Raw genomic sequence first — 114,070 nt, 5'->3', positions numbered from 1 at the left:
CCAATACTGTGCAGCTGGTCGCCACCGCTGCTTCGGGTATTGAGGCGGTGGAGGACCTCGAGGGTCGCAATGTGGCCGTGGGCGACGTCGGCTCCGGCGTGGAGCTCAACGCCCGCACAGTGCTGGAAGCACATGGCATCACCTATGACGACATCAGCGCGGACTACCTCTCCTATGCAGAGGCCACCGATCAGATGGCCAATGGCCACATCGACGCCGCTTTCGTCACCTCCGGACTGCCGAACCCCACCCTGACCGAGCTGGGCACCAATACTGATTTCATTGTGGTGCCCATCGAGGGAGAGGGTGCGGAGAACCTGCTGTCCGAGCATGACTACTTCTCTGAAGACGTCGTCCCCGGCGGCACCTACCTGCAGGATGAGGATGTGCCCACCGTCGGTGTGACCAACCACCTCCTGGTCAGCTCTGAGCTTTCCGAAGACGCCGTCTACGACATCACTGCTGCGTTCTTCGACAACCTTGACCGCCTTCACGGTTCTCACTCTGCAGCACAGCAGATCACCCTGGAGACCGTGACTGATGGCCTGGTGGTACCGCTGCATCCAGGCGCCGCCCGGTACTTCGAGGAACAGGGTGTGGAACTGGACTGAGCCCTTCGGGGAACCATCACTGTCGCGGCGGCGGCTGCTGGCCCTGAGTGGGTCGGCAGCCGCCGCCGCGCTGGCGCCTCTGCTGCTGAACTCCTGCAGCAGCGGACTGCGTCTGGTCTGTGAGCACCAGCGAACAGGTGAGGTCTACGCACAGGCGCCGGTGGAAACCGGAACCCAGGTGACTCTTTCTTGGATCCATTCCATTGAACTTTCACGCTGGAGCGAGACCTATCTAGTGCGACCTGACCGGTTGGTGCTGTCCAGTACCGAGTTCTTCGAATACGGCGCAGGAATGCCCCTGGGCGAGGGTGATGTCCATCTCAGAGATGGCAAGATTGTGATCGAGAACATTAATCGGAACTTTGACGCAATCCGTTGGTTCCACTCCCATCGTGCCGACTACCGCATCAGTATCAACGACGATCCGTCACTGATCGATGCTTCCGAACTTCCCGACCGTGAACCTCTCACACTGAGCATGAGGAACTAAGACCGTGACCAGCAGTAATGAACACCGCAGGACAACAGCCGCAAGTGGTGTAGAGCCCCGAGGACAGTCACAGCTGACCCTCGGGGATGGAGACACGCCCAGCAGCTCTGACTTGAGCACCCTGGTCCCTGAATCCGAGGAGGAGCGCGCAGCACGGGAGGCCGAGGCCCAGGAGGCTGCAGCCAAATACGACGCGGAATCCCGTGTACGGAAGGACCAGTGGCGCCCCCTAGCCCTGGTGATCAGCGGCGTGGCGATCTTCATCGCGCTCTATCACATCTACACCGCATACCAGCCGCTGCTTCCCACCCTGGTGCACCGCTCACTGCACGTGAGCGTCATGCTGTTCCTGGTGTTCATGATCTATCCGCCCACCCGGAAGGCGCAGGCAGCACTGTGGCGGGTCCCGGACGTGATTCTGGCGCTGCTGTCTCTGGTACCTACGTTCTATCTGTGGGCGAATTATGAACAGGTTGTCCTTCAGGCCGGTCGTTTCTCGGCGCTGGACGTAGCTGTGGGCACCCTCTTGGTGGTGCTGGTGCTGGAGGCCGCACGCCGCGTCACTGGCTGGGCGCTGCCGATTCTGGCCGTGCTGTTCATCCTCTTCGGGCTCTACGGACGCGAACTACCCGGGTTGTTCCGGCACCGCGGGTATGACTGGGACACGCTGGCCTATAGCTTCTACGCCACCACCGAGGGCATCTTCTCTACTGCCATCGGAGTCTCTGCGACCTACATCATTCTCTTCATCATCTTTGGCGCGTTCCTGGCCAAATCCGGCATGAGCCTGATGTTCAACGACCTCGCACTAGCTATTGCAGGGCAGACACGCGGCGGGCCAGCAAAGGTCGCCACTGTCGCTTCAGGCTTTATGGGCTCCATTAATGGCGCGGCTATTGCCAATGTGGTCTCCACCGGAGCCTTTACCATCCCGCTGATGAAGAAGATCGGCTATACCCGCACCTTCGCCGGGGCAGTGGAGTCCACTGCCTCGGTGGGCGGACAGATCCTGCCGCCCATCATGGGTGCTGCGGCGTTCATCATGGCCGAGACTCTCGGGGTCCCCTACACCACCGTCGCCCTCGCCGCGATAGTTCCAGCACTTCTGTACTACGTGAGCCTGATCGCCCAGATTCACCTTCGCGCCACGCGCATGGGACTCAAAGGCATCTCCAAGGAGAACCTGCCGGCAGTCCTGGATGTGCTCAAGGAGCGCGGACACCTGATGCTGCCGCTGCTGTTCCTGCTCTACATGCTCTTCTTCTCCGGACGCACTATCCTGTTCTCCGCCGCGATGACCATTGTGGTGACTGTCCTGGTGGCCATGCTGCGCAAAACCACACGCATGGGCCCCAAGCAGATCCTGGCCGCCTTGGAGGATGGTACCCGTTCTGCATTGGGCGTGGCGGTGGCCTGCGCTTGCGTGGGCATCATCGTTGGCGTAGTGAGCATCTCTGGCTTCGGCGTGACTCTGGCCAGCGCGATTGTCTCGCTTTCTGGCGGAGTGCTCTTCTGGACCCTGGTCTTCACCATGATCGCCTGCTTGGTGCTGGGCATGGGACTGCCCTCCATCCCGGCGTATATCGTCACCGCCACTATGGCAGCTCCGGCGCTGACCCAGCTGGGCGTGGAACCACTGGTGGCGCACCTTTTCGTCTTCTACTTCGGGCTCTTCGCGAATATCACCCCGCCAGTGGCGCTGGCTTCCTTCGCTGCCGCTGGCATCTCCGGAGGCAAACCTATGGCCACCGGTCTGGCCTCTTTGAAGTTGGCCTCAGCGGGCTTCGTGATTCCCTATATCTTCGTTTACAACCCGGATCTGCTGCTGCTTGATGTCAGCTTCCTCGATGGCGCCGCAGTGGTCATCTCGGCGATCGTGGCAATTCTGCTGCTCTCCACAGCAATTGAGGGCCACTTCATGGTGGATATGGCGTGGTACTTGCGGCCGGTGATCGCCGCAGGAGCAATCATGATGCTCAATACCAATCTCACCTTCGACCTCATCGGTCTTGGCCTGGTGATTCTGGTGCTGGCAGTGCAGCTGCTCAAAGCCCGCTCTGCTGGCAGGTTGAGCATCCGCTCGATCTGAGCTCAGCAGCCTAATCGAGGTGCCACCGGTTAGGTCGCGTCAGAATCAAACGGCGCGGGGGCGCTGGCCAGGGGATCCTGGTCAGCGCCTTCGTCGTCTAGTGTCCCGGCCTCTGTACCTGCTGTCCCAGCTGCTGCACCAGCGACTCCTGCGGCCGTAGCCCGCCGGCTGCCAGCTGCCGGAGCGGAACTGAAGAGCTCCCGGGGATCCACTGATTTCTGCAGGTTCTGCACTCCTGCGCGCGCCTGGTCGTAATCATCAGCAAGCGCCTCACGGATGATTCGCCGGGGGTCATACTGGCGCGGATCGTATTTCTGCCAGTCCACGGCGTCGAAGTCCGTTCCGGTCTCCTCACGGAACCGGACTTTGGCATCTTCTGCCATACCACGCGCTTTGCGGACCCATCCTGCCAGGGTCTGAGCATACTGCGGCAGACGTTCAGGCCCCAGGATCACCAGGGCCAGCACTATGAGTATCAGAAACTCGTAGACGTTGATGCCGGGCACAGGGCAACTTTACCGTCTATCGCAGCCAGGAGATGATCTCATCGAACCCGCGTTCCAAACGGTCAGCGGTTCCCGGTGAGGTGGGCAGCATCTGCACGCGCGAGCGGTCCGTAATCATCACCCAGGAGGTCACCTCTGAGGCTGCGGCGGCAGGCAGGTCTGAGCTGATGACGTACTGGACGCTTCCGGTCTCCACGGCGGTAGTCCAGGCGGCTCCACCGCGATCGATGAACAGCAGTGCTTCCTGACCTGTCGAGAGCAGAATACGCTCTGAGGTCACGGACGCCAGATCGATGCGAGACATCAGCTTCTCGGACAGCGGCGCCAGAACCAGATCTTCTTCTTCCACCCGGGTCTCAGCGACGGTGACGTAGTTGCGGCCGTCGCTCATGTTCAGCTGCATAGTGCGCACACCGTCAACTGAACCGGTCTTCAGGGACTCCGAGCGCATGTTGTAGCCGCCTTCGAGATACGGCACTGCCCAGCCCAGGCGCTTGAGCTGACTGAGGTTGTCCAGCGAGATCTCGCGAATAGGGGCGGCACCCTGTGCACCGGGCAGAATGACCGGCTCCTCCAGGGGTGCCTGCTGCCCAGCGGCCGCGGTGTTTACCGGAGTGCCTGAATCTGCATTCTCCCGGGTCGGAAGCTCATCAGCGGCTCGCGGTTCTGGAGGCAGAAGAGATTGCAGAGTAGGCACCGGAACCGCTCGACCGCCGAGAAACCACGCAGTGGCAACAATCAGGCATAGGACGGTGGCCAGAGAGGTCAGGAAGACAGCACAAATCCAGCCGACCGACAAACGTCCGGCTCGTCTAGCTGCGGAACCCCCAGCTGCCGTGGTGACAGGCTCAGGCTCCCGAAGAATTCCGTTCTCCCTGGGCATCCTGGTAAGTGTGCCCGGGAAACCTGAGAATATCCTTAAAATTTTCAATGAAGGTCGGTCTGCTCACTGGAGAGCCGGAACTATAGGATTAACCCGTATCGCAGGGAGGATCCGCACAACTATGAGCAGCGCACCTACGGCCAAGCACGCGAGCTGGGCCTACGCCGAACAGCACAGCGGGCAGGACCCGGTGTTTGAAGCTGCCCGGCTGCGAGCTGCCGAACTCGGCGTGAACACCATCGGAGAAGGGACAGCCTCGGCCCTTATCGCCTTGGCGGCAGCCAGTAGAGCCCACAGCATTGTGGAAGTAGGCACCGGAGTGGGCGCCTCTTCTGCTGCGCTGCTGCGTGGCGCCCCGGAGGCTGTCCTGACCACCATAGATGTAGATCCCGATCACAGTGCTGCCGCTCGGGATCTGTTGCGCCAAGAAGGTATCAGCCCTTCGCGCACCAGGCTGATCACCGGGCGAGCTGAGCAGGTACTCCCCCGCCTGAAGACGCAGGGCTATGACATGGTCTTTGTCGACACGGATCCGGCGAGCGCTGCTGAATTCGCTTACGAGGCAGTCCGCCTGCTCCGCACCGGGGGCATGCTGTTGATCAATGACGCTCTTCACGGTGACCGCGTGCCGCGTCCTGCCGTGCGGGATGCTGGGACTCACGCGCTCCGAACGCTAGAGCGCGCCCTCCTTGAGGATGAGCGGGTCACCACAGCGCTGTTCGGCACCGGAACCGGACTGCTGCTGGCAGTACGGACCTGAGCACAGTCACGCTCATATAGCGCCGGCGCCCTTGGCGGGGCGGGGATACTGTTACTCGCCGACGGCCTCGACCAGGCACTGCTTCAAAGCCTGTGCCTCGTCATTGTTGATCTCCAGCACCAAACGTCCGCCGCCGTCAATCGGCACACGCATGATCAGGCTGCGTCCTTCCTGGGTGACCTCCATTGGACCGTCGCCAGTACGCGGTTTCATTGCAGCCATCGAGTGATTCCCTCTCGTGTCAGGTATGCCAGTGTGAGGCTTGTCGTCCTCTATTATCGCTCACTAGGTCCAGATGTCATCTCAGTCACGGTGCGGGCTGCCTCTTCTGAAGGTGCCAGAGCCTGTTCCTCCGGCAAGTCAGCCTGCTTCTGCTGGGCCTGGAGCTGCTGAACCAGAGCGTCCACAAGAGCGTCCACCTGATCCATCCGGTAGCCGCGTACCCCCGAGTCGAAACGCAGTTGCTCAAGGTCTTCAGCCCTGATATTGCCCGCCGAGCGCTGCAGCAAGTGCTGCACGCTGTGCGGCCCACCCCCGGTCCCTTCCTCCTGCGGAATTTCGGCTCCATCCCAGCGGCCTACAAGAAGCATGATGATCAGTCCGATGAGCACCAAGGCGAGCAGATAGAGCCACAACATAGTCCTACAGTATCGGGTGACTGCGGGATTCTGAGTGCAGTACGGGCAGCGTCTCAGCTGAGACCTGAAGTCAGGGCGGGCAACATCTGACCGCTTGTTCCGCGCACACAGTAGTCCATCAGTTCGCTCAGTTCGGTCTCTTCGGGGTTCACCTCCACCAGGGGGGTACCTCGCTCGAGGGCCAGAAGCGGCAGGGAGGCAGCCGGCTGAACAATGCCGGAGGTGCCCACTACCAGTACAAGATCAGCACGCCGGATCGCTTCGGCCGCGGCCTCAAACGCCTCTACCGGCAGCATCTCCCCGAACCACACGACGCCGGGGCGCAACAGTCCGTTCTCGCAGTGTTCGCATGGAGGTGTCGGATCAGGTTCAGGGGGCGACTGGAAGCCGTCATAGTCGGGACGAGGCAGCTCATGCGGTTCGCCACAGTCCACGCAGCGATAAGCGGAAATACTGCCGTGAAGGTGGGCCAGAACCTCGGCTCCGGCACGTTCGTGAAGGTCATCGACGTTCTGCGTCACAATGGTCACAGAACCCCCGCGCCGATTGAGCGCGCGCTGCCATGCCGCCAGGCTGAGATGACCTGGATTTGGCTGCACCTGCTGGATCAGCGCCTGGCGCCACCGGTACCAGGTCCACACCAGATCGGGGTTGCAGGCAAAAGCCTCCGCGGTGGCGAGATCCTCCGCGGAGAAGCGCTCCCAGAGACCGGCCTGCACCTCCCGGAAGGTCGGCACTCCGGACTCTGCACTGATGCCGGCGCCGGAAAGCACAGCGACGTGGCGTGCCCGGTGGGCCAACGCTCGGATGTCCTCGGTGATGTCGTGGAGCACCTGCATAGATCTACGGTACAGCGCACCTCCTGGAGACTGCCTGGGCGCCGGATGCTGCAGTAAGCTCGGACTTGAGACGTATCGAGAGAGGAACCTCCATGGCAGAGCCGCAGTACGGTCACAGCGCCCCGCGTCCCATGACCGCCGGTGAGGAGCAGGGCTGGGGTGTGGGTATGCACCTGGGCGGCCTCGTGCTCAGCTGGCTTGTGCCGGTAGTGCTATGGCTGGTCTTCCGTGAGCGCTCCAGGATGCTCGACGATCACGGCAAAGAAGCGGTGAACTGGCAGATCACATTCTTCATCTTCTATGTGATCAGTGTGGTACTCATGCTGGTGCTGGTGGGATTTGTGCTGCTGCCGCTGCTCTACATCGTCAATGTCATCTTCAGCATTCTGGCGGCACTAGCCGCCTACCGCCGCCAGCCCTTCCGCTACCCCTTCGCTATTCGTCTGCTCAAATAGCCGTGACCTGCTGGTCCGCTCCGGTCCTTGGGCTCGCAGCGGGAGCCACGCTGCTCGCTGCCTCCGCCTGTTCAGGCGGCGGTGCCCATATGGGCGAAGACCGGCTGCCGGAGGGTGAGGTCCATCTGCAGCAGCCGGTCACCGTCGTAGGCGGTGATTCACCCACCCTCTGCGTGGGCATGGTCATGGAGTCAGCCCCGCCGCAGTGTGAAGGGCCCACGATCACCAACTGGGACTGGGGCAGCTATGAGGGGACATATGTGGCACACCCTGAAGGCTCCTGGGGTGATTTTCTTCTGCGGGGCGTCCACGATGCGCGGGCCAATACCTTCACCGTGACAGAGGCAGAACCCAACTCCCCTCCGTCGAACTGACCCTGCCGCCTAAGCGCCAAAAAGGCGCCGTCGCTGGCCCCCTGACACGGGAACTAGCGACGACGCCTGCTGGCTTAGGCTAGAACGAATCCTTATGCGCCTCAGCTCTTGCGGTTGTACAGGAACATCGACAGCGGAGCGAAGATCGCCACCAGCACAGCGCAGTAGATGAACACCAGGGTGATGCTGCCGACATCGTAGGTTCCGTCCATCAGCTCGCGAATTGCGGTGACGACAACGGACACCGGGTTGGCCTCCACCACACCCTGCAGCCAGTTGGGCATGGTTTCGGTGGGCACGAAGATATTCGAGGCAAAGGTCAGCGGCATCATGATGGTCATTGACGCGCCCATCACCGCTTCTTCAGTGGGCAGCAGCAGTGAGAGAGTGGTCCACACCCAGGAGAGGCAGAAGCTGAACACCAGCAGCAGCAGGAACCCAGCTGCTGCTCCGCTCAGTCCGCCCTCAGGCCGGAAGCCCACCAGGAAGCCCACACCCAGGATGATGACTCCAGCCAGGGTGTAGCGGACCTGGTCTCCCAGCAGGGCGCCTACCAGCTGCGCAGGCCGCCAGGTAGGCAGCGAGCGGAACCGGTCGAAGATACCCTTGGAGATGTCCTTATTCAGGGTCATGCCGGTGTACATGGTGATCATGATCAGCGTCTGCACAAAGATGCCCGGAATGAAGAACTGGACATATTCACTCACTGCAGGGCCGCCGGTCTGGCCGGTGCCTGAGACCACTGCGCCCATGGCGCCGCCGAAGATGTAGGTGAACATCACCGTCATGATGATCGGGAAGATCGTCACATCAAAGAGCTGCATGGGGATGTGTTTGATCTTCAGCATGGCTCGCCAGCCGAAGGTGATGGATGCGCTCACTGCGCTGGAGGGAGTGGGGCGTTCGGTCTCCGGAAGGAGGACGCCCAGAACTTTCTGGCCTTCGGCGACGCGAGATTCAGTCACGGTGCTCACTTGGAGGTCTCCTCATTCTCATTCTGCTCGGCGGCGTCGCCTTCCTTGGACTTCTCCTCGGCAGGCTTGCCGGTCAGGGCCAGGAACACCTCATCCAGGCTGGGCTGGCCCAGAGAGAAGGTCTCGACCCCCACAGCTGCCTCTTCTAGGGCATTGAGCGCCACCGCGGCGTTCTGCCCCTCCCCCAGACGTGCGGTCAGTGCCGCGGCGTCAGATTCGCGGACTACCTCAACACCGAGGGTGCGGGTCAGGATTTCGGCTGCGGGCTCTCGGTCTGCGGGATCAACCACCCGCACTTTCAGGGCACCGGCACCCACCTGGGCCTTAAGCTGACCGGGAGTGCCTTCAGCAATGACCCTGCCGTGATCGATGACTGCCAGCCGGTCTGCCAGCTGATCTGCTTCCTCCAGGTACTGGGTGGTCAGCAGGATGGTAGTTCCGCCGTCTACCAAGGTACGAATAATGTCCCAGACCTGATTGCGGCTGCGTGGGTCAATTCCCGTGGTGGGCTCATCCAGGAACATCAGTTCGGGAGTGACAATGAGCGATCCAGCGATGTCCAGTCGACGGCGCATGCCACCGGAGAACTTCTTCACCTGACGATTCGCGGCATCGGTCAGCCCGAAGGCCTCCAACAGGTCCATGCCGCGGGCGCGAGCCGCGTGCTTGGAGAAGCCCAGCAGCCGGCCCAGCAGAATCAAATTCTCGATGCCAGTGAGGTCCTCATCCAGGGAGGCGAACTGGCCGGTCAGTGCGATCTTCTCGCGGATACTCTTCGGCTCGGCGAAGACATCGTGACCAAGCACAGTCGCGCTGCCTTCATCCGGTCGAAGCAGCGTGGCCAGCATCCGGATAGCGGTGGTCTTACCGGCACCATTGGGCCCCAGCACACCGTAGATGCCGCCTCGTTTGATGGACAGGTCCACGCCGTCGACAGCGGTGTTCTCTTTAAACCTCTTGACCAAACCGTGAGTTTCCACGGCGAGATCAGAGGCGGCGTGAATGCCGGGGGCGGGCGCTGATGCAGGCGCGCTCATAGGTGTGCCTCTCAAAGGGGTAAAGGGGTGCAGGGAGATTCCTGACTCATCTTACCGGTGAGAGATGAACTGAACAGCCCCGTTTAATCGTTCAGTCGTTGCCAGAGGTAGCGATAAATCAGTGCATTCATCACTGCCCGCTGCTCAGGGTTGGCTGCTCCGCCGTGCCCGCCTTCGGTGTTCTCCCAGTAGGTGACGTCTACCCCGAGGTCCTGAAGTGCAGCTGTCATTTTGCGGGCATGGCCCGGATGGACCCGGTCATCGCGGGTGGAGGTAGTCAGCAGCACCGGTGGGTAGTCACGTCCCTTCTCCAGGAGATGATAGGGGGAGAAGGTCTGGATGTAGTCCCAGTCTGAGGTCTCGGGGTCCCCGTACTCTGCTCGCCAGGAGGCCCCGGCCAACAGATGCGAGTAGCGCCGCATATCTAGCAGCGGCACCTGGATGACAACCGCCCCGAACAGGTGAGGGTACTGAGTGAGCATATTGCCAGTGAGCAGACCGCCATTGGACCCACCGCGGCAAGCTAGTTTCTCCACCGTGGTCACTCCGGTTTCCACCAGATCCTCTGCCACCGCGGCGAAGTCCTCATAGGCCCGGTGCCGGTTTTCCTTTAGCGCCGCCTGGTGCCACCGTGGGCCGTATTCACCGCCGCCGCGAATATTGGCCAGGGCGAATACTCCACCCTTCTCCAGCCAGGCTTTGCCCACCAGGGACAGGTAGCCAGGGGTCTGACTGATCTCGAATCCGCCGTAACCATAGAGCACTGTGGGCTGGGGTTCGGGCCCGACGATGCTGGTCTCGCCCGGGACATTCTGCTGGGTCTCGACGGCGGCTTGGACAGTCTCTGCCGGACCAATCAGGAAGTAGGGGATTTTGGTGCCGTCGGCGCTGGTGGCAAATCGTTGGGCGGTGGCCAGGCCGGAGGCCTCGAACCGTTCCGGGGCCTGTTTCAGCCGCTGAGCGGTCTCTTCCTCACCTTCGAGCAGCGGAGCAAGACTGCCAAGATACTTGGTGGTGGGGATCAGGAAATCCTCAGCGGTGATCCACACGTCGTCACTTTCCCGCGGGTCCACTGCACTGACCGAGACTGACCCGGTGATGCTGTCAAAGACCCGCTTGCTCTGCCAGTGACCTGAATTTCGCCAGTGAGCTTCTACATGCTCCACAACGTCTTCCATCACGGTCAGCACAAAGACATTGCGAGTAGCGGTGATGCCCTGCAGCGAGGTGGACTCTGTGGGTACAAACAGTGGAGTGATCTCGACGACGTCCTCGTCATCCCGCGGCCCGTTCAGGAAGGTCTCGGCGTCGGCGACGTAGAGGCTTCCACCGGGCAGCATGGTTCCTGCGATGAGGGTGTCGGTACGCGGTGCGAAGAAGATCAGGTCGCGGTGGAAGCCCAGCCGCACGTCAGTGGCCACGTCAATCCGGGTCAAGATGGGTTCATCCTCAGCGTCATAGCTGAGCACATAAGTCTCGGAGTCATAGAAGCCGATGACGCGGCTGGCCAGGTGACGTTCATAGCCCTCAGTCGAGTCATAGCCAGCACCGGCGACCATATCGTCCTCGGCAACGCTGATGATCGGCTCCGCCTGGGTCAGCGGGGTACCGCGCTTCCACCTCCTGGCGATGCGCGGGTAGCCGGAGGTAGTCACCGGGCTGCCGAGTTCGTCGCTTCCGGCGATGTTCACTGCCGCATAGACAGTGTCCTCATCAATCCAGCTCAGGCTGCCTTTGCCCTCTGGCTTGTAGAAGCCGCCCTCTTCCTGCGGGATGAACTGCTTGGTCAGCAGGTCAAACTCCCTGGTGACATCTGCATCCGATCCACCACGGGAGAGCGAGATCAGCGCACGCCGCCAGGGGCTGTCTGCTGCCCCCGGGGCAGGGCGAAGCACGGTGGCACCGTGCCAGACCCAGGTAGTGCCTTCCTGGACGGAGAGCGCCTCAAGATCCAGGATGATCTCCCATTCTGGGTTCTCACCGCGGTAGGACTCCAAGGTGGTGCGCCGCCACAGCCCCTGAGGGTGCTCGGCGTCGGTCCAGAAGTTGTACAGATGGGGACCGCGCTTGACGACCCCGGGAATGCGATCTGCGGCGTCCATGATCTGACGCAGCTCGTCCTTCAGCGGAACGAAGGCCTCATCCTGCAGTGCTGCCTCGGCCTTCGCGTTGTGTTCGCTCACCCAGTCCAGAGCCTGTTCGCCTTCGACATCCTCTAACCACAGGAAAGGGTCGTTCTGCGGATCGATCAGCCGGGAGTCCTTAAGATCAGCCATGGGCCGAGTCTAGACTGACACCGGTGCTGCTCACCGATGATGACGTTCTCCCCTGCTGCGGCGGTGCGGTGTGCCGGTTTCTCCGGCTCAGCCGGTGTTCTGCAGTCCGGCGGCCACGCCCTTGAGGGTAATCAGCAGCAGATTCCGCGGATCCGCGATCTCCGCGTCGCTGAGCGTCCCCGAACGCAGCTTCCTTAAGGCACGCAGCTGCAGCAAGCTCAGCGCATCCACATAGGGGTTGCGCAGCTGTACGGCCCGGCCCAGCACCCGGTGATCCTGCAGGAGACGGTCCTGCCCGGTGATGGCCAGCACCCACCTTTCAGTCAGTTCCAGCTCCTGCAGCACAGCCTCGGCAAGCTCCTCACGGTCCCCCAAAGCGAGGTAGCGGCGGGCGATACGCCGGTCAGTTTTGGCCAGGGACATCTCGATATTGTCGATGAGCGCCCGGAACAGTGGCCATTCTGCATAGGCCTGGCGCAGCAGGTCCAGGTTATTGACGCTCTCCAGCGCTGTCCCGAGCCCGTACCAACCGGTGAGGTTAATCCGTGCCTGGCTCCACGCGAAGTTCCAGGGGATAGCACGCAGATCCTCGAGAGATTCAACGGAGAGGCCCCGTTTGGCAGGACGGGACCCGATGGCCAGCAGCCCGATCTCATCCTGCGGGGTTACCTGCGCGAACCAGGGGGCGAAGCCCTCGGCCTTCACCAGCGCATGGAAACGTTCGCGGGATGCGCTATCGAGTGCCGCAGCGAGCTCCGCGAATCGCTGAGCAGCCTCTGCGTTTCGTCTCTCCACCGAAGGGGCACTGGCCATCAGCGTGGCCGCAGCAACCTGCTCAATGTGGCGCAGGGCGATCTCTGGGTTGCCGTAACGGGCCGAGATCACCTCACCCTGCTCAGTGACTTTGAAGCGCAGATCCACCGAATGCGGCGGCTGGGCAAGAATCGCGCGGTTGGCGGGTCCACCGCCGCGGCCCAGCGCCCCACCTCTGCCGTGGAATTGGGTCAAGGTGATGTCGTTCTCCAGCGCCCACGCTGCGATCTTCTCCTGCGCTTCGTAGAGCGCAAGGGTGGCGGCCACCGGGCCGACGTCCTTGGATGAGTCTGAATAGCCGAGCATGACTTCCATGCGCCGACCGGTCTGCTCCAGACGTGCCTGAAGCTGCGGTGTCCGCAGGGCCTCTTCCAGGATGCGCGGGGCATTCTGCAGATCCTCGTATGTTTCGAACAGCGGAATGACATCCAGCACCGGAGCATTCTCGGGCCCATCCAGTGCCGCCTCGGCCAACTGGTAGACATCTGCCAGGTTCTCGGCAGTCTGGGTGAAGGACACGATGTAGCGTCGGCACGCGTCGACCCCGTAGCGCTGCTGAACCGAGGCGATGGCCCGAAACGTTTCCAGGACTTCTTCGCCGGGGACAGCCATCTTCTCCACCGATGCCGGGTCCTTCAGCCACTGCAGCGTCTGGCTGTGCACCGCAGAATGCTGTCGGACCTCCAGCTCTGCGAGATGGAAACCGAACGTCTCCACCTGCCAGATCAGCTCCTGAAGGTCACCATAGGCGGCGCGCGGAGCACCGGCAGAGGCCAGCGAGGACTGCACCGTCTTAAGGTCCTCCACCAACTCCTGAGGTACCCCATAGGCCAGATCAGCATTGCGTTCACGGGTGGCTTCGATACGCCCGGCAATGGCCAGCAGCACCTGCCGGTGAGGTTCACCGGGCGAGTGCTCAGCCGCCGTCGTAGTCAGTTCCTCCGAGAGCTGCTTGAGCTGATTCCACAGGCCGCTGAGCTTGCTGGTGGGCGGGGTGTAGCGCTCGTCCAGGGTCAGCGAGAGGCCCACCGCACGGGCGCGGCGCTCCAGATCCGTCAGCACTCGGTCTGCTGCCTGAGCTACGGCTTTGCGGGTGATGGTGGCGGTGACGTTGGGGTTGCCATCTCGGTCTCCGGCAATCCATGAGCCCAGCCGGATGAAAGCAGGGGCTTTCGGTGCAGCAGCTCCGGCCCGCTCGCCCTGCAGCCAGTCGTCCATGCGACGGTATGCCTGGGTGAACACCGAGGAGAACGAGGCGTCAAAGACGCCCAAGGCGGTGCGCACCTCGTCCAGCGGGGAAGGGTTGGAGACCCGCAATTGGGCGGTGCGCCACATATTGTCGATCTCTTCGAGCAGGTCCCGGGTGTTCCGCGCCAACGAGGTAGCCCCGATGCGCGGGTCATCGCGCTCATCAAGCAGGGTTCCGATACGCCGGACACTGGCGGTGATGGCGTTTCGGCGGGCTTCAGTGGGGTGGGCGGTGAGCACCGGGTGGAAGCGCAGTTCCTTCAGGCGGCGTTCTGCCTCGCCTTCACCGACCTCATCGGCCAGGTGCTGGAAGGCAGCGGCCACGGAATCCGATGGTTGCTGCTGCTGCAGCGGCAGCTCACCATCGCGGGAGCGCAGCGTGCGCACCCGGTGTTGTTCCTCGGCGAGGTTAGCCAACAGGAAGTAGCAGGTGAAGGCGCGCGCGACCTCCTTTGCGCGTTCGGCGGTGAAGGACTCCACCAGAGCTTCAGCACTGGCCAGGGTCTCCTCCGAAGGATCCTCGATGGCGGCGATGGTCAGCGCCCGCAGCTTCTCCACATCCTCGTAGAGGCCAGCGGAGTCTTCCTTGGCGTTGCCGTATTCGGTCAGGACCTGTCCCAGCAGGCCGCCCAGGAGCCCGACGTCGCGGCGCATGGCCTCTGGGATTTCATGCTCAGCGGCTGCGCGAGAGTGCTGCGCCTGTGCTGACTGCTGTGCATCGCGGTGCGCCTGGGGTTCCGTGTGGGTCATCCGGGGTCTCCTCTTTGGTCGTGGTGGGTTAATCACCTCGAGGCCTATGCGCGACCCCATCGTCACGCGGTGTGTTCGAGGACACGTTATCAAGCTCAGTCCAGCTGGCGGAGCGTACGACGACGACGCTCCAGTTCCATCAGCTCCTCATTGATGCGGCGATACTCCTCCGGCTCTGCGCTGGGGTCCATGCGCTGGAGCCGTCCCAGCAGGTTCGCTTTCTCGTGCTGGATCTTCAGCTCGACCAGCCGGTTGAGGATCTCTTGGCAGTAACGGTCCAGATGTTCTTCTGTCTTGGCCGGCAGCGCGGTCACCGCGAGTTCTGAGACCAGGTTGCGCAACGGTTCGGGAACTTCTTCGCGGACGTTCTGCACCCAGATGCGGGGATCTGAGGCATTGGCTGCGGCGATGCGGATGCCGTCGTGGATGGCTTGGTGGGCGGCGGCGGTGAAGCGGACGCTGAAGATCTCTTCCCACTGCTCCGGGGTCAGTCGGGTGGGGTGCTGAAGGATGACTTCAAGGGCCTGGCGCTCCATCATCACGGCAGGATCCCGCGGATCCGGGCGCTGGAAGGCCGGGGCCTGACCTGCAGCGGGCTGATGGTTAGGTGCCGAATACCCGTTCTGGTAGTAGTCCTCCGCTACCGGTTCCTCATACTGCCGACCGGAGCCGTGAGAACGCTGCCCCTTGGGCGCGGCAGGACCTCCTCCTGCGGTAGCGGCTTGCTCCGCCGCGGGGGTGGCCCGGGCAGTCTGGCGCGGGGAGTTCCGAATGGCTGCTTCGACTTCACCGACATCGGTGCCCAGCCACCCAGCCAGCTCCCTGGTATAGGCCGCACGCAGCGCAGTGTCACGAATGGAGGCCACCACCGGGGCAGAGGTCTTCAGCGCCCCGATCCGGCCCTCCACCGAATTGAGGTCCCAGTCACGCAGCCGCCGTCGAACCACAAATTCCACCAGCGGGGTCTTGCCTTCGATGACCTGCTGCAGAGCCTCGTCTCCGCGGTGCTGGCGCACATCGCAGGGGTCCATGCCCTCAGGACCTACCGCGATATAGGTCTGGGCGTTGAACTGATTGGCCTCGTTGAAGGCTTTCACTGCAGCCTGCTGGCCGGCCTCATCCCCGTCGAAGGTGAAGATCACCTCGGCAGGGCTGCCGTCATCGGAGAGCAGCCTGCGGGCAATCTTGATGTGACCGTCGCCGAAAGCGGTGCCGCAGGTAGCTACGGCGGTGTCCACCCCGGCAATGTGGCAGGCCATCACATCTGTATAGCCCTCCACCACTACCAGCTGGCGTTTCTTGGCGATACTGCGTTTGGCGTGCTCGATCCCGTAGAGCACCTGGGATTTCTTGTAGATCGCGGTCTCGGGCGAGTTCAGGTACTTGGGGCCCTGATCATCCTCGTAGAGCCGTCGTCCGCCGAAACCCACAGTGTTTCCGGTCATATCCCGGATAGGCCACATCAGGCGTCCACGGAAGCGGTCGTAGAGGCCGCGGTTGCCTTCAGAGAACAGTCCGGTGAGTTTGAGTTCATCATCCCGGAAGCCTCGGCTGCGCAGGTGTTCCAGCAGATTGCTCCAACCCTTGGGGGCGTACCCTACGCCGAACTGCTCAGCATGGTCCTTGGTGAATCCGCGGACGGTGAGCTGTTCGCGAGCGATCTGCGCCTCGGGGCTGTGCAGGTGTTTCTGGAAGAACTCGTCAGTGATCTTATGGGCATCCAGCAGTCGTTGCCGGCGGCCCACTTCGGCCTTATCCGGGCCGCTGCCGCCATCCTCGTAGCGAAGCTCGATGCCGTATTTCCCGGCGAGCCGTTCAACGGTCTCCTGGAAGCTGGTGTGCTCCATGGCCATCAGAAAGGCGATGACATCACCAGACTCCCCGCAGCCGAAACAGTGATAAGTCCCTACATGGGGGCGGATATGGAAACTCGGCGAGCGCTCATCATGGAAAGGACACAGCCCCTTCCAGGAACCGATCCCGGCACCTTTGAGAGTGACGTACTGTTCAACGACCTCGCGCAGATCGGCGCGTTCACGCACCGCATCGATATCCTCACGCTTGATCAGTCCAGCCACAGTTCCAATCTACCCGGGTTCAGATGGTGACTGCGCCGCTTTTCCACAGGCGAACGGGGCGGCCACTGCGCAACGATTCTCGGACCAGATAGGTAGGCTTGGGCACCATGAGCGCTGATCTCACCGGACGTGAACGTGTGGCTGCCGATGCTGCAGCCCGCGGGGTAGACCTTGAGTTCGTAGAGCGCGGCCCGGCGTCGTCGCTGGAGGAAGCCGCGGCAAATCTGGGGCTTGAGCCCCGCGAGATCGTCAAGACCCTAGTGGCCAAGGCCAAACGCACCCAGACCGCCGCGGACTCCGAGTATGTGCTGGCGCTGATCCCCGGAGATAAAGCCGTGGACTGGGCCAAGCTGCGCAAACTGGCTGGCTACAAGAAGATGTCCATGGCCTCACCCGATGAGGGCTACGCGGCCACCGGCTACCGCCCCGGCACCATCAACCCCTTCGGTGCGACAGCGGTGGAGGGGTCGACGACGCCGCTGCCGGTCTATGCCGATGAGTCCATCAGCGGGCGCATCGCGATGGGTGCTGGTGAACCCCACCTGAGCCTGCTGGTGGATTCTCCCGAGTTATTCGCCGCTTTTCAGGTCATTACCGGAGATATCGGCAAATAGGCGACCCGCCTACTGGCGCTGTCGGAGCCGTTGGGACAGAAAGCTCCGGAACTTCAGTCGCCGACAATTGACTGGTCACTTTGTCCGTAATGAGAGGCGTTCTGCCCGCGTCTTAACGGACAAACTGCCCACTCGACTCCCCCGGTAGCGTCCTGGGCAACGAATCAGCCGAAGAGCGGGCTGGTCACCGGTTTGCCGTGGACCAGGGTGGCGTACCACTCCAGGCAGGCGCCATCAGTGAGTGAAGCGATCTGGTCGATGATGGCGCGGTGCCTGCCGGCGTCGTCGGCGGCGGCGTGGAAATCAGCCTGGAAGGGCGGGTCCAGGAACCGGTCACCGGTCTCCAGCAGCAGCGCATGCAGAGCTTCAATCACATCGCGCTGCCGCACATAGACCGGCATCTGCTCGCGCGAGGCCATGATGTAGTTGGCGGCGATCCCCTTCATCAGGCAGATTTCCTCCAGGGTCTCCTGTGGAACGACCAGATGGGCTTCGTGCCGGACCAGCGGCTTCTCCCCGTAGGCTTCACGCGTCGCCGCCCAAAAGGCGTTGCAGAAGCGACCAATGAGCTCGCTGGTCATATTCTTCAGCGCCGCCAGTGACCGTCGCGACCCGTCGGACTCCTTGACCCAGTTCTCACTGGATGCCAGACGCTCCAGCGCTGCCTCAATCCGGTCCTCTTCAGCATCGGGCAGGTACCACTGCTGGGTAGTCTGAATGACTCGACGGCGCTGAATATCGTCATCGAGAAACTTCAGCTGGAACCTGCCGTTGACAATTCCGTCTTCAACATCGTGGACCGAATACGCAATGTCATCGGCAGCGTCCATGACCTGGGCTTCCATGGATTTACCCATGCCCTCGACACCCTGGCGGATCCAGAAGAAGACGTCCAGGTCATCCTCATAGGCCCCGAATTTCTGGCTGCGCGTGCCATCAGCCTTCAGCGGCGCTTCATGGGCCCGCCAGGGGTACTTCACCGCTGCGTCAAGCGACGCCCGGGTCAGATTCAGCCCGGCCGAACGCCCATCGGGGTGGAACCGTTTGGTCTCCAGCCGGGTGAGGATCCGCAGGGTCTGCGCATTGCCCTCGAATCCCCCGATATCCGCGGCCAGTTCATTGAGCACCGTCTCCCCGTTATGCCCAAACGGCGGGTGGCCCAGATCATGCGAGAGGCAGGCGGCATCCACCACATCGGGGTCGCAGCCGAGCATCCGGCCCAAATCCCGGCCCACCTGAGCGACCTCCAGAGAATGGGTCAAGCGGGTACGGGAGAAGTCATCCACATGCGGGGAGACCACCTGGGTCTTGGCACCTAAGCGGCGCAGTGCGGAAGAGTGCAGCAGGCGGGCCCGGTCGCGCTCAAAGCTTGAACGGTAAACAGATTTGCCATGCTCGGGAACCCAGCGGTCCTCATCGGCCTCCGTATAGCCGGGCCGCAGCTCCGCATACTGACCTTCTTCTCGCTCTACATTCCGCGCATTCACATCGAACACCTTACCGGCAGCTAAGGTGCTCCAGTCTCAGCCGGCCAGGTGCCCCCAGCGGCCGGCAATCTGCTGCCAGGGCCCGACGGCGACCGCCCTGCCATCCTGGAGCACCAGCACTCTGTCCGCCCGCGCCAGGGCTGAGCGCTTGGAAGTGGAGCCGATGACCGTCAGCCCTTCGGCCCGCAGTGCCTGCCACAGCTCAATCTCCGTATTGGCATCCAGAGCCGAGGAGACATCGTCAGCCAACAGCACCTGGGAGCCGGTGGCGAGGGCGCGGGCCGTGGCCAGACGCTGGACCTGTCCACCGGAGAGTCGCACACCACGGTGCCCGATGGCGGAGTCGACCCCTCCTGCAGCGGCGACATCTTGATCCATCCGGGCGATGCTCAGCGGTCCGGAAGTATCACGATCCCGGTCGAGCCGGATGTTCTCTGCAAAGGTCCCGGAGAGCACCCGTGGTATCTGCGCCACGTAGGCGATACGACGCGGTCGCAGGAACGTCTCTCCGGTTGCTGCGGCTTCGTTCCAGCGGATACTGCCGGTATGCGGGACCAGCCCGGCCAGAGACTTAAGCAGACTGGACTTCCCGGAGCCGATCCCACCCAGGATCAGGATGAGTTCCCCACGCTGCACCGTGAGATGCACATCCTCCACGCCGATCGTGCCGTCGCTGTGCACAGCGGTGAAGCCCTGCAGCTCCAGGCTCTCGAGCCGCTGCTGCGGCTCTGGCTCCGGCGCCGGTGCGGTGCCGGTGATCTCGTCAACACCGTCGACGACACGGTAGATATCCTCCCCGGCAGCCAGCCGCTGGGCTGCGACCTGCCAGGCCCGCACTCCCGGGGCTTTAGTCACCACGGCGCCAGCGCAGAGGCCATACCAGGTGAAGCCCAGGACGCTGCCCGCGGCAAGGATAGTGGTGGCGAGATCCCAGGTGCCGGTCAGATGCATCGCCCAAGAGAAGGTGACGCCCCCGGCGATGACCAGGCCGGGCACGCCGTCGAGGATCGCTTGGACGCGGTGCTCACGGATCTGGGCCTGGACGCGCTGGTCATCCACGGTGTGGAGGTGTTCTCGCACCGGCTGGGCTAATCCGGAGAGCTTCACTGTGCGGGCGGCATCCAGCGCTGAGACCAGCACCCGGCCGAATACTACGCGCGCATTGGCAGACCTGGTGGCTGAGCGCCCCGCGGCGGGGCGTCCGGCCCAGGAGGCCGCCGCCGAGCCGATCAGCACGCTGGCCAGCACTGCTCCGACCAACCAGGTACCTGAGAGCAGCACCGAGAGCAGCACGATCAGCGTGGCCGAGACGAGGTCACCCCAGCGGTCTGCGTAGTCCTGGATGCGGTCCCCGTCCATGGCCCGGGCCACCACTTCACCCGGCGGGGTGGATTCGAGCCGCGGCTCCCCCAGCTGACCGGCCAGCACTCGGGTCCGGTGCCGGGTCAGGCAGGAAACCCACCAGCGCGGGTAGAGGTTGACCGCCAGTCCGAACACCACGGGCATCACCACTATCGAGGTTCCCGCCAGGACAGCGACAAGTGCCCACACATCCTGGACACCTGCAGCTAGTGAGTCTGCGATGCGCCCCCACAGCCAGTTGGTGATCAGCCCCTGCGGGGCAAAGGTGGCCATGAGGAGGAACAGGAAAAGCCCGAAGAGGCCCCAACCTGGGCGGTGTCGGAAGGCGCTGAGCACCCCGCGGGTCAGACTCGGTCCGTCCCCCACGGTACTGCGCTGCGGAGGCGCGGTGCGTCGTCGTGCGCTGCCGATGGGCGCCGATGTGTGGTCCTGCTGCGACGCCGTCTCGGCTGGTTCTTCGTCGAGGAAACCATGGTGCTCTCTGGAGGCGGCCAGCAATTCCTGGAATGGCCCGGGTTCGGAGGCGAGTTCGAGGTAGCCGCCTTCTTGGATGACATGGCCGTGGTCCAGGACGGCGACGCGGTCCGCTCGTTCGATGGTGCTCAGCCGGTGGGCGATGAGCAGACCTGTGCGTCCGGAGAGCAGACGTTCGGAGGCGCGAACCACCCGCCGTTCGGTCAGCGGATCCATGCGGGCCGTGGCCTCGTCCAGGATGACAACGCTGACATCGCGGACCAGCAGCCGAGCGAAAGCCACCAGCTGCTCCTCTCCTGCGGAGAGGGAAATTCCACCGGCGCCCAGGCGGGTATCAAGTCCTTCCGGCAGCCGGGCGACCCAATCCCCCAAGCCCAGTTCCTCCACAGCTGCCTCGATCTGGCTGCGTGGCAGCGGAGCGAAGAGCGCGATGTTCTCCGCCAGGGTCCCCGAGAGCAGCTCGGTGCGCTGGGTGACTACTCCGATCCCGCGGCGCAGCAGGTGCAGGTCGATGGTGGTGGCATCAACCCCACCCAGCAGCACGGTTCCTGCCGGGGGCTCGACGGCGCGGGTCAAGAGTGAAGCCAGTGTTGACTTGCCTGAGCCGGTACGGCCTACCAGGGCGAGGGTCTCGCCATCACGGACCTTCAACGAAACGCCCTGCAGTGCGAAGCTGCCTTGGGCATAGGAGAAGTCCAGATCCCGGAACTCCACGTCATGGGTCGGCGGCAGCGGCTCTCCCCCGGTGGGCTCGGGGTCGAGACTCATCATCTGCTTCACGCGGGTGATGGCCCCCAGGCCCTCCTGCAGCTGCGGCAGCTGGTTGATCAGCTCGCCGACTCGGCCGATGAGCATAGTAGTGGCCAGCACCAAGGTGATCAGCTGGGCTAGTTCAAGGCCGCCGGTGGTGACGAGTGCGACCCCGCCGACGATCAGGCCGGCAAACATCGCCTGGAGCACAGTCTGCGAGCGCAGGATCAGCGCTGACTCCTTGATCACCATGCGGTGGAAGGTGCGGTGGATCTCGGCAGCCAGCTCGGTAACTCGGCGCATCCCGAAGGCTTGTCCCCCGCTGGTGCGCAGATCGTCACGAGCCGCCACCACCTCTTCGAATGCAGCCGCGTGATCGGTCCAGGACTGCTCATTGAGCACTTTGCGCTCGGCGATGATGGCGAACAGCGGCTGAACCAGGAGCACTGTCCCGGTCACCAGCACAGGCAACAGGATCCAGGCCGGCCACCACATGCTTCCGGCGATGATCCACAGCGGAACTGCACCCAGGATGGTGCCCATCATTGCCCACCACTGCTGGCGCATCAGTGCGTTGATGGCATTGGTGTCATCATCAACCCGGTCGAGGATCTCGCCGACGGCTTGTTCGCTTAAGACACTCAGCGGCTGGGAGAAGGCCGCGGCCAGCAGGTCCCGACGGAGCGCACCGGCGGCACGATCGATCACCCGTGCCCACGCCACCTGGGCGCCGACCTGGACTAGCGCGGCGCCCACAATGAGCGCGCCGAGCAGCACCACACCCTCAAAGGTGGGAGCTTCGGCGAGTTGGCCGGAGACGATGGTGGCCAGTGACTGGGCGACCATCGCCGCGGCCAGCACAACAATAGCCAGTACGCTCAACGGACTGGCGAGCCTGCGCCAGGTGATGGTGCGCGTGGCGTCTGGAAGAACCGGGGCGGACACCCGGCCCATCCTATCTCCCGGCCGCGCGGCTCATCCGCCGGAGGTGTCCACCTCAGCGGCCTTGATCATCTCGCGCTGATCCTCATTGAGCTCCTGAGACTCCAGCCAGTCCTCGGGAAGGTGGACCTTCTTGGGAGAGCCGGCTCGTCCGCGCGGACCTTCGACAGCCTCACCGGGATAACCGATGGACTGATCCAGCTGGCCCAGCAGATCCTGCAGCTGGGCCATGGTCTCCACGGTGACCAGCTGGGTGCGCAGCGCCGAACCGACCGGGTAGCCCTTGAAGTACCAGGCCACGTGCTTGCGGATATCCTGCATGGCCTTGCGCTCATCGCCGTCGAAATACGGGATGAGCATTTCTGCATGGCGCAGCAGGGTCGCCGAGACCATCGGCAAGTCCGGGCGGTGACGGTCTTCGCGGCCGTCAAAAGCAGCCTGCAGGTCGCCGAAGAGCCAGGGACGGCCCTGGCAGCCGCGGCCGACGACGACGCCGTCGACTCCGGTCTGCTCGACCATCCGCACCGCGTCCTCGGCCGACCAGATATCTCCGTTGCCGAGCACCGGAATATCGGGAAGGGATTCCCGCAGAGTCGCGATGGCTGACCAGTCGGCCTGGCCCGAGTAGTGCTGACGGGCAGTGCGACCGTGCAGCGCCACGGCAGCAACCCCGGAATCCCGGGCCACTTTGCCGGCTTCGATATAGGTCAGGTGATCTTCGTCGATGCCTTTGCGCATCTTGACTGTCACCGGGATATTCGCCTTGGCAGCCTCCCGCACCGCGGTGGAGACGATGGCTTCAAAAAGCCGAATCTTCCAGGGCAGCGCTGATCCTCCGCCCTTGCGGGTGACCTTGGGGACCGGGCAGCCGAAGTTCAGGTCGATGTGATCGGCCCGGTCTTCCTCGACCAGCATGCGCACCGCATGTCCGGTGGTGACGGGATCCACTGAGTACAGCTGGACCGAGCGCGGAACTTCATCGGGCTCGTGTTTGATGATGCGCAGGCTTTCGGGCCGGCGTTCCACCAGGGCGCGGGCGGTGACCATCTCATTGACGTAGAGCCCCCCGCCGTACTCACGGCACAGCCGACGGAAGGCAGTGTTGGTGATGCCCGCCATGGGGGCAAGAATCACCGGGGTGGTTACGGTGATGGGCCCCAGCTGCAGCGGCGGCAGCAGGGCGGAGGCGGGGCGTTGAAGAGTTTCGGTCACTGCGGGGGCTCCCCGCCGACGGAAGCAGAACTGTCGGAAGCAGAACTGTCGCGTGCGTAGATGAGCGCTTCGAAGTCCACTTCCGCCTCCCCGCTGGCCAGCAGCTCGGCAGTGACGGTCTTCAGCGGGCTCATGGAGTCGTCGACCTCCACCGAGACCGGGTAGCGGGCTGCCACCAGGGCCAGCAGATTACGCACCGCAGTTTCGGCTTCGTCCTCGGGGAGCTCCGGGTTCCAGCCCAGCAGCACATCGGCTGGAGCATCGGTGCGCTCGGAGGTGTAGCTGATGGCAAAGGCCAGGATGGGGGCTGGGGCGTCTTCTCCTGCTGAGATGTCGCGCAGCACGACGACGCCTGAGGCTCCGGTCTCGGGTGCCAGCAGCATCTGCTGGGCTCGGCCCAGGGTCATCTCCGCGCGGTCCCATTCATGCACCGCGTTGTAAAAATCGGCGACGAGCTTGGTCAGCTCCACAGAGCCTGTGGCAAGGTCCTGAAGATCCTGGTCGCTGTTCTCCAGGTCGGGCAGCGGCAGCGCCCCGGGCTGGACGATGATCTGGCGCGAAGCCTGGACCTTGGCGAAGCCGTTGTCCTTCAGGAAACACTGGGCAGCAGATCCCTTGGCGACCCGGGACTTCATGGACTGCACCGCGCAGTTGGGCACTTCAGCTTCAAGGATCTGCAGCAGCTGGGCCGCTACCCCCTTGCGGCGGTGCTCCTGGGCAACTTCGGCGTAGAAGGAGAGCCGGTCCGGGTGCAGCGAGGAGCGGAAGATCGTGGCGGCAGCCACGGGCACTCCCTGGTGCTCGGCCACGATGCAGCGGGACCAGGGGTCGTTGGAGGAGGGCCGCAGCAGGCCGCGGTCCTGATGATGCATGGGGTTCTCGGGATCGCCCCAGACTTCCAGCAGTTTCAGGTCATCGCCGTCGCGCCAGGGGCGGACGGTGAGCCCGGAATCTAGAGTCAGCGAAGGGGTATCGGGGGCCTCGAGGTGATCGGGATGGCTATTCAGCACTTGCGCGAGTTTAGACCTGGAAGCTTGAGGGTGCAAAGAAACCGGTGCCAGGAGTACCAACCTGCGCGCTCTCAGTGCAGAAAAACGCACCCCACTTCGGCCGTGCTCACCCTGCCGTAGCTGAGTGCGCACACCTGAAGTGGGGTGCGTCGGAAGGTCATACCCGGTGTCTTGCCGGAGCGATCAGCCCAGCAGTTTGGCTGCCAGGTAGGACACGACCTGGTCCAGGCTGACGCGCTCCTGAGTCATCTGGTCGCGGTCGCGGATAGTCACGGCCTGGTCCTCGAGTGTGTCGAAGTCCACTGTGATGCAGAACGGCGTGCCGATCTCATCCTGGCGGCGGTAGCGACGCCCGATGGCACCGGCGTCGTCGTAGTCAACGTTCCAGTGCTTGCGCAGCTCATCGGCCAGTTTCTGGGATGGTCCGGCCAGCTCGGCCTTCTTGGACAGCGGCAGCACTGCGGCCTTTACCGGAGCCAGCTTCGGGTGCAGCTTCAGGACGGTGCGAGTGTCCACCCCGCCCTTGGTGTTGGGGGCCTCGTCCTCGGCGTAGGAGTCCACCAGGAACGCCATCATGGAGCGGGTCAGACCGAAGCTCGGCTCGATGACGTAGGGGGTGTACCGTTCGCCGGTGGCCTGGTCGAAGTAGCTGAGTTCCTTGCCCGAGTGCTTGATGTGCTGACCTAGGTCGTAGTCGGTGCGGTTGGCCACACCCATCAGCTCGCCCCACTCGGAGCCCTGGAAGCCGAAGCGGTACTCCAGGTCGATGGTGCCGGCGGAGTAGTGGGCACGCTCGTCCTCAGGAACATCCAGGCGGCGGATGTTCTCCTTCTTCAAACCGAGGTTCAGGAACCAGTTCTCGCAGTCCTCAACCCAGCGGTCGTACCACTCACCGGCCTCAGCCGGGGGCACAAAGTACTCGATCTCCATCTGCTCGAACTCACGCGTGCGGAAGATGAAGTTGCCGGGGGTGATCTCGTTGCGGAAGGCTTTGCCGATCTGGCCGATGCCGAAGGGCGGCTTCTTCCGCGCGGTGGTCACCACATTGGCGAAGTTCACGAAGATGCCCTGGGCGGTCTCCGGGCGCAGATAGTGGAGCCCCGAGGCGTCGTCGAGGACTCCCAAATAGGACTTGACCAGCCCGGAGAAGGCACGCGGTTCGGTGAACTTGCCCTTGGTGCCGCAGTCCGGGCAGGGCACCTCGGATAGCCCGTCCACCGGGCTGCGACCGTGCTTGTCCTCGAATGCCTCGATGAGGTGGTCCTCACGGTGGCGTTTATGGCACTGCAGGCACTCCACGAGCGGATCGGTGAAGGTCTCCACATGGCCCGAGGCCTCCCAGACCCGCGATGGCAGGATGATGGCCGAATCCAGGCCGACCATATCGCCGCGTCCGCGCACGAAGGTCTGCCACCATTCGGCCTTGATGTTCTCTTTCAGCTCGGTGCCCAACGGTCCGTAGTCCCAGGCCGAACGAGAGCCGCCGTAGATCTCGCCGGACTGGTAGACGAAGCCGCGGCGCTTTGCCAGGGAAATGACTTTATCCAGCGTGGACTCTTTGGCCATAAGTAGTGGTGCTCCCAATGGTGCGAAGATGAATGGTCAGTTGCAGGCCAGCTTACCGTTTGCCTCTACCGGGCCTGCGCAGCATGTCCGGTAGAGAGGCTACGACGACGGCTACTAGAGTCAGCACAGTTCCGGCCACTGTAGAGAAGGTCACCAGCGAACCTGGCGCAGGCATCAGCACATCGAGCAACAGGGAACCCACCAGCTGCCCAGCGATCATGCCCATCGCTGCCACCAGGACCCCGACTTTGGTCACCAGCACCGCCCCTAAGGCGATGAACATGCAACCTAGCGGTCCCCCGATGTAATACCACCATTGATCCGGCAGCGCACCGGGGACTCCTCCGACAAAGAGCAGCTTGCCCAGCCAGGCCAGCAGCAGCACGAAGGTACCGGCGATGAAGTTGAAAAGAGTGGCGGGTATGGGACTGCCATAGGCTGCCGACTGCCGTCCATTAAGCGCCTGCTGACCAGAATTGAGGAAGCCCCCTGAGAAGGGCAGGATCACCAGCAGCAGCCAGCTCAGACCGCGATCCGTTCCGGAAAGCTGCGGGGAGACAGCCCAGAGCACGGCCGCCACGGTCAGCAGGGCACCCGCCACGCGCATCAGGCTCAGCCGCTTTCGCCCTGCCGGTCCTAAGCCGATTCGGTCCCATAGCAGCCCGCCCACAGTTTGGCCGGTCACTACTGACACGGTGAAGACCGCGACCCCGATCATGCCGATGGTCAGCGTCTGGGTCAGTACGTAGTAGCCGCCGACACAGCCTGCCAAGAGGTACCACCATTTGACTGCTCCGGAGCGGAACGCCGGCTTCACCTGACGCATGGTGCGGCGTCCGCGGGCAGTGGCAAAGGCGATAACCAGCATGAGCGCTAACCCAGTGGTGAAGCTGATGAGGGCAGCTAGGAAAGCATCTCCGGTCTGCGCAGCCAATGCCGCATTGACTCGCCCCTGCCCGGGCATGGCAATACCAGCCATGAGCATGAGTGTCACCAGTGCGATCCACACCAGCGGGGAATGCCCTGGCTGCTCCTGCGCGGAGTGGGACCGGTGCTGATCTGGGCTCATGCATGTCACTCTAATCCAGCTGGGTGATCGCTCAGGGGCAGCCCAGCTCTTCTGTGACGATGAGAGACTTAACAGTATGAGTGACGCCATAGAAGTACCGTTAAGGGACGATTCCATCCGGCTCGGTCAGCTGCTGAAGCTCGCCGGGGCTGTAGAGAACGGGGCTCTCGCGCGCGAAGTCATCGCCGCAGGCGCGGTCTTGGTAGATGGTGAAACAGAGACTCGACGCGGCCGCCAGATCCAGCCGGGGCAGAAAGTGGATTTCCGCGGGGAGGAATTCGGCCTCCCGAGTGTCACTCTCATACCGACAATTGAGTCCTGACGCCCAATAGTCCCAGGTCGTAGCGTTAAGGAAACGTACAGCCAATTCTCGGGGACCATCGGTACGGTCCGCTTTTGTGCGCATTTGTCTGATCGCCTCAAGCCAGTTCCCCATCCGGGAGCCCTTCGCTGGGGGCTTGGAGGCCCACACCCACGCGACGGCGCGGACGCTGAAGTCCCGTGGTCACGATGTCACCCTCTTCGCCGCCGAAGGCAGCGACCCTGCCCTTGGCGCGCGCAGCCTGGTGCCCGAGCGCTTCACCGGAACAGAATGCGGAAGGCGCGATGTCTCCGCTGCCCCGGAGGAGTGGATGCGCCAGCACCATGCTTATCTGGGGCTGATGCTGCAGCTGGCAGAGTCCCGTGACTTCGACGTCATCCACAACAATTCCATCCACCACCTGCCGGTAGCGATGTCTTCGCTGCTGAAGACACCGATGGTCACCACACTGCACACCCCGCCCACGCCGTGGCTTGAGTCCGCAGTGGAGTACTCATCCCCGCGCACCGTCTTTGTCGCTGTCAGCTCAGCCACCGCGCGTGCTTGGGGTTCGGTGGCCGAAGCGTCGGTGATTACCAACGGAGTCGATACCGATCAGTGGTGTCCGCTGCCCGGAACGCAACGATCCGGTGCAGCGGTGTGGACCGGACGGTTTGTTCCGGAGAAGGCACCGCATCTGGCCATCGATGCCGCCCGCCGGGCCGGGGTACCGATCATCCTGGCGGGCCCGGTGATGGATCAGGCCTACTACCAGGCGCAGATCGCTCCGCGACTAGGTGAGGACGCCATCTACCGGGGCCATCTGGACCACCGGGAACTGCATGAACTTGTGGCCTCCGCTTCTGTAGCGGTGGTCAGCTCGCAGTGGGATGAGCCCTATGGATTAGTGGCGGCCGAGGCGATGTCCTGCGGCACACCGGTGGCGGCCACACCGCGCGGTGGCCTGGTGGAGATCGTCGGACCAGAGGGTGGAGTGCTGGCCCGAGATGATTCGGAGAATGCGCTGGCTGCGGCAATTCTGAATGCTCTACAGCTGCCGCGGGAGCGAGTGCGGCGCTATGCACTGGGTGCGCTTTCGCTGAACCGGATGGTCAGCGAATACGAACAGCTCTACCGTGCGCTCTCCCCCGTCTCTGCGGCAGCCCAGGACCGAGCGGGGGCCGCATGATCGGCTGCTATATCCATAACCAGGGTGCCGGTCACCTCCACCGCTCGCTGACCTGGGCCCGCGCCTGGTCTCAGCTGAACCAGGAGCCCGTCGCAGGTCTCTCCAGTCTGGAGCAGCCCAGGGACTGGCCCGGTCCGTGGGTCAGCCTGGAAGCCGACGACGACGGCAGCACCAGTCATCACAGCGCCGGGGGTGTGCTGCACTGGGCCCCAGTCCACCACGCTGGGCTGCGGTCGAGAATGACCAGGATCTCCCAGTGGATCTCCTCCGAGAACCCGGATCTGCTGGTCGCGGATGTCTCAGTCGAAGTCGCCATGCTGGCCAGGCTGCACGGGGTACCGGTGGTGACGGTGGCGCTGCCGGGTGACCGCACTGACCGCACGCATGCCCTGGGCTATGAGATCTCCTCGGCTATTGCCGGATTCTGGCCGCCTGCAGCTACCGGCATTATCGGCAGGCAGGACCAGGGCGCAGCAGTCTCGCCCTTGGGCGCGATCTCCCGCTTTACGCCCGCAGCAGCGGACAATCCAGACTCCACGCGCGCACCGAGGAGCCCAGAGGCACCTGGGATCCTGATCATGGGCGGACGCGGGGGCGGGGGTATCCCCCCTGCTGCCCAGCGGGCTGTCACTGCGGCATTTCCGCAGGCGAGGATCACCCACATAGGTGGCACCACAGGCACCTGGACCTCGGATCCCTGGAGTGCGCTGCAGCAGGCCGACGTGGTGGTGACCGCAGCGGGACAGAACTCTCTTGCCGAGGTCGCAGCCAGCCGAACACCAGCGGTGGTTTACGCCCTGGACCGCCCTCATCAGGAACAGCGGCACACCCTGGAATCGCTGCGGCGAGGACCATGGCCAGTGATCCCAGCACCGGAATCCGCCGACGCCGTGGCGTGGCGACACGTGCTCGAGGCGGCACTGCAGCTCAACGGTAATGACTGGAGGACCTGGTGCGACGGTCAGGCTCAGCACCGCTTCGCCGCTCTGCTGGAGCAGGTCCGAGACTCCATGAAACCGCACCCAGTGCAATCCCACCCAGCACAATCCCACCCAGCACAATCCCCGCCGTCAATCCCCACCGTGCAGGCATCTCCGGGACCGAGCCCCCGGACAAACCAGTGAGGCATACCCCATGACCCCGCACCCCTACACCGCAGCCGCGGCGACTGACGCAAAGCCCGTCGGTTCGCCGACTGACGCCCTGGAGTCCCCCGCACCGGGGAAAGCACAACGGCCGCGCACAGTCATCATCACCACAGTGCATGGCCGCCATGATCATCTGCGCAAACAACGTGAGGCCTTAGGGGCCAGCAGCCTGCTCCCAGATGAGCACCTGATCATCACTATGGACGACGACGAGCTGGCTCAGGCCCTGGCCAGCGAGCCGGCATCTGAGGTGCCCACCCGAACTGCGGCAGCGCCGTCGTCCCCCACCGCAACGCTGCCGCTGGCTGCCGCGCGCAACATAGGCGCCGAGCTCAGCAAGAGCGCACTCCGGCCTTCTACAGCTGCGCACTCGGAATCCTCCGACATCAGCTCAACCGAAGGTCACGCCGAGGATCTGCTGATCTTCTTGGATGTCGACTGCATACCGCACCCGGACCTGGTTCGGGGATACCTTCAGGCAGCCCAGGAGAATCCCGGCGCCCTCTTGTGCGGACCAGTGGCCTACCTTCCAGAGACGGACCTCCAAGATCTCAGCCCCCGGTACCTAGATTCTCTGGCCGAGCCCCACCCGGCACGCCCGGCCCCCGAGCCCGGACAGTACACGCAGGATTCCAATTACGACCTCTTCTGGTCGCTCTCCTTCGCTGTGCGCAGGAGTGTCTGGGAGAACATCGGCGGCTTCGATGAACGGTTCACCGGATACGGCGGGGAGGACACCGACTTCGCTCAGCAGGCCCGCTCGCGCGGCGTCGGCCTCTGCTGGGTGGGCTCGGCGCGTGCCTATCACCAGCACCATCCGGTATCGAATCCCCCGGTAGAGCACCTTGATGACATCCTGGCCAACGGTCGCCGGTTTGCGAATAAATGGGGACGTTGGCCCATGCAGGGTTGGATTGCCGCTTTTCAAGAACGCGGCCTGGTCACCTGTCTCAGTCGCGACGGCGACACTGATTATGTCCGCACTATCCGGGTGGCCTCCGTGCCGCAATCCCATGTCTATATCCGCCACTTGTCCCCTCCCGAGGGAGAACGCAGCGCAGTGGTGCGACTGCCGGATCCTCCGGCACGGCGTGAGGACCACCCCACGGGCGCCCCATGGTGGCCGCCGCGGATGCTGGATCCCGAATGGATCCTGGCCCCACGTGGTCCCGAGGAGGATTTTGATATCTTCCACATACACTTCGGTTTTGATGCAGAGTCCCCGCAGCGGCTGCACGAGGTGGTCGATGCTCTCGACACCAAAGGTGTGCCGCTGGTCTACACGGTTCATGACCTGCAGAATCCGCACCATACTGACACCGCCCTGCACACCGCACAACTGGATGTGCTGATTCCGCGTGCAGCCGCGGTGATCACCCTCAGTCGCAGGGCCGCGGAGATCATTGAGGACCGCTGGGGTGTGCGTGCCCGGGTCGTACCGCATCCTCATGTGGTGGATCTGCCACTGATCCAGGACTACGGAGTGTCTCCGCGACGTGAACCTGAGGAGTTCCGTCTGGGAATTCACCTCAAGAGCCTGCGCCAGAACATGTCTGCCATACCCGTACTGGAGGCTGCGCTGGAGGCAGTGCACGGCATCCCCGGTGGCGTCCTGCAGGTCAATGTCCATCGGGATGTGTACGACGACGCCGGGCCCGAGTTCAATCCCCAGAAACACGATCCTGAGCTGGTTCAGTGGCTCAACACCCATCCGGTGGATCTTCGGGTGCACAACTATTTCACTGACGGTGAGCTCTACGACTACATCGCTGGCCTGCACGCCTCGTTGCTCCCCTATCGCTTCGGGACACATTCAGGATGGATGGAGGCCTGTCACGATCTGGGCACCACGGTGATCGCACCCGATGTGGGGTGTTATGCCAGCCAGGGAGCTGACCTGACTTACCGCTGGAGGGGCGAGGAACTCGATGTTGCCTCACTGCGGCAAGCCGTCAGGGATGCCGCAGTGGCGCACGGCAGACGCGCAGAGGATTCCAGTCACAGGTGCACAAAGCGTCGGCAGTGGCGCACGGACCAGCGCCGGCAGATCGCGGCAGTCCACGAGGATATCTACCGCCAGCTGTTGCAGCGGTAGCACCAAGGTGCACCCGCTAAGCTGACACCGGTCAACCCGCTGAAGGAGAACACGAGTCGATGGCTGAGAAGCACTCCCCCAAGGACGAGCAGAACGAACCTAAGAAGAAGATGATCTCCACCGGCGTCCCCGCAGCACTGGGCGGAATGGGGGCCACCGGTCCCATTCAGATCGTACGCAAAAAGGATGCCCAGCCCGAACCGGGTTCGGCTGCCAAGGACTAGCAGCGCTGAGGATTCGCTAGCGTCATAAGGCCTGTTGCGACACGAGGCCCGATACCCGGTGTGAACACGCCGTCAACATAGCCGAAATACTCCGTCCCTAGAGTTGGGCTATGAGCCTGCGCCATCTGATCGCCGAAGAGGACCTGTTCAAGGGCCGCGTCCGCAAGGTCTGGGTAGTCAGCGCATGAGTCAGGCACGGCGCAACGGTGTTCAGTCGGTGGAGCGGGCACTGGAGATCTTGGAGGTCATCGCCTCCCGTGGCGGGGCCACCACATTGAGCGAACTGGCACAGGCCACCGGCCTGCCGGCCGCCACCGCTCATCGGCTGCTGCGCACCATGACCGAGGCGGGCTTTGTGGTTCAGTTGAAGAACCGCAGCTACGGGCTCGGCGATAAACTCGGGCCCATCGGTGAAGTAGCTACCCTACGCACTCGCTGAGGCGAACTACCGAACTCAACTGACCAAAGCCCCGCTGCGAGCCTTCTGGGCTCAGACCGGGAAGCTCTCCTCAGGACTCCCGCCTGGCGGCATGGAACCACCGAAGAGCGGTTCGATATTCGGTCGCTTGGGTGTCACTCCGTCGCCAGAGGAACGTCCCCGCAGCCGACGGATCACCCAGGGGAACAGGTGATGACGGGCCCACACGACGTCGTCCACGCGCGCCTCGCGCCAGGATCGCTCCAAGACAGGGCGCGGTTCCACAGGGTCCAGATCATGTTTCACGTTGAGGGTGTCCAGGACCATGCGAGCAATAGTGTGATGGCCCAGCGGCGAGAAATGCAGGCGGTCCTCATCCCACATCTCTTTGGCCGTCAGCTCGCGCAGAGACCACATATCCGCCACCAGCGCGTCATACCGTGCAGCTACCGTGCGGACATTCTCGTTGAAGATCGCGACCTTACCGCGAATGGAACCCACCACCGGGGTTTCACGCACATCGGGGCCGTTGAACAGCACGATGGTTGCGCCGGTGGTGGCCAGCAGCTGAACCATAGTGTCAAGAATCCGTGCCGTCTCATCTGGGTCGCCACCAGGACGGATGACGTTATTGCCGCCGGCGCACAGGGTGATCAGATCAGGCTTCAGCTCCAGTGCCGGTGCGATCTGCTCGTCACGAATCTGCTCGATCAGCCGGCCACGGATGGCCAGATTCGCATAGGCGAAGTTCTCAGTCCCGTTGGCCAGTTCCTCTGCTACTCGGTCGGCCCAGCCGCGGTGATAACCCGGCCGGGACTCGTCAGGGTCACCGATCCCTTCGGTGAAGGAATCCCCCAGGGCCACATAGCGCAACCACGGGTGCTTTGCTCCGGGAACTCCAAAAGGCTGCTCATCGGGTGTCATGGTCTCTGCGTCATTGATTCCGCTCACCCGGTCATTCTCCATGAACCTGTGCCAGGGTCCATCGGCCTTGAGGATGATTAGCTGTGCCGGGCATCTAGGATGGAATTCATGGGCGGTAGCTATGAAGTCATCTGGACACGTGATGAATCCGAACGCCGGGGCACCCCGCTTCTGGTGCTGTTGCATGGATACGGGGCCAATGCCCAGGACCTCATGGGGCTGGTTCCGGGGCTCCCGGCTGAGTTCACTGTGGCCGCTGTGCAGGCCCCGGTGTCTATGGGCTACGGCTCCTACACCTGGTTCGACCTCGACGTCGAGCGCTTGGCCTACTCCTCCCAGGCGGCCCGGCAGGCGGTTGAGGACCTCTGGGAATGGTTGGCGGAAGTCAAGGATCAGCATTCCTCAGTGACTCTGCTGGGTTTCTCCATGGGTATGGCGATGGCCACTTCGCTGCTGCGCACCCGTCCCGATCAGTTTGCCGCAGTGGTCGGGCTCTCCGGCTTTGCCGTGGACCCCGAGCGCGGTGAGGGGCTTGAAGGGTACTTCGACGACGCCGCGCTGACAGCCCAGCAGGTGCCTCTCTTCTGGGGACGGGATCAGCAGGACCCGGTTATACCGGCTGAACAGATCGACTACACGCATAGCTGGGCCACCAGCACGGTGAAGCTGACCAAAGTTCTCTACGCCGGGGCAGGGCACGGGATCGTCCCCCAGGAAGTCAGCCACATCAAAGAGTTCCTGACGATGACCGTGCTGCGCCGGGACTAGCCCAAGACCAGGTACGGCAGTCCTGCGAAACTACAGGTCCAGGGTCTGCTGCATCGCCGCGGCAAGCTGTTCGGCGCTGGTGAGGAAGCCGTCGTGGCCGATCGGTGAGGTAATCAAATGGACTAGGTGCTGTCCTGGGATAGCATCGGCGATCTCTTGGGACTGTTCCGGAAAGAACAGCCGGTCGGTGTCCACAGCAGCTAAGAACGGCACCGCCGTGACCCTGCTCAGGGCTGCCTTCACGCCTCCGCGGCCACGCCCGACGTCGTGACTCATCAGCGCTTCGGCCAGCACCAGGTAAGCGTTGGGATCAAACCGGCTGATGAGTTTATTGGCTTGGTGGTCCAGATAGGACTCCACCTGGTAGCGGCCCTGCCGCTGAGCAGTAGGAGAGCCCAGCGGCTGCTCATCTCCCTGCGGGGCGCGACCGAAGCGCAATTGCAGCTCGGCCTCAGTGCGGTAGGTGATATGCGCGATGCGTCGAGCAATGCCTAGTCCAGCATGGGGACGCGGACCGGAGTAATAATCTCCGCCGCTGAAATTCGGGTCATTGCGGATAGCGGCCACCTGGGCTTGGCCGAAAGCGATCTGCTCGGCGGTGGAGGCCGCCCCACAGGCGAAGACCGCCAGCCCCTCCACCAGCTCAGGATACGTCGCAGCCCATTCCAGGGCCCGAGCTCCGCCCATCGATCCGCCGACCACGGTGTGCAGGCGCCTGACTCCGAGCTGCTGTAGCAGCCGATGCTCCAGGTGCACTGAATCCCGGATAGTCACATACGGAAAGCGTGAGCCCCAGGGCACACCCTCAGGATCCAGGGAGGCGGGACCGGTGGAGCCATAGCAGCCCCCGACCATAGCCGGGGCGATCACAAACCACTTGGAGGTATCGATCGGTCGCCCCGGACCCAGCAGACCCTCCCACCAGCCGAAGCTGGGGTCACGGTCGGTGGCCGCTACATGGGAGTCTCCGGTCAGCGCATGGGCCACCAGGATGGCGTTGTCGCCGGCCGCGTTGAGGCTCCCCCAGGTCTCGTAGGCAATGGTGACGGCGGGGAGCCGCCCGCCGGTCTCGAACGTGTAGGCACCGACTTCTGCTGTGCGCAGGGCACCGGCTGGCCGAGTGCCGAAGTCATTGCTGCTGCCTGCGTTCAGCCCGCCGGGCTGGCTCAGCACCGTCACACCGTGGGTCATTCGTGGATCAGCCCGCTGCCTTCTGGTCCAGGGTGTCCAGTGCCTGCTGGAGGTCGGCCAGGATGTCATCGATGTGCTCCAGGCCCACCGACAACCTCACCAGGCCAGGCTTGATGCCTGCAGCACGCTGTTCTGCCTCACCCAGCTGCCGATGCGTGGTGGTGGCTGGATGGATGGCCAGCGAACGCACGTCACCGACGTTGGCGACCAGTGAATGCAGTACCAGCGCATCGACCACCTGCTGTCCCGCTCGAGCCTGGGCGCTGTGATCTCCTGCTGCATCGATCTCGAACGCCAGCACTGCGCCCACGCCCTTGGGCAGGTACTTCTGCGCCCGCTCGTAGCAGGGACTGGAGGGCAGGCCTGAGTAGTACACCCGGCGCACAGCAGGGTGCTGCTGAAGAAACTCCGCCACAGCTTGGGCGTTCTGGACATGACGCTCAACGCGCAGGCTCAGTGTCTCCAAGCCCAGGTTGATCTCGAAAGCGTTATGGGGTGAGAGCGAGGGGCCGAGGTCGCGCAGCAGCTGCACCCGGGCCTTCAGGATGTAGGAGAGGTTGACTCCGAAGATGCCCTCCGGTCCTAAGTCTCGGCCGAAGACAAGTCCGTGGTAGCTCTCATCCGGCTGGTTGAAGCCCGGGAAGCGCTCGGGGTAGCGGCTGTAGTCAAAGTTTCCGGAGTCCACTATCACCCCGGCGATGGCCGTGCCGTGCCCGCCGAGGAACTTCGTGGCTGAGTGCACCACCACGTCGGCGCCGTATTCGATAGGACGCAGCAGATACGGGGTGGGCAGGGTGTTATCCACTATCAGCGGTGCCCCGAATTCATGCGCCAGACCAGCTACACCTTCTAGATCGAGCACATCTCCGCGCGGGTTGGCCACGGTTTCGGCGAAGAACGCGACAGTATTGCCTTTGATCTCAGCTCGCCAGGACTCCAAGTCATCGGGGTCCTCCACAAAACTGACTTCCACGCCGAACTTGGGCAGCGTGTGCTTGAAGAGATTCTGCGTGCCGCCGTAGAGAGTCGGTGAGGCGACGATATGACTGCCGGCTTCAGCGATATTCAGCAGCGCCAGTGATGTGGCGGCCTGCCCCGAACCGACTGCCAGAGCGCCGACGCCGCCTTCTAAGGCTGCGATTTTGTTCTCAACCGCTTCCACCGTCGGATTGCCGATCCGGGTGTAGATGGGGGCGATCTCCTCCAGCCCGAAGCGCTTGGCGGCAGCGTCAGTGCTGGGGAAGACGAAGCTGGTGGTCTGCTGAATCGGCAGGGCACGGGCACCGCTGGCGGGATCCGGGGCGACACCGGCATGGATCTGCCGGGTCTCGAATTTGGCGGTTTCCGGGGAAAAAGTGGGGGTGTTCTCAGACATAGAGATGTCTCCTCATGACTCGCGCTTGCCTCAGCGCGGTTCTGCGCTGCGACCTGGTCGTCACCCGGGGCACCCCACCGCGAAGGAGGGTTGCCGGCCAGCAAACCGGGGTTTTGCGCTGGCACTCTTGACCGTGGCTATAAGTGAAGCCCACTTGTGGCACGGGCCGCAAGTCAGGATGAAACGTTTCGCTATATGGACTCACTTGGGCCGCGTTTTTGCGATGCAGGGCTAAACACCCATGGCTGCTTCGGCAGTCGAGAGGGATCAAAAGTCTCCACAGACTGTTCCAAAGGACCACGCGGCAGCCCCAGCGAGGCCAGGAGCTCATCGCGGACTTGTTCCGGGCTTTGTCCCAACTCACTCAGCTGCCCCAGAGTCACCGCGCCGTCACGCTTGGCCAGCCGCTGACCTTGCCGGTTGAGCACCAGCGGAACATGGGCATATTGCACCGACTCAGCGGTCTGCTGCCCGTAGAGCAGGCCGCGCAGATACACCTGCCGCGGGGTGGAGCTGGCCAGGTCATCTCCGCGCACCACTTGGTCCACACCGGTTAAGTGATCGTCCACCACGACGGCGAGGTTATATGCGGCAGTGCCGTCATTGCGCACCAGCACCAGATCATCCACGAGTCCGGTGACCTCGCCAAGCAGCAGGTCAGCCACCCGGTACTCGCCGGCTTCAGCCTTCAGCCGCAGCGCCGGAGGCCGCTGCTGGCGGCGCTGGCGACGTTCTGCATCGCCGAGATCTCGGCAGGTGCCGGGATAAGCCCCGGGCGGTGCGTGCGGCGCCCGGGGCGCGTCCTGGATTTCGCGGCGGGTACAGAAGCACTCGTAGACCAGACCGGCCTCGCGCAGCTGGGCCACGGCGGCCTCGTAATGGTGCTGCCGCTGGGACTGCCACAGTGGCTCGCCGCTGAAGGTGATGCCTATTGCCCTCAGGTCCTTGAACTGACGCTCGGCGGAGCCGGGGATGGTCCGGCCGGCGTCCAGATCTTCAAAGCGCAGCAGCAGCGGACGGCCGGTTGAAGCGGCAAAGAGCCAGGACAACAGGGCGGTGCGCAGGTTCCCCAGGTGCAGGTCCCCTGAGGGGCTGGGGGCGTAGCGACCGGCGGACATGATGCCATCCTATAGAGCCGCCTAAATGTGCTTGACATCACATTTTCAGGGTGCTTGAGTTGACTTACTGACCAATCGGTCTGGAATTGATGCAAGGAGCCCCGGATGCCTGCACCCAGCACTGCCACCCCAGCCACCGCTGAGGAGACTGCTGAGCACACTGCCCAGAAAGCCGGCAATGGTGTGCCCATGCCCGCAGACGGCCCCCGGCATAGGATGCTTGAGACTGACTCCTGCACCCGCTGGCTCGGTGGAGAGGTTCTGCTGGCCGAGCCCGGGCACGCCAAGCTGCGTATGCGCGTGCGGGAAGAGATGACCAATGGGTTCAAAATCGCCCACGGCGGCATGATCTTCACCTTGGCTGATACCTGTTTCGCCATGGCCTGCAACCATCCCGACGGCGATGACGGCACGATCACCGTGGCCTCCGGGGTGGATATCAACTTCCTGCGACCAGCGAAGCTCGATGATGAGCTAGTGGCCGAGGCAGTGGAGGTCTCCCGCAGCGGCCGCAGCGGAATCTATGACGTCACCGTCACTCACGGCACCGAGACCATCGCGGTCTTCCGCGGACGCTCCCGCACAATCCCCTTCCCTGCCACCGAGTCCGCCGAGACTCCTTCCGCGAGGTGAGACATATGACCATCACAGCTTCAGATCCACTGCCCTCCGCACAGCGCACCGCAGGCGAAACACCGGCAGGCCCCGGTTCCCGTCCCGTCTCGCCAGTGGCGAAGCAGACCAACGCGGTGCAGGCCGCCTATGCGGCCACTGCTGCACCGGTCACCCCGGGTGCTGAGCCCGATGCAGAAGAGCTGCTGCCGCGAACAGACATTGAGTCGCTCCAGCTTCAGCGCCTGCAGGCCACCATCAGTCACGCCTACGAGAACATCGCCGCCTACCGCGAGCTCTACGACGCCGCAGGCGTAGGTCCCGATGACCTGCAGACCCTGGAGGACCTTTCGAAGTTCCCGTTCACCGACAAGGAGTTCCTGCGCCGGGCCTACCCCTTCCAGTCCTTTGCCGTGCCAATGGAGCAGGTGCGCCGGATTCACGCCTCCTCCGGAACCACCGGCAAACCAACGGTGGTGGGCTACACCGAGGGCGATATCGACCGCTGGGCAACGCTGCTGGCACGCTGCCTGCGCTTCTCAGGCGTCCGGCCCGGCGATATCGTCCACAATGCCTACGGCTATGGGCTGTTCACCGGCGGGCTCGGGGCCCACTACGGCATTGAGAAACTCGGAGCCACGGTCATCCCGATGTCCGGTGGACAGACCGAGAAGCAGATCCAACTGATCCAGGATTTTAAGCCTCGAGTCATTCTCTGCACCCCCACCTACCTGCTGGCGCTGGCCGATGCGTTCCGCCATGCCGGGCTGGATCCGCGCGAGACTTCCCTGGAACTCGGTGTTCTGGGTGCGGAGCCGTGGACCGAAGAGATGCGCCACGAGATCCAGCGCAGCTTCAACATCACTGCCTGCGATATCTATGGACTTTCAGAGATTATGGGTCCAGGTGTGGCCGGAGAGTCGGCCCAGCGCCAGGACGGCTCAGTGATCTGGGAGGATCACTTCCGGCCGGAGATCATTGATCCGATTTCCGAAGAGGTTCTGCCGCTGGGCCACCATGGAGAGCTGGTCTTCACCACCTTGACCAAAGAAGCCCTGCCGATGATCCGCTACCGCACTCACGATCTCACCCGCTTGCTGCCGGGCACTGACCGTCCCGGGCACCGCCGTATGGGACGCATCACCGGACGCAGCGACGACATGATCATCTTGCGCGGGGTCAATCTCTTCCCCACACAGATCGAAGAGATCGCCTTGGGCGTTCCCGAACTGTCACCGCATTTCCAGCTGCGCCTGACCCGCCCGAGCACGATGGACCAGCTGACGGTGCGAATCGAACGCCGCCCAGAGGTGCCCCGGGAACAGGCTGAGGCTGCCGGTGCCGAACTCGCACGGCAGATCAAAGTCAAGATCGGCTCCAGCTGTCAGGTCAGCGTGGAGGAGCCGGAGTCGCTGGCGCGCTCATCCGGCAAACTGCGCCGGGTTTATGACGAACGCCGTCGCTAGCAGACCCGCAGGGGCTAACCTGGTATCCCGCCTGACCGATCAGTAAGGAAATAGCCCGTGCCTCGTTCTGCTGCCTCCACCAGCCCTGTCACGCGAACCGGTGCCGCCTCACGCAGAGGTCGGCCCGGCTATGACCGCGACAGCCTGGTACGGGTCTGCGTAGAAGTCTTTAACCGGCACGGATACGAAGCCACCTCCATGGGCGTACTGGCCGAGGAGCTGGGGATCTCCAAATCCGCGATCTATCACCATGTGAAGTCCAAGGAAGAGATTCTGGAGACCGCGCTGACGCATTCTCTGGCGGAGCTAGAGCGTGTGGTCTCCGATGCCGAAGCCCTAGATGTCCCGGCGATCAACGAGCTGGAGACCATCATCCGGGAATCGGTGAACGTGCTCACCCGATCGCTGCCTTTTGTCACACTGCTGCTGCGCCTGCGCGGTAATTCAGAGCTGGAGGCCCAGGCGCTGCGACGTCGTCGAGATATCACCCTGCGCATCTCTGCTCTGATCCAGCAGGCACAGGAAGAGGGTGACCTCCGGGACGATGTCGACGCCAGAACCGCCTCCCGCCTGGCCATGGGCATGGTGAATTCGATCGTCGACTGGTACCGCCCTGAGCGCGCAGACTCCGCTGCCCCACTGGCAGATACGGTGGTTCATCTGCTGCTGGACGGACTGCGCCACCGGGCCTGAGGGCCGCCCTGACGGACCTAACCCAGCGCGTTGGCTGGCGCCTCTGAGGTTGGTCAGCAGGCTGAACTCAAAGCATAAAATGTGTTGCAGATCTCACCTGCGCTGTTATACTGAACGAACGGTCGGTAATTCAGGAGGTTGATGATGTCCACGCATACACCGGCGCTGCAGGCTCTGGATCACCACGACGACGCCGAGCAGCTGGCTCAGCAGGCACGTGAGGCTGCCGATGAGGCCCAAGTGGGCTGGGAGCAGTTTGAGCGGCTCATCGCCGAAGACATGCGTGTGGAGCCGCGGGATTGGATGCCTGCGGACTACCGCAAGACCCTGGTCCGGCAGATTTCGCAGCACGCCCATTCGGAGATCATCGGCATGCAGCCGGAGGGAAACTGGATCACTCGTGCCCCTTCGCTCAAACGCAAAGCGGTCCTGATGGCCAAGGTCCAGGATGAGGCGGGCCATGGGCTCTATCTCTATTCAGCAGCAGAGACCCTGGGAACACCACGGGACGAGGTCCTTGATCAGCTCTACTCCGGACGCGCGAAGTACTCCTCGATCTTTAACTACCCCGCCCGCACCTGGGCTGATGTGGGTGCCATCGGATGGCTCGTAGACGGCGCGGCGATCACCAATCAGGTGCCGCTGTGTCGGGCCTCCTACGGCCCCTATGGCCGGGCGATGGTACGCATCTGCAAAGAGGAGTCCTTCCACCAGCGTCAAGGATGGGAAATCCTCTACGCTCTCTCCCACGGAACCGAAGCTCAGAAACAGATGGCCCAGGACGCTGTGAACCGCACCTATGGGCCCGCCCTGCAGATGTTCGGCCCGCCGGATGATGAGTCACCCAACTCCCAGCAGTCCATGGCGTGGAACATCAAGCGCTTCTCCAATGACGAGCTGCGCCAGCGCTTTGTGGACATGATTGTGCCCCAGGCCGAGGCCCTCGGACTGACCCTGCCGGATCCGGACCTGAAGTGGAACGAGGAACGCGGCCACTACGACTATGGCGCCCTGGATTGGGATGAGTTCTTCGCCGTCATCAAAGGCGAAGGTCCGCTCAACCACCAGCGGCTGGCCCACTACCGCAGGGCCCGTGATGAAGGGGCCTGGGTCAGAGAGGCCGCCGCAGCCTATGCCGCCAAGCAGGCCCAGCGCCGCAGCGCCGAAGAGACCCTGCTGAGCGCCTAAGCCGCTTTTGAGATTTCGTGACATAAGAAAGGTCCCCTGAACTGATGACACAGCCAGAGACCGGTGTGCAGCCGGGTGCCGCCTCCGCAGTGGTGCCCGCCGGTTGCGTGGTGGAGACAGACCCTGCGGATAAGAGCCTGTGGCCACTATGGGAGATATTCATCAGGTCCTCTCGTGGCCTCTCGCACGTACACGCTGGTTCGCTGCACGCCCCCGATGCCGCACTAGCGGTGCGAAACGCTCGGGATCTCTATACCCGCCGCAATGAGGGAACCTCCATCTGGGTGGTCCCGGCCGAAGCCATCACCGCCTCGGATCCGGCATCCAAAGATGGATTCTTCGAGTCCCCGCGCGGCAAGACCTACCGGCACGCCACCTATTACACGCAGTCAGAAGGGGTGAAGCACCTATGAACGCAGGTGGATTCGCCTCCCATGATTCGGCCACCCGAATCTCAGTGGGTGAGGCCATCACCCCGGAGGAACTACGCGCCTCAGCAGCAGTCGCTGACGACGCCGTCGCACGCTATGCCCTCATCCTCGGCGACGATTCGCTGATTCTCGCTCAACGACTGGGTGAGTGGATTTCCAAGGCACCTGAGCTGGAAGAGGACGTCGCCTTAGCCAATATCGGCCTGGATCTGCTGGGGCACGCCCGCTTCTTCCTCAGCTATGCCGGCACAGCCTGGGGCCGCAGCGAGGATGATCTGGCGTATTTCCGCGATGAGGAGGAGTTCCGCTCCTGCCGACTGGTCGAACAGGACAACGGCGACTTCGCAGCTACCCTCGCCCGGCAGCTGATCTTCAGCAGCTACGCTCTCCAGCTCTACCGCCGCCTGGTGCACTCCACGGATACAACCCTGGCAGCCATCGCAGATAAGGCGCTGAAGGAAGTGGACTACCACGTGGACCATGCCTCGCAGTGGCTCCTGCGCTTAGCCGGTGGAACTGATGAGTCCCGACGGCGCATGCAGGCCGGCCTGGACGCGATGTGGCCCTACATGGATGAGCTTTTTATCGACGTCGATCCCATTCCGCAGCTGGTGGAGTCCGGTATCGCCGTGGCACCGTCAGCGCTGCGAGAGGACACCGTAGGCGGGCTGACCGAATGGATCGAGGCTGCTGGCCTGGATCTCCCGCAGGGCCCGGCCATTCGCGGTGCTGACCGTACCGGCCGGTTCTCTGAACAGCGCGGGTTCATCCTGGCTGAGATGCAGGTGCTCGCGCGTCAGCACCCCGGCGCGACCTGGTGAGAGAGCAGTCATGGGCCCTTCAGCGCATACCTCCACTGGCGACACAGCTTCACTGGCCCAGGCCCTGAGACCATCAGGCATCAGGCCATCCGAGCCGCGTGATGCGGCCGCCTGGGACGCTGCGGCGACTGTGGCCGACCCGGAGATCCCGGTACTGAGCATTGAAGATCTTGGGATCCTGCGCGCGGCCGCGTGCGATCAGCGCGGTGTCGCCCATGTGGTGATCACTCCCACCTACTCCGGCTGTCCGGCTATGGAAACCATCACTGAAGACATCAGGACCGCGCTGAGTGATGCTGGGTTCAGCCAGGTCGAGGTGGTCACGGTGCTGAGCCCGGCATGGACCACCGACTGGATGAGCGAGACCGGCCGGGCCAAGCTGCGTGAATATGGAATCGCACCTCCTACCGGACGAGCTGCTGGGCCGGTGCGGGTGGGCCTAAGCGTGAAGTGCCCACGGTGCGGTTCCCTCAATACCAAAGAGATGACCCGGTTCGGTTCCACCTCGTGCAAAGCCCTTTACCAGTGCCGCAGCTGCCTGGAACCCTTCGACTATTTCAAGGTGCTCTGATGACAGTAGATGCCCCCGCTCTCCCCCAGGATCCGCCCGCGTCGCGGCGTGCCAGATTCGCCTCCTTGCGGGTCTCCCAGGTGCGCAGGCTCACCGCGGACTCGATCGAGGTGACCTTCGAGGTGCCCGCGGAGCTGGAACAGGAATTCAGCTATGTGCCCGGTCAGTACATTGCGGTGCGCACCACACTGGAGGGCCAGCAGCTGCGCCGGTCCTATTCCATATGCGCCGAACCGGTCCCCGGAGAGCTGCGCATCGCCATCAAACGCGATATCGGCGGACTTTTCTCCACCTGGGCCAATGAGCATCTGCAAGCTGGGGACGTCCTCGAGGTGATGAACCCCTCCGGGGCCTTCATCTCCAAGACCGCAATGACCTCGTTGAACAGTCCGGAGAAGGTGGCTGCCGATGCGCTTGCCGGCCGGACCGGCGTGCGGCTGGCAGCATTCGCCGCTGGTTCCGGGATCACCCCGATCATGGCGATAATCAGGACCGTGCTGGCGACCTCCCCCGATGCCAGCTTTGATCTGGTCTACGCCAACCGATCGGCGACCGATGTGATGTTCGCCGAGGAGATCGGGGATCTGAAGGACCGCTGCCCGCGGCGCTTCGCGGTGCACCACGTCCTCTCCCGGGAGCAGCGGCTGAATCCGCTGTTCACTGGCCGACTCGACGCGGAGAAGCTCGGTGTGCTGCTTGATGAGGTACTGCTGACCGAGCAGACCGACGAGTGGTTCCTCTGCGGCCCGTTTGAACTGGTTCAGCTGGTCCGCGATGAGCTCTCGGCCCGTGGTGTGCCCGCGGAGAAAGTGCGTTTTGAGCTTTTCACCACCGGGCGCCCGGATCGGCCCACAGGACATCAGGGCCGCACAGTGGAAGCAGATCCCGGCGGTAAGAGCCTGGCGATCGAGTTCACGCTCGATGGTCTCACCGGAAAGGTCGAGTCCCCGGTGGCGGCGCGGGAAACCGTCCTCAACGCGGCGCTGCGCTCGCGCTCAGATGTGCCGTTCGCCTGCGCCGGTGGAGTCTGCGGGACCTGCCGGGCGAAGGTCCTCTGCGGCGAGTTCGAGATGGAGGAGAACTACGCGCTGGAGCCGGAGGAACTAGACGCCGGCTATGTGCTCACCTGTCAGACTCGACCCACTTCGGACAAGCTCGTCGTCGACTACGACGCCTGAATCCCCGCACTGATCAGGAAGGCAGATCATGATCGAGCTGAGTATCTCCGGCGGTATCGCCGAAGTGCAGCTGAACGCACCGCAGAAACTGAACTCCCTGGATGCAGAAGCTCTCACCCAGCTCGGCGAGGCCTACACCCAGGCGGAAGCCGAAGGGGTGCGCGCTCTGCTGCTGCATGGCGCAGGCCGAGGATTCTGCGCGGGCCGGGACATATCCGCCGTGGACCCGTCCACCGACGACGCCTACGCCTTCTTAAGCGACACAGTCACCCCGGTGCTGCGCCGGATAGCAGCGTTCCCGGCGCCAACTTTCGCTGCGGTCCAGGGGGCCTGCCTGGGGATTGGCCTGGGACTGGCCATTGCCACTGATGTGGTCTATGTCGCCGAGGACGCCAAGATCGGCTCCCCCTTTGCTTCCCTGGGCGCCACGCTGGACTCCGGAGGCCATGCGCTGTTCGTCGAGCGCCTGGGCGCCCACCGCACTCTGGACCTGATCTATACCGCAGAACTGATGTCTGGGGCCGAAGCGGTCCATTCCGGACTGTTCTCCCGTGCAGTGCCCCGCGAGGAGCTCCTGGAGTTCACCCGGGACAAGGCGCGGCGCGCTGCTTCGGGTGCCACCTTGGCGTTCCGGGAGTCCAAGGCGCTGGTTGCTCGCATCCGTGACGAGCGCATTGGCCTCTGGGAGTCCTTAAGCGATGAGAATCGCGCCCAGGGGCGACTATGCGACTCCGCGGACTATGCCGAGGGCTTCGCTGCGTTCCAAGCCAAGCGGAAGCCCTCCTTCACAGGCAAATAGCTCCCCTAGTCACGGGTAGGACGCTGAAATGCCTTTGGCCCGGCGGTACTGGACGCCGAGCCAAAGGCATTAATCAGGGAAGACCCAGCTGCTCAGTAGGCGACAGCGAAGCGGGCCTTGCGGTGCTTGGGCATCTCGACCTCGTCGACGACGGCGACCGCCAGGTCCTCTGCGGAGAGCTCTGAAGCGCCGTCAGCGTCAGTGAGGAGCACACCGGAGTCATCCGTGCGGTATTTCCCGGTCCGCTCACCGGGGTTGTGAGCCCCGAAACCAGCGGCCGGCGAGATGTAGTACCAGTCCAGGTCGTGCTCAGTCTCCCGCAGCTGGGACCATACCTCGGCCAGCTCCAGTGCTTCTGCTCGAAACTCCGGCGGGAACTCCTGGGTGTCAACTAGCCGCAGGCCCTCGGGGCTGACCCGCAGGGAACCGGCCCCGCCGATAACCCCGACCCGCACGCCGGCAGCTGCGGCCAGCGGGATGAGGGCCTGGGCAACTTCGCGGACGTGGCCTTCCATAGTTCCGCGCGGTGAGAGCGCCAGGATGATGTGCTCGGTCGCAGAGACCAGGCGTGTGAGGAACTGCTGGTCGGTGACATCGCCAGCGACGTGCTCAACGCCGGCAGGCAGGGCTGCCGGGACGCTGCGGGAGACCGAGACGACCTGGTGGCCGCGTCCGGCTGCTTCCTGGGCGATCGCGGCACCGGCGTACCCGGTACCGCCGAGGATAGTGATATGTGTCATGGGGAATCTCCGTAGTTTAGAGGGGGTGGGTGAGGACTGACTTCGGGTCCCGGCTCAGGCAGCCTGGTCCGAAGCTTCGGTCAGAGCCTTCGTGTCGGCTTCGGGAAGCTTGAAGGTGGCGCTGGCGAGCAGCGCATCGAGCTGCTCGACCCGGCTGGCACTGGCGATTGGGGCGACCACCTGGGGGCGAGTGCGCAGCCAGGCGAGGGCCACCGTGGGAATGGCCACGCCATGTGACTCGGCGATGCGCTCGACCACTTTGAGCACCTCAAGGTTGGAAGCCGTGAAGTAGCCCGAGGACAGAGCCTCGCGGCTGGTTCCGGCGAGGTCATCGCGGCTGCGGTACTTACCGGTGAGGAAGCCCGAGGCCAGGGAGAAGTATGGGAGCACTGCGAGGTTTTCAGCGGCGGCGACCTCGGCAAGCGGGCCCTCATAATCGCCCCGGTGCACCAGGTTGTAGTGCGGCTGGATTGCTACGGGCAGGGCGGCGCCGGTCTCTCGGGCGATCTCGATCCAGCGCTGAGTCTGCTCGGCCGAGAAGTTGGAGAGGGCCACTGCGCGAACCTTTCCGGCCTTGACCAGCGAGTCGAAGGCGGCCACGGTCTCCTCCAGAGGGGTCTCAGGGTCCTCCTGGTGGGCGTAGTAGAGGTCGATGTAGTCGGTGCGCAGGCGGCGCAGAGAGTCCTCCGCAGCCGCGACGACGTTGGCGGGAGCAAGCCCCGGCCGCTGCGGATGCTGGGCGACCTTGGTCGCGATGACGACGTCGTTCCGGTTGTTGCGGGAGGTCAGCCACTCGCCGAGGATCGCCTCGGACTCGCCGCCGGAGTTGCCCTCAGCCCAAATGGAGTAGACATCCGCAGTGTCGACGAAGTTCCCTCCGCCGGCCAGGTATGCGTCCAGTACGGCGAAGGACGTGTCCTTGTCGCTGGTCCAGCCGAAGGTGTTTCCGCCCAGGGTCAGGCCGAAGACGTCGATGTCTGAGTTACCGAGTGTTGCCATGGTGTTGATTTCCTTTCAGAGGTGGCTTCTACGGAGGAGGGTCGGTCTTGGGAGGTGATTCACCGGTAGTGTCGTGCGCTGCCGGTGCTCAGTGCCAGTGCCAGTGCCACGATCGCCAGGAGGAGCGCTGTCCACGCAGTAGGGCCAAACGCCACCACCATCCCTGTCACGCCTGCGGCTGCGGCACCGAGCACGAACTGCCCGGCACCCAGCAAGGCAGCGGCCTGGCCGGTGTTCTCCTCGACCGAGGAGAGCGCGTTGCTCATCAGGGCTGGTTCGGAGACGCCCAGACCCAGCATGATCACGGCGATGCTGCCTACGAGTGCGCCGATAGGTGTACCTGTCACGGCGACGGTCAGCGCCAGTGCGGCGCCGAGGCCGGCGAGTGCCACTCCGGTCAGGACCAGGGTGTGCTGCCGCACCGTCTTGGCCAGTCGGTTGGCGGCGAAGGCCCCGACCATCAGTGCGATGCCAGTGGAGGCGAACAGCAGCCCGAAGGCTTCTGAGCTGACTCCGTAATCGTCCTGGTAGATGTAGCTGGCACCGCCGATATAGGCGAACAGCAGCATGAACATCGAGACCATGGCTGCCCACGGCAGCACGAATGACCGTGAGGTCAACAGGCTCCCGTAGCCTCGCAGCGTCGATCCCAGGGCCAGCGTTGATCGGTTCTCGGCAGGGTGGGACTCCTTCAGGAACAGCGCGCAGTACAGCAGTACCGCTGCACCGAGGGCTGCCAGGGCCCAGAAAACTGAACGCCAGCCCCATGCCCCGTCCAGCCACCCACCGACTGCCGGGGCGATGATGGGAGCTAGGGCTGTGACCGTCATCAGCACAGCAAAGAGCTGCGTGGCACCCTCGCCAGAGGCCCTGTCACGGACAGTCGCGTTCGCTACCACCGCGGCCAGGGCTCCGCCCACCGCCTGAAGCAGGCGGGCGATGATCAGCCACAGCATGCTGGGGGCCAGTGCTGCCAGTACTGCGCCAGCCACGAACAAGACCAAGCCAACCATCAAAGGCCCTCGGCGGCCGACGGCGTCCGTGATGGGACCGGCCACGAGTTGCCCGGCTCCGAGCAGCAGCAGATAGCCAGTGAGAGTCAGCTGTGTGGCCCACACCGGGGCGGCAAACTCCTGGCTGATGTCGGGCAGGGAGGCCAGGTACATGTCGATGGCAAAGGGGACGAGGCCCACGATGGAGGCAAGCCCCAGGACTACGGTTGGTTTCACCCGCTGGGTCACCTCGGGTGCCATAGTGGTGCTCATAGCTTGTTCCTTGGAGTTATCTTTGACGGCCCTCTGACGCGGGGAGTGCGGGTGCGACGCTCGAGGTACTACGGCGTCGTCAAGGTTTACACTACAACCATAATGATACGAACGTACAACTTTGTGAGGAAGGTAACATCATGACTGCGGTTCAAGGCCGTGGACAAGCCCGGAGAGCGGCCATTCTGGATGCGGCCGTGTCGTTATTGTTCAGCGATGGTATGGCCTCGGTGACTCACCGGCAGGTTGCAGAGGCGGCCCAAACCCCTCTGGGGTCAATCCGCTATTACTTCTCCAGTCGCGAAGACCTCCTCCTGGCGGCTGTAGACCAGCTTGAGGAGGCACGCGCACAGGCGGCCCGCGGAGCCATCAGGGAGGCTGAGGCCGAGCTTCCGTCTCGCCGTGCGGCAGAGCTGTTTGTTCTGGCCTTCTACGGACCCCGTCTCAGTGACACCTGCCTGAAGGGCTATGTGGGTCTCGTGATGGACTGCGCCCGAGAGTCTGACAGGCTGTCCCTGCGGATGCGGGAGCACCGGGAAGTGATGGATGCTCAGCTGCGAGATCTACTCGATGCGTGCGGCCACCCTCAGGTTTCCGTGTCCTTGGCGACAGCAGTAGTGGACGGCAGCCTGCTCAACGCGACCGCGCTCCGGCTGGACGGTCTCGCTGGGATCGCCGTGAATGAACTGGAACCGTTGCTGACCTGCTCCTGCTGAAGGACCGAGATGCCGATGACCTGGCAACCCTCTGATGAGGACCCTTCTGCATTCGGCAGCGCAGTTCAGCGAGCACGGCCCTGAACCTACTGCGCCCAATCCGGCATCTTCTTCGCCACCCGGGTCAGGACATCGTAGGTTGCCACAATCTCATCGTGCTGATTGTGCAGCACCGTATCCCAGCGGACCTCCCCGTAGTCGTCGGTCTCGCGTGGGGTGATCTGCTTGGCAGTCAAGGTGACCCGGATGGAGTCTCCGTAGGTCACCGGCGTCAGGAAGCTCAGATTCTCCAGGCCGGTATTGGCCAGCACCGGTCCCGGCGCCGGCTCTACAAAGAGCCCCGCAGCCCAGGACACCAGCAGATACCCGTGAGCGACCCGGCGCGGGAAGAACGGATTGGCTGTGGCTGCCTCTTCGTTCGTATGAGCGTAGAACGTATCCCCGGTGGACTCGGCGAAGGCTTCGATGTCCTCAAGGCGCACCTCGCGCAGCCCCGAAGCGAACTGGTCTCCGATACGCAGCTGGTCCAGTGGTTTGCGGAAAGGGTGCACAGCAGTCCCCGCGGCGATCGACTCCGGGGTCGCAGTATCGGCCTGCGCGCCGCGATGCCAGATTCCGGTGATGCCGGTGAGCAGATCAGGTGTTCCCTGCAGGGCGGTGCGCTGCATGTAGTGCTTGACTCCGCGGATTCCGCCGAGCTCTTCACCGCCGCCGGCGCGGCCGGGGCCGCCGTGGACAAGATGCGGCAGCGGCGAGCCGTGTCCGGTGGAGGTCTTGGCGTCGTCGCGGTCCAGCAGATGCACCCGCCCGTGGTGGGAGCCGATTCCGCGCACGAACTCGGCGGCGATCTTGGGATCATGGGTGCACACGGTGGCCACCAACGAACCTCCCCCCAGGGCTGCCAGGTCGACGGCGTCGTCGATGTCGGTGTAGCCCAGCACAGAGGTCACCGGACCGAAGGCTTCAACCTGGTGGACCTCCGGGGTTCGCGGCTTAGGGAAGGTCAGCGCCGTGACTGGATAGAACGCACCGGCTTCAGGGTCTGCGGAGCCAGAAAGCCGCCCCTGCAATGTGGCATCCGGCCCGCCGAAGCAGACTGAGCCGCCCGCTGCGATGAGTTTCTCCACTGCTCGAGCCACTTCAGCCTGCTGGTCTTTTGATGCCAGCGCCCCGACCGTGGTCTCCGAATCTCGCGGGTCTCCGAGCACTGCACGGGAGTCCACCCGTTCACGCAGCGCGCCCACGACCGCATCCACGTGTTCACTGGGGACGATGACGCGCCGGATCGCAGTGCACTTCTGGCCTGCCTTCACCGTGATCTCCGTGACCACAGCCTTGATGAATGCGTCGAACTCTGGCGTCCCCGGCACGGCGTCGGGTCCTAGAATCGCCGCGTTGAGCGAGTCAGTCTCCGCAGTGAAGCGCACCCCGCCTTCCTGAACATTCGGATGCGAGCGCAGCGCAGCCGCTGTGGCCGCCGAACCGGTGAAGGCCACATGATCGCGGTGGTCCAGGTGGTCCAGCAGGTCCCGGGCAGATCCAGAGATCAGCTGAAGGGACCCTTCGGGCAGCAGCCCAGACTCAAGCATGAGCCGAACACAGGCTTCGGTGACGTAGCCGGTGGCAGTGGCAGGTTTGACGATAGTGGGTACGCCGGCGATGAAGCTCGGCGCCAGCTTCTCCAGCATGCCCCAGACCGGGAAATTGAACGCATTGATCTGCACCGCCACTCCAGTGAGCCGGGTATAGATGTGTTCACCGATGAAGCTGCCGTCGCGGGAGAGCTGCTCGATATCGCCGTCGATGATGACGTGTGAATTCGGCAGTTCCTTGCGTCCCTTCGAGGAGAAGGCGAAGAGAGTGCCGATGCCGCCGTCGATATCGATCAGGTGGTCCTTACGCGTGGCGCCGGTGCGGTCAGAGATGTTGTAGAGAGTCTCTTTATGCTCGCTCAGATGCAGCGCCAACTCTTTCAGGCGCAGTGCACGCTGGTGGAAGGTCAGCTCTCCCAGGCTGGCCTGACCGGTGCTGCGGGCGTAGACAACGGCGGCAGCGGTGTCTAACCCGTCAGTGCTGACCTGACAGACCAGCTCGCCGGTGACGGCGTCGTGGACTTCTGCGATGCGCTGCGGCTGGGACGGCGTCCACCAGGAGCCGGCGATGTAACTGGGGAGGATAGGGGCCGCCTGGGCGGAGCCGGCGGCCTGGGATGCGAATGCCTCAACTGTCATGGGGTCCTCTTCCGTACGCGATACCGACCATTCGGTCAGTATTTACGATACACTAACGTGACAGGCATCACATCAATGCGTGGTCAGCTCGCTGCCAAGCGCACGGCACGCACCCGCTTTCGACATAGAGGTGGACAGTGGAAGATCTCATCAGCGGTCCCGCACCGGGCCACAGCAAGGCCGAGCACGCCCAGCGGATCGTCGAGGCGAGCAGGTCCTTCGGCATCACCCCGGAGCAGTACATGCTCCCGGCCCAGCAGCAGATCCGCATGCTGGACCCTGAAGGAAGACTCATCCCCGAGGATCAGCAGGGCACTGGACCCGGCCATGAATATGAACTGCCCGAAGATGACGCCCTGCTGGCCGCCTATGAGGCGCTGGTGGTCGGGCGGCGTATCAACGACCAGAACTATGCACTGGTACGCCAAGGGCGATTGGCCGTCTACCCCTCCTCCCACGGCCAGGAAGCCTGCCAAGTCGGTGCCGCACTGTGCCTGGCTGAGGGTGACTGGATGTTCCCCACCTACCGGGACACTGTCTCGGTGATCACTCGCGGGGTGGATCCGCTGGAAGTCATGGTCTCCTTCCGCGGTGACTGGCACTGTGGCTACAACCCCTATGACTACAAGGTCGCGGCGATGTCCACGCCCCTGACCACTCAACTGCTGCACGCTGTGGGGGTTGCCCGGGCCGCCAAGCTGCGCGGTGAGGACACTGTGGTGGTGGCAATGTGCGGAGACGGCGCTACCTCCGAAGGAGATTTCCACGAGGCGCTGAACTTTGCCGCCGTCTATGAGGTCCCGGTGGTCTTCTTCGTGCAGAACAACGGCTACGCGATCTCTGTGCCGCTGGCCCACCAATCGGCGGCCCCGTCCCTGGCTCATAAGGCCATCGGCTACGGCATCGCCGGTGAACAGGTGGACGGCAATGACATGGTCGCGGTGCTGGCCACGCTGCGCCGGGCGGTCAACCTGGCGCGCGAGCACTCGATGCCACTGTTGCTGGAGGCCACCACCTACCGCATGCAGGCCCATACCAACGCCGACGACGACTCGCGCTATCGGGATAAGGATGAAGTCGAGCAGTGGCGGCGAAAAGACCCCCTGCTGCGCATGGAGAAGTTCCTCAGCAATAAGGGTCTGCTCAACGAGGAAGTCTCAGCCAGCATCACGCAGAAGGCTGAAGCAGTTGCCGCTTCGCTGCGCGAAGCCATGACTGCCGAACCACAGATGGACCCGCTGGAGATCTTCGAGCACGTCTATGCCGCCCCTACCGCCCAGCTGACTGAGCAGCGCAGCAGGCTAGCCGATGAGCTGGCTCGCAGCGCCGACGGATCCTAAGAAGGAGCACCCATGACCGCACCCGCTGCCGCGCCCAGCACCGCTACAGCCACCACATTCGCAGCCGCGCTGAACACTGCCATGTCCGATGCCATGGAGCACGATGACTCCGTCGTCGTCTTTGGCGAAGATGTCGGCACCCTGGGCGGTGTCTTCCGCATCACCGACGGGCTCACCAAACGGTTCGGCCCCGAGCGCTGCTTCGATACCCCATTGGCGGAGTCCGGAATCGCCGGAACTGCGGTGGGCATGGCGATCAACGGGCTGAAACCGGTGATCGAAATGCAGTTCGACGCCTTCGCCTATCCGGCGCTGGAGCAGATCTTCAGCCATATCGCCAAAATGGCCAACCGCACCCGTGGGCGCGTCCGCCTGCCGATCGTAATCCGCATCCCCTACGGCGGCGGAGTCGGCGGAGTGGAGCATCACTGCGACTCCTCCGAGGCGTATTACGCCCACACCGCAGGGCTGAAAGTCTTCACACCGGCCACTGTGGCCGATGCCTATCTGATGCTGCGCGAAGCCATCGACACCCAGGACCCGGTGGTCTTCTTCGAGCCTAAGAAGCTCTACTGGTCCAAGGATGCAGCAGACCTCTCGGCTCTGAGGCTGCAATATGAGGATTCCCAGGGTGGGCGCGTCGGCGCCCAGGGGGCCGCGCAGATTCGCCGTTCCGGCACCGATGTTTCGCTCATCACCTACGGTCCCTCCGTGCCGACCGCGCTGAAGGCTGCGGACCTGGCGGCAGAGGATGGGGTCTCGGTGGAGGTGCTGGATCTGCGCAGCATCGTACCTTTCGACGACGCCGCCCTGATGCGCACCGTGGAGAAGACCGGCCGCGCCGTCGTCGTCGCAGAGGCCCAGGGGTTCGCCTCGGTCTCCAGTGAGATCGTGGCGCGCATCCAGGAGCGCTGCTTCCACTCCTTGGCATCCCCGGTGCTCAGAGTCACCGGCTTCGATGTTCCCTATCCGGCGCCGAAGCTGGAGGAGCATCATCTGCCCACGGTGGACCGGATCCTGGACGCCCTGGATGAGCTGCAGTGGGAGGACTGAGATGACACAGGCTGAGACCAAGACGTTTAACCTGCCCGATCTGGGTGAGGGCCTGACCGAGGCCACGCTGCTGAGTTGGTTCGTCAGCGAAGGCGACTCCATCGAGGTCGATCAGCCCATTGCCGAGGTGGAGACCGCAAAATCTGCCATCGAGGTGCCCTCCCCCTACGCCGGGGTTGTTCAGGCTCTCCACGGCCAGGCCGGAGAAGTGCTGGAAGTAGGGAAACCGCTGATCACTGTGGGCAGCGGTGCGGCCCCCCGCAACGGGGTTGAACCCGCAGAGACCGGTGCACTGTCCTACCGCGAGGAGGAGATGGCAGGTACCGTCATTCCCGAAACCAGCGGCTCCGGCAATGTGCTGATCGGCTACGGGACATCGGAAGACACTGGAACCCGACGCCGACGCCGCCGCCAGCGCCAAAACTCTGACAGCACGGAGCACAGCAACGGCCGCACAATGAACAGCACCGACACGGTCGCCCCGCGGGTGTCCTCCCCGCTGGTTCGTCGGCTGGCCCGTGACCACGGAATCGCGTTGCACCAGCTGACCGGTTCCGGCCCCGGTGGGTTGATTCTGCGCGCCGATGTTCTCCAGGCTGCGGGCTCTGCTGAGCAACAGACCGGTAATACCCGCAGCGCAGCCGGGGAATCAGCAGCCGGGGAATCTGCAAATGGGGCCTCCACAGCAGGTCAGCGTGATGCTTCAGGACTCAGTGTTCTCAAACGCGAGCCGGTGACCGGCATTCGGCGTGCTATTGCCGAGAAGCTGACTCAGTCGCGCCGTGAGATTCCTGAGGCCACCGTGTGGCAGGACGTGGATATGACCCGGCTCGTCACCCTGCGGGAAGAGCTCAAGGCCTCTGGCGGGTCCGCGCCGTCGGTGCTGGCCCTGCTGAGCCGTTTTGTGCTGGCGGGTCTGCAGCGCTACCCGGAGCTTGCGGTGCGTCTGGAAGAGACCGGCTCCGGCCAGGAGATCGTGCACTTCGAAGGCGTGAACCTGGGATTCGCCGCGCAGACTGACAAGGGGGTGATGGTACCTGTGATCCGCCGGGCGGATCTGCTCTCAGCTCGGGGACTGCACGAGGAGATCTCGCGACTGGCCACCGCAGCTCGCGAAGGTTCCCTCAGCGGAAAAGAGCTGACCGGCGGCACGTTCACGGTGAACAACTACGGAGTCTTCGGCTCTGACGGCGCCACACCCATCATCAACTATCCCGAGGTCGCCATCCTCGGCATCGGCCGCACCATCGACCGTCCCTGGGTGGTGGACGGCGAGCTGACTGGCCGCAAAATCGCCACCGTCACGATCGCCTTTGACCACCGGGTCTGCGACGGCGGTTCGGCCGGCGGTTTCCTCAACTATGTGGCCAGCTGCCTGGAGAACCCAGCTTCGGCCCTGCTGGATATCTAGAGCCACACGCCCCACAACGCCCAGCCACCATCACGGGAGGACCATATGTCAGAAGCCCCTGCCGCTTTCCTCGTCTCCGGAACCCGAACCCCGGTAGGCCGCTACGGCGGCGCGTTGTCTTCAGTGCGCCCCGATGACCTTGCGGCTCTGCTGCTGCGCACCGTGGTGGAGGATGCGGGCATCCCGCCCGAAGCCATTGATGAAGTGATCATGGGCAATGCCAACGGCGCCGGGGAGGAGAACCGCAACGTAGCCCGGATGTCCTGGCTGCTGGCGGGATTCCCCGACTCGGTTCCTGGAATCACCGTCAACAGGCTGTGTGCTTCGGGGATGTCGGCAATCGCCATGGCCTCGCAGATGATCGCCGCTGGAGACGCCGACGTCGTCGTCGCCGGAGGCGTGGAGTCCATGTCCCGAGCCCCGTGGGTGATGGCCAAGCCGACCACGCCGTTCGCTCGCCCCGGCGAGGTCTTCGATACCTCCATCGGCTGGCGGTTCGTGAATCCCCGGCATCTTCAGCATCAGGGGCGGACGTATTCCATGCCCGAGACCGCTGAGGAGGTGGCGCGCAGGGAGGGCATCACCCGTGAGGAGGCTGACGCTTTCGCCGCAGAATCCCAGCGTCGAGCCGCTGAAGCTGCCAGATCAGGGCGTCTGGCACGGGAGATCACGGCGGTGGAGGTCACGGATCGCAAAGGCCGGACGCATCTGGTGGACACAGATGAGGGGCCCCGTCCTGACACGACAATCGAGGGCCTGTCCGCGCTGCGCCCTGTGGTTGCAGGAGGGTCCGTAGTCACCGCCGGGAACTCCTCAGCGCTGAATGACGGAGCATCTGCGGTGATCGTCGCCTCCGAAGCAGCGATCAGCCGATATGACCTAACCCCTCGGGCACGCATTATCGGCAGCTCCAGCGCAGGTGTAGCTCCGGAGGTGATGGGCCTGGGTCCTGTCCCAGCCACCCGGAAGGTTCTGCAGCGTACGGGGTGGACTCTGGCTGACCTCGAGGCTGTGGAGCTCAACGAGGCCTTCGCCACCCAGTCCATTGCCTGTATCCGCCAGCTCGGGTTGGATCCTGACATCGTCAATCCCGACGGCGGGGCCATTGCGCTGGGCCATCCGCTGGGCTCCTCCGGATCCCGCATTGTGCTTTCACTGGTACGCCGCTTAGAAGATGAGGGTCTGCGCCGCGGCCTGGCGACCATGTGCGTCGGCGTAGGACAGGGTTCGGCCATGCTTGTGGAACGGGTGTGATCGGCATGGCAATAGATGCATCCTTCTCCACGCTGCTGGTCACCGAATCTGAGGACCGCATTCATGTGCAGTTGAACCGGCCTGGGGTCAAAAACGCCATTGATGCGCAGATGATCCAGGAAATCCACCTGATCTGCGCTCACCTGGAGGAACACCCGAAGATCCTGCTGATCTCGGGGGCTTCCCCCCAGGAGGGCAGCGGAGGGCGCGGCATCTTCGCCTCTGGTGCCGATATTTCCCAACTACGGCAGCGACGCCGCGACGACGCACTCCGCGGCATCAACGCCGGGGCCTTCGAGCGAATAGCAAAGCTGCCGATGCCGGTGATCGCCGCCATTGACGGGTACGCCTTAGGAGGCGGAGCTGAGCTGGCCTGGGCGGCGGACTTCCGAATCGGCACCCCGCAGGTGAAGATCGGCCAACCCGAGACGGGGCTGGGGATCATCCCCGCCGCCGGAGCGCTCTGGCGGCTCAAGGAACTGACCGGCGAGGCCTTGGCCAAAGAGATCCTGCTGGCTGGCCGGATTCTCACTGCGCAGGAGGCGCTTGAGCACGGGCTGGTGACCTCCCTTCACCCGCCTGAAGAGCTAATAGATGCCGCCCATGCACTGGCCGATCGGATTGCGGTACAGGACCCACTGGCGGTGCGCATCACCAAGCAGCTGTTCGACATGCCTCGAGACGCCCATCCCCAGGTGGACAGCCTCGCGCAGGCGATCCTCTTCGAGTCCGAGGCGAAGTTCGAGCGCATGCAGGCTTTCATCGATCGCAAGAAGGGCGGGCAGCGCAGCTGAGGCTGTGCTTGTCCTGCTGCGTGCTCACCACTGACTCTGCAGCCATATTCCTCCCCGCATCCCCTGAAGAAGGAGCAGCTGATGACCCTGACCCTCTCCCCCGTTCTTCCCTCAGCCGTCGGAGTGCTCGGCGGAGGGCGCATGGGAGCAGGCATCGCCCACGCGTTCCTGATCAGCGGGGCTGACCGGATCGTCGTCGTCGATATTGATCCCGACGCCGCCCTGCAGCGGGTCAGCACCGATATGCGCTCCTCCCTGGAGAGGGGCAAGATCACCGGGAATCTTCAGGACTGGATGTCCCGCGTGGAGGTGAGCGCCCATGCAGAGTCTTTCGCCGGCTGTTCCCTGGTGGTGGAGGCTGTTCCGGAGAAGATGGAGCTGAAGGTGGAGTCCCTGCAGCGCGCGGAGGCGCAGCTGGACGCTGAAGGGTGGCTGGCCACCAACACGAGCTCGCTCTCGATCACTGACTTAGCGGCTCATCTGCAGCGACCGGAGAGGTTCTGCGGACTCCACTTCTTCAACCCCGTGCCGGCTTCCAAGCTGGTGGAGGTGGTCATCGCCGACTCCACCGGTCATCAGCTGGCTGGTCTGGCTCCGCAGTGGGTACGGGCGCTGGGGAAGACGGCTGTGGTCGTCAAGGACGCTCCCGGCTTCGCCTCCTCACGTCTGGGTGTCGCCATCGGGCTGGAGGCCATCCGCATGGTGGAGGAAGGGGTGGCCTCCCCGCAGGACATCGACAATGCGATGGTGCTGGGCTACAAGTACCCCATCGGGCCCCTGGCGCTCACGGACATCGTGGGGTTGGACGTGCGCCTGGGCATCGCCGAGTACCTGGAGTCCACCTTGGGCGAGCGCTTCGCTCCCCCGCAGCTGATGCGGGACATGGTGGAACGCGGAGAGCTCGGCAGGAAGACAGGCAAGGGCTTCTACAGCTACGACTCCTAAGCCAGCGGCGGGGCGGAGTCGCGGCTGCTGCTGGTGTGTGCTGCTCCCCCCTGGGCACAGAAAAGGGCGGGCCCTTGAGGGAAAATCATCCCTTAGGGGCCCGCCCTTGTGTGCCGCGCAACTACTGGAGCATGGTCTTGTCATCCATGACGCCGCCCTTGATCCGGGCGAACTCTTCCAGCAGATCCTCTGGCCTCAACTGTGTCTTCCGCTGGGCGTCAACATCAAGGATGATCCGGCCCTCATGCATCATGATCAGCCGGTTGCCTACCTCCAGCGCCTGGTTCATATTGTGGGTGACCATCAGGGTAGTCAGTCCCTGCTCCTCCACGATCTTGCGCGTCAGTCTGGTGACCAGCTCAGCGCGCTGCGGGTCCAGGGCGGCGGTGTGCTCATCGAGAAGCAGCACTTTGGGCTGGGTATAGGTGGCCATCAGCAGGCTCAGCGCCTGCCGCTGACCACCCGAAAGCAGCCCGACTTTGGCTTTGAGTCGGTTCTCCAAGCCGAGCTCCAGGACCTTCAGCGCCTCGGCGAAACGCTCCCGCTTCCCTGAGGTCACCCCGAGCCCGAGACCTCGGGTCTTCCCCCGCTTATCCGCCAGGGCCAGGTTCTCTTCAATGGTCAGGTTGGGACTGGTCCCGGCCATCGGGTCCTGGAAGACCCGGCCCACATAGGCGGCTCGCTGATGCTCTTTGAGCCGTGAGATATCGCGCCCGCCCAAGCTGACGGTGCCGGTGTCCTGGATAATGCGGCCGGCCACGGTGTTCAGCACAGTGGATTTTCCCGCCCCATTGGAACCGATGACGGTGACGAAGTCTCCGTCATCCAGGGTGAGGTTCACATCCACTAAGGCGCGGCGTTCATTGACGGTGCCGGGAAAGAAGGTCTTGGAGACCGATGAGATCTTCAGCATGCTTATGCGCTCCTTCCGGCCTTGGCGGCAGTGTCCTGCGCGGCCTCCGAAGTCAGCGTCGCCTCAGTTGCGGAGACCAGTGCTGACTTGCCTCGCCGCCGTCGTACCAGTTTGCTGAAGCCCTTCCATTGCGGCAGCAGCAGGGCAGCGATCACCAGCAGTGCCGACATCAGCTTCATATCGTTGGGGTTCAGACCGGCGTTAAGCGCAAACTGGATGGCCAGTCGATACACCACCGCACCCAGCACCACGGCAAGGGTGGCCTGAATGACCAGCCGGGAGCCGAAGATCGCCTGACCCACAATCACTGAGGCGAGGCCGACCAGGATCAGGCCGATACCCATGCCGATATCGGCGAAGCCCTGGTGCTGAGCCACGATAGCTCCGGCCATGCCCACCAGACCGTTGGCGAGCATCAGCCCCATGATCTTCATGCGGTCAGTGGACACGGCGAAGGACCGGATCATCTGTTCATTGTCACCGGTGGCCTGGAGGGCCAGCCCGGTATCGGTGTGGAGGAACCAGTCCATGATCAGCTTCAGGATGAGCACTGCGGCGGCCAGCACCAGCACTGAGGTCCACCCCACTCCTGCAAAGCTGCGCAGCGAGGTGATGATGGTGTCCTGGCCCAGCAGCGGAACATTCGCCCCACCCATAATGCGCAGGTTGATGGAATACAGCCCGATCATGGTCAGAATGCCTGCCAGCAGACCGTTGATATTGCCCTTGGTGTGCAGCAGTCCGGTAATCAGACCCGCCACGGTCCCCACCAGGAAGGCGGCAGCTGTGGCCAGCACCGGGTGAATATCGTTGACGATCATAATGGCCGCCGTGGCGGCTCCGGTGGTGAAGGAGCCGTCCACGGTCAGGTCCGGGAAGTTCAGGATTCTGAAGGTCACATAGATGCCGAGTGCGACCACGGCATAGATGAGGCCCAGTTCCAGTGCGGTGATCATTAGGAGTCTTCTTCTCCTGCATCAGCGGGGTCTTCTGCTTCCACATCCTCGCCGACGACCTCATCGGCGCGTTCCAGCACGGCCTCGGGCAGTTCGATGCCCATGGCGTCGGCCGCCTCGGGATTCACGATGAGAGTCAGCTCGGAGGAGGTGGCAACCGGCATGCTGCCGGGCTCTTCGCCGTCCTGCAGAATGCTGATGGCCATATCGCCGGCCTGGCGGCCCAGCCCGTAGTAGTCGATGCCGTAGGTGGCCACGCCGCCGCGGATCACGGAGTCAGTATCAGCGGGGATCACCGGAACGTCATTCTGCTGGCCGTACTGGATCACTGCTTCCAGTGCGGAGACCACAGCGTTGTCGGTAGGCACGTAGATAGCGTCCACGTCCAGGGACTCCACACCCTGCTGAACCTCGGAGGAAGCGGAGATCGCGGCTTCCTGGACCTCCAGACCGAGCTCGGCTGCGGCTTCCTTCAACAGATCAACCTGGACAGCGGAGTTCGTCTCACCGGATGAGTAGACGACGCCCACGGTCTCAGCGTCGGGCATGATCTCCAGCAGCAGGTCCAGCTGCTCAGCCACCGGGTTCATGTCCGAGGCACCGGTGACATTTCCGCCGGGTTCATCCCAGGAGGCCACCAGACCGGCCTCTTCCGGATCGGTGACAGCGGAGAAGACGATCGGCTTATCAGTGATCTGCTGAGCTGATGCCTGAGCAGTCGGCGTGGCTATCGCGTAGATCAGGTCCAGATCCGCAGAAGCAAAGGTGCCTGCGATATTCGATGCTGTGGCCTGATCATTCTGAGCGTTCTGCTCATCCCACTGGACCTCAATACCGGCATCGTCAAAGGCGTCCTTGAAACCTTCCCGGGCTGCATCCAGCGCAGGATGCGAGACGATCTGGGTCACACCGATCGAATAGCTCTGCGCCTGCTCTCCGTTGCTGGTGTCCTCAGTGCCCTGATCTTCGGCGTCGTTGCCGCAGGCGGTGAGGACAAGGGCGGTGGCTGCTGCTGCAGCAGCCAGCCGGGTGGTGGCGGTGAGTCGTGACATGGTCTTCTCCTTACACAAGGGGTGGTATTGCCGGTGCGTGTGATGGTGGAACTTGCCTAGCCATGGTGAATAACCCTAATCGCCTTCTGCCTGATCTTGGCTTCTATGTCTCATCCGTGAGACTGCCGCGGGGTCAGACGGCAGGGATTTTGACTTCGAGTTCTTCGCGGTCACTGTCATCATGCAGGTTGATGCCCTGAAGCTTCTTCGGAACCATCGAGACGGCGGCGAATGAAATCATTGCCAGCAGGGCGATGTAGACGCCGATCAGCCAGGACTGACCGGTTTCGTTGAGGATCCACTGGGCAATAGTGGGCGCGAATGCTCCGCCGATGATTGACCCCAATGCGTAGCCGATGGAGACTCCGGAGAACCGGATGGAGACCGGGAACATCTCCGCATAAAGCGCTGACTGCGGCCCGTAGGAGGGACCGAGGCCCATGGTGAGGATGACGATGGCCAGGGCGAAGATCCAGACCACACCGGTGTCGATGAGGAACCACATCGGGATGGCCCACAGGATGATGATCCCGTATCCGATCTGGAAGGTGCGCACCCGTCCGATGCGGTCCGATATCCAGCCGCCGAGCATGGTGAAGACGAACCATCCCAAGCCTCCGATGAGCGAGGCGATGAGTGTCTGCGTCCGCGACATGCCCAGTGCCGATGCCCCATAGGAGGCGAAGAACGCGATGACAAGGTAGCCGGCAGCGTTGTTGGCGGCGAAGATCAGCGCGGCCAGGAAGGTGTACTTCTTGTGGGTGGTCACCAGCTCCTTCAGCGGTGCTGAGGACTCCTTCTTGCGCTGCTTCATCTCAGTGAAGACCGGGGATTCCTCGACCTTCAGGCGGATCAGGTAGCCCACCACGATGAGCACGAAGGAGAACAGGAAGGGTACACGCCAACCCCAGTCGAAGAACTGCTCTTCGGTCAGCACGCTGTTGAGACCGAACATGAACAGGGTGGCCAGCAGCATGCCCAGCGGAACACCGATCTGGGGGTACATGCCGAAGAGTCCGCGCTTATGGCGTGGCGCGTGCTCTACTGCCAGCAGCGCAGCGCCTCCCCATTCGCCGCCTGCTGAGAGTCCCTGCAGCACGCGCAGTGTGATCAGCAGGATGGGAGCAGCCATGCCCCATGCGGCGTAGGTGGGCAGCAGGCCGATGAGCACGGTGGCGCCGCCCATGCCCATCAGGGTGATGACCAGGACGATTTTGCGCCCGAAGCGGTCTCCCAGCCAGCCGGCGAGGATGGCCCCCAGCGGACGGAACAGGAAGGAGATGCCGATTGAAGCCCAGGCCACCAGTTGGGCGAGCGTCTCGCTCTCCTGGCCCAGCGGCTCGAAGTAGAGCACGGCCAGGACAAATCCTGCCGCCTGGGCGTAGATGAAGAAGTCGTACCACTCGATGGTGGTCCCGACCAGGGTCCCCGCCAGGACTTTCTTCTCCTCGCGAGTGAGGTTGTGACCGTCTTTGCTGAGGTATGCCTGCTGGCTCATTGCGCCTCCATGGGTGCGTCCGGGTCTGCGGAGTGCGAGTGGCGGAGCTTCCCCAATGTGATTCACGTCACTCTGAGGGAACTGTAACAGACTTACCGACCGTCCGGTAGGTAATCCAGTCAGAAACCTCTACTCTTCCTCCCGAGGTCGGTACACCTGAGGTCCGACCGGCAGGTCATGCGAACTCCGGACCGGCCTGCTAGAAAGCCTGGGGGTCAGAGACTGCCCAGCACATCCGCGGCGGCGGCATCGGCGTCGGCGAGGCTTCGTGCTGTGGTGGCGGGGTCCCCGCCCGCCTCGGCCGCGATCGCGGTGCCCCACTGCGCTGAGCTCAGCTGCAGTCCCAGCGCGTAGAGGCCTTCACTCGGTCGGCCATCAGCACCGATGAGCTGGTGCGGCTGGTCAGTCACGTCAAAGCCCTTGCCTGGGCGCGGGCCGTCGTCGCCGGTGGAGGTGATATGGGCTTGGCCGGGTCGGGCCAACCCTTCCTCGAACAGCTGGTGGATCAGCAGAGAATCTGCCACCGACACCCGGTTGGGCGGCATCATCGCTTCCAGCAGCCAAGCTGCCCGGTAGGGCTCCCCTTGGACGTGCGGAGAGTCTGCGGCGAAGCAGCCGGCCTCCTCATCCACGGTGAATGCCGGATGTGGACCGAGGAATTCAACGATGCCAGCTCGCGCCAGGGCTGCCAGCTCCTCGATGCGCTGCACCGGTGGCCCGCTGGCCAACCCTTCCACGAGGGACTCGAACCAGGCCTCCACCTGGGTGATGCGGCTCAGCGGGTCGATGTGCCCTGCGGTGATAAGCGCTTTGAGCTGCAGTCTGGCGGCGTGCATGGCGTTGAGCGCCATCTTCTCCGGACTTCGGGTCCCTGCAGCTGAGGCTGCAGCATCCTCCTGGAGCCAGCCGAGCATGGCTTGTTGGTACTCGGCGCTGCTGCTGAACCTGCTGGTGTCGAAGGGTCGGGCATAGCTGCGGATATCGAAGCGCGGGGCGCCATCGCCGGCTATGCGCCGGTAGGTGTCCTGCACATCGGCTTCAATAAGTGGCCACAGGTATTCGGCGAAGTCGAGCGGGCCGTGGACTTCCAGCAGGCGTGCCACCGCATCCTTGGTGAAGTGCCGCAGCTGGATTCCCTCGGGCACGAATCCTGCGGCGGCGGTCTTGGCTCGGTAGGGAGTGCCGCGCCGCGACCCTGCCACCAGTTTCGGTTCAGTCCCACTGGGCCGGTAGCGGAGCTTCTGTCCGGCTGGAGCATCCGGAACCGCTTCGAAACGCCCACCGCGCCCCTGACTCACCTGAATCATCAGGTCAAAGAAGTTCAGCCCCATTCCGCGGACCAGCACGGTCTGCTCGGCGTCGATGGCGCTGTAGTCCACATCGGTGGGGATTGATGGCGGAATGTAGTGCAGATTCAGGCGCTCGGCGGCTTCCTGGAACTCCTGCGCCGCGCCGGTAAGCCGCGCCGGAATATGCCCGAGGCACAGCACTGCGGCGTGAACCTTGTGCCGCGCACCGTTCTGGAGCTGCAGTTGATAGCCCCCGGCCACCCGGTGGAGCCCGGTGGCGTAGCTGAAGATGGGTTCGACGACGACGCCACGGTTCCGCAGTTGCTGCACTACCGCCTCATGCAGCCATGTCAGATAGCTGCCGTAATCCCGGCGTGCCGGATAGTCGGTGGTCTCTGCATCCCCGCGCCAGTGCGCGAAGCTGCGCGAGACGGAGGAGGGACGCAGCTGCTCTTGGGTGCTGCCGACGGGCGCGGCGGTGGGGAAGCTGGCCGGGGTGTTCATCAGGTAGAGGTCTGATTGCTCGGGGTTCCAGACTCGTCCTGGTCCATGCGGTGCGGGGTCCACCACCAACACGCGCAGTCGCGCAGCGGAGGCGACGTCGTCGTTGTCTTCTAGGTGTGCCAGCAGGCGTTCCAGGAATGATGTGCCGCGGGGCCCGGCACCGATGACGGCGAGGACAAATTCCTGCTGGTTGCTCATAGGAAAGACCCTACCGGGATCAGCACGGGTCATATTTTGCTCTCAGACACGTTGGGCGGCTACCCTAGACAGGCGCGTCTTGAGCGGTTTCCGTTCATGAGGCGCACGGAGGCGTGCCGGAGCGGCCGAACGGACTTCACTGCTAATGAAGGATCCCTTTAAACGGGGATCGGGGGTTCAAATCCCCCCGCCTCCGCATTTACCCCCGTCCGACTAGGAGTTTTCCTAGATCAGGCGGGGGTTTTGCGTTTCTGGGCTGCGAATGAGAGCCAGATCTCGATACTGCAGCTACTGCGTCTGGAACCCAAACGCCGTGACCGCAGGAAGCGTGCCCCGAGTCCACTGCTGCAGCACATACTCCTCATGCGGAACCACCGGGGCAGGCAGCTGGTCAAGACTCGCCCAGCGCAGATCAGCGGCTTTGTCCTGTTCCTGAATCCCGGGCACCCCCTTCCAGCGGCGTACAGCGAAGAAGAAGTCCACACGCTCATCAATCGGCTCACCGCTGGCACCGGTACGGTGCATCACGGTCATCGGCTCAAGATCCGCGGCATTGATCTCTACGCCCAACTCCTCGTGAGCTTCCCGGACTGCGGCTTCGAAGACCGTTTCGCCGGCTTCCACATGACCGGCAGCTCCGAAGGCCCAGTGCTCATCCATATACCCGGTGCCCCGGCGGTAGGACAGCAGCACCTGGTCTTGCTCATCAATCAGCAGCACGTAGGCGGCTGGAACAACTTGAAAACGCATGGGCTCCTCTTCACTGCTCATCTGCTGACATCATGCCTTGCCTTCGCGCATCGCGCGGTAGTCCTCGGTGGCCATCATCAGCAGCCGGGAGTTGTCGCCTTCGTCGGTGTTCTCCACATAGCCGATATTGCGCACATAGGGCGCAATGATGTGGACCTTCTGCAGCGGGGTCACGATCAACAGCTGCAGTCCCAGACGCCGGAAGAGATCCAGCGCGTAGCGAGTCGAGGCATCGGAACCGCGACCGAAGGCCTCATCGATGACAGCGAAGCGGAAGTCCTTGGCTCGTTCCACGCCCCATTCCAGCCCGAACTGGTAGGCCAGCGACGCCGCCAGGATCGTATACGCCAGCTTCTCCTTCTGACCACCAGACTTGCCGTCAGAATCCCGATAGTGCTGATGGGCCCGGCCGGTGGAGCGGTCGCGTTCTGTGGCGTAGAAGGTGAACCAGTTGCGCACATCAGTGACCAGTTCGGTCCAGGTCCGGTCCACCTCGGCGTAGCCCTCACGCCCCCGGAAGCGCTCAATGATCTTCCGCACCTCTTCGAAGCGGCTCTCCGAGTAGCGGTTCTCCTCACCACCGAGCAGAGTGTCGGAGGTGACCTCGCGCAGCTCCCGGCGGAACTGGCGGACCGCGTGGTTCACTGTCAGCTCCTTCTCCAGCCGGATATACCGTCCGGGGCTGAAGTCGATTGAACCCAGCGCGTCGTTGATCAGCCCGATGCGCTGGTCGATCGCATCAGCTTGGCGCGCCAGCCAGTTATTGAAGGCAGCGAGCTCCTGGATGGTGTTGGTGTTCAACTGCGCTTTGAACTCTTCGCGGAAGCGCGGAAGGTCATCAGCTACCAGCCTGTCGTGGAGTTCAACATACTGGTGCCGGGACTCCAGGCTGACGTCGAACTCCTTAGTCTCCGCAGGCCATTCGCGAGCGAACCGATCCATCGCCCGTTCGATGGCGCGGGCCTGGGTATCCGTCTCCTGCCAGAGCGTGTTCAGCTCATCTTTCAGCTGCTGACCGGTGCGCCGCTCCGCGTCGGCGACGTCGTCGGCTCGTGCTGGTGGCACCTCCAGCGTCTCCTGGAGGGTGGGGTAGTTCGCTCGCGCACGTGCCAGCTCATCAGCAGGAGCAGCGGCGATCATCTGCGCATCCCGCTCGTTGGCCGCCGTCGCCGTCCGGATGAGCGATGTCAGTTCGGCGCGCCGTTCGGTCAGCCCCTCCTGGCGCTGCCGCAGCTGGAGCCGAGCCTGCTGATTCTTCTCAAGCCGGGCCTCAATCTCAGCAAGTTCTGAGCTGCCGTGGATCAGCCGTGCACGCTCGGCCTCTGCCTGGTCAGCCCGGGCCTGGGACTCCTCCCAGTCCAGTTCAGCCCAGGAGGTGTAGTCCACAAGGGCCGCCAAGGCATGGGAGCGCTGCGCCAAATCCTTCAGCTGTCCACTGATCTGCGCGATCTCGTCCTTGGTCTGCTGCCAGCGGAAGTTGAGCTCCTGGAGCTCATCGGCAATGGCCTGCTTCTTACTCTCATTGGCCCAACCGAGCACCCAGGCCCGCGGATCGTTGACCCGACGCCGGTCGTCCTTCTCATGCCGTTCCCCATTGCGGACCTGGCCTTCCCTGGTGACCGCCCGGCGTTCCCGGCGGAAGTCCTCCAGAGTCTCAGCACAGTGATGGTCCGCCCGGCGGTAGAGCTCGTTGTAGAGGTATTCCCGGAAGGGACTATCCGCTACCTCGATGGTCTCGGCCAGGAAGAGGCCCTCCCCGCGCGGAGGTTGGAGGCGCACCTGCTGCTCCGGCACGCGCTCATACACCAAGCGCCCACCGGCCACTGACCCATCGGCCCGGCGCACATCCAAGCGATTGCTGTTGACCCAGTCCGAGACTGCCCGATAGTGCCGCTGCGGCACCAGCAACGACAGGGCGAAGCCATTGAGCACCCGCTCAGCGGCACCGCGCCATTGCCGGTGCTCCTCTGCCACATCCAGCAACTCACCGGCGAAAGGCAGTTCGGAGATGTCCAGACCCAGGGCCGCACAGATCCGCTCGCGGATCTCCAGGACGCTGCCAGGCAGGTTATTGCGCCGCTTCTGCAGGCTGGCCAGTTCCTCGCGCACCGCCTGAGCCTCGTCCTCGGCTCGACCGCGGGCGGCCTCCAGCCTGGATCGTTGGTCCTCGAGAGCTGCAGTCTGCGCCGCCAGCTCCTCGCGCAGTTCAGCGGCCTGAGCCTGACGCTGGCGGAACTGGGCGTCGTCGTCGGCTGTCTCCAGCTGGGCACGCTCGAGGAGCTGGTTGTAGCGTTCACGTTCACGACGACGGCGCTGAGCTTCGGCACGGGCTTGCTCGGCCTCGTTCTCCAGAACGGTGACGCGATCACCGCCGGCCTGTGCCCGAGCGGTCACCAGCTCATCGTGTTCAGCCTCAAGCTCTTCACGCTGGGCGGTTGCAGCAGCGGCCTCGCGGCTGAGTTCCTCGTGTTCGGTCTCAGCTTGCGCGGCCTCAGCTTTGCGCAGCTGCAGCCGCAGCTCAGCGAAGTACAGTGCAGCGGCTTCCTGCTGGGCCTGCAGCTGCTGACGCTGTTCCAGGGACCGGTCGTAGATGCTGACGGTTTCACTCAGCGGAGCCAGCGTTTCCAGCTGACGCTGGGCGTTCTGCACCGCCTCATGGGCCCGGCTGAGGTTGTCGAAATGGCTGACAATCTTGCGGACACGCTCTTCAGACTCTGCTGGTTCCAGCATGTGAGTACGGACAAACTCGTTGAGATCGCCCACCGCCTTCATCGAGACGGTCTGGTGGAAGAGCTCCATGGCTTGTTCGGACCGGATGCCCAGCAGCCGGCGCACCGCCCTGCCATAGGGAGGGAAGTCCTTCTCCACCTGGGCTCCGCTCTCACGGAGTCGGCGCAGCAGTTCACCGAGGTCGCTGCCGAAGTTCGCGAAGTCCTCCTCCACGCTGAGCCTGCGGGCTGCGGTGATGAACCGCCGCCAGGGCTGGCCGGAGGCCTCCCGCTGCTGGAAGACCTGTGCGAGGGTGACGGTCTCCTCGTAGCCTTCGTTGGTGAAGACTCCCAGAATCACCGAATATGACCTCGAGCTGCGCAGGGCAGCCGGGCGGGTAATGCCGGTGGCCTCATCCCGGGTGGTCTTGTAGTGGCCTTCCACATAGCTGCGCAGGGTGCGCTCTTTGCGTTCAGCACCGGCAGCCTTGTTGTAGTCGATCCGCTGCGAGGGCAGCAGCAGGGTGCTCACTGCATCCACCAGCGTGGATTTCCCGGAGCCGATGTCTCCGGTGAGCAGAGTGGTGTCGCCGTCAGGCTTGAGCGTCCAGACCTGTTTATCGAAGGTTCCCCAGTTATAAACCTCCAGGGAGGCCAGTCGGAAGCCGGGGCGTCCTTTGATGCCGAGGTCTACCGCGGAGAAGAGGGCGTCGGTGTCATGCATGGTCAAACCTCCCCGCCGCGGCGGCGTACTCGGCCAGTTTGGCCTCGAAATCAGCGAGCGTCTGGGCGTCCACATAGGCCTTCAGGATCCGCATCACTTCCCAGGTGTTCTCCTCACCGCGCAGCGGGCGCAGGAAACCCATCTCGGTGACGCGGCGGATGATGGTGTCGATCCGGTCCACGGCACGGGCTTCATCCTGGGTATCGGCAAGAAAAATCTGCAGCATGCTGATCAGTTCCTCGCGGGTGACCACCAGTTTGGTCTCCCCGCCGGTGGTTTCGAATTCCAACAGGCGCTTGCGCAGCAGCACCAGCAACAAGCTGTCGTGATAGGGCAGTGCCCGCCGGGCCACCAGGCGAGGAAGCGGACGTTCGGTCTCGGACTCAGGCTGGGCGCGCAGATAGGCATAGCCCTCGGCGTCGTCGATCACCACCTCTACCCCGATGCCGGCGAAATGATCCTTCACTGCCGCGGTATGACGGTGCAGGGCCTGCCACGCATCCTCATCCAGTTCCTGGTAGACCACCCCGTTCATCAACCGAATGATGGCCATGGCAGTCTGCTGCTCCTGCAGTGTCCTCACCGGCGCTTCACCACCACACGGGATAGGCGGGCACGACGAGGCTCTCCGGCCTCCTGATACTCGATGACAGTGTCTCCTTCGTCTTCAATAACGACGTCGATGTCTTCGTCCTTCAATGACAGGTAGCCAAGAATCTCAGCTGCCCCCTGCTGAACCGGATACATCTGAATCACGTCTTCCAGCAGGACCGAGGCCCCCGGCGGCACCACCGCGCGCAGCTGCTGGGCGAGTTTGGCCTGATCAACAAAGGTCTGCGAGACCAGCGCCGCAGTACTGATGTCCTGGGCCTGGGCTACCTCCACGGCACTGTCCACTTCTGCTTCGGGCTGCAGCTGATACAGCGGGCGTTCCATGATCATGTCGATCCCGATGCCCTGATCATCGACTTCCAGGCCCAGATTCGGTTCCAGGACCCCGGCGTTCTGCCGGATGCTCAGTGCAGCAGTTTCAATGGAGCGCACCAGTTCCAGCACCCGGCGGTTCTCCACCCAGATCTGGTCATCCAGGAATCGCCGCAGCTGTTCTGAGATCTGCCGGACCGTCTGCTGGGTGCGCTCCGCCGCGTCGGCCCAGTCGTGGTGAATAGTGCGCAGCCGATGATCGGGCTCAACCTCATCGAGCTCATAGACCCGGGCCAGCAGTTCGGAGAGCTCATTCTGCCGCGTCTGGGACAGCAGTAGGTCATAGAAGGCCTGGAAGCTGCGGCCCTGATCGGTTGTCGTGATGTTGGAGCGCGTTCGCACTAACTCCTCCAGAAGCTCACCTTTGCTGCCGCCCCAGGTGGCGATCTTCTCTCGAGCAGTGCGGTCCAGACGCCTGAAGTTCTCCTCGACCTCCCGGAAGTCACTGAGCAGTTCACGTGCGGTGGAGGCGAACTGCTGGTACCGATCTCGCACGCTAGTGGGGTCCAGCAGCCCGGACTGCGGATCCTTTTCGATCTGCTGGATCTCCCGGTCGATCTCCTCACGACGACGGCGCAGCTCAGCTAAACGCACCTGCGGATCGTCCTCGGTGCCCAAGGTGATCTGACGCAGCAGGTCCACGGCGGTCTGCAGCCGGGATTCGGTGGCTACGAAGGGTCTTACCTGGAGGCTGGAGATCCAGGAGTGTGCTTTCTCCAGGGCGGGGGCGGCGTCGTAGTGCAGCTCATCTGAATCCGCAGGATAGAAGCGCCGCAACCAGCCGGACTCCGCCGAGGCCCAGTCTTCGAGGTATTCCTCTGCGGTCCGCGGAAAGGGCGGGGCTTCGGGGTAGGGCGCGTTGAGGGCGTAGAGATGGTCTTCCAGAGCACCGGCTACTTCATGTGCCGGCTGAGCACCCCGACCGCCCTCGAGGTAGTAACTGCCCAGGAAGGACAGGATCAGCGGGGCGTGGTCACGGCGCAGCAGCCGCCAGGCAGGATGACGCTCACGCAAGGAGCTGACCTGCTCAAAGTCCATGGTGTTGCCCTTCTGTGCTGCTGCGATCCGACGGTGCTGTCCCCGGTCCATCCGGCCAATTGGCAGCCTCCACCCTAACGGCGGTCACGGACTTCTTTGGTCCCGAGCAGTCTGCGCTTCCGGCAGGAGCAGCGGTATTGTGCGGTTTTTCGGTAAAGTGGGAGGAATGCTTGCCGCCACCACTCCTTCTTCAGCGCCGGTCAGCACCCCTGCTGCGCGCATGGGGTGGATGGACATGTTGCGCGGAGTGGCGGTCCTGCTGGTGGTGGTCATGCACGCAGCGGACATCCCCATGACCAATGGCAAGGGTGTGGATGAGTGGTCCCGCCTGCACCTGTATCTGGAACCGTTCCGGATGCCGATGCTGATGTTCCTCTCCGGCATGCTGCTGCCCCGAGCCCTAGGGAAGACACTGCCGCAGTATGCCTGGGGGAAGTTCGCGGCCATCGTCTGGCCTGCGGTGGTGTGGATGCTGCTCTTCGGTTTCCTGATCTACCACGGCGGGCCCACAGATCCTGTGTACTGGCGAACCGGTGACTATCTGTGGTTCCTACTAGCGCTGTGCGCCTGCTACGGCACGGCCATGCTGCTGAAGCCGGTAGCGTCGCGTCCGGTGGTCATGAGCCTGCTGTGCACCGGGCTCTTCGTGGCGATGATTCTGCTGCGCTATCACAGCGAGATCAGCCAGTCCCTGGTCAACCGCACCCTCTACTACGGGGCGTTCTTCTTCCTCGGCGCCGCCTGCGCCAGGCTTGTGGTGAAGTGGGTGAACGCCCCGGTGAGCATTGTGGTGGGACTGGGGGCAGTCGCCGTCGTACTGGCAAATCTGGGACTTGATGACCGCAGCTTCCGGCTGGGCACTCCCTTCTCAGCTTTGACGGCGATACTCGGGATCGCTGTACTGCTGTGGATCGCTCCCCGGGTGCCGCGCGGGAACTTCACGCAGATCCTGGAATGGGCTGGGCGCAATTCGATTGTCATCTATGTCACGCATTTTCCGCTGGTGATCCTGATTCACCGGCTGATGCGGCACCTGGATGCGGATCCGGCACTGTATGTCTCCATGTGCACGGTCTTCGGTATGGCGCTGACGCTGCTCATGGTGCGGCTGCGCCCATGGACTGCATGGCTCTATGTCTTCCCGCACCATCAGCGGGTCGCTGCGCGGCTGCACAACCGGGCTGCACTGGGCGGCTCGCAACAGACCCAGCACTAATCTTCAGCCAGAGGATCAGCCGCGAAGGACAGTTGTCTGATGCCCACGGTAAGGTCTACTGCGTGAGTACCGCCCTTTATCGCCGCTACCGCCCGGATACGTTCGCTGACGTCATTGGGCAGGAGCATGTCACCGGACCGCTGGTGACTGCGCTGGGCAAGGATGCGGTCTCCCATGCTTATCTCTTCTCCGGTCCGCGCGGCTGCGGCAAGACCACCTCAGCCCGTATTCTGGCGCGCTGCCTGAACTGCGCCCAGGGCCCCACCGGGTCTCCATGCGGTCAGTGTGAGTCCTGCCGCGAGCTGGCCACCGGCGGGCCGGGCTCCCTGGATGTCATTGAAATCGACGCCGCCAGCCACGGCGGTGTCGACGACGCCCGTGACCTGCGCGAGCGGGCCACGTTCGCCCCGGTGCGGGACCGCTACAAGATCTTCATCATCGATGAGGCTCATATGGTCACCGCGGCTGGCTTCAACGCGCTGCTGAAGATCGTTGAGGAACCCCCCGAACACATCAAGTTCATCTTCGCCACCACGGAACCGGATAAGGTCATCGGCACTATCCGTTCCCGCACCCATCACTATCCTTTCCGGCTGGTTCCCCCGGAGCCGCTGCTGGATTATCTGGAAAGGCTCTGCGCTGCGGAGAACGTTCCTGTGGCCCCGGGTGTGCTGCAGCTGGTGCTGCGCGCCGGTGGCGGCTCCGTCCGAGACACTCTTTCGGTGCTGGACCAGCTGATTGCCGGTTCCGACACCGGCGGCATCGACTATGACCGTGCTGTGGCGCTGCTGGGCTTCACGCATAGCGCGCTGCTCGATGATGTGGTGGAGGCGGTGGCAGCCCTCGACGGCGCCCAGGCCTTCTCAGTAGTGGACCGTGTGGTGCAGTCGGGGCAGGATCCGCGGCGATTTGTAGAGGATCTGCTGGAACGGCTGCGTGATCTCATCATCGTCAGTTCAGTGCCGGAGAATCCTGCGGCCATTCTGCGTGGAGTCCCTGAAGACCAGATCCGCACTATGCAGGCCCAGGCCCAGACGCTCAGCCCTGCTGAACTCTCCAGGGCTGCAGACATTACCGCTACAGCGCTGACGGAAATGGTCGGTGCCACCTCCCCTCGGCTGCATCTGGAACTGCTGATGGCCCGACTGCTGCTGCCTCATGCCGAGCAGGGCCACTCAAGCCTGGCTGCCCGGCTGGAGCGCCTGGAGCGCCGCATGGACTTCACCTCCGGCGCCGGCGTCACCCCGGCCTCGGAAGCACCGTCCGAGCTGGCCCAAGCGCCTGAACCGACCCAAACAACCACCCCGGCCCAAACACCTAGACCGGCTCAGCCACCCAAACCGGCCCAGGCACCCAAGCCGGTCCAGGAACCCAAGCCGACCCAGCGACCGGCCCCCTCCCCCGCGGACACTCCCACAGCTGGGGCATCTGCGGAGACACCAGCCGAGACCACCCCGCCTCGTAGCGACGACGGCTGGGCAACCCCCGGCGTCAGCTGGGGTGACCCAGTGCCGGTGGATTCAGCGCCCTCGCAGCGCATCGCAGAGACAACGTCAGACTCCTACGCTGAACCCACCGCTCATGCGCCAGCACGCCCTGAGCGGGACTCTGCACCGGCGGGACATGCAGCCCCGCCGCAGGCTCCTGGAGCACCGAGTTCTGGAACACAGGCTCCCGCAGCCCAGCGCTCGCCGAGCCAGCATGCTCTCCGCCAGGGCTCTCCCGCTCAGAGCGCCCAAACCCAGAACGCTCCAAGCCAGAACTCTCCAGCCCAGGACGCTCCCGCTCAGGCACCTGCGGGACACACCCGGGCGCCGTCGTCGTCAAGTGCTCCCAGCGGCGGCTCTGCGGAGATGATGAAGCGGGCGTGGCCGGACATCGTCGAAGCCATGAAGTCTCGCTCACGCATGCTGTGGATGCTGGTCAAAGGCAATGTCTCGGTGGCCGGGTTTGACGGCAAGACCCTGACCCTGGGATTCAGCAACGACGGCGCCCGAGCCACCTTCTCCAACCGGGCCGGGGATCAAGCACTCAACGAAGCCATCCAGGAAATCCTGGGCATGCAGGTCAGCTTCGAGCTGGTCACCGGAGGCGCTCCGCCCTCAGGCGGTGGGGAACCCCCAAAAGCTGAAGGCCGGCCTGAGCCCATCACCTCAGCGCCGGCCACAGACACCGGTCAGCTGGGCGCTCCACAGGCTGCCGCCGCTGAGCCCGAATCAGCCCTGCCTGATTCAGCTCGTCCCCAGCCAGCCCGGCCTGATACAGCTCAGCCCGACTCCGCTCCGGTGGCGCATTCGCCTGTCGTGTCACCGGCCTCCCCGCCAGCGCCCGCGCTGGATCACGCACCCTCCGCGACGACTCCGCCAACAGTTGATCACCGGGGTCCAGCCGTCGCAGCTGAACAGCCTCACGCTACGTCGACAGCTACTGACCGGGATGCCGCGCAAAAACCGCCTAAGCCTCCTATCCCGGCATTTGCGCGCCGGAACGGCACCACAGCTGCTGCCAGCGCAGCCCCGGCCGTTGCCCCGGCGCAACCAAGGCCTTCGGCTCCGGCTGGTGGCGCTGCCGGCCCGGGTACAGCGGCAAGCTCGGCGGGTCAGCCCGGCAGCCGCGCACAGGAGATCAGGCAGCGGCTAGCCTCCAAGCGACCCGCCGCAACGGAGCCTCCCGCGGACCCCTACGGCTACGAGCCGCCTGATCCGATGTACGACAATTCACCGCCTCCGGACTGGGCTGAAGCCGCGCCACCGACGGCCGAAGAGGATATCCCCAGTGAGGACGATATCCAGTTGGAGCATTCCGGTGTCTTCGGACGCCGCGCCATCGAGCGAATCCTCGGCGGTGTGCTGCTGGAAGAACGCAGTCTCCACGAGGACGGCTCCTAAAGGTCACGCGTGGCAGCCGCTGTCAGCACCCGCCAGTAGACTGTTCCTCGCTGTCCTGAAGCGGCTGCGGCGGGGACTCCCCTGCGGCCTCACCCCACCTGAAAGGCACCCGACCCGCTGTGTACGAGGGCGCTGTACAAGACCTGATCGATGAACTCGGCCGACTGCCGGGCATCGGGCCAAAATCCGCTCAGCGTGTGGCTTTCCACATCCTGGAGGCCGACGCAGAAGATATGAAGCGACTGGCTGAGGCAATCCGCACAGTCAAGGAAAAGGTCAAGTTCTGCGAGATCTGCTTCAACGTCTCGGAAGAGACCACCTGCCGGATCTGCCAGGACACCCGTCGCGATGCCACCGTGATCTGCGTGGTGGAGGAGTCCAAGGATGTCATGGCCATCGAGCGCACCCGCTCCTTCCGCGGCCGGTACCACGTCCTCGGTGGCGCGATTAATCCCATTGCCGGCATCGGTCCGGACCAGCTGCATATTCGCGAACTGCTGAATCGGCTCTCTGATGAGACCATCCAGGAGGTCATCATCGCCACCGATCCCAACTTGGAGGGCGAAGCAACCGCTACGTACTTGGTGCGCATGCTGGGGTCGTTAGGCATGAACATCACCCGACTGGCCTCAGGCCTGCCCGTAGGCGGAGATTTGGAATACGCTGACGACGTCACTCTCGGCCGGGCCTTTGAGGGTCGCCGCAGCGTCAGCTGAATCTGGTAAACCGCGCGCGGGATAGGCCAAAGCGTGAGACGAAGTCAACCGGCCCTGCGGCTTCTGAGAAAGCGCCCATAGACTGTGATGAACCAACCTGATTCATACACTCACCGGGAGTGAGAACTACACCTATGAGCCTGATCGTCCAGAAGTACGGCGGATCCTCTGTCCAGGATGCCCAGAGCATCAAACGCGTGGCACGGCGGATCGTCGAGACAAAAAAGGCCGGCAACCAGGTGGTGGTCGTGGTCTCCGCAATGGGAGACACCACCGATGATCTCCTTGATCTGGCCGCCGATATCTCCGGCAATCCTCCGCTGCGTGAAATGGATATTCTGCTCTCCTCAGGAGAACGTATGTCCATGGCGCTGCTGGCTATGGCCATCCATGAGCTCGGAGAATCCGCCCAGTCCTTTACCGGTTCCCAGGCCGGCATGATCACCGATGCCATCCACGGCAAGGCCCGCATCATCGAGGTCTCCCCGCAGCGCGTGCAGGAAGCGGTCGATGCCGGCCATGTGAGCATTGTCGCCGGGTTCCAGGGGATGAGCCGGGAATCCAAGGACATCACCACTATGGGCCGTGGCGGTTCTGACACCACGGCAGTGGCTCTGGCTGCTGCGCTGAAGGCCGATGTCTGTGAGATCTACACCGATGTTGACGGGGTCTTCACCGCCGATCCGCGGGTGGTCAAGACTGCGCGGAAAATCGATGTGATCTCCAGCGAGGACATGCTGGAAATGGCCGCTGCCGGATCAAAGGTCCTGCACCTGCGAAGTGTGGAGTATGCCCGCCGCTTCGGAGTGAAGCTCCATGTACGCTCCAGCTTCAGCCAAAAGGAAGGCACCTGGGTTATCCCAGATGAAAAAGACAAAGTCACCCTCCAGGAAGGTGAACCCTTGGAACAGCCCATCATCTCCGGCGTCGCTCACGATGCCTCCGAAGGAAAACTGACCATCACCGGTGTCCCCGATGTGCCCGGCAAGGCGGCAGAGATCTTCAACCTGATCGCTGAGGCCGGTATCAACATCGACATGATCGTCCAGGACGTGTCCATGGAGACCAAGACCACCAACATCTCCTTCACCCTCCCGGGCGCCGATGGGCCCAAGGCTCAGGACATTCTGACCCAGCACCAGGAGAGCATCGGATTCAAGGACCTGGACTTCGTTCCGCGCGTGGGCAAGGTCTCCCTGGTCGGAGGTGGAATGCGCAATCATCCAGGCGTCTCCGCGCGCTTCTTCAGCGCCCTGCGGGATGCCGGAATCAACATCGGATTGATCTCCACCTCGGAGATCCGTGTCTCGGTCATTACTGATGTGGAGCTTCTGGATAAGGCAGTACAGGCCATCCACACAGCCTTTGGACTCGACGCCGACGAAGAGGCCACCGTCTACGCAGGCACCGGACGCTGAACCGCTCGGCCGGAAGCTAGAAAACCTTAGGGCGCAGGTTCCGTGAGGATCCTGCGCCCTAAGTGTCTGGTGCGAGTTGCCCATCAGTGTAGCGAACTTTCAGCCAGCAGTCAGCAGTTCTGCGGCTAGAAACTGCTGCCTGAACATTGCCTAGTGATACGGCTCTGTATCCTTAGAAGTTGCCTATGGTCACACAGACAATGTCCTTCACTGAGCTCTCCAGGGAACAGCACCGCGCGCGTGCGATCGACCACCAGCGCGCCGTCGCTCGCTTTGCTGAGGGCTTCCTTCAGCGCAGGCAGGCTGGCAAGAAACACCCGGTGGAAGATTTTCTGTTCACCTATTACTCACATACCCCGGGCCAACTCTCTCGCTGGCATCCTGGCGCAGGCGTAGTGCTTGCAGAAGCTGGCAGCTCTGAGCAGGCAACCTGGAAGTTCTACACCACCGTTGATGACGGAACGCCAGCCGGTGGGGCTACGGTCGACGTCGCCCGCTTTCGCGAAGAACGGGCGGAGATGATTGATTTTGCGCGGCGGCTGCTCGGCACCACTGCCGCGAAGCCAGCCCAATTAGGCTGTTTCGGGCTGCATGAGTGGGCCATGGTCTATCAATCGCAGAAGCACGGTCAGCGCCACGATGAGGTACCGCTGCGATTAGGTGCAGCCGGCACCGACGATCTCGTGGAATCTCTGAGCATCAAGTGCACTCATTTTGACGCATTCCGGTTCTACACCCCGTCAGCCAAGCCGCTGAACGCCCAGCAGCCCACCCGCGAGACCCAGGTCCAGATGGAACAGCCGGGCTGCCTTCACGCGAATATGGACCTGTACAAATGGGCGTACAAGCTCACCCCTGCCATCAGCAGTGATCTGCTGCTCGAGTGTTTCGACCTAGCCTGGCGCATCCGAGAACTGGATATGCGGGCCTCACCTTATGATCTGCGGGCCTGGGGCTATGAGCCGGTCCGTATTGAGGAGCCCTCAGGGCGAGCAGAGTATGCCCGGACCCAAAAGTCCTTCAGTGAAGAAGCGCAGGTGCTGCGCGGCAAGATTCTCTCGGCCCTGGACCACCTCGAGGCACTGCCGGCATAGACCCCTGAGGATCAGGCGCTGGCACCGGTGAGTACCTGCTGGCACTGGTCCAGCAGCGCGCGCATCTGCTCGGCGGTATGCCGGCCGTTGAAGATCTCCGTGCCGTTTTCATAGGTCCTCCCTGCACTGAGCGGTCCTGCGTCCACGGCGTCGTAGCCCAGGGAGTCAACGAACTCAGCCACAAGCTGCTTGGCGGCCTCGTCATCAGAGGCCACAGCCAGGGCGCGGCGCTTGGTGTCACCGGCGGGGTAGGAATCAACCTCGAGGTCCCCGTAGCCGATGTGGTTCAGTGTCTTGACCAGGCGTACATCGCCGAGGAAGTCAGCAATGACTTCACTGGTGGAGCGGCCGGTCTCGAACTCCTCCATGATCCCATCCACCGGAGCCCAGTAGTTCATGGTGTCGATGACCACGTGACCCTGGAGCACGCTGGCGTCAATGGAGCGGTATTTGTGCAGCGGCACTGCCAGGACGATGATGTCGGATCCGCGCAGCTCGTCCCGGTTGACGGCGGTGGCACCGGGGACGATCACCTCGGTCAGCAGCTTGATTTCCTCAGCAGGCCGACTCGTCGCGATCTTCACGGTGTGCCCGGCGCGCACGGCCTGCCGGCCCACGGCAGTGCCTACACGACCGGCGCCGAGAATCCCTATAGTCAGTGGCTGCGGCATGAGCGTGTCCCCTCATCTGGATCGGTATGGCTGACGGTCAAGGTCTTTCCAATTTGAAAGAACACGACGACGACGCCAACTGTTCCCGACGTGGCGGAGGTCACCGGCCCTGCGGGCCTGCGCATCACGGGTAGACTTGATGGGCAAGCTCGCGGAGCGCTCGGACTCGAGCGTGAGACGGCACTCCAGCGGGCAGATCACCGCATCTACTTAAACGCAGGAGAATCGATGCCGCGCATTATTGTCGAGGTCATGCCCAAACCTGAGATCCTCGACCCGCAGGGCAAAGCAATCGTCAACGCACTCCCCCACCTGGGATTCACCGAATTCTCCGGCGTCCGCCAGGGTAAGCGGTTTGAGCTGACAGTCGACGGCGAGGTCACCGAGGAGATCCTCCAGCAGGCCCGCAAGGCCGCCGCGGAGATGCTCTCCAACCCGGTGATTGAAGACGTGGTGGCTGTGCGAGTTGATGACGAGGGTGACGCCGCGTGAGCGTGGACACCCCTCTGATTGGCGATTTCACCGCCGCACCTGCTCAATCCCCGCTGGATGGTGCGCGTATCGGCGTGGTGACCTTCCCCGGAACACTCGATGACCGCGACGCCGCCCGCGCGGTTCGCCTCGGCGGCGGCACCCCCGTTGCACTGTGGCACGCAGACCAGTCCCTACACGGAGTGGACGCTGTGGTGCTGCCCGGCGGATTCTCCTACGGAGATTATCTGCGCGCTGGCGCCATTGCCCGCTTCGCCCCGGTGATGGACACCATCGTCAAAGAAGCTCAGGCCAAGGACACATCTGCGGCTGCTCTGCCCGTCCTCGGTATCTGCAATGGGTTCCAGATCCTCACCGAAGCGCATCTGCTGCCCGGTTCGATGATCAAGAACAACCATCTGAAGTTCATCTGCCGCGACCAGGCACTGCGCGTGGAGAATAATCAGACCGCCTGGACCAGCCAGTTCACCGATGATGAGATCATCGCGATCCCGCTGAAGAACCAGGACGGCCAGTATGTGGCCGACGACGCCACTCTCGCCCGACTCGAGGACGAGGGCCGCGTGGTGTTCCGCTATGTAGGCGGCAACCCCAACGGTTCCCGCAATGACATTGCCGGGATCACCAATGAGGTCGGCAATGTGGTGGGCCTGATGCCGCATCCGGAGCATGCCGTAGAAGCTGGCTACGGACCGGACGACACCACCGGTATGCGCAACGGCACCGACGGACTAACCCTGTTCACCTCCGTCATCTCGTCCCTGGCAGGAGCAACTAAATGACCGAAAATGCGTCCGAGCAGCCCACCGCCGCAGAGGTGCCGGTGCACCAGACCCAGTTCAACATCGACACCGTGGCCAACGCTGCGACCACCCCGGAGACCGAACTCCCCTGGGCTGAGCTCGGCCTGAAAGAGGATGAGTTCCACCGGATCGTGGACATCCTGGGCCGCCGCCCTACCGCCGCGGAACTGGCGATGTACTCGGTGATGTGGTCCGAGCACTGCAGTTACAAGTCCTCCAAGGTCCATCTGCGCCAGTTCGGCGAGAAGGTTACCGAGGAGATGAAGAAGGACCTGATGGTGGGCATCGGCGAGAACGCCGGTGTCACCAACCTCGGCGATGGTTGGGCGGTGACCTTCAAGATCGAGTCCCACAACCATCCCTCCTTCGTGGAGCCCTACCAGGGTGCGGCCACCGGCATCGGCGGCATTGTTCGCGACATCATCTCCATGGGCGCCCGCCCGGTGGGTGTGATGGATCCGCTGCGCTTCGGCGATATCGATCACCCAGACACTAAGCGCGTGCTGCCCGGAGTGGTCTCCGGAATCGGCGGCTACGGCAACTCCCTGGGGCTGCCCAACGTCGGCGGTGAAGTGGTCTTCGACTCCGTCTACCAGGACAACCCGCTGGTCAACGCACTGGCTGTAGGGGTGATGCGCCACGAGGACATCCGCCTGGCCAACGCTTCCGGTGTGGGCAACAAGGTGGTGCTCTTCGGTGCACGTACCGGTGGCGACGGCATCGGCGGTGCCTCTGTGTTGGCTTCGGAGTCCTTCGATGATTCCAAGCCTTCCAAGCGTCCCGCTGTGCAGGTGGGCGACCCCTTCGCAGAGAAGGTGCTCATCGAGTGCTGCCTGGAGCTGTTCAAGAATGAGCTCGTCGAGGGCATTCAGGACCTCGGCGCCGCCGGTATTTCCTGCGCGACCTCAGAACTGGCCTCCAATGGTGAGGGCGGCATGCACGTGGAGCTGACCAATGTGCTGCTGCGCGATCCCACTCTGACTCCGGGTGAGATCCTGATGTCGGAATCCCAGGAACGCATGATGGCTGTGGTGACTCCGCAGAACGTCGAGGCCTTCGAGGCCGTGATGGGCAAATGGGGCGTGGAGTACTCCTGGCTGGGCGAGGTGACTGACACCGGCCGGCTGATCATCGAGTGGAACGGTGAGACCATCGTTGATGTCGACCCGCGCACCGTGGCTCATGACGGACCGGTCTACGAGCGCCCGTATCACCGTCCCGCGTGGCAGGACGAGCTGCAGGCCGATGCTTTCCGCACCTCCCCCGCCGCACAGGATCTTCCCGCCACCGCAGAAGAGCTGGGCAGCGCCGTCGTCGAATTGATGGCTCAGCCGAATATGGCTGATGCCTCCTGGATCACCGACCAGTACGACCGCTTTGTAGGCGGTAATACCGCGCTGTCTGTACCCGACGACGCCGGGGTGATCCGCGTGGACGAGGAGACCGGCCTGGGCGTGGCGCTGTCCACCGACTGCAACGGCCGCTACGCCTACCTGGATCCCTACACCGGTGCGCAGCTGGCACTGGCAGAGTCCTACCGCAATGTGGCAACTTCCGGAGCCATCCCGATGGCGGTCTCCGACTGCCTGAACTTCGGCTCGCCGGAGGATCCTGAGATCATGTGGCAGTTCGCTGAGTCCGTGCGCGGGCTTGCCGATGCTTGCATGGAACTGGGAGTCCCGGTGACCGGCGGTAACGTCTCGCTGTACAACCAGACCGCCGGCCGGGCTATTCACCCGACTCCGGTGGTGGGCGTGCTGGGCAAATTCGACGACGTCGGACGCCGCACCCCCTCCGGTTTCCAGCGCTGGGCTGATGGCCAGGCCATCTACCTGCTGGGTGTGACCCGTGATGAACTCGATGGCTCAGAGTTCGCGCGGATGCGCGGCCACCTGGGCGGTCTGCCCCCGAAGGTGGACCTCGCCGCGGAGAAGACCCTGGGTGAGATCCTCATCAATGCTTCACGTGACGGCATGATCGACTCCGCCCATGATCTCTCCGAGGGCGGTCTGGCGGCGGCTCTGGCCGAGATGTCGCTGCGCTTCGGGGTCGGGGCGAGAGTGGCTGTAGACGGGATCTGCGAACGCGATGGTGTGGACGCTTTTACCGCACTGTTCAGCGAATCCCAGGCCCGGGCTCTGGTGGCACTGCCGCGTTCAGAGGAGCTGCGTTTCACCGATATGACCAGCGCCCGTGGTTTTGCTGCCCTACGGATCGGTGTGGTCGATGCCGAGTCCGGCGGCCTAGAGGTCACCGGCCCCTTCGAGGGAGGCAGCTTCGGCATCGGACTGGATGAGCTCAAGGACGCCTGGAGCAGCGTACTGCCCAGCCGCTTCGATACCGCCATTGAGGCCACGGAAGCACTGATGAAGTAGTCGTCTTGCTTCCCGCACAAGGGCCCGACGATCTTGTTCCGCGAGGAATGAGCGCCGGGCCCTTGTGCGTCTACTGCTGCATGCAGTCGCTGAGCGCCTGCAACCAGCGCTTGGTCTCCCGTGGGCTGCGCAGTCGCACCACAGTCAGACCCTCGAATCGCTCTTCCAGGGTGGGGATTACGGGTTTGAGTTTGTTGCGCGTCCTCCAGCCCCAGCGGATGATGTGGTCTCTATCGGTAAAGATCCTGGACAACGGCTGTTCGATATTTCCGTTCCACAGTTCGGTGCCCCGGATTCGCCGGCTCAGAGTGCGCCGAATGAGCCGCTGCATCTTCAGCGGGGTCGCATAGTCCAGCCACAACACGGTGTCCGCCCGTGAAGCAATCAGCGGCCGGACTGCCCGATACTGCAGTTCGATGATCCAGCGCGGCTGCGCAGTGAAACGTTCGACGTCGTCGTCGAATGTCTCTCTGGGCGTCCAGTCCGGACCCCAGTAGAGGCCGTCAAGCTCTTCACACGGAAAGCCGGTGATCTTCTCCAGCTCCGTGCACAATGTGGTTTTGCCAGCCCCGCTGGTTCCTGCCACCGCAATACGCTGGGGTTTCCACGTGATCGTCTCATCGGCACGGCGCATGATCTTGAGTCTATGCAGAAGGAGCCGGCACCTCACCCAGATAGCTAAATAATCTAGCTATCTGTACTATCGTAAACATGTCCGATCCTTCCGCCGTGATGCGCACTCTGCGAGCTATCCAACTGCTCAATGACGCCCTGGATCGCATGCACAGTGACCTCACCGGACTGATGAAGATGAATGCCTCGGATCTCAAAGCCCTGCGCATGTTGGCCATCCGTGAGCAGCAGCAGCGGGATGTGAGTCCGCATGAGCTGGCCGAACACCTCGGTGTCTCCACTGCTGCAGTCACCACACTCATCGACAGACTCGCGGCACAAGGCTTCGCCGAGCGACACCCGCATCCCCGCGACGGTCGCTCACGGATCCTCGTCCTGACGCCAAAAGCCCGCGCGCACTTCTTTCAGCACTTCGGCGGTCATCTGAGCACGATGCGTGAACTGATGGAGCCAATGGACAGCACAGATCTGCACACCATCGCCGGGTTCCTCGAGACGCTAGCCACCCGGCTCTCCTCTGAACAGCGAGAAAGCGACCCCACGTGAACACTATGGAAACCCAGCGCAGCGAAGCGCCTGAGACACGGCGAGAGCGGCGCAGGGCCAGGAATGCGCCGTCACAGTCGCGGGGTCTGCGCCTGTTGATCCCCGCAGTGCTGGCGATTATCTGGCTGGCATGGACTGCCTGGGGCGGCCAGACCTTCGGAAACCTCTCTCAAGTCACCACCAACGATCAGGCCACCTTCCTTCCCGCTGAGGCTGAGTCCACTCGGGCTCTGGAGCTGCAGGAGCGCTTTAGCGATCAGGACGCCGTACCTGCCACTGTGGTGGCCGTCTCCGAGGGCGAGGAGCTGACCCCTGAGGACTTCAGCACCGCCGAGAATATGGTGGCCGAGGCGGCAGAACTATCCGGTGTTCTCCAGGTCATCCCTCCACAGCCCTCCGAGGACGGCCAGGCCTTGCAGGTGCTGGTGCTCCTTGAGGAAGATGCCACCGAGGACCAGGCGCTACAGGCGTTGCGCGAACTGGTCAGCGAATCATTTGATGATGCCGAATGGACCGCCTATGTCACCGGCCCGGCGGCACTGTCAGCTGACCTCTCCGATGCGTTCGCGGGTATCGACGGGATCTTGCTGCTTGTCGCCGTCGTCGCCGTCTTCATCATTCTGATCGTGGTCTACCGTTCGGCGCTGCTGCCTATTCTGGTACTGCTTTCCTCGGTGGGCGCGCTCTGCGCCGCCATCACGGTGGTCTTCTTCATGGCTCAGCAGGGCTGGATCCAGCTCAACGGGCAGGTTCAGGGGATCCTGTCCATTCTGGTGATCGGCGCGGCCACCGACTACTCCCTGCTGCTGGTGGCCCGCTATCGCGAGGAGCTCGCGCGCGCTGAGGACAGGTTCGCTGCGCTGCGCACGGCGGTGCGCCGTTCAGCGCCGCCGATCCTGGCTTCTGGCGGAACGGTGGCGGTTGCCCTGCTCTGTCTGCTCTTCTCCGACCTGAACTCGAACCGAGCCCTGGGGCCGGTGGCCAGCACCGGCATTGTCTTAGCCATGGCTGCCACCCTCACGTTCCTGCCAGCCATGCTCGCGCTGACCGGTCGCCCCGCTTTCTGGCCGAAGGTGCCCCATGTGGAGACCGACACATCAGCCTCGCAGTACCGTTTCTGGCGCCGTACAGCAGGAGTCGTACGGCGTAGGCCGCGTACCGTATGGCTCGTGGTGACGCTCCTACTGCTGGTCAGCGCCGCAGGAGTCACCCAACTGAAGGCCAACGGCGTTCCACAGTCGGATCTGGTCCTGGGAGAAACGGACACTCGCGCCGGCCAGGAGCTGTTGGAGGAACATTTCGACGCCGGAACCGGTGCGCCCAGCACCATCTTCGTTCCAGCGGATGAGGCTGAGCAGGCCCTGGAGGTCGTCTCCGAGGTTGAGGGTGTCGCAACCGCTTACTTGGTCGGGGAGAGCAACTCGCCGGCTGAAACTCCGGGTCAGGCCCGGGACGTCGACGGCGTCGTGCAGATCTCTGCGACCCTGACCGCCGCGGGTGACTCGCTTGAGGCGGAAGAGACTGTTCGGCAGCTTCGTGAGGATCTCAATGAGCTCAGCGGCCAAGCCCTTGTAGGCGGCACTACGGCCACCCAGCTGGATACGAATGACACCGCTCAGCGCGATCTCTTGGTCATCATCCCGCTGGTGCTGATAGCTATTACCGCCATCCTGATTCTGTTGCTGCGCTCTGTGATCACGCCACTGATCCTGATCAGCACCACTGTGCTGTCCTACCTGTCAGCCCTGGGAATCTCCGCCTTGGTGTTCAATCATCTTTTCGATTTCCCTGGGGCTGACGCCAGTGTGCCGCTCTTCGGCTTCATGTTCCTGGTGGCCCTTGGTGTGGACTACAACATCTTCCTTATGACTCGCGCCCGGGAGGAAACCGGTGAACATGGGGCGAAAGAGGGAGTGCTGCGTTCCTTAGTCGTCACCGGAGGGGTGATCACCAGCGCGGGCATTGTGCTGGCGGTGACCTTCATGGCCCTTGCGGTCCTGCCACTGATGTTTATGGTGCAGCTGGCGTTCCTGGTGGCTGTCGGGGTCTTTATCGACACCTTCATTGTGCGCACCCTGCAGGTCCCCGCCCTGTGCGTGGAACTGGACCGGCGTATCTGGTGGCCATCTCGACTAAGCCGCGCCACCACTATCAGAAAGGCCTGATTTGCTGGCGGACACGGTGCCGTAGGATGGCATCTAATTAGCCTGCGAGAGAGGGATCAGGGCATGCCACAGGAGCGCCGAGCACTAGTCATCGAGGACGACGACGATATACGCCGCTTGCTCGAGATGGTGCTGGGCCAGGCAGGCTTCACGGTGGACACAGTCTCCAGCGGCGAAGAAGGCGTCGCCTGGGCCGCACGAGAGGACTACGTGCTTGCGACTGTGGACATTGGTCTTCCTGATATTGACGGACTGGAAGTCATCCGCAGGATTCGCTCCACTTTTACCGGACGAATCGTCGTGATCAGCGCTCGTGCTTCTACCGGAGACGAAACGCACGGCATGGCGGCCGGCGCGGACCTTTACCTGACCAAGCCGTTCAGGCCGCGCGAGCTGCGTGCACACTTCGAGGGTCTACTCAGCGCTAAACCCGCCCCATAGGACTGCGGCGCAGAGCTCAGCTGCGAATAAACTCACCGCGGATGTGCTCGACAGTCTCCTCCCCTACGGCTGCGATGATCGGCAGCCCCTGGCGGATTGACTCATAGTCGCGCACCGCCGCGAGTCGCTCCAGGTCCTCAGCGCTGCTCGCGAGCCGCGCGGCACCGAGCATGTGAGAGGACACACGGATACTAGCCAGTGCATCCATGGTGCCTGTATGGTCCTCAGCGGCGACTGCTAGACGCAGATTGGCCCAACGCCTAGGCCACATCAGGCCGAAGGCGCGCACGAGCTCCTGGACATACTCATCGAACCCGTCCAGCTCGTCCGCGAGAGTCTCTAGAACCTGCCTATCTAGGACCGCCAGTCGCAGCAGGTCCTCACGCAACGTCTGCGGTCGCAGCGCAGCAAGATCAGCCGCGTTCCGCAGTGTCTTGGACCATGCGTTCTGGCCGGTCGCTATCCTTCCCACAGCGCGAGGATAGTAGATATAGGTCAAGTACACATAGATGAGATATACCGCTCCGAAGAACAGTGCCGAAGTAAAACGTATCTCCTCGCCGGAAATGTATTTATAGACAATGCCCCAGAGGAAATAGGGCAGTATGATGAAGACCGCCGCAAGCAGGACTATCCACTCCAAGGACTCTCCCGCGGTGAAGCCGAAGCGTCCTTCTGCTATGGCAAGGACGAGAAGCACAGGACCCAGCACCAGGTTGATCATGATGAGCCAGGGCTGGCTCATGAAGTAATGGATTTCTGCCCAGCCGGGGACTCGAAGATTCCCGCTGCGTCGTAGCGCCGGCAGAATTGCTGCGCACTCCATATTGCCCTGTGCCCAACGGGTGCGTTGCGTCAACAGTCGTCGCCCATAGGGCAGCGCCTCCTGGGACACGTGGGCTTCGGGAATATAGTGCGTACGGTGCCCGCGGGTAATGATGTTGAGTCCAAGTTCGTAATCCTCAGACAGCTTTTTACCCCACGGCTGGCCATAGGCTTGGTCCAGGTCATCGAGCACACTGAGCCTCGTGAACTGTCCATTACCTCCCATGCCCACTGTGCCGGTCTGAACCCGCAGCATCTGCATGGCGGAGTTTGAGGTGCGAAACTCAATATCCTGCATCCGAACCAGGACACGGCCCACGAGGTTCTTCAGCTTTCCAGAGAGCGGCCTCGGACGCTTATCTCCGCGGTTTTTCATCCAGACTTCAAGCTGGACAGCACCTACATCGGGGGCTGCGAATGCTTCGGGTCCCGCCAATAAGTCCAACGCGTTCTCAGAAAGAAATCCATCGGCATCTAGAACACCGATGATGGTGTCCTTGCGCTGATCAGGGTCTGTGCTGATAGTTGCTGAAATCACCCGGTATGCAGCGTTAAGCGCATCCCCCTTGCCGGTCCGCGCTTCAGGAGGGCGGCGGGAGATGAGGTGAACTTTGTCATCGAAGTCCTGCAGACCCGTGACAATTCGGGCAGTAGCGTCGTCACTGGCATCATCGATGACCCATACGTGCATTTGCGGGAACGTCGATCTGGCCGAAGATACTGTTTCGGCAATGACGCTTTCTTCATCCCGGCACGGAATCATGACATGCCAGCTCAGCTCGGTCGGGTCACCGGGCGTGCTGGGACGGTGGCGCAAAAAGGTATAAAGAAGGAGACTGATATACGTCAGCGCAAGTGAGGAAATCACCGTCACGACGACGAGGCCGGCATCGCGCACAGGATGCTCGCCAAAAGTCCCGAAGGCCCCCGAGAAACAGAAAACGAAGGCAGCTAGTATTCCGTAGACGCAGCACCCAAGGAAGGTCAGCAGCGACACACGACCTGGCTCAACTGTCGCCGGTGCTTCACTGTTTCCGGTATCCGGACGGTTCTTCATAGGGTCCTTTCGCCGGACTCGTGATCTTTGCCTGGAATGGCAAAGGGAAGCAAGACGCTGAAGGTGCTCCCCCCGCCCAGAGCAGAGGTCACCCGAATATCTCCACCGTGTGCATCCACGATGGACTTAGTGAGCGCCAGACCGAGCCCGGCTCCCCCTTTTTCTGATCGGCGGGCCGAGACCGCGCGGTAGAAGGGCGTGAATATTCTGCTGGTTTCGTCTCGTGTCATTCCCGGTCCGTTGTCCGATACCTGGAGCAAAGCGCCCTGCGCCGTCGTCTCCGCAGCCACCAGAACACGTCCGCCGCGCTGAGTGTACTTCAAGGCATTGCCCACAAGATTATCCAGCACCTGAATCATGCGCTGACAGTCCGCGGGCACGTTAGGCATCGCATTGAGGTCAAGATCGACAGTGATGCCGCGCTCTTGCGCCAACGGCCTGAAGCCTTCCACGCATTCTTGGGCAAGGTTCGACAGATCCAAAGGTTCCAGATTCAGCGCCAGCTTGCCCAATGCTGCCTGCTGCTGCAGGAGAAGGTCCTCTACGAGTGCGCTGAGTTTCTCGGCACCGCGCCGAATCACGGTCAGATACTCAGCGACGTCGCTGCGTGCCTGTGTGTCTTCCAGCTGCTCCAAGGAGTCTGCTGCGAAGTCTGTAAACCCAACAATCGACGTCAATGGAGTCCGCATTTCGTGGGAGACATTGGCGATGACATCCTGCTGGGCCCGCAGCAGGTTCGTGTCGATGGTGACATCGCGGAACATCAAGAGAATAGAATCCAGCGACCCTTCTTGATCCGCTATGAACCGCGCGGTGCAGGACACCACTCGTTGCTCTGGGCCGGGGGCTCCCGCGCGGAACATCACGTTATCGAAAGTCTCGCCAGCGTTAGCACGTGCTGCCGGTCGCTCCTCAGGCGGCATGCACGAACCGTCGAGGCGAAAGACGAGGTGCCCAGACTCTGTGGGGTCGGAGTTGTCCGGCGGTGAGACTAAGGAGTGCAGCTCTCGCTGTGTGTGGTTGGTCATGACGTCGTTGCCCTGAGCATCCATCACCAGTACGCCGACGTTGAGGTTCTCCAGCACCCCCCGCAGGCGGTCGTCGCTACGCGCCAGTTCTCGTGCGGCCTCACGCTGTCTCACCAAAGACTCTTGACTTTGTGCAAAGGCGGCGTCCTGGCGCTGAAGGATACCAAGCACGGCAAGAGCCAGCAGCACCATTGTCACCGGAAGGATCAGGTACCTCGCGACGCCCGCCAAAGAGAGATGAGTCTCAAAAACAACTAGCGAGGGAGCGGTGATGGTGAGCAGAACTAAAAGTACAGCCGCGCCAGCGCCTCGTCCACGGAAGCGCAGGACCAGCCATAACGCGGGAACGAGCACTAACGATGAGATCAACGCTCCCCCAGGGGCGGTCGCTACTCGGAAGACTCCGCAGGCCATAATGTTCAGAGTGGGGACCACCCACCACATCAGCCGTGACGGTCCTTCCTTGGGGGACATCAGGACTAGGACCGTAGCCACTGCAAGGAGCAGCACACCCAGTGCACTGCCCACCAGCGCAGGCCCGGAGGGACGGGCGGCCACAAGGACCACGACAGGAGCCACTAAGGCACCCACAAAGGTCGCGTGTTGTACCACTACCGCGGTCTTGTCGCTGGAGAGGTACAGCAGAGCTGCGACGATCATCTTCAACCGACTCATGATGAGACTCTATCCACCTTCAGGGCATCACCCTGTGCCGATGCCGGTCTACAGACTTGCTTCAGAAGGGGTTCAGCAGCCGGTGCACGAACCGGCGGGTGCGCTCCTCGCGGGGCGCGCGCAGCACCTCACTGGCCGGACCTTGCTCCACCACCACGCCGCCGTCCATGAAGACAACCTGATCGGCAACTTCTCGGGCGAAGGTCAGCTCGTGGGTGACCAGAACCATGGTCCAACCCTCTTCGGCGAGCTCCTTGATGACCGTCAGCACGTCTCCGACCAGCTCCGGGTCTAGCGCTGAAGTCGGTTCGTCAAAGAGCAGCAGTGAAGGCCGCAGAGCTAGCGCCCGCACAATGCCTACACGCTGCTGCTGACCGCCGGAGAGCTCATGCGGGTACTGGTCCCGCTTCTCAGCCAGACCGACCCGGGCCAGCAGCTGCTCGGCTTCGGCGATAACCTCTGCCTTCGAGCGGCGTTGGACCTGCACGGGACCTTCGATGACGTTCTGCAGCACGGTCATATGCGGAAACAGGTTGTAGCCCTGGAAGACCATCGCGCTGCGCGTGCGCAGGCTCTCCCGCTGCTGGCGTGAGGTGCGCGAGTCGAAGTTCACCTGCGGGCCGCCATCGAAGGCCACCGTCCCGGCGTCGGGCTGCTCAAGCCCGTTGAGGCAGCGCAGCACGGTGGTTTTGCCCGAGCCCGAGGGGCCGATCAGCGCGGTGACCTGCCCGGGATTGACTCTCAGATCGATGGAGGAGAGCACTTTGTTCTCTCCAAAAGACTTCTGCAGACCCGTAACGTCCAGCAGCGGCTTACTTGGCCACATAGCGGTCCAGTCTCCTTTCCAACCTGACCTGCACCATGGACAGCAGCAGACAGATCACCCAGTACATAGCTGCCGCCTGCAGGTACAGGGCCATGAACTCAAAGGACGACGCCGAGATCTGCTGCGCAACACGGAACATTTCGGTGACCAGGATCAGCGAAGCCAACGAACTGTCCTTCACCAACGAGATAAAGGTGTTGGACAGCGGAGGCACAGAAACTCTGGCGGCCTGCGGCAGGATAATCCGACGCAGCGTCTGGGTCTGCGACATGCCGATGGTGTATCCGGCCTCCCACTGGCCTTTCGGCACGGAGAGAATCGCAGCACGAATGACCTCTGCGGCGTAGCCGCCCACATTGAGGCTGAAGGCGATGATCGCGCTGGGCCACGGGTCAATGTTGACCCCAATGGACGGCAGCCCGAAAAAGATCACAAACAGCTGCACCAGCAGCGGGGTGCCGCGGATCACCGAGACATAGGCCCGTGCCAGGCCAGCGAGCACACGGTTGCTGCTGATGCGCATCAGCGCCACCACCAGGGCGATCGCCAGGCCGATCGAGAAGCTCGCCAGGGTCAGCGGAATGGTGCCTTTGATGGCCCCTTCGAGCATCGGCCAGAAGGAACTGGCCGCCAGTTCCCAGTCGATGGTCACGTCCAGGTTGCCTTTCCTCGAGTCGGGCGCGGATCTTGATGCCGCACTGCGGGACTACTGAGAGACGTCAGCGCCGAAGTACTTTTCGCTGATCTCAGTCAGCGTACCCTCCTCGGCCAGCTCGGCCAGAGCCTCATCAAAGGCCTCGACCAACGTCTCACTGCCCTGCCGGAAGATGAAACCAGCATAGGAGTGGTCATCGGTTTCAGCCGCGATCTTGATGTTCTCGTTGTCCTCGGTGGTCTGGTAATCCAGGAAAGTGAGCTTGTCGTTGATGGTCGCATCAACCCGGCCCTGCTCCAGCAACGCCACAGCCTGAGCCCAGCCTTCAACACCTTCAACATTGGCACCGGACTCGGTGGCCAGCTCGTACCAGTTAGAGGTCAGGGACTGAGCGGTGGTCTTACCGTCGAGGTCATCGAAGCTGCTGATCTCATCATTATCGGCAAGGGTGACGATCACACCGTTGGAGACGGTGTAGGGCTCGGAGAAGAGGTAGTTCTGCTGACGCTCCTCGGTGATTGACACCTGGTTTGCGATGACGTCAAAGCGGCCGGCATCCAGGCCGGCGAACATCGCGTCCCACTGGGTTTCCTGGAACTGGATATCGATGTCCAGCTTCTCGCCTACGGCTTCGATGATCTCTACGTCATAGCCGGTCAGGTCACCAGAACCGCCCTCGTGGAAAGTGAAGGGACGGTAGGTTCCTTCGGTGCCCACCGTCAGACCGGATTCCTGGACCTGCTCCAGGCTCACGCCGCCGGAGGTCTCTTCTGCGGTGGGCTCGGCGGTGGGCTCCGCGGAGTCGTTACCGCAGGCAGCTAGAGCAAGTGCGGCGATACCAGTGACGGCGAGTGCAGAATGACGGCGGAAGCTCATGGGTTTAGTGCTCTTTCTCAAGGACATGGAAGCGTGCAACGAGGGTGTACGCTAACACCCCGCAAGCTTCAGCGCGCACTTTTCGTTACGCCATAAGTCAAACCACCGAACGCCGCTATTAAATCCCCATCTCAGGAGGATGATCCGCTGGCGCCGGGACCCGCCGGCTTAGCTGATGCCGTAGGCGATCAGCGAGTTGGCCCAGTCCTCCACAGCCGGCCAGTCGCGGTAGTCAGCGTTATTGGGCTGCCGCGCCGCACGCAGTTGCAGATTCTCCAGGAAGCTGAGCTTCTCAGCATCCAGGGCCCCGCGGAAGTAGGCGATCTCCCTGTGCGGGAACTGCTTCAGCCGCTCAGTCAGTTCTGGGGCGAGCACCGGTCCTCCGCCAACGGCGAAGAGGAAAAGCGGCTTGCCCATCAGCTCTGTGCGGTGGGCCTCCAGGAACAGGGTTCCCACGCCTAGCAGCTTCTGCCGGTAGACAGGCATGCCGACGACGACGTTATCGGTCTCGTAGAGCCACTTGCCCGCTTCCCCGACGTCCTTGACGTGTGCCTTGACGCCGCGGGCACTGAGCGTGGAGGCGATGCGCTCGCCGATCTCCGCCGTGGAACCGTGTTTGCTCGCGACTACGACCATGGTGGTCATGGGTCTTTCACCTTTCGCCAGGGACTTCGGTGCTGGCTTCAGCTTATCGCGGATATCAGGTCTGAGGTGGTGAGTCTGCGCCGTCGGACCTTGCTGTGTCAGCGGCAGCCTCGGGTTCGGCCAGCATGCCGGGCTCGGTTTTTGCCACGACCCGGGTGCAGGTCAGATCGCCGGTGACGTTGAGCATGGTCCGGCCCATGTCCAGAATCGCATCGATGCCGGCCACCAGGGCTACCGGCGCCATGGGCAGACCAGCGGCGGTCACCGCCATCGTGAGCATGATCAGTCCCGCGCCCGGCACACCTGCGGTACCGATGGAGGCAAGAACACCGACGGCGGCCACGGTGACGATCTGGGTCAGGCTCAAGTCCGTGCCGGTGACATTGGCAACGAAGACCGTGGCAGCGCCGACGTAGATAGCGGTGCCGTCCATATTCACGTTCGAACCCAGTGGCAGGGTGAAGGAGTAGACACCCTTACGCACCCCTAGACGCTCGGCGGCCTGGATGCTCACCGGCAGGGTGCCCCCGGAGGAACGGGTGACAAAGGCGGTCAGCATCGGTTCACGGACTTCGCGGAAGAACTGCCCGATGGAGGCGCGGAAGAGCGCGAGAATGCCCACGTAGACCAGGATCTGGACCAGGATGCCGCCGTAGACGGTGCCGGTCAGCGCCAGCAGCGGAAGCAGCGCATCGGTTCCGGTCTCACCCACCACTACCGCGATCAGGGCAAAAACACCGATGGGCGAATACTGGAGCACGCCGCGGATCAGAATGAACACCAGTTCAACGGCAGAGTCCACCAGGCGACGTAGATCAGCACCCATACCAGCCAGGCGCTCGTCATCGCTGTCCACCATGAAGGACAGGGCGACGCCGGCCACCAGCGCGAAGAACATCACCGAGAGGACCTGTCCCTCGGAGAGCGCGCCGAAGATATTGTCCGGGACGATATTGGTCAGCACCTCCGCAAGTGGTGGTGCCTCACGTTCTTCTGCTTCAGTGCCACCGGGCAGATCCAGCCCGACACCTGGTGAGATCAGCAACGCTAGGGCAATACCCACTGTCATGGCGAAAGCGGTGGTGATCAGATAGAACGCCACTGTCTTCCCGCCAATACGCCCGATGGTCTTGGGCGAGACCGAGGCTATCCCGGCCATGAGAGTGAAGAGCACCAGCGGCATCACCAGCATGGTCAGCAGCCGCAGGAAGATGTCACCCAGCGGCTGGATCACGGCAATATCAGGGCCGAAGATGAGCCCGGCCACCACGCCGAGCACCAGGGCTACGGCCAGTTTCCAGATCAGTGAGATCCCTAGGTAACGGCGCCACAGTGAGGGCTTCTGGCTGCTGGTCTCAGTCATGAGAGGCGAGGGTACCGGCGGGATGTTTCAGCTGTGTTTCCGCAACCCCACGTCTTCCTGGGAGCCTGCGGCGAAAGGTAGTTCTGCGCGAGCATGCAGCGCACTGATCCCCCGGCGCGTTCAATAGTGGAGACCTCTGCATCAATAATCTGCGCTCTGGCTTCCAGCTGCTGGAGCTGCGCGGGGGTAAAGCTGGCACGTGCCGTCGTCGACATCACCAGAACCGGTCCGTGGCGGCCCTGCAGCTGAAGCACATTGGCGGCGAAGCTCCGGATCTGCGTCTCGTTCAGTTCCACTACGGTGCGTCCCGTGCTGCGCAGCCGGTCCAGGACTGCGTCGCGCTCGTACCGGCTGTGGATCATCGAGCTGCCGATCAGCGCTAGACCATGCTCGGGGCTGGCACTGCCCACGCTGAGCATGACATTGGTGTGATAGACCGGCGTGCCGGTCTTGTCAGCGGCATGGAACAGTACGGGCTCGTACATGAACTCATTGCACCAGCGGAAGAAGAGAGTCGCGGTAATACGCTGGGAATAGCACGCATAGGCGGTCCGGCTGGCGTGGTCCAGCACCATCACCCCGGTGCCTTCTAGATATGCGCCGTGCTCTTCGGCGCCGGAGAGGTCCAGCACCTCTGTGACGCGGTAGCGATCCTTCAGGTACTCCACGATCTCCCTCCGGCGTTCGCCGCGCCGATTCGGGGCGAACATCGGATAGAGCACCAGCCGACCATCGGCGTGCGTGCTGAACCAGTTATTGGGAAACACGCTGTCGGGTGTGACAGTTCCGGTGTCTTCGAAAAGATCCACGCCGACGCCGGCCCGCTGAAGCTGCTCGGCGAGCCTGGAGACTTCCCCGTGGGCACGCTCGGCCACCAGCACCGGATCCTCGGCGATTTCCGCTCCAAAGGCGTTGTCCTGGGCGGTTACCGGGTTCGGCCTGAAGTGATGCGGCCGGACCATCACTACTCGGGCTGCCAGCTGCGGGTCTCCAGCTGCCTCGTACCCCTTCATGAGGGCCCTGGCAGAGGAGCCGTCGTCGTCGTTGGTCTGCTCGTATGCAACGACGCTGTGCCCAGCTCGCCCCATGCGGATGTCCACAGCGGCCGACGGCGCGACCGGTGATGCCACTGTCACAGTCACCGGCGGCTGCGAGGTCAATGCCGTGGGCTCTGGCATAGCTCAGCCCACCGGCTTCAGCGAGGTCACCAGGGAGAAGAGATCTTTGGGGTCCTCCGGGTCTGCAATGAGGTCGATACTGGTCTGCAGTGATGAACCAACGGTGTCATCACGCAGATAGCGCAGTGCCGAGAAGTCGGCGATGGCGAATCCGACGGAGTCGAAGAGAGTGATGTCTTCATCGTTGCGGCGGCCCTGTTCGGCTCCGGTGAGCACCCGCCAGAACTCGATGACCGGGAAGTCCGCGGGCTTCTGCTGGATTTCGCCTTCGATGCGGGTCTGTTCCGGATACTCCACAAAGACCCGGGCCCGGTCCAAGATGGGAGGGTCGAGTTCGGTCTTGCCGGGACAATCGCCTCCTACGGCATTGATGTGGACGCCGGGGCGGACCTGGTGGTCTGCCAGGATGGTGTTGACCGCTTTATCTGCGGTGCAGGTGGTGATGATGTCGGCACCAGTGACCGCATCATCGGTGTCTGTGGCAGTGGTGATCCGGAATCCGAGTGGTTCGAGATTGCGGCGCAGCTTATGGATGGCATGAGGGTCGATGTCGAAGACGCGCAGTTCCTCGATACCCAGGACGGCTCTGAAGGCCAGTGCCTGGAATTCGGCCTGGGAGCCTGCGCCGATCATCGCCATCACCCGGGAATCCGCCCGCGCAAGGCGCTTGGCAGTCATGGCCGAGGTAGCAGCGGTGCGCAGTGCGGTCAGCAGAGTCATTTCGGCGAGAAAAGTCGGGTAGCCATTGTCCACGTCCGCTAGCACGCCGAATGCCGTGACAGTCTGGAACCCCCGCGCAGGGTTGGACGGGTGCCCGTTGACGTATTTGAAGCCGTAGGTCTCATGATCTGAGGTGGGCATCAACTCGATCACCCCGAAGGGGGTGTGGCTGGCGATGCGCGGGATCTTGTCGAAGCTCTCCCAGCGGCTGAAGTCAGACTCGAGGTACTCGACCATGCCAGTCATGATGGGCTCTACGCCCCGGTTCTGGATCCACTGGACCATATGGGCGACGTCGACGAACTGAGTCATGGTTTCCTCCATCTTGAGACGGGCTGGGACTGATGGAACCAACACTAGGAATATCGATGTGCGTGCAACAGAGCAGAAATGTCTGACTTTTGCCTAGTTCTTGAGCAGACCGATCAGCCGGTGGTGACAGATTGCCACGTGCCGAGATGCGGCGGAGCGGCCATGAGTGACGGACGACGATGACTGACGGGCGAGAGCATGGTGGCGCGGTCTTTCGGCTGCGGAGACGCGTCTGGTGCCTCAACGGAGGCGCGCTCGCTCGGCATGATCACCCAGGAACACCAAAGAGCGAAATAACTCATCAAAACCCCTCGACCATCACGCTGAAGCATGGAATAATAGAAAATAGATTCGATATGGTGAGGCAGGGCCGCAGGGCGAGACCCAAGTAAACAGCCAGGACGACAGCCACACAGGCGAGCGCGAAGACAACCACGCAGACAGGTACAAAGACAGGCAGCAAGGCCGGCACGAAGGCAGGGGTGATCACCATGACGGCTTCTTCCACCAGCAGCGCCAGCAGTGCCCCTCCCATGCCCGAGCACCTCGAACAACTCGCCGGGGAACCAGAACTCGCTGCAGCCTGGGAGCAGCAGGTCGCTGCGCGGCGAGCTGAAGCAGCCACCATCACCGCGCTTTTGGACTACCGTGCACGAGCTACCGCGCATTATGTCCAGGAACCCCTGGTCGTCCGGACCGAGGCAGACCGTGCAGCGGTCCGGGACGCCGCCCGCATCCTCGGGGTCAGTGACCGCACCGCCACTACCATCCTCAACACCACCGGGGACGCCAAGCACTTCCTCCCCCACACCTGGCGGGCCTTTACTGAGGGACTCATTGACCTGCCCAGGGTGCGGAAAACCGTCGACGCCGCCACCAGTGACCTCCCCGCACACCTGCTGAAACAACTGGACCAGGCCGCCGCACAACACGCCCAACGCCGCAGCCTCGCAGAGTTCCACCACTGGCTCACCCGCTACACCGCCGGGTTAGACCCAGAGGCCTACGCCAGGGCTTGTGAGAAAGAAACCCAGTCCCGGTTCGTGCGGTTCCAGCACCAGTCCCACGGAATGAGCTACCTCCAGGCCTACATCCCCACCCTGGAAGCTGCCGCTATTGAGAAGCGCCTCAAGGCCGCAGCCCGCGGACTCGACCAGCACACGTCGGGCGGGGACACCGCGACTGATCACCGCCAGGCAGACCCTGGGGCCGCGGAACCAGGCATCGCACATGAGGGCCCAGGACAGGGCAGCCCGACCGCAGCTCCAAAGGAAGCCAGTGGCGCCGACTCCAGTACCACTGACGGCCCTGCCTCCGATCCTCAAACTTCGGACCCACGCACCGCGGACCCCCGCACCGGTGACCCTCGCACCCCTGCTCAGCGGGAAGCTGACCTCTTCACCGCCTGGCTACGTGACGGGAGAGTGTATGGCACCCCGGTTGACGCCAAAATCATGATCATGATCCCGGAGGCCACCCTCGCCGGTGACAGTGATGAGCCGGCGATGGCTGCAGACCGGTCATGGATGATCCCCGCCCACCAAGCCCGCAACCTCGCCGCAGATCCCGAGGCCAACCACCACTGGTACCAAGGCCATACCCGCAAGGATCCCAACAACGCTGACTACGACCTGCTCAGTGCCCGCTATATTGGCCGCTACCCACCCAACCGGCTACGCGACGCACTGACCTTCCGAGACGGCACCTGCCAAGCAGACGGATGCACCATCAGCGCCGAACGCTGCGATGTTGATCACCAGACCCCCTGGGAACAGGGTGGGGAAACCACCGCCAGCAACCTCTGGGCACTGTGCCGACGACATCACCGCATGAAATCCCACGGCTTCCTCCACCCACCGGATAAGCAACAGCCCCACAACACCGAACCCGAGCCCGAGCCCGAGCCCGAACCACCAGACTCAGCTCCAGGGCACCCGGCAAGACCAGACTTCATCTGGTCCGCGCCCATGCCCATCCGCTACGACCTTGCTGCGTAATCGTGCCCGCCGCCTATCAGGGCAGCAGTCCTGCTACGTCACCACTGAACTGAGCAGCAACGAGGTCTCACTGTTGAGAACTCCCTTCACACCCCGCATGAGGCGGAGCACCCTGTCCAGATCGCGCAGATCCGTACAGCTGATTTCCGCCACCAGATCCCAGGCGCCGTTGGTGGTGTGCAAGGCGATGATCTCCGGCAAACCACGCAGTTCATCGATCGCCCGATCAGTGTTGGTGCCTGCTACTTCGATAAACGAAATCGCCCGGACCCTAGAGAGATCAGCATCTTCCCGCACGCGCACACTGAATCCCACGATGACCCCAGATGCAGTGAGCTTCTCAATACGGGAGGTCACAGTGGCACGGGAAACGCCCAACTGCTGGGCCAGCGATGAGATAGGCGCACGCCCATCCTTACGCAAGGCTGCTATCAGGCGACGGTCCAGGTCCGTGAGTCTCTCCATGAACAGAATGCTAACTCTCAGCCTTCAAAGCGACAGCTGATTGCACAAAAATATGCACCACGCACCTGTCCGCCGTACATCCATCCCTCTACTGTGGAACCCATGGTTGAAACAGTCACCCACAGTGAGCAGACCACCGAGAAGGCTGTTCCCGGCGGCCCGCTACCCCAACGACCACATCAGAGGGGACCGTTCGTAGGTTCTGAAGTTGGACGACTGCGCCAGGTGATCGTTCACCGTCCGGGAGTAGAGCTGCTGCGACTGACCCCCGAGACCAAGCACGATCTGCTTTTTGATGACTTGTTGTGGGTCCGACGCGCTCAGGAAGAACACGATCAGTTCTGCCACGTACTCCGTGAAGCAGGGGCAGACGTCCTCTACCTCGATACGCTCCTGACTGAGACTCTTTCGGTGCCGCAGGCCCGCCAGTTTGTCCTGGACCACACCTTCGATGAGCGCCTCTTCGGCCCGGCCGCCGCCCCGCTGCTTCGGGAGCTGGCCGATTCAATGCCGCACGCCGACCTCGCAGAGTTAGTCATCAGCGGGCTCACCAAGCGGGAACTTCTGGAACTCACCGCTGAACCCCGGTCCGTGGTCATCCATGCCCTCGCGATGGATGACCTTGTGGTGGCTCCGCTGCCGAACCACCTCTTCACTCGCGATGCCTCATGCTGGGTCTACGACGGTGTGGCGGTGAACTCCATGCAGAAGCCTGCCCGCATTCGGGAAGCCATCACCTATGAGGCAATCTATCGCTGGCATCCCCGCTTCGCTTCTACGAGCTGGCAGCGCTGGTCTGACGGTCTCACAGACGGTCAGGCCACCGTTGAAGGCGGGGATGTGCTGGTTCTGGGCGACGGCGCAGTTCTGGTCGGGATGAGCGAACGCACCACCCCGCAGGGCGTGGAACGCCTGGCGAAGCGGCTCTTCGCTGAGGGTTCGGCTGACCGCGTGGTGGCACTCAGTATGCCCAAAGCACGCGAGTTCATGCACTTAGACACGGTGATGACCATGGTGGATGAACGGTCCTTCATCGAATACGCAGGACTGGGGACATTGCCGTCCTACACCATCACTCCGCGCGAGAACGGCGTAGACCCAGAGCTGAAGATCCAGGACCACCCGCCAGAACGCATGCACGCCGCAATTGCCGATGCGCTGGGACGTGATCACCTGCGCATCCTCACTCCGGAGCAGGACCTGCACTCCGCGGCCCGGGAACAGTGGGATGACGGCTGTAACGCCCTGGCACTTGAACCCGGTGTGGTCATCACCTACGACCGGACACCTACCTCCAACGCCTTTCTGCGCGATTCAGGGATTGAAGTCCATGAAGTTCCAGGCGCAGAACTCGGTCGAGGTCGAGGTGGCCCCCGCTGCATGAGTTGTCCCACCCAACGCGACCCGGTGTAACCCGACTCACCGGCTGCTAACCCCGCGGTGGGCTACCGGGCTCGCCCTCTGTGTCCTGCTCATCCTCTGTCTCCTGCTCGCCCTCGCTGCCCGGGATCTCCTCCTGCGATGCGACATACCGCAGCACCATAAAGGCAGCGGGGCCAGCCAGCACGAGGTAGATCAACGAACGTGTCAGCACATCACCCTCGTTGCGCCAGAGGTCAGCGAGGAACGCCAGCGTGACAGCCGAGAGAAATCCCGTCCAGAACCGCGGAAGACGGGGGCGCTGCCGCCCCTGCCCTTCGGCTGACATGGACGTTTACTTCACACCGCGGAGGTCCAGGTGAAGCTCGGAGTCTCCCCCCTCTTCCAGCGTGACCGGGATGCCCCAGTCCTGCTGGTACAGGTGGCAAGCAGCGTGCATGGGGATCTCCTCACCCGGTGCACCGTCGCATGCCGCAGCTCGGGCAGTGATATGCAGAACCCCTGCAGAAATCTCAGGATTCAGCTGCAAAGTGCGCTGCAGCCCCACAGAGGTGCCCGATCCCTCCATCAATAGTTCAGCTGGAGTCGATGAAACCTGCAGCTGGGTCGGATCTCCCCACCGGTCATCGAGCTTCTGGCCGGTAGGTGCTGAGAAGCCCACGCTGAGCTGCACCTGACCTGGAGCTACCGCTGTGGCCGGACGCTGCGTCTGCGCAGCACCCTCATCCACAGACAGGTACTCCTCCGGCACCGCGATGCGTACCAGTTGGTGGGCGTTGGTCTCCACCACCAAGAGAGTTGTACCGTCCGCGTCCAGCAGCACATCTGATGGTTCTTTCAGCCCGCGTGCCACGGTGGACACCTGCGCCGGCACAGTGCTGCCATCAGCAGCCAGGTGCTCCGCCTGGTACCTGCGGATGGCGCCGTTATAGGTATCAGCTACCAGAACTGATCCGTCCGGAAGTGCGGTGACACCCAGCGGGTGCTGCAGGCGGGCCTGGGCAGGATCCCCGTCACGGAAACCGAAGTCAAAGAGTCCTTCACCGACCACAGTCTCCACTGCCGGTGCCTCTGGAGACTGGCTCACTCGCAGCACCCGAAGGCTCGAAGTCTCAGAATCAGCAATCCACATGTCACCGGCGGCGTCCTCGGTCAGCCCGGAGGTCTGCGCGAACCAGGACTCCCCCGCCGCGCCGTCGACGAGACCTTCAAGGCCAGTGCCTGCATACACCGCCAGCTCACCAGTCAGCGGATCAAAGCTGAAGATCTGATGAGTACCGGCCATGGCAACAATGACCCGGCCGATGCTCTCGCTCCAGAGCACATCCCAAGGTGAGGACAGCGAGACGTTCAACGGATCGGTTCCCAAGGAACCGACGACGACGTCGCTGCGGGTCCGCTCAGCATCCAGCAGGCGCTGCACACCATTTCCAGCCAGCGTGGTGACGTCACCGGTGGCCACGTTGATTCCGCGAAGCCGGTGGTTGACCGTATCGGCCACCACAATGTCATAGCCGACTTCGGCGGCCAGCTTCTCCGGCAGCAACGCCAGGCCCTGGGGCTCATTGAACTGCGCGGACTCAGGCCCACCGTCGCCGTAGCCCTTCTCACCAGTTCCCCAGGAACGGGTGACCGTCTCCAGATCATCGGCCAGCTCCACAATACGATGATGCCCGGTGTCGGCTACCAGGAATCGGCCCGGGGCGTCGTCGTCGGCACCCAGAGTGCGGTTCACCGGCACAGCCTTGCTGGGGAAGCGCAGGGTCCGAGAGACCGGCTCGGGTGCGACATATGGTCCGTCACCGCGATGCAGTGTGCCCTTAGCCTCATGTTCAGCCGCGAGCTCCTCCACCAGTGACGTCAGACCCGCCACATGACCCTCACCGGAGAGCGAGGCGGCAATATAGCCCTCGGGGTCGATGACCACCAGTGTGGGCCAGGCCCGGGCGGAGTAGTTCTGCCAGGTGACCAGCTCGGGGTCATCCAGGACAGGGTGCTCGATCTCGTAGCGTTCCACCGCAGCGGCCAGCGCGTCGGGGTCAGCCTCATGCTCAAACTTCGGGGAGTGCACGCCCACGGTGACCAGCACATCGTGGAAACGCTCCTCCAGCGGACGCAGTTCGTCCAGCACGTGGAGGCAGTTGATGCAGCAGAAGGTCCAGAAATCGAGAATGACGATCTTGCCGCGCAGGTCCTCGAGGGTGACCTGCTTACCTCCGGTGTTCAGCCAGCCTCGGCCGATCAGCTCGGAGGCCCGCACACGTGCGCTGCGCTGGATAGTCTCAGTCATACTTTCCCCCAACGTGTCATCGTCTTCAGTTGTTCCGCTGGTTCATCGCAGCGAACATCTGGTTGTACTCTTCAAGCTCGGCGTCCCCACTGCGGTCAGCCTCACGGTCCAGGCGCTTGCTCTCCCGGGTGTCGTCTTTGGACCACTGCACCGCCGCGATGACGCCCATCAGCACCGCGGGAATCTCACCGAGTCCCCACATCAGTTCCCCGCCGCGTCGCTGGTCCAGCAGCGCGGGGAACCAGCCGTGACCCATATTGCCGAACCAGGCGGCCTGAATCAGCTCCTCGGATCCGGAGATCACCACCGCCAGGAACGCATGGAAGACCATAGTTGCCAGCAGGATGATGACTCTGAGGAAATGCGGCGGACGGCTGGGCAGCGGGTCTCTGCCGATCAATACCAGCGCGAAGATGTAGCCGGTGAGCAGGAAGTGCACCGTCATGAAGATGTGCCCCAGGTGATACTCCAGCGACCATCCGAAGACTGGCGTGTAGTAGAACAGCACAATCGATCCGCCGAAGTTCACCGCTGCTACCACCGGGTGAGTCACCAGCTTGGACCATTTCGAATGCACCAGCCATAGGATCCACTCGCGGGCACCGCGAGTGCCGTCTGAGCGAGGTGTCAGGGCGCGCATGGCCAGCGTGACCGGAGAGCCGAGCACCAGGAATATCGGCACCACCATGGTCAGCGTCATGTGCTGGACCATGTGGCCAGAGAAGAGCACCATCCCATAGACGGCGGGTCCACCGGAGGTGACCCAGAAGAAGATCAGCAGGCCGAAGAGCCAAGCTGCTGCACGCATCAGCGGCCAGCGAATACCGCGGCGTCGCACCTGGACAGTAGCCCGGACATACCAGCCGGCGAGGAAGATGATGACCGCCAGCCACAGCCAGTCAATGCGCCACTGGGTGAAGTAGTTCGCCAGTTCAGGGAAAGGAGGCAGCGGGTAGCCGGTGAGAATACGCGCCGGCGTGGCATCTGGTGGCAGGTCCTCGGAAACCGGCGGTGGGGTCCGGCCCAGCACCGCGCTGATGCCGATCACCGCAGTCATGATGGCGGCCTCCACCAAGATCAGCTGCCATAGCAGCCGTGATGTTGTGTAGCTGGTAGAGACCTCGGAGCCCTCACCGCGCGGAGCGCCAGCTCCAGTATGCGGTCCGGACAGTCGTGGGATGATCCAGGCTCGGTGCATCCAGCCGATGGTCGCCAGCATCACAGTGGCCGCTGCCTTCAGCACTAGCAGCAGACCATATGGGGTATTCACCAGCTGCTGCAGGTTCTCAATGCGTAAGTCCGCATTGACCACTCCCGAGACCGCCACCGTGACCAGCGCCAGACCCGCCAGCACTGAGTACCGACGAATCAGAGTACCCAGGATCTGGGGACCGCCCTGATCGCGGGCTGTCAGCTCCTGCGCAGTGCGCGCAATCTGCGGGGCAAGCAGGGCAAGCACCAGCAGACCCCCGACCCAGATCACCACTCCCAGCAGATGCAGTCCCAGAGAGTTCACAGCTGCAGTGTGATCATCTCCAGAGGCCGAATGCCCCACCATGGCCATGGGAACGATGGCGCCCAACCCTAGTACCGCGGTGAAGCCCAGCCCGGCCGGGTTGCGCACTGCCGCCACCAGTGTGGAGAACAGTGCTGCGATCAGCACGATGCTCAGCCAAGCCTGGCCGGTCGCGATGTTGACCGCGTAGTCAAAGAAACCAGCAGAGAAGCCCTCGCCAGCTGAAACCGGTAGGCCGGCCAAGGCCGAGAAAGAGAGCACCAGCACCGCTAGTGCCGCCATCGTCCAAACGACCGAGGCAGACTGGGCGATCAGCACGGCCCGGGAGAACAACGGGTGCTCCTGGCCCGCCCTGCGTTTCTGTCGCTGTCTAGGACCTGTGCGGGCCGGAAGCGCGACGGCGGCCAGGATCGCCGCGCTGACCGCCATCGCCATGGAGATGTGGTGGACATAACGCGCCACCGGCAGCCCCCACTGGGTCAGCAGGCCGGGATTGGAAATCACCCCGGAACGGCCCATACCAGTAAGCACCGCAGCCAGGATCAACGCCGCCAAACCAGTAGCGAGCGTCAGCGCGGTCAGCGGAAGCGGCGCCGCCCAGAGGGCCCGCCGCGAAGAAGTCTGAGTTGTCACCGGGCTTCGTCTCCCGGCCGGTGGTCCTCAGCGTCGTCATCAGCATCGGACTGCCGGGGGCCCAGATTCTCGGAACCCGGCCCCTCGTGGTCCTTGTGCCAGGATTCTGACTGCTTGAGCTTCTGGCGCATCAGAACTAGGACAAGGACGACCACCGCGAAGGCTCCGGCGGCGAAAACGATCGGTGCCCAGGTCGGCGCATCCGCGGCCATCGCCCCCACATGGGAGGCTGCGGTCAGCGGGAGGAGGAGGGAGCCGGATGCCATACCGGAATTCTACGCCCGGTAGAACTGGGGCGCACCCCACGTGACACCAGACGACGACGGCTCCTGACCCATTACAGGTCAGGAGCCGTCGTCGTATTCGGGGCTAGCGTGATGCTAGCCGAGCGTGAAAGCTCACTTGCCGGAAGCGGCAGCCTTCAGCTTGGAGCCTGCGGAAAGCTTCACGGAGTAACCAGCGGGGATCTGGATGGTCTCGCCGGTCTGGGGGTTGCGGCCGGTGCGAGCGGCACGCTCGGTGCGCTCCACGGACAGCCAACCTGGGATGGAGACCTTCTCGCCCTTGGAGACCTGCTCGGTGAAGACCTCGAAGACGGCATCCAGCACGCCGTTGACGGCGGCCTGGGAGTTGCCGGACTTCTCGGCGACGGCTGCGACGAGCTCGCTGCGGTTCAGTGCCATAACTGTGTCCTCCTGGACTGTTCTATGAGTTCCCATTGGTCCGGAAAATCCGCGGATTTCCGCGGATCGGGAGGCCCTTTGGGCTTTCAGAAAGGCAACTTACCACGCAGCGGGGGTCAAACCCGCATGAAATCGGGCGTGTACAGCGTGTTGGGGCCGTCATTCCGCTGCCAGCGGACCGTTGAGGCGCTCTTCGCCTGTTCCTGCAGCCCTCTGTGTTTCCGGCGGGGCCCGTGCGGGCAAACAAAAAGCGGGGCCTCCCGAAGGAGACCCCGCTTATGCTGCTTCAGCCGCTTAGGCCAGTATCACCAAGAGGACTTAGTGATGCCCGGCAGCTCACCCTTGTGAGCCATCTCGCGGAAACGGATACGCGAAATACCGAACTTCTGGAAGGTACCGCGGGGGCGACCATCGATGCTGTCGCGGTTGCGGACGCGGATCGGGGAAGCGTCGCGGGGCAGCTTCTGCAGGCCCACGCGAGCTGCCTCGCGCTCTTCGTCAGATGCGTTGGGATCAACGAGGGTCTTCTTCAGCTGGGCGCGCTTCTCGGCGTAACGCTCAACGATGACCTTGCGCTGCTCGTTCTTTGCGATCTTGGACTTCTTAGCCATGATCAGCGCTCCTCTCGGAAGTCGACGTGCTTGCGGACCACGGGGTCGTACTTCTTGAGCACGATGCGGTCGGGGTTATTGCGACGGTTCTTACGGGTCACGTAGGTGAACCCGGTGCCGGCGGTCGACTTCAGCTTGATGATGGGACGTACGTCCTTATCTTTTGCCATTAGATCTTCTCACCACGCTTCAGAAGGTCGGCGACGACGGCGTCGATACCGCGCACGTCGATGGTCTTGATGCCCTTAACGGACAGGTTCAGGGTCACTTTGCGACCCAGCGAAGGCACCCAGTAGGTCTTCTTCTGGATGTTCGGGTCGAACCGGCGCTTGGTGCGGCGGTGCGAGTGGGAGATCTGGTTGCCGAACTGCGGCGTCACTCCCGTCACCTGGCAACGTGCTGCCATGATCACTCCTCTTAACTATCAGTACGTAGATGTAACGGGCGGTACCCGCGAACACGCTCTTCTGCACAGCAGACTGCTTAGAAGGACGCAATCGTTGAGCCGAGTCCCGCCACCTTTGAATCACCGTGACGTACGAGGACGACCAGGCTGGGTGAGATCCAACCGAAGTGCCTTGACGGTGTTGTCTGTGGTGCGCTGGAATCCAGGCTTCACAGGGCTGGACTGTTTTCCGGAGCCGAACCCGTTTCCGGGCACAGCACAGTTCAGCTTGCGACTGTCAATGGTATCCCGGCTGATCGCATTCGGCAAAGCCGGTGCTGCGACGATTCTCCTGAGATGATCATGCAGTGACCGTTGCCCCTGCCTCCTCCGCTGCTGAGGACAAACCCGCTGCGCCCCTGCTCCCTGTGGCCGCGATTGTGACCACTGTGCTGATGTGGGCCTCCACCTTCGTCATTATGCGTGCGGCGGCAGTGGACATCTCCCCTGGCCCGTTGGCTCTGATCAGGCTCTTCGCGGGATCTCTCACCCTGTCAGCCCTGGTGCTGATTTCCCGGCGGGGCCGCCCGAAGATGCCAGGTCCGCGCGGGCTGCTGCTGACAGCGGCTTTCGGCGTGATCTGGTTCGCGGTGTACACCTTGGCCTTTAACTGGGCAGGTCATTTCCTGGATGCCGGGACTGTGGCGATGGTGGTCAACCTGGCACCGCTGATGGTGGGTGTGGCCGCCGTTGTCGTTTTTAAGGAGGCCTTCTCGCGCCGGCTCTTCCTGGGAATGCTGGTCTCGCTCTCCGGTATCGGGTTCATCACCGCAGCTGGCAGCACCGGCCAGCTCGCCGTCGCCGGGCTGCTCATCGGCTTCGCTGCAGCTGTGCTGTATGCCGCGGGCATGATGGTGCAGAAGCTGGCACTGCAGCACACCGACCCACTCACCGCCACCTGGCTGGGTTGCACTTCCGGCCTGCTGGCACTTCTGCCCTTCCTTCCGCAGACCCTCACCGAGCTGGGCTGGACCGGCAGCGGCGATGGCATCAGCACCGCAACCCTGCTGGGCGCGGTCTATATGGGCATTGGCCCCACTGCGCTGGGCTTCTGGTTCTGGGGCTATGCCATGACCCGGTTCCCCACCGGTCGTGTTGCCTCAGCCACCCTGACAGTCCCCGCCGTCGTCGTCGTGATGTCCTGGCTGACCCTGGGCGAAGTCCCGCCGCCGCTGGCTATTACCGGCGGCGCGATCTGCCTCACCGGCGTGGCGCTGGCCCAATGGAGACCGCGACGCAGGAATCAGCTCCGAGCCGGCGCTTAACCCTCAGCCTGGCTGGTGGCCTGCTCGTGGACCACCGCTGAGTCATGTTCCTGGGCAGCTTCGCGGACCTTTTCCACAAACCAGCTGGCCAGTGTTGCGGTGACCGAACCGATGAGGCCGAGGCCTGCAATCATCAGGCCCACTGCGATCCATCGTCCAAGATCAGTCACCGGATAGTGATCGCCATACCCGACCGTGGTGATAGTGACCACAGCCCACCAGGTGGCGTCGCCGAAGCTGGTGATATTGGCCTCCGGGTGGTTCTGTTCAGCATCAAGGATGGCCAGCGCCGCGATGAGCACCAGCAGACCGGAGGTAAACCCCACGTACAGGGTGATCTTCCCGCGCAGGGCCGCCCCGGCGGAGCGCTGCAGCACCGAAAGCAGCGTGACCAGGCGCAGCAGTCGCAGTGGACGCAGAAAGGGCAGCACCACAATGGCCAGCTCATGCAGATGGGTCAGGAACCAGCGCCCGGTATGCGGAACCAGAATGAGCGAGATGACGTAATGCAGGGCAAAGAGCACCCAGATCGCATTCATCAGCACCTCGGGCCAGTCAGTATCCGAAGGCCGCAGGTTACCGATCACCACATAGGCATAGACCCCTAGGAAAACCAGGGAGATGATCGCCATGGGCCACTCGGTACCGCGGTTCCAGCGGTCAAAACCAACTTGATTGTTGAAGATCTTCCCCATACCCTCGAGCCTAGCCCGCACCTGATGGGGCTCCGGCCTCAGGCCGGAACCGGGCGGGTAAAGCGCTCTCCTGACGCCATTTCGAAAGCCCGGGCCGCTCGCAGCACCAGACGGTCCTGGGTGCGGGCCCCGACTATCTGCAGTCCTACCGGCAGGCCGCTGGAGGTCAGTCCACAGGGCACCGAGACCGCCGGCTGCTGAGTCATATTGAACGGATAGGTATACGGCGTCCATGAGGTCCACAGGTCCGCTTTCCACCCTGAAGGGGCCTGTCGAGCACAGTCAAAGGCCGGAATCGGCATGGTCGGTGTCACCAGCAGGTCGTATTCCTCATGGAATGCCCCCATCAGCACCCCCATCGACATCCGCACGGCGGTGGCGTCGAGATAATCACTGGCCGTGGCGCCGCGGTACTGTTCGATTCCGGCACGCAGCCCCGGGTCAATCTCACCCAGCGCATCGGGACCGTATACCTCAAGCACCTTCGCCGCACCGGTGAACCACAGCACGTGGAAAGCCTCCACAGGATCCTCAAAACCGGGGTCCACCTGATCAACGACGGCGCCGGCCTCCTCGAACAGTCCCACCGCCTCTGCCACCACCTGCTCCACCTCCGGGTGGTTCTCCCCAAAGCCCAGTGCAGGTGAATAGGCGATGCGCAGGCCCGCCACCCCATCCCCGAGCCCGTCGGTGAAGGATGACCGTGGGGTCGGCAGCGCTGACCAGTCCCGGGAGTCAAAGCCGGCGATGATATCCAGCAGCAGGGCTGCGTCGGTGACAGTCCGTGTCATGGGTCCGGCGTGAGCCAGGGTTCCAAACGGTGAGGAGGGGAACATCGGCACAGTGCCATAAGTGGGTTTGATGGCTACTGTCCCGGTGAAGGAGGCCGGAATCCTTACTGAGCCGCCGCCGTCGGTGCCCACTGACCAGGGGCCCATTCCCGCGCTCACCGCGGCAGCGGATCCGCCGGATGACCCACCGGCGTGGAGAGTGGGGTTCCAGGGATTCGAGGTGGCGCCGTTGCGCGGACAGTCCGTCACTCCCTTCCACGCGAATTCCGGTGTGGCTGTTTTGCCCAGCAGTACCGCACCGGTCTCCCGCAGTCTGGCAACGCACGGGGCGTCGAACTCCCAGGGGCCTGCCTCGTCGATCAGTTTGCTTCCACGCAGGGTTGGCCACCCGGTGGTGGGGAAGATGTCTTTGATCGAGGTCGGGACGCCGTCGCCTGGTCCCAGGGTCTCCCCACTGCGCCAACGGGCCGCGGACGCCTCCGCAGCCGTGAGAGCAGCTTGTTCGTCTACCAGGACGAAGGCGTTGAGGTCACCGTCGCGTTGGGCGATACGCTCAAGGGCAGCCTGGGCGGCGTCCACCGGCGTGAATTCTCCGTGCGCATAGCCGCTGAGCAACTCTGCTGCGCTGAGCTCCGCAAGGTCCGTCATGGGCTTCCCTCCCCTTTCGCCGCCGGGAACCGACAGTCATTAGTGACGCGGCACGTAGCCCTTGGTCTTATCCACCACATTGAACAACTGATCCCCGGCCAGCCACCTGCGGGCATTGGCCAGGAACTGATCCGCCAGTGCTTCTTTCCAACCGAGCACATCACCTGACATGTGGGAGCTGATCATCACGTTCTCTAGCCCCCATAGGGGCGAGTCCTGCGGCAGCGGTTCTTCGGCAAAGACGTCCAGCGAAGCGAAACCGAGTGGCCCCTCGCGCAGTGCCTTGACGAGCTCTTCCTCATTGACCGACGCGCCGCGGCCGATATTGATCAAATGCGCTCCAGGCTTGGCCGCCGCCAGGGTCACCGGGCCGATCAGCCCTTCCGTGGCGGGAGTGAGCGGGGCGGCATTGACGATGATGTCGGCTTCACCCACATGGTCCTCCAAGGAGCCAGAAGGCACGACGACGCCGAAATCCTCATCCCCGTCCCGGCCAGTGCGGCCGGCGCCGATGACCTCGATCCCCACTGCGCTGAACAACCTGGCAATCTCCCGGGCGATGGCACCGGTGCCGATGACGACCGCTTGTGCGCCCTCAGCACGCTTGGTCTCCCGATGATCCCAGCGCTTCTGCGTCTTGTTCCGATAATTGCCAGCAAAGTCCTTGGCTTCAGCCAGCACCGCCCCGAGCACCCACTCTGCGATGGGCCGATCAAAGATGCCCTGGGCGTTGGTCACAGTGACCGCAGAGTCGGCGAGCTCATCAAAAAGCAGGGTGTCCACCCCGGCGGCAGCGACGTGGATCCACTGAAGGGAATCGGCATGCGGCCAGGCCTGCTGCACTGCCTCGGAGAAGAAGTCCCACAAGAAGAGAACGTGGCTACCGCTGATGTCCTCAGCCAGATGCTCCGGGTCGGTGATGCGGATCTGGGCCTGCTCGCGCAGTGAGTCCAGCCCCGGAGGGGTACGCAGCTCGACGTCGGGATCAGCGGGACAAAGCACGGTGATCACCGGATGAGGCTCTGACATGTTGCTACACTAGGGAAGCCCTGCGAAGATTGTCAACAATCCTCACGATACTGCCGCGCTATCGCCCACCCTTGTCGCCTACGGAGTTTTCATGTCTGCCACCTCTTTCCAGCGGGTCCACCGGGAATCCACCGCCGGGCTGATTACCCGCCAACTGCGCGAGGGGATTATGTACGGCAGCCTGACTCCGGGGACCCAGCTCTCGGAAGTGACCCTTGCCGCACAATTCGGCGTCAGCCGCGGCCCGCTCAGAGAGGCGATGCAGCGGCTGGTGCAAGAAGGACTAGTGCGCAGTGAGCCCAACAGAGGTCTTTTTGTCAAAGAACTGGACGAGGATGAGATTCGTGATCTCTACACTGCCCGCACTGCCATCGAAACCTCCTGCGGGCGACTGATCATTCGCGCCGGGCTCGATAATCCGGAGCGCACTGAAGCAGCAGCGACTGACCTGCGAGAGGCCTGCACCGCCATGCAGACAGCGGCTGAGGCAGGCGACCTGGAGAAACTCTCCGATGCCGATCTGCATTTCCACGAGACACTTGTCGCGTCCTCCGGCAGCCCCCGACTGCAACGGATGCATGAAACCCTCATGGTCGAAACTCGCATGTGTCTCACCGCACTGGAGGGCACCTATCGCGACCCGGAGGATCAGGTTCACGAGCACCGACTGATCGCCGAGGCGATCGCAGAGAACAATGACGCAGCACTGGTCGAAGCAGTGGAGTCGCATATGAAGGAAGCGCTCGACCGCCTCATTCGCCCACAGGCCTAGGTTCGGGCGCGGTGCACTCTGCGCAAGCGGCTTCAGAACCCGGCGTGCGGGGCGGGACGGCGCGCGGCCGGCAGCGCAGACTCCCGTCGCCAGCGCTGGAGCTCCTCGCTCACGTCAAAGTCAGCCGGCGCCGGATGCCCTAGCTCTTGAGCCATCTGCAGGATGTCCTCGTTACTGACTGGCCCTGCATCCCCGATGAACCGACCGGCCACAAAGGCCCGGACATAGATTTCCCCCTCCACCACCACGCGATGCTCGATGTAGAAGCAGCGGTCATCCATTCCGATGATCTTGCTGAAGATCTGAAACTTGGTCCAGAAGTTCACTGACTTTCTGAACGTGACCTGCTCGGCCTGCACCACGGGGTGCCAGCCGCGCTGGCGGGTTGCCTTCCACAGTCCCGATCTGGCCATCAAGTCATAGCGCCCCAGATCAAAGAGCGAAAAGTACTGGCCGTTGTTGATATGCATCAGCACATCAACATCCGTGGGCAGCGCTCTGAGGGTGATCTCTGTGGACTCCCAGGGAGAGACGCGAGGGCGCCGTCGGGCTTTGAGCAGGATTAGCAGAGTGCGGAAGATCACATTCATAGCCACATGCTATGTGACTGACCGGTAACAAGAAAGACGACAGCCTGACCAGACGCCCGCCCCTGCTCAGCGCGCCTGGGTTTCGATCCGCAGCGCCGCCACGAGCTCGCGGTACAGCCCTGACGACCCCATGAGGTCCACGTGGCTCCCGCGGTCCACAATCTGGCCACCATCCATCAGCAGGATCTCATCAGCGTCCAGGACTGTGGAGAGTCGGTGGGCGATGGTCACCACCGCCCCAACAGTGGCGACCTCTGCAATGGTCTGTTGAATAGCGGCTTCAGTGATCCCATCCACCTGCGCGGTGGCCTCATCCAGCAAAAGCACCTCAGGACGAGCCAGCAGCGCCCGGGCCAGCGCAATCCGCTGCCGTTGACCACCGGAGACATTCGTCTCGGTCAGCGGCGTGTCCAGCCCATCAGGCAGGGACTGAATCTTCTGCGCCAACTGAAGCCTCTCCAACACAGCCTCAATATCCTCCGCTGAAGCCTGCGGATTGGTGAACAGCAAGTTCTGCCGGATAGTTCCGGGCACCACCGGAGTTTCCTGCTCAACGTAGGCGAAGGCGCGACGAACCTGCGCGTGGGTCAGCTGTTCGTAGGGCATGCCGTGAAGTCGCAGCTGTCCGTTCGCAGGCTCCAAGAAGCGCAGCATCAGATTCAACACCGTGGTTTTGCCTGCCCCAGAGGAGCCGACGAGGGCCACGTGACCTCGGCGCGGAACCTGCAGGTCGATGCCGACGACGGCGGGCTCTGCTCCTTCGGCATAGCGAGCGGTGACATCGCGCAGTTCAACCACTGGCGTGCCTGAGGCTGCCTCATGCTGCGTCGCACCCACGGGCGTAGCACTCGGACCGCCGACGACGAGCCGCTCTTCGGCCCGTCGCAGACTGTCATCGGCCTGGCCGGTGACCGTGACCTCCAGGGCGGAATCCTCGGCCGGGAGCTTTTCAATCTGGGCGATACGCCCGGCAGCCGCCAGTCCCGACTGCAGGGTGGTGAGGTTCTGGGTGAGCTCCATCATGGGCCCCATCAGGCCCCAGACGTAGAGCAGGAAGGCCACCAGAGTCGGCACACCCATCTCCCCGAGGCTCACCCGGTATGCTCCGAAGCCCAGCACCACGATGATGGCCAGGTCCATGGCTCCCCCGCTGATGGTCCAGGCTGCCGCCTGGGTTCGCACTGATTTCATACTCTGCCGGCGAGACTCTGCAGCATGGATCATCACCGCGTCATAGCGCGCAGATTCAGCAGAGGACGACTTCACGGTCTTCACCGCCCGCACCGTACCCTCCACCTCAGTGCCGAGGCCGGCCAGTGCCGCCTGGGCCTTCTCTTCAGCTTTGGCGATGCGCGGCATGAGCACGGCAAAGCACACAAAAACAAGCGCTACTGCGCCCAAGGTGGCCAGCAGCAGGGGCAGATCCAGCCATGCCATGAGCAGAAGCGAGCCGATGAGGGTCA

General features: G+C 63.2%; 104 protein-coding genes, 1 tRNA gene and 1 riboswitch (2 of these 106 running past the window's edge). Of the genes, 46 read left to right on the top strand and 59 right to left on the bottom strand.

All coding sequences use genetic code 11. The features are described 5' to 3' along the window. The 3 genes in view from ABEA23_RS08815 to ABEA23_RS08805 are tightly spaced (at most 4 nt apart) and all read left to right on the top strand, a layout consistent with a single transcriptional unit that may run on beyond the window. A protein-coding gene (locus ABEA23_RS08815; RefSeq protein ID WP_345477678.1) for a TAXI family TRAP transporter solute-binding subunit crosses the window boundary here: on the top strand, window positions 1-611 show its 3' portion. 400 nt of this gene lie to the left of the window's left edge; the window shows 611 of its 1,011 coding nt (coding positions 401-1,011); its start codon lies off the left edge, out of view; the stop codon is at window positions 609-611. After that, the gene (locus tag ABEA23_RS08810) at window positions 595-1,101 is read left to right on the top strand and encodes a DUF1850 domain-containing protein (protein WP_345477677.1); all 507 of its coding nucleotides are present in this window, start codon (window positions 595-597) and stop codon (window positions 1,099-1,101) included. The genes ABEA23_RS08815 and ABEA23_RS08810 overlap by 17 nt, the downstream gene beginning before the upstream one ends. Window positions 1,102-1,105: 4 nt before the next feature. Then, complete coding sequence (locus ABEA23_RS08805) at window positions 1,106-3,190, top strand: TRAP transporter permease (protein ID WP_345477676.1); 2,085 nt, start codon at window positions 1,106-1,108, stop codon at window positions 3,188-3,190. Between the two features lie 29 nt (window positions 3,191-3,219). Here ABEA23_RS08805 and ABEA23_RS08800 read toward each other — a convergent pair whose 3' ends face one another. Together ABEA23_RS08800 and ABEA23_RS08795 are read right to left on the bottom strand one after the other, a co-directional pair. Next, window positions 3,220-3,696, bottom strand: a complete 477-nt coding sequence (locus tag ABEA23_RS08800; RefSeq protein WP_345477675.1) for a twin-arginine translocase TatA/TatE family subunit — start codon at window positions 3,694-3,696, stop codon at window positions 3,220-3,222. A gap of 16 nt (window positions 3,697-3,712) precedes the next feature. Continuing rightward, entirely contained in the window at window positions 3,713-4,579 is an 867-nt protein-coding gene (locus ABEA23_RS08795) for a hypothetical protein (RefSeq protein ID WP_345477674.1), read from the bottom strand. A gap of 121 nt (window positions 4,580-4,700) precedes the next feature. On the opposite strand from ABEA23_RS08795, the gene ABEA23_RS08790 reads away from it, so the two are divergent. Beyond that, window positions 4,701-5,339 carry an O-methyltransferase gene (locus ABEA23_RS08790; protein ID WP_260073615.1) on the top strand — a complete coding sequence of 213 codons (639 nt, stop codon included), beginning with the start codon at window positions 4,701-4,703 and terminating at the stop codon, window positions 5,337-5,339. A 51-nt stretch (window positions 5,340-5,390) separates the two neighbouring features. Here the strand turns inward: ABEA23_RS08790 and ABEA23_RS08785 are convergent, their stop codons facing one another. Genes ABEA23_RS08785 through ABEA23_RS08775 form a run of 3 tightly spaced genes read right to left on the bottom strand, consistent with a single transcriptional unit; the run spans window position 5,391 to window position 6,816 of the window. Beyond that, window positions 5,391-5,561, bottom strand: a complete 171-nt coding sequence (locus ABEA23_RS08785) for a DUF3117 domain-containing protein (protein WP_069956225.1) — start codon at window positions 5,559-5,561, stop codon at window positions 5,391-5,393. Between the two features lie 53 nt (window positions 5,562-5,614). Next, window positions 5,615-5,977 carry a DivIVA domain-containing protein gene (locus ABEA23_RS08780; protein ID WP_345477673.1) on the bottom strand — a complete coding sequence of 121 codons (363 nt, stop codon included), beginning with the start codon at window positions 5,975-5,977 and terminating at the stop codon, window positions 5,615-5,617. 53 nt (window positions 5,978-6,030) lie between these two features. Beyond that, the gene (locus ABEA23_RS08775; protein ID WP_345477672.1) at window positions 6,031-6,816 is read right to left on the bottom strand and encodes an SIR2 family NAD-dependent protein deacylase; all 786 of its coding nucleotides are present in this window, start codon (window positions 6,814-6,816) and stop codon (window positions 6,031-6,033) included. A gap of 92 nt (window positions 6,817-6,908) precedes the next feature. Here ABEA23_RS08775 and ABEA23_RS08770 point away from each other — a divergent pair, with 92 nt between their 5' ends. Together ABEA23_RS08770 and ABEA23_RS08765 are read left to right on the top strand one after the other, a co-directional pair. Beyond that, window positions 6,909-7,271 carry a DUF4870 domain-containing protein gene (locus ABEA23_RS08770; protein WP_044493227.1) on the top strand — a complete coding sequence of 121 codons (363 nt, stop codon included), beginning with the start codon at window positions 6,909-6,911 and terminating at the stop codon, window positions 7,269-7,271. Window positions 7,272-7,273: 2 nt separating this feature from the next. After that, a complete protein-coding gene (locus ABEA23_RS08765; RefSeq protein ID WP_345477671.1) occupies window positions 7,274-7,645 on the top strand; it encodes a hypothetical protein in 372 nt (123 codons plus the stop codon). A gap of 101 nt (window positions 7,646-7,746) precedes the next feature. On the opposite strand, the gene ABEA23_RS08760 is transcribed toward ABEA23_RS08765, so the two are convergent. The 5 genes from ABEA23_RS08760 to dnaG form a co-directional block, all read right to left on the bottom strand. Next, window positions 7,747-8,619, bottom strand: coding sequence for an ABC transporter permease (locus ABEA23_RS08760; RefSeq protein WP_345477670.1), 873 nt, complete (start codon window positions 8,617-8,619; stop codon window positions 7,747-7,749). Further along, window positions 8,616-9,656, bottom strand: a complete 1,041-nt coding sequence (locus ABEA23_RS08755) for an ATP-binding cassette domain-containing protein (protein WP_345477669.1) — start codon at window positions 9,654-9,656, stop codon at window positions 8,616-8,618. The genes ABEA23_RS08760 and ABEA23_RS08755 overlap by 4 nt, the downstream gene beginning before the upstream one ends. Window positions 9,657-9,739: 83 nt before the next feature. After that, the gene (locus ABEA23_RS08750) at window positions 9,740-11,932 is read right to left on the bottom strand and encodes a prolyl oligopeptidase family serine peptidase (RefSeq protein ID WP_345477668.1); all 2,193 of its coding nucleotides are present in this window, start codon (window positions 11,930-11,932) and stop codon (window positions 9,740-9,742) included. A gap of 87 nt (window positions 11,933-12,019) precedes the next feature. After that, on the bottom strand, window positions 12,020-14,743 hold the full coding sequence (locus ABEA23_RS08745) for a phosphoenolpyruvate carboxylase (RefSeq protein WP_425577154.1): 2,724 nt from the start codon (window positions 14,741-14,743) through the stop codon (window positions 12,020-12,022). A gap of 95 nt (window positions 14,744-14,838) precedes the next feature. Beyond that, the gene (gene dnaG / locus ABEA23_RS08740; protein ID WP_345477667.1) at window positions 14,839-16,821 is read right to left on the bottom strand and encodes a DNA primase; all 1,983 of its coding nucleotides are present in this window, start codon (window positions 16,819-16,821) and stop codon (window positions 14,839-14,841) included. Window positions 16,822-16,928: 107 nt separating this feature from the next. On the opposite strand from dnaG, the gene ABEA23_RS08735 reads away from it, so the two are divergent. Further along, window positions 16,929-17,435 carry an aminoacyl-tRNA deacylase gene (locus tag ABEA23_RS08735; RefSeq protein WP_345477666.1) on the top strand — a complete coding sequence of 169 codons (507 nt, stop codon included), beginning with the start codon at window positions 16,929-16,931 and terminating at the stop codon, window positions 17,433-17,435. 164 nt (window positions 17,436-17,599) lie between these two features. Here the strand turns inward: ABEA23_RS08735 and ABEA23_RS08730 are convergent, their stop codons facing one another. From ABEA23_RS08730 to ABEA23_RS08705, 6 genes are all read right to left on the bottom strand, one after another. Continuing rightward, entirely contained in the window at window positions 17,600-18,922 is a 1,323-nt protein-coding gene (locus ABEA23_RS08730; RefSeq protein ID WP_420873644.1) for a deoxyguanosinetriphosphate triphosphohydrolase, read from the bottom strand. Between the two features lie 36 nt (window positions 18,923-18,958). Then, a complete protein-coding gene (locus ABEA23_RS08725) occupies window positions 18,959-22,462 on the bottom strand; it encodes an ATP-binding cassette domain-containing protein (RefSeq protein ID WP_425577152.1) in 3,504 nt (1,167 codons plus the stop codon). 21 nt (window positions 22,463-22,483) lie between these two features. Beyond that, window positions 22,484-23,662 carry a tRNA dihydrouridine synthase DusB gene (gene dusB / locus ABEA23_RS08720; RefSeq protein ID WP_345477664.1) on the bottom strand — a complete coding sequence of 393 codons (1,179 nt, stop codon included), beginning with the start codon at window positions 23,660-23,662 and terminating at the stop codon, window positions 22,484-22,486. Then, on the bottom strand, window positions 23,659-24,672 hold the full coding sequence (locus ABEA23_RS08715) for a GNAT family N-acetyltransferase (protein ID WP_345477663.1): 1,014 nt from the start codon (window positions 24,670-24,672) through the stop codon (window positions 23,659-23,661). The genes dusB and ABEA23_RS08715 overlap by 4 nt, the downstream gene beginning before the upstream one ends. Before the next feature lie 183 nt (window positions 24,673-24,855). Then, window positions 24,856-26,238, bottom strand: coding sequence for a glycine--tRNA ligase (locus ABEA23_RS08710; protein WP_345477662.1), 1,383 nt, complete (start codon window positions 26,236-26,238; stop codon window positions 24,856-24,858). Between the two features lie 52 nt (window positions 26,239-26,290). Then, window positions 26,291-27,307, bottom strand: coding sequence for a DMT family transporter (locus ABEA23_RS08705; RefSeq protein WP_345477661.1), 1,017 nt, complete (start codon window positions 27,305-27,307; stop codon window positions 26,291-26,293). 76 nt (window positions 27,308-27,383) lie between these two features. Between ABEA23_RS08705 and ABEA23_RS08700 the strand changes: the two genes are divergently transcribed. The 6 genes from ABEA23_RS08700 (at window position 27,384) to ABEA23_RS08675 (ending at window position 32,703) form a co-directional block, all read left to right on the top strand. Beyond that, entirely contained in the window at window positions 27,384-27,629 is a 246-nt protein-coding gene (locus ABEA23_RS08700; protein ID WP_044493614.1) for an RNA-binding S4 domain-containing protein, read from the top strand. Window positions 27,630-27,705: 76 nt separating this feature from the next. Then, a complete protein-coding gene (locus ABEA23_RS08695; RefSeq protein WP_345477660.1) occupies window positions 27,706-28,797 on the top strand; it encodes a glycosyltransferase in 1,092 nt (363 codons plus the stop codon). Next, window positions 28,794-29,921, top strand: coding sequence for a hypothetical protein (locus ABEA23_RS08690; RefSeq protein ID WP_345477659.1), 1,128 nt, complete (start codon window positions 28,794-28,796; stop codon window positions 29,919-29,921). Before ABEA23_RS08695 ends, ABEA23_RS08690 begins: the two co-directional genes overlap by 4 nt. A 10-nt stretch (window positions 29,922-29,931) precedes the next feature. Next, a complete protein-coding gene (locus ABEA23_RS08685) occupies window positions 29,932-32,040 on the top strand; it encodes a galactosyltransferase-related protein (protein ID WP_345477658.1) in 2,109 nt (702 codons plus the stop codon). A 59-nt stretch (window positions 32,041-32,099) separates the two neighbouring features. Then, window positions 32,100-32,264, top strand: coding sequence for a hypothetical protein (locus ABEA23_RS08680; protein WP_345477657.1), 165 nt, complete (start codon window positions 32,100-32,102; stop codon window positions 32,262-32,264). A 184-nt stretch (window positions 32,265-32,448) separates the two neighbouring features. Beyond that, window positions 32,449-32,703: a helix-turn-helix domain-containing protein gene (locus ABEA23_RS08675; RefSeq protein ID WP_345477656.1), complete on the top strand. Its 255-nt coding sequence runs from the start codon at window positions 32,449-32,451 to the stop codon at window positions 32,701-32,703. Between the two features lie 51 nt (window positions 32,704-32,754). Here the strand turns inward: ABEA23_RS08675 and ABEA23_RS08670 are convergent, their stop codons facing one another. Next, entirely contained in the window at window positions 32,755-33,606 is an 852-nt protein-coding gene (locus ABEA23_RS08670) for an SGNH/GDSL hydrolase family protein (RefSeq protein ID WP_345478656.1), read from the bottom strand. Between the two features lie 108 nt (window positions 33,607-33,714). On the opposite strand from ABEA23_RS08670, the gene ABEA23_RS08665 reads away from it, so the two are divergent. Further along, window positions 33,715-34,374, top strand: a complete 660-nt coding sequence (locus ABEA23_RS08665; protein ID WP_345477655.1) for an alpha/beta hydrolase — start codon at window positions 33,715-33,717, stop codon at window positions 34,372-34,374. Window positions 34,375-34,404: 30 nt separating this feature from the next. Here ABEA23_RS08665 and metX read toward each other — a convergent pair whose 3' ends face one another. From metX to gluQRS, 3 genes are all read right to left on the bottom strand, one after another. Continuing rightward, window positions 34,405-35,565, bottom strand: a complete 1,161-nt coding sequence (gene metX, locus ABEA23_RS08660) for a homoserine O-acetyltransferase MetX (protein WP_345477654.1) — start codon at window positions 35,563-35,565, stop codon at window positions 34,405-34,407. 7 nt (window positions 35,566-35,572) lie between these two features. Continuing rightward, on the bottom strand, window positions 35,573-36,940 hold the full coding sequence (locus ABEA23_RS08655) for an O-acetylhomoserine aminocarboxypropyltransferase/cysteine synthase family protein (RefSeq protein ID WP_345477653.1): 1,368 nt from the start codon (window positions 36,938-36,940) through the stop codon (window positions 35,573-35,575). A 16-nt stretch (window positions 36,941-36,956) separates the two neighbouring features. Continuing rightward, window positions 36,957-37,073: riboswitch (SAM riboswitch) on the bottom strand. 58 nt (window positions 37,074-37,131) lie between these two features. Continuing rightward, the gene (gene gluQRS / locus ABEA23_RS08650; RefSeq protein WP_345478655.1) at window positions 37,132-38,061 is read right to left on the bottom strand and encodes a tRNA glutamyl-Q(34) synthetase GluQRS; all 930 of its coding nucleotides are present in this window, start codon (window positions 38,059-38,061) and stop codon (window positions 37,132-37,134) included. Window positions 38,062-38,247: 186 nt separating this feature from the next. Here gluQRS and paaI point away from each other — a divergent pair, with 186 nt between their 5' ends. From paaI to ABEA23_RS08605, 9 genes are all read left to right on the top strand, one after another. Then, window positions 38,248-38,691: a hydroxyphenylacetyl-CoA thioesterase PaaI gene (gene paaI / locus ABEA23_RS08645; RefSeq protein ID WP_425577205.1), complete on the top strand. Its 444-nt coding sequence runs from the start codon at window positions 38,248-38,250 to the stop codon at window positions 38,689-38,691. 5 nt (window positions 38,692-38,696) lie between these two features. Then, on the top strand, window positions 38,697-40,136 hold the full coding sequence (locus tag ABEA23_RS08640; RefSeq protein WP_345477652.1) for a phenylacetate--CoA ligase family protein: 1,440 nt from the start codon (window positions 38,697-38,699) through the stop codon (window positions 40,134-40,136). Between the two features lie 57 nt (window positions 40,137-40,193). Further along, window positions 40,194-40,829 (top strand): TetR/AcrR family transcriptional regulator, encoded by a 636-nt coding sequence (locus ABEA23_RS08635; RefSeq protein ID WP_345477651.1) that lies wholly within the window; start codon window positions 40,194-40,196, stop codon window positions 40,827-40,829. 144 nt (window positions 40,830-40,973) lie between these two features. Continuing rightward, complete coding sequence (paaA, locus tag ABEA23_RS08630; protein WP_345477650.1) at window positions 40,974-42,017, top strand: 1,2-phenylacetyl-CoA epoxidase subunit PaaA; 1,044 nt, start codon at window positions 40,974-40,976, stop codon at window positions 42,015-42,017. A gap of 44 nt (window positions 42,018-42,061) precedes the next feature. After that, entirely contained in the window at window positions 42,062-42,430 is a 369-nt protein-coding gene (gene paaB, locus ABEA23_RS08625) for a 1,2-phenylacetyl-CoA epoxidase subunit PaaB (protein ID WP_345477649.1), read from the top strand. Then, the gene (gene paaC, locus ABEA23_RS08620) at window positions 42,427-43,269 is read left to right on the top strand and encodes a 1,2-phenylacetyl-CoA epoxidase subunit PaaC (protein WP_345477648.1); all 843 of its coding nucleotides are present in this window, start codon (window positions 42,427-42,429) and stop codon (window positions 43,267-43,269) included. The genes paaB and paaC overlap by 4 nt, the downstream gene beginning before the upstream one ends. 10 nt (window positions 43,270-43,279) lie before the next feature. Beyond that, window positions 43,280-43,840, top strand: a complete 561-nt coding sequence (gene paaD / locus ABEA23_RS08615) for a 1,2-phenylacetyl-CoA epoxidase subunit PaaD (RefSeq protein ID WP_425577150.1) — start codon at window positions 43,280-43,282, stop codon at window positions 43,838-43,840. Further along, window positions 43,840-45,018 (top strand): 1,2-phenylacetyl-CoA epoxidase subunit PaaE, encoded by a 1,179-nt coding sequence (gene paaE, locus ABEA23_RS08610; RefSeq protein ID WP_345477647.1) that lies wholly within the window; start codon window positions 43,840-43,842, stop codon window positions 45,016-45,018. Before paaD ends, paaE begins: the two co-directional genes overlap by 1 nt. A 28-nt stretch (window positions 45,019-45,046) precedes the next feature. Next, entirely contained in the window at window positions 45,047-45,817 is a 771-nt protein-coding gene (locus tag ABEA23_RS08605; protein ID WP_345477646.1) for an enoyl-CoA hydratase/isomerase family protein, read from the top strand. Between the two features lie 92 nt (window positions 45,818-45,909). Here the strand turns inward: ABEA23_RS08605 and ABEA23_RS08600 are convergent, their stop codons facing one another. The 3 genes from ABEA23_RS08600 to ABEA23_RS08590 are packed head-to-tail and all read right to left on the bottom strand — an operon-like array spanning window position 45,910 to window position 48,821. Beyond that, entirely contained in the window at window positions 45,910-46,557 is a 648-nt protein-coding gene (locus ABEA23_RS08600; RefSeq protein WP_345477645.1) for an NAD(P)-dependent oxidoreductase, read from the bottom strand. Window positions 46,558-46,611: 54 nt separating this feature from the next. After that, window positions 46,612-47,556 (bottom strand): aldo/keto reductase, encoded by a 945-nt coding sequence (locus ABEA23_RS08595; protein ID WP_345477644.1) that lies wholly within the window; start codon window positions 47,554-47,556, stop codon window positions 46,612-46,614. Window positions 47,557-47,615: 59 nt separating this feature from the next. Next, window positions 47,616-48,821, bottom strand: coding sequence for a Bcr/CflA family efflux MFS transporter (locus ABEA23_RS08590; protein WP_345477643.1), 1,206 nt, complete (start codon window positions 48,819-48,821; stop codon window positions 47,616-47,618). Window positions 48,822-48,961: 140 nt separating this feature from the next. On the opposite strand from ABEA23_RS08590, the gene ABEA23_RS08585 reads away from it, so the two are divergent. Next, window positions 48,962-49,537, top strand: coding sequence for a TetR/AcrR family transcriptional regulator (locus ABEA23_RS08585; RefSeq protein ID WP_345477642.1), 576 nt, complete (start codon window positions 48,962-48,964; stop codon window positions 49,535-49,537). Window positions 49,538-49,623: 86 nt separating this feature from the next. Here the strand turns inward: ABEA23_RS08585 and paaZ are convergent, their stop codons facing one another. Further along, entirely contained in the window at window positions 49,624-51,768 is a 2,145-nt protein-coding gene (gene paaZ, locus ABEA23_RS08580) for a phenylacetic acid degradation bifunctional protein PaaZ (protein WP_345477641.1), read from the bottom strand. 137 nt (window positions 51,769-51,905) lie between these two features. On the opposite strand from paaZ, the gene pdhA reads away from it, so the two are divergent. The 6 genes from pdhA (at window position 51,906) to ABEA23_RS08550 (ending at window position 58,565) form a co-directional block, all read left to right on the top strand. Beyond that, the gene (gene pdhA / locus ABEA23_RS08575) at window positions 51,906-53,108 is read left to right on the top strand and encodes a pyruvate dehydrogenase (acetyl-transferring) E1 component subunit alpha (RefSeq protein WP_345477640.1); all 1,203 of its coding nucleotides are present in this window, start codon (window positions 51,906-51,908) and stop codon (window positions 53,106-53,108) included. A gap of 12 nt (window positions 53,109-53,120) precedes the next feature. Further along, window positions 53,121-54,161: an alpha-ketoacid dehydrogenase subunit beta gene (locus tag ABEA23_RS08570; protein WP_345477638.1), complete on the top strand. Its 1,041-nt coding sequence runs from the start codon at window positions 53,121-53,123 to the stop codon at window positions 54,159-54,161. A gap of 1 nt (window position 54,162) precedes the next feature. Then, the gene (locus ABEA23_RS08565; RefSeq protein WP_345477636.1) at window positions 54,163-55,572 is read left to right on the top strand and encodes a dihydrolipoamide acetyltransferase family protein; all 1,410 of its coding nucleotides are present in this window, start codon (window positions 54,163-54,165) and stop codon (window positions 55,570-55,572) included. A 45-nt stretch (window positions 55,573-55,617) separates the two neighbouring features. Next, entirely contained in the window at window positions 55,618-56,826 is a 1,209-nt protein-coding gene (locus ABEA23_RS08560) for a thiolase family protein (RefSeq protein WP_345477635.1), read from the top strand. A gap of 5 nt (window positions 56,827-56,831) precedes the next feature. Next, entirely contained in the window at window positions 56,832-57,620 is a 789-nt protein-coding gene (locus ABEA23_RS08555) for an enoyl-CoA hydratase/isomerase family protein (protein WP_345477634.1), read from the top strand. 81 nt (window positions 57,621-57,701) lie between these two features. Further along, window positions 57,702-58,565: a 3-hydroxyacyl-CoA dehydrogenase family protein gene (locus tag ABEA23_RS08550; protein WP_345477632.1), complete on the top strand. Its 864-nt coding sequence runs from the start codon at window positions 57,702-57,704 to the stop codon at window positions 58,563-58,565. A gap of 121 nt (window positions 58,566-58,686) precedes the next feature. On the opposite strand, the gene ABEA23_RS08545 is transcribed toward ABEA23_RS08550, so the two are convergent. The 5 genes from ABEA23_RS08545 to ABEA23_RS08525 all read right to left on the bottom strand — a co-directional run bounded on the left by ABEA23_RS08545 (window position 58,687) and on the right by ABEA23_RS08525 (window position 64,975). Continuing rightward, window positions 58,687-59,478 carry an ABC transporter ATP-binding protein gene (locus ABEA23_RS08545; RefSeq protein WP_345477631.1) on the bottom strand — a complete coding sequence of 264 codons (792 nt, stop codon included), beginning with the start codon at window positions 59,476-59,478 and terminating at the stop codon, window positions 58,687-58,689. Between the two features lie 2 nt (window positions 59,479-59,480). Further along, window positions 59,481-60,434 carry an ABC transporter permease gene (locus ABEA23_RS08540; protein WP_345477630.1) on the bottom strand — a complete coding sequence of 318 codons (954 nt, stop codon included), beginning with the start codon at window positions 60,432-60,434 and terminating at the stop codon, window positions 59,481-59,483. Beyond that, a complete protein-coding gene (locus ABEA23_RS08535) occupies window positions 60,434-61,486 on the bottom strand; it encodes an ABC transporter substrate-binding protein (RefSeq protein ID WP_345477629.1) in 1,053 nt (350 codons plus the stop codon). Before ABEA23_RS08535 ends, ABEA23_RS08540 begins: the two co-directional genes overlap by 1 nt. 133 nt (window positions 61,487-61,619) lie before the next feature. Beyond that, entirely contained in the window at window positions 61,620-62,984 is a 1,365-nt protein-coding gene (locus tag ABEA23_RS08530) for an MFS transporter (protein ID WP_345477628.1), read from the bottom strand. 215 nt (window positions 62,985-63,199) lie between these two features. Next, a complete protein-coding gene (locus ABEA23_RS08525; RefSeq protein ID WP_345477627.1) occupies window positions 63,200-64,975 on the bottom strand; it encodes an FAD/NAD(P)-binding protein in 1,776 nt (591 codons plus the stop codon). Window positions 64,976-65,082: 107 nt separating this feature from the next. On the opposite strand from ABEA23_RS08525, the gene ABEA23_RS08520 reads away from it, so the two are divergent. Beyond that, window positions 65,083-65,171: transfer RNA gene (locus tag ABEA23_RS08520), tRNA-Ser, on the top strand. 92 nt (window positions 65,172-65,263) lie between these two features. Here the strand turns inward: ABEA23_RS08520 and ABEA23_RS08515 are convergent. The 4 genes from ABEA23_RS08515 to ABEA23_RS08500 are packed head-to-tail and all read right to left on the bottom strand — an operon-like array spanning window position 65,264 to window position 71,230. Then, entirely contained in the window at window positions 65,264-65,746 is a 483-nt protein-coding gene (locus ABEA23_RS08515) for an NUDIX hydrolase (protein WP_345477626.1), read from the bottom strand. Window positions 65,747-65,755: 9 nt separating this feature from the next. Beyond that, window positions 65,756-69,157: an ATP-binding protein gene (locus ABEA23_RS08510; RefSeq protein ID WP_345477625.1), complete on the bottom strand. Its 3,402-nt coding sequence runs from the start codon at window positions 69,155-69,157 to the stop codon at window positions 65,756-65,758. Next, window positions 69,150-69,740, bottom strand: coding sequence for a DUF4194 domain-containing protein (locus ABEA23_RS08505; protein WP_345477624.1), 591 nt, complete (start codon window positions 69,738-69,740; stop codon window positions 69,150-69,152). The genes ABEA23_RS08510 and ABEA23_RS08505 overlap by 8 nt, the downstream gene beginning before the upstream one ends. After that, entirely contained in the window at window positions 69,737-71,230 is a 1,494-nt protein-coding gene (locus ABEA23_RS08500; protein WP_345477623.1) for a DUF3375 domain-containing protein, read from the bottom strand. The genes ABEA23_RS08505 and ABEA23_RS08500 overlap by 4 nt, the downstream gene beginning before the upstream one ends. Before the next feature lie 115 nt (window positions 71,231-71,345). On the opposite strand from ABEA23_RS08500, the gene ABEA23_RS08495 reads away from it, so the two are divergent. From ABEA23_RS08495 to ABEA23_RS08475, 5 genes are all read left to right on the top strand, one after another. Further along, window positions 71,346-72,395 (top strand): acyltransferase family protein, encoded by a 1,050-nt coding sequence (locus tag ABEA23_RS08495; RefSeq protein WP_345477622.1) that lies wholly within the window; start codon window positions 71,346-71,348, stop codon window positions 72,393-72,395. Between the two features lie 62 nt (window positions 72,396-72,457). Next, on the top strand, window positions 72,458-75,283 hold the full coding sequence (locus ABEA23_RS08490; RefSeq protein WP_345477621.1) for a DNA polymerase III subunit gamma and tau: 2,826 nt from the start codon (window positions 72,458-72,460) through the stop codon (window positions 75,281-75,283). Between the two features lie 119 nt (window positions 75,284-75,402). Next, window positions 75,403-75,999 (top strand): recombination mediator RecR, encoded by a 597-nt coding sequence (recR, locus tag ABEA23_RS08485; RefSeq protein WP_345477620.1) that lies wholly within the window; start codon window positions 75,403-75,405, stop codon window positions 75,997-75,999. A 134-nt stretch (window positions 76,000-76,133) separates the two neighbouring features. Then, window positions 76,134-77,417, top strand: coding sequence for an aspartate kinase (locus ABEA23_RS08480; protein ID WP_345478651.1), 1,284 nt, complete (start codon window positions 76,134-76,136; stop codon window positions 77,415-77,417). A 185-nt stretch (window positions 77,418-77,602) separates the two neighbouring features. After that, window positions 77,603-78,511 carry a 3-methyladenine DNA glycosylase gene (locus tag ABEA23_RS08475; protein ID WP_345477619.1) on the top strand — a complete coding sequence of 303 codons (909 nt, stop codon included), beginning with the start codon at window positions 77,603-77,605 and terminating at the stop codon, window positions 78,509-78,511. An 11-nt stretch (window positions 78,512-78,522) separates the two neighbouring features. On the opposite strand, the gene ABEA23_RS08470 is transcribed toward ABEA23_RS08475, so the two are convergent. Beyond that, window positions 78,523-79,182, bottom strand: a complete 660-nt coding sequence (locus tag ABEA23_RS08470) for an NADPH-dependent F420 reductase (protein ID WP_345477618.1) — start codon at window positions 79,180-79,182, stop codon at window positions 78,523-78,525. A gap of 228 nt (window positions 79,183-79,410) precedes the next feature. On the opposite strand from ABEA23_RS08470, the gene purS reads away from it, so the two are divergent. From purS to purL, 3 genes are read left to right on the top strand one after another with little or no spacing between them, the layout of a single operon-like run. After that, window positions 79,411-79,674, top strand: coding sequence for a phosphoribosylformylglycinamidine synthase subunit PurS (purS, locus tag ABEA23_RS08465; RefSeq protein WP_044493635.1), 264 nt, complete (start codon window positions 79,411-79,413; stop codon window positions 79,672-79,674). Further along, a complete protein-coding gene (purQ, locus tag ABEA23_RS08460; RefSeq protein ID WP_345477616.1) occupies window positions 79,671-80,456 on the top strand; it encodes a phosphoribosylformylglycinamidine synthase subunit PurQ in 786 nt (261 codons plus the stop codon). The genes purS and purQ overlap by 4 nt, the downstream gene beginning before the upstream one ends. After that, window positions 80,453-82,852: a phosphoribosylformylglycinamidine synthase subunit PurL gene (gene purL, locus ABEA23_RS08455; protein ID WP_345477615.1), complete on the top strand. Its 2,400-nt coding sequence runs from the start codon at window positions 80,453-80,455 to the stop codon at window positions 82,850-82,852. The genes purQ and purL overlap by 4 nt, the downstream gene beginning before the upstream one ends. A 70-nt stretch (window positions 82,853-82,922) precedes the next feature. Here purL and ABEA23_RS08450 read toward each other — a convergent pair whose 3' ends face one another. After that, window positions 82,923-83,486 (bottom strand): P-loop NTPase family protein, encoded by a 564-nt coding sequence (locus tag ABEA23_RS08450; RefSeq protein ID WP_345477614.1) that lies wholly within the window; start codon window positions 83,484-83,486, stop codon window positions 82,923-82,925. 77 nt (window positions 83,487-83,563) lie between these two features. Here ABEA23_RS08450 and ABEA23_RS08445 point away from each other — a divergent pair, with 77 nt between their 5' ends. From ABEA23_RS08445 to ABEA23_RS08435, 3 genes are all read left to right on the top strand, one after another. Next, window positions 83,564-84,031, top strand: coding sequence for a MarR family winged helix-turn-helix transcriptional regulator (locus ABEA23_RS08445; protein WP_345477613.1), 468 nt, complete (start codon window positions 83,564-83,566; stop codon window positions 84,029-84,031). Window positions 84,032-84,036: 5 nt separating this feature from the next. Then, window positions 84,037-86,196 carry an MMPL family transporter gene (locus tag ABEA23_RS08440; protein WP_345478650.1) on the top strand — a complete coding sequence of 720 codons (2,160 nt, stop codon included), beginning with the start codon at window positions 84,037-84,039 and terminating at the stop codon, window positions 86,194-86,196. A 63-nt stretch (window positions 86,197-86,259) separates the two neighbouring features. Beyond that, window positions 86,260-86,637: a response regulator transcription factor gene (locus ABEA23_RS08435; protein ID WP_345477612.1), complete on the top strand. Its 378-nt coding sequence runs from the start codon at window positions 86,260-86,262 to the stop codon at window positions 86,635-86,637. A gap of 16 nt (window positions 86,638-86,653) precedes the next feature. Here the strand turns inward: ABEA23_RS08435 and ABEA23_RS08430 are convergent, their stop codons facing one another. The 10 genes from ABEA23_RS08430 to ABEA23_RS08385 form a co-directional block, all read right to left on the bottom strand. Then, entirely contained in the window at window positions 86,654-88,519 is a 1,866-nt protein-coding gene (locus ABEA23_RS08430; protein WP_345477611.1) for an XrtP-associated glycosyltransferase, read from the bottom strand. Beyond that, window positions 88,516-90,222, bottom strand: coding sequence for a sensor histidine kinase (locus ABEA23_RS08425; protein WP_345477610.1), 1,707 nt, complete (start codon window positions 90,220-90,222; stop codon window positions 88,516-88,518). Before ABEA23_RS08425 ends, ABEA23_RS08430 begins: the two co-directional genes overlap by 4 nt. A 61-nt stretch (window positions 90,223-90,283) precedes the next feature. Further along, window positions 90,284-91,048 carry an amino acid ABC transporter ATP-binding protein gene (locus ABEA23_RS08420; protein WP_345477609.1) on the bottom strand — a complete coding sequence of 255 codons (765 nt, stop codon included), beginning with the start codon at window positions 91,046-91,048 and terminating at the stop codon, window positions 90,284-90,286. Beyond that, a complete protein-coding gene (locus ABEA23_RS08415; RefSeq protein WP_260072824.1) occupies window positions 91,035-91,658 on the bottom strand; it encodes an amino acid ABC transporter permease in 624 nt (207 codons plus the stop codon). The genes ABEA23_RS08420 and ABEA23_RS08415 overlap by 14 nt, the downstream gene beginning before the upstream one ends. Window positions 91,659-91,754: 96 nt before the next feature. Beyond that, window positions 91,755-92,579, bottom strand: a complete 825-nt coding sequence (locus ABEA23_RS08410; RefSeq protein WP_345477608.1) for an amino acid ABC transporter substrate-binding protein — start codon at window positions 92,577-92,579, stop codon at window positions 91,755-91,757. A gap of 168 nt (window positions 92,580-92,747) precedes the next feature. Then, complete coding sequence (locus ABEA23_RS08405) at window positions 92,748-93,224, bottom strand: flavodoxin domain-containing protein (RefSeq protein WP_345477606.1); 477 nt, start codon at window positions 93,222-93,224, stop codon at window positions 92,748-92,750. 55 nt (window positions 93,225-93,279) lie between these two features. Then, window positions 93,280-94,587: a dicarboxylate/amino acid:cation symporter gene (locus ABEA23_RS08400; RefSeq protein ID WP_345477605.1), complete on the bottom strand. Its 1,308-nt coding sequence runs from the start codon at window positions 94,585-94,587 to the stop codon at window positions 93,280-93,282. Next, window positions 94,584-95,765: a citrulline utilization hydrolase CtlX gene (ctlX, locus tag ABEA23_RS08395; protein ID WP_345477604.1), complete on the bottom strand. Its 1,182-nt coding sequence runs from the start codon at window positions 95,763-95,765 to the stop codon at window positions 94,584-94,586. Before ctlX ends, ABEA23_RS08400 begins: the two co-directional genes overlap by 4 nt. Window positions 95,766-95,768: 3 nt before the next feature. Further along, a complete protein-coding gene (locus ABEA23_RS08390; RefSeq protein ID WP_345477603.1) occupies window positions 95,769-96,797 on the bottom strand; it encodes an ornithine cyclodeaminase in 1,029 nt (342 codons plus the stop codon). Between the two features lie 301 nt (window positions 96,798-97,098). Next, window positions 97,099-97,332, bottom strand: coding sequence for a hypothetical protein (locus ABEA23_RS08385; RefSeq protein WP_345477602.1), 234 nt, complete (start codon window positions 97,330-97,332; stop codon window positions 97,099-97,101). On the opposite strand from ABEA23_RS08385, the gene ABEA23_RS08380 reads away from it, so the two are divergent. Next, window positions 97,331-98,794, top strand: a complete 1,464-nt coding sequence (locus ABEA23_RS08380) for an HNH endonuclease signature motif containing protein (RefSeq protein ID WP_345477601.1) — start codon at window positions 97,331-97,333, stop codon at window positions 98,792-98,794. The genes ABEA23_RS08385 and ABEA23_RS08380 overlap by 2 nt on opposite strands. A gap of 33 nt (window positions 98,795-98,827) precedes the next feature. Here ABEA23_RS08380 and ABEA23_RS08375 read toward each other — a convergent pair whose 3' ends face one another. Then, on the bottom strand, window positions 98,828-99,259 hold the full coding sequence (locus ABEA23_RS08375; protein ID WP_044493275.1) for an Lrp/AsnC family transcriptional regulator: 432 nt from the start codon (window positions 99,257-99,259) through the stop codon (window positions 98,828-98,830). Window positions 99,260-99,361: 102 nt separating this feature from the next. On the opposite strand from ABEA23_RS08375, the gene ABEA23_RS08370 reads away from it, so the two are divergent. Next, window positions 99,362-100,672 carry an arginine deiminase gene (locus ABEA23_RS08370; protein ID WP_345477600.1) on the top strand — a complete coding sequence of 437 codons (1,311 nt, stop codon included), beginning with the start codon at window positions 99,362-99,364 and terminating at the stop codon, window positions 100,670-100,672. A 16-nt stretch (window positions 100,673-100,688) separates the two neighbouring features. Here the strand turns inward: ABEA23_RS08370 and ABEA23_RS08365 are convergent, their stop codons facing one another. The 8 genes from ABEA23_RS08365 to rpmB all read right to left on the bottom strand — a co-directional run bounded on the left by ABEA23_RS08365 (window position 100,689) and on the right by rpmB (window position 106,778). Beyond that, the gene (locus ABEA23_RS08365; RefSeq protein ID WP_345477599.1) at window positions 100,689-100,967 is read right to left on the bottom strand and encodes a hypothetical protein; all 279 of its coding nucleotides are present in this window, start codon (window positions 100,965-100,967) and stop codon (window positions 100,689-100,691) included. 6 nt (window positions 100,968-100,973) lie between these two features. Beyond that, window positions 100,974-102,929 carry an NHL domain-containing thioredoxin family protein gene (locus ABEA23_RS08360; protein ID WP_345477598.1) on the bottom strand — a complete coding sequence of 652 codons (1,956 nt, stop codon included), beginning with the start codon at window positions 102,927-102,929 and terminating at the stop codon, window positions 100,974-100,976. 25 nt (window positions 102,930-102,954) lie between these two features. After that, window positions 102,955-105,078 carry a bifunctional copper resistance protein CopD/cytochrome c oxidase assembly protein gene (locus ABEA23_RS08355; RefSeq protein ID WP_345477597.1) on the bottom strand — a complete coding sequence of 708 codons (2,124 nt, stop codon included), beginning with the start codon at window positions 105,076-105,078 and terminating at the stop codon, window positions 102,955-102,957. Next, the gene (locus tag ABEA23_RS08350; RefSeq protein ID WP_345477595.1) at window positions 105,075-105,344 is read right to left on the bottom strand and encodes a hypothetical protein; all 270 of its coding nucleotides are present in this window, start codon (window positions 105,342-105,344) and stop codon (window positions 105,075-105,077) included. The genes ABEA23_RS08355 and ABEA23_RS08350 overlap by 4 nt, the downstream gene beginning before the upstream one ends. A 132-nt stretch (window positions 105,345-105,476) precedes the next feature. Next, window positions 105,477-105,761 (bottom strand): HU family DNA-binding protein, encoded by a 285-nt coding sequence (locus tag ABEA23_RS08345; protein ID WP_044493282.1) that lies wholly within the window; start codon window positions 105,759-105,761, stop codon window positions 105,477-105,479. A 305-nt stretch (window positions 105,762-106,066) separates the two neighbouring features. Further along, a complete protein-coding gene (gene rpsN, locus ABEA23_RS08340; protein ID WP_260072791.1) occupies window positions 106,067-106,372 on the bottom strand; it encodes a 30S ribosomal protein S14 in 306 nt (101 codons plus the stop codon). A gap of 2 nt (window positions 106,373-106,374) precedes the next feature. Beyond that, window positions 106,375-106,542, bottom strand: a complete 168-nt coding sequence (gene rpmG, locus ABEA23_RS08335; protein ID WP_022872124.1) for a 50S ribosomal protein L33 — start codon at window positions 106,540-106,542, stop codon at window positions 106,375-106,377. Then, complete coding sequence (rpmB, locus tag ABEA23_RS08330; RefSeq protein WP_044493292.1) at window positions 106,542-106,778, bottom strand: 50S ribosomal protein L28; 237 nt, start codon at window positions 106,776-106,778, stop codon at window positions 106,542-106,544. Before rpmB ends, rpmG begins: the two co-directional genes overlap by 1 nt. Window positions 106,779-107,125: 347 nt before the next feature. Between rpmB and ABEA23_RS08325 the strand changes: the two genes are divergently transcribed. Further along, complete coding sequence (locus ABEA23_RS08325) at window positions 107,126-108,082, top strand: DMT family transporter (RefSeq protein ID WP_345477592.1); 957 nt, start codon at window positions 107,126-107,128, stop codon at window positions 108,080-108,082. Here ABEA23_RS08325 and ABEA23_RS08320 read toward each other — a convergent pair. From ABEA23_RS08320 to ABEA23_RS08310, 3 genes are read right to left on the bottom strand one after another with little or no spacing between them, the layout of a single operon-like run. Further along, complete coding sequence (locus tag ABEA23_RS08320) at window positions 108,079-108,777, bottom strand: potassium channel family protein (RefSeq protein ID WP_345477591.1); 699 nt, start codon at window positions 108,775-108,777, stop codon at window positions 108,079-108,081. The two genes, ABEA23_RS08325 and ABEA23_RS08320, sit on opposite strands and share 4 nt — an antisense overlap. 38 nt (window positions 108,778-108,815) lie before the next feature. Then, window positions 108,816-110,216 carry an amidase gene (locus ABEA23_RS08315; RefSeq protein WP_345477590.1) on the bottom strand — a complete coding sequence of 467 codons (1,401 nt, stop codon included), beginning with the start codon at window positions 110,214-110,216 and terminating at the stop codon, window positions 108,816-108,818. A 39-nt stretch (window positions 110,217-110,255) separates the two neighbouring features. Further along, window positions 110,256-111,245, bottom strand: coding sequence for a D-2-hydroxyacid dehydrogenase (locus ABEA23_RS08310; RefSeq protein ID WP_345477589.1), 990 nt, complete (start codon window positions 111,243-111,245; stop codon window positions 110,256-110,258). 91 nt (window positions 111,246-111,336) lie between these two features. Between ABEA23_RS08310 and ABEA23_RS08305 the strand changes: the two genes are divergently transcribed. Then, window positions 111,337-112,017 carry a GntR family transcriptional regulator gene (locus tag ABEA23_RS08305; RefSeq protein ID WP_345477588.1) on the top strand — a complete coding sequence of 227 codons (681 nt, stop codon included), beginning with the start codon at window positions 111,337-111,339 and terminating at the stop codon, window positions 112,015-112,017. A gap of 32 nt (window positions 112,018-112,049) precedes the next feature. On the opposite strand, the gene ABEA23_RS08300 is transcribed toward ABEA23_RS08305, so the two are convergent. Beyond that, complete coding sequence (locus ABEA23_RS08300; RefSeq protein WP_345477587.1) at window positions 112,050-112,607, bottom strand: thioesterase family protein; 558 nt, start codon at window positions 112,605-112,607, stop codon at window positions 112,050-112,052. A gap of 66 nt (window positions 112,608-112,673) precedes the next feature. Beyond that, window positions 112,674-114,070 carry the 3' portion of an ABC transporter ATP-binding protein gene (locus tag ABEA23_RS08295; RefSeq protein ID WP_345477586.1) on the bottom strand. It continues 481 nt past the right edge of the window, so the window shows 1,397 of its 1,878 coding nt (coding positions 482-1,878); its start codon lies beyond the right edge, outside the window — the gene reads right to left on this strand; its stop codon occupies window positions 112,674-112,676.

The sequence above is a fragment of the Nesterenkonia rhizosphaerae genome (assembly GCF_039544555.1).
Lineage (GTDB): Bacteria > Actinomycetota > Actinomycetes > Actinomycetales > Micrococcaceae > Nesterenkonia > Nesterenkonia rhizosphaerae.
Note: the sequence above shows the minus strand (reverse complement) of the source record. Positions and strands in the feature narration are given on the sequence as shown.

Coding starts and splice junctions, on each gene's coding strand:
- ABEA23_RS08300 (WP_345477587.1), bottom strand. CDS start 112,607: ATGAATGTGATCTTCCGCACTCTGCTAATCCTGCTCAAAGCCCGACGG.
- ABEA23_RS08310 (WP_345477589.1), bottom strand. CDS start 111,245: ATGTCAGAGCCTCATCCGGTGATCACCGTGCTTTGTCCCGCTGATCCC.
- ABEA23_RS08685 (WP_345477658.1), top strand. CDS start 29,932: ATGACCCCGCACCCCTACACCGCAGCCGCGGCGACTGACGCAAAGCCC.
- ABEA23_RS08425 (WP_345477610.1), bottom strand. CDS start 90,222: ATGAGTCGGTTGAAGATGATCGTCGCAGCTCTGCTGTACCTCTCCAGC.
- purS (WP_044493635.1), top strand. CDS start 79,411: ATGCCGCGCATTATTGTCGAGGTCATGCCCAAACCTGAGATCCTCGAC.
- paaE (WP_345477647.1), top strand. CDS start 43,840: ATGACAGTAGATGCCCCCGCTCTCCCCCAGGATCCGCCCGCGTCGCGG.
- rpmB (WP_044493292.1), bottom strand. CDS start 106,778: ATGGCAGCACGTTGCCAGGTGACGGGAGTGACGCCGCAGTTCGGCAAC.
- ABEA23_RS08710 (WP_345477662.1), bottom strand. CDS start 26,238: ATGGCCAAAGAGTCCACGCTGGATAAAGTCATTTCCCTGGCAAAGCGC.
- ABEA23_RS08370 (WP_345477600.1), top strand. CDS start 99,362: ATGGTTGAAACAGTCACCCACAGTGAGCAGACCACCGAGAAGGCTGTT.
- paaB (WP_345477649.1), top strand. CDS start 42,062: ATGACACAGCCAGAGACCGGTGTGCAGCCGGGTGCCGCCTCCGCAGTG.
- ABEA23_RS08725 (WP_425577152.1), bottom strand. CDS start 22,462: ATGGGCCGGGTGTCCGCCCCGGTTCTTCCAGACGCCACGCGCACCATC.
- ABEA23_RS08770 (WP_044493227.1), top strand. CDS start 6,909: ATGGCAGAGCCGCAGTACGGTCACAGCGCCCCGCGTCCCATGACCGCC.
- ABEA23_RS08420 (WP_345477609.1), bottom strand. CDS start 91,048: ATGTGGCCAAGTAAGCCGCTGCTGGACGTTACGGGTCTGCAGAAGTCT.
- ABEA23_RS08515 (WP_345477626.1), bottom strand. CDS start 65,746: ATGAGCAGTGAAGAGGAGCCCATGCGTTTTCAAGTTGTTCCAGCCGCC.
- ABEA23_RS08375 (WP_044493275.1), bottom strand. CDS start 99,259: ATGGAGAGACTCACGGACCTGGACCGTCGCCTGATAGCAGCCTTGCGT.
- ABEA23_RS08690 (WP_345477659.1), top strand. CDS start 28,794: ATGATCGGCTGCTATATCCATAACCAGGGTGCCGGTCACCTCCACCGC.
- ABEA23_RS08345 (WP_044493282.1), bottom strand. CDS start 105,761: ATGGCACTGAACCGCAGCGAGCTCGTCGCAGCCGTCGCCGAGAAGTCC.
- ABEA23_RS08675 (WP_345477656.1), top strand. CDS start 32,449: ATGAGTCAGGCACGGCGCAACGGTGTTCAGTCGGTGGAGCGGGCACTG.
- ABEA23_RS08440 (WP_345478650.1), top strand. CDS start 84,037: ATGGAAACCCAGCGCAGCGAAGCGCCTGAGACACGGCGAGAGCGGCGC.
- ABEA23_RS08565 (WP_345477636.1), top strand. CDS start 54,163: ATGACACAGGCTGAGACCAAGACGTTTAACCTGCCCGATCTGGGTGAG.
- ABEA23_RS08745 (WP_425577154.1), bottom strand. CDS start 14,743: ATGACCCACACGGAACCCCAGGCGCACCGCGATGCACAGCAGTCAGCA.
- purL (WP_345477615.1), top strand. CDS start 80,453: ATGACCGAAAATGCGTCCGAGCAGCCCACCGCCGCAGAGGTGCCGGTG.
- ABEA23_RS08775 (WP_345477672.1), bottom strand. CDS start 6,816: ATGCAGGTGCTCCACGACATCACCGAGGACATCCGAGCGTTGGCCCAC.
- ABEA23_RS08545 (WP_345477631.1), bottom strand. CDS start 59,478: ATGCTGAAGATCTCATCGGTCTCCAAGACCTTCTTTCCCGGCACCGTC.
- paaD (WP_425577150.1), top strand. CDS start 43,280: ATGGGCCCTTCAGCGCATACCTCCACTGGCGACACAGCTTCACTGGCC.
- ABEA23_RS08585 (WP_345477642.1), top strand. CDS start 48,962: ATGACTGCGGTTCAAGGCCGTGGACAAGCCCGGAGAGCGGCCATTCTG.
- rpsN (WP_260072791.1), bottom strand. CDS start 106,372: ATGGCTAAGAAGTCCAAGATCGCAAAGAACGAGCAGCGCAAGGTCATC.
- ABEA23_RS08510 (WP_345477625.1), bottom strand. CDS start 69,157: ATGCATGACACCGACGCCCTCTTCTCCGCGGTAGACCTCGGCATCAAA.
- ABEA23_RS08400 (WP_345477605.1), bottom strand. CDS start 94,587: ATGACTGAGACCAGCAGCCAGAAGCCCTCACTGTGGCGCCGTTACCTA.
- ABEA23_RS08380 (WP_345477601.1), top strand. CDS start 97,331: ATGCCCGAGCACCTCGAACAACTCGCCGGGGAACCAGAACTCGCTGCA.
- ABEA23_RS08430 (WP_345477611.1), bottom strand. CDS start 88,519: ATGAAGAACCGTCCGGATACCGGAAACAGTGAAGCACCGGCGACAGTT.
- ABEA23_RS08790 (WP_260073615.1), top strand. CDS start 4,701: ATGAGCAGCGCACCTACGGCCAAGCACGCGAGCTGGGCCTACGCCGAA.
- ABEA23_RS08530 (WP_345477628.1), bottom strand. CDS start 62,984: ATGAGCCAGCAGGCATACCTCAGCAAAGACGGTCACAACCTCACTCGC.
- ABEA23_RS08570 (WP_345477638.1), top strand. CDS start 53,121: ATGACCGCACCCGCTGCCGCGCCCAGCACCGCTACAGCCACCACATTC.
- ABEA23_RS08445 (WP_345477613.1), top strand. CDS start 83,564: ATGTCCGATCCTTCCGCCGTGATGCGCACTCTGCGAGCTATCCAACTG.
- ABEA23_RS08305 (WP_345477588.1), top strand. CDS start 111,337: ATGTCTGCCACCTCTTTCCAGCGGGTCCACCGGGAATCCACCGCCGGG.
- ctlX (WP_345477604.1), bottom strand. CDS start 95,765: ATGCCAGAGCCCACGGCATTGACCTCGCAGCCGCCGGTGACTGTGACA.
- ABEA23_RS08665 (WP_345477655.1), top strand. CDS start 33,715: ATGGGCGGTAGCTATGAAGTCATCTGGACACGTGATGAATCCGAACGC.
- ABEA23_RS08600 (WP_345477645.1), bottom strand. CDS start 46,557: ATGACACATATCACTATCCTCGGCGGTACCGGGTACGCCGGTGCCGCG.
- ABEA23_RS08535 (WP_345477629.1), bottom strand. CDS start 61,486: ATGTCACGACTCACCGCCACCACCCGGCTGGCTGCTGCAGCAGCAGCC.
- ABEA23_RS08670 (WP_345478656.1), bottom strand. CDS start 33,606: ATGACACCCGATGAGCAGCCTTTTGGAGTTCCCGGAGCAAAGCACCCG.
- ABEA23_RS08385 (WP_345477602.1), bottom strand. CDS start 97,332: ATGGGAGGGGCACTGCTGGCGCTGCTGGTGGAAGAAGCCGTCATGGTG.
- ABEA23_RS08780 (WP_345477673.1), bottom strand. CDS start 5,977: ATGTTGTGGCTCTATCTGCTCGCCTTGGTGCTCATCGGACTGATCATC.
- ABEA23_RS08525 (WP_345477627.1), bottom strand. CDS start 64,975: ATGAGCAACCAGCAGGAATTTGTCCTCGCCGTCATCGGTGCCGGGCCC.
- ABEA23_RS08360 (WP_345477598.1), bottom strand. CDS start 102,929: ATGACTGAGACTATCCAGCGCAGCGCACGTGTGCGGGCCTCCGAGCTG.
- ABEA23_RS08405 (WP_345477606.1), bottom strand. CDS start 93,224: ATGACCACCATGGTCGTAGTCGCGAGCAAACACGGTTCCACGGCGGAG.
- ABEA23_RS08390 (WP_345477603.1), bottom strand. CDS start 96,797: ATGACTCAGTTCGTCGACGTCGCCCATATGGTCCAGTGGATCCAGAAC.
- ABEA23_RS08705 (WP_345477661.1), bottom strand. CDS start 27,307: ATGAGCCCAGATCAGCACCGGTCCCACTCCGCGCAGGAGCAGCCAGGG.
- ABEA23_RS08480 (WP_345478651.1), top strand. CDS start 76,134: ATGAGCCTGATCGTCCAGAAGTACGGCGGATCCTCTGTCCAGGATGCC.
- ABEA23_RS08680 (WP_345477657.1), top strand. CDS start 32,100: ATGGCTGAGAAGCACTCCCCCAAGGACGAGCAGAACGAACCTAAGAAG.
- paaA (WP_345477650.1), top strand. CDS start 40,974: ATGTCCACGCATACACCGGCGCTGCAGGCTCTGGATCACCACGACGAC.
- ABEA23_RS08605 (WP_345477646.1), top strand. CDS start 45,047: ATGATCGAGCTGAGTATCTCCGGCGGTATCGCCGAAGTGCAGCTGAAC.
- ABEA23_RS08450 (WP_345477614.1), bottom strand. CDS start 83,486: ATGCGCCGTGCCGATGAGACGATCACGTGGAAACCCCAGCGTATTGCG.
- ABEA23_RS08435 (WP_345477612.1), top strand. CDS start 86,260: ATGCCACAGGAGCGCCGAGCACTAGTCATCGAGGACGACGACGATATA.
- ABEA23_RS08475 (WP_345477619.1), top strand. CDS start 77,603: ATGGTCACACAGACAATGTCCTTCACTGAGCTCTCCAGGGAACAGCAC.
- ABEA23_RS08315 (WP_345477590.1), bottom strand. CDS start 110,216: ATGACGGACCTTGCGGAGCTCAGCGCAGCAGAGTTGCTCAGCGGCTAT.
- ABEA23_RS08500 (WP_345477623.1), bottom strand. CDS start 71,230: ATGGACCGGGGACAGCACCGTCGGATCGCAGCAGCACAGAAGGGCAAC.
- paaI (WP_425577205.1), top strand. CDS start 38,248: ATGCCCGCAGACGGCCCCCGGCATAGGATGCTTGAGACTGACTCCTGC.
- ABEA23_RS08350 (WP_345477595.1), bottom strand. CDS start 105,344: ATGGCATCCGGCTCCCTCCTCCTCCCGCTGACCGCAGCCTCCCATGTG.
- paaZ (WP_345477641.1), bottom strand. CDS start 51,768: ATGACAGTTGAGGCATTCGCATCCCAGGCCGCCGGCTCCGCCCAGGCG.
- ABEA23_RS08640 (WP_345477652.1), top strand. CDS start 38,697: ATGACCATCACAGCTTCAGATCCACTGCCCTCCGCACAGCGCACCGCA.
- ABEA23_RS08785 (WP_069956225.1), bottom strand. CDS start 5,561: ATGGCTGCAATGAAACCGCGTACTGGCGACGGTCCAATGGAGGTCACC.
- ABEA23_RS08750 (WP_345477668.1), bottom strand. CDS start 11,932: ATGGCTGATCTTAAGGACTCCCGGCTGATCGATCCGCAGAACGACCCT.
- rpmG (WP_022872124.1), bottom strand. CDS start 106,542: ATGGCAAAAGATAAGGACGTACGTCCCATCATCAAGCTGAAGTCGACC.
- ABEA23_RS08365 (WP_345477599.1), bottom strand. CDS start 100,967: ATGTCAGCCGAAGGGCAGGGGCGGCAGCGCCCCCGTCTTCCGCGGTTC.
- ABEA23_RS08555 (WP_345477634.1), top strand. CDS start 56,832: ATGGCAATAGATGCATCCTTCTCCACGCTGCTGGTCACCGAATCTGAG.
- ABEA23_RS08590 (WP_345477643.1), bottom strand. CDS start 48,821: ATGAGCACCACTATGGCACCCGAGGTGACCCAGCGGGTGAAACCAACC.
- ABEA23_RS08540 (WP_345477630.1), bottom strand. CDS start 60,434: ATGATCACCGCACTGGAACTGGGCCTCATCTATGCCGTGGTCGCACTC.
- ABEA23_RS08415 (WP_260072824.1), bottom strand. CDS start 91,658: ATGCTCGAAGGGGCCATCAAAGGCACCATTCCGCTGACCCTGGCGAGC.
- ABEA23_RS08410 (WP_345477608.1), bottom strand. CDS start 92,579: ATGAGCTTCCGCCGTCATTCTGCACTCGCCGTCACTGGTATCGCCGCA.
- ABEA23_RS08735 (WP_345477666.1), top strand. CDS start 16,929: ATGAGCGCTGATCTCACCGGACGTGAACGTGTGGCTGCCGATGCTGCA.
- ABEA23_RS08755 (WP_345477669.1), bottom strand. CDS start 9,656: ATGAGCGCGCCTGCATCAGCGCCCGCCCCCGGCATTCACGCCGCCTCT.
- ABEA23_RS08495 (WP_345477622.1), top strand. CDS start 71,346: ATGCTTGCCGCCACCACTCCTTCTTCAGCGCCGGTCAGCACCCCTGCT.
- ABEA23_RS08320 (WP_345477591.1), bottom strand. CDS start 108,777: ATGGGGAAGATCTTCAACAATCAAGTTGGTTTTGACCGCTGGAACCGC.
- ABEA23_RS08470 (WP_345477618.1), bottom strand. CDS start 79,182: ATGCCGCAGCCACTGACTATAGGGATTCTCGGCGCCGGTCGTGTAGGC.
- ABEA23_RS08595 (WP_345477644.1), bottom strand. CDS start 47,556: ATGGCAACACTCGGTAACTCAGACATCGACGTCTTCGGCCTGACCCTG.
- ABEA23_RS08795 (WP_345477674.1), bottom strand. CDS start 4,579: ATGCCCAGGGAGAACGGAATTCTTCGGGAGCCTGAGCCTGTCACCACG.
- ABEA23_RS08655 (WP_345477653.1), bottom strand. CDS start 36,940: ATGTCTGAGAACACCCCCACTTTTTCCCCGGAAACCGCCAAATTCGAG.
- metX (WP_345477654.1), bottom strand. CDS start 35,565: ATGACCCACGGTGTGACGGTGCTGAGCCAGCCCGGCGGGCTGAACGCA.
- paaC (WP_345477648.1), top strand. CDS start 42,427: ATGAACGCAGGTGGATTCGCCTCCCATGATTCGGCCACCCGAATCTCA.
- ABEA23_RS08700 (WP_044493614.1), top strand. CDS start 27,384: ATGAGTGACGCCATAGAAGTACCGTTAAGGGACGATTCCATCCGGCTC.
- ABEA23_RS08550 (WP_345477632.1), top strand. CDS start 57,702: ATGACCCTGACCCTCTCCCCCGTTCTTCCCTCAGCCGTCGGAGTGCTC.
- ABEA23_RS08560 (WP_345477635.1), top strand. CDS start 55,618: ATGTCAGAAGCCCCTGCCGCTTTCCTCGTCTCCGGAACCCGAACCCCG.